The sequence below is a fragment of the Kribbella rubisoli genome (genome assembly GCF_004217145.1).
Classification (GTDB): Bacteria; Actinomycetota; Actinomycetes; order Propionibacteriales; family Kribbellaceae; genus Kribbella; species Kribbella rubisoli.
Window position 1 is genome coordinate 169,359 of the sequence record NZ_SHKR01000017.1, and the last position, 115,343, is coordinate 284,701.

General features: G+C 68.5%; 98 protein-coding genes and 1 riboswitch (1 of these 99 only partly in view). Of the genes, 50 read left to right on the forward strand and 48 right to left on the reverse strand.

Annotated elements, in window-relative coordinates:
* From EV645_RS36370 to EV645_RS36380, 3 genes are all read left to right on the forward strand, one after another.
* A protein-coding gene (locus tag EV645_RS36370) for a coenzyme B12-dependent isobutyryl-CoA mutase large subunit (RefSeq protein WP_130448835.1) crosses the window boundary here: on the forward strand, nucleotides 1-1,131 show its 3' portion. It extends 543 nt beyond the left edge of the window; only the last 1,131 of its 1,674 coding nucleotides appear in the window; the start codon falls outside the window, past its left edge; its stop codon occupies nucleotides 1,129-1,131.
* Nucleotides 1,132-1,201: 70 nt separating this feature from the next.
* The gene (locus EV645_RS36375) at nucleotides 1,202-2,950 is read left to right on the forward strand and encodes an NAD-binding protein (RefSeq protein WP_422386667.1); all 1,749 of its coding nucleotides are present in this window, start codon (nucleotides 1,202-1,204) and stop codon (nucleotides 2,948-2,950) included.
* A 55-nt stretch (nucleotides 2,951-3,005) separates the two neighbouring features.
* Entirely contained in the window at nucleotides 3,006-3,947 is a 942-nt protein-coding gene (locus EV645_RS36380) for a tetratricopeptide repeat protein (protein ID WP_130448839.1), read from the forward strand.
* Here the strand turns inward: EV645_RS36380 and EV645_RS36385 are convergent.
* A complete protein-coding gene (locus EV645_RS36385; RefSeq protein WP_198682102.1) occupies nucleotides 3,944-4,390 on the reverse strand; it encodes a MarR family winged helix-turn-helix transcriptional regulator in 447 nt (148 codons plus the stop codon). The genes EV645_RS36380 and EV645_RS36385 overlap by 4 nt on opposite strands.
* 99 nt (nucleotides 4,391-4,489) lie before the next feature.
* Here EV645_RS36385 and EV645_RS36390 point away from each other — a divergent pair, with 99 nt between their 5' ends.
* The 3 genes from EV645_RS36390 to EV645_RS36400 all read left to right on the forward strand — a co-directional run bounded on the left by EV645_RS36390 (nucleotide 4,490) and on the right by EV645_RS36400 (nucleotide 7,906).
* Nucleotides 4,490-5,473, forward strand: a complete 984-nt coding sequence (locus tag EV645_RS36390; RefSeq protein ID WP_198682103.1) for a hypothetical protein — start codon at nucleotides 4,490-4,492, stop codon at nucleotides 5,471-5,473.
* 69 nt (nucleotides 5,474-5,542) lie between these two features.
* A complete protein-coding gene (locus EV645_RS36395; RefSeq protein ID WP_130448841.1) occupies nucleotides 5,543-6,424 on the forward strand; it encodes a MurR/RpiR family transcriptional regulator in 882 nt (293 codons plus the stop codon).
* Between the two features lie 48 nt (nucleotides 6,425-6,472).
* Nucleotides 6,473-7,906: a hypothetical protein gene (locus tag EV645_RS36400; RefSeq protein WP_242000883.1), complete on the forward strand. Its 1,434-nt coding sequence runs from the start codon at nucleotides 6,473-6,475 to the stop codon at nucleotides 7,904-7,906.
* Nucleotides 7,907-7,922: 16 nt separating this feature from the next.
* On the opposite strand, the gene EV645_RS36405 is transcribed toward EV645_RS36400, so the two are convergent.
* The gene (locus EV645_RS36405; RefSeq protein WP_130448843.1) at nucleotides 7,923-9,128 is read right to left on the reverse strand and encodes a citrate synthase; all 1,206 of its coding nucleotides are present in this window, start codon (nucleotides 9,126-9,128) and stop codon (nucleotides 7,923-7,925) included.
* Between the two features lie 83 nt (nucleotides 9,129-9,211).
* Here EV645_RS36405 and EV645_RS36410 point away from each other — a divergent pair, with 83 nt between their 5' ends.
* Nucleotides 9,212-10,351 (forward strand): citrate/2-methylcitrate synthase, encoded by a 1,140-nt coding sequence (locus tag EV645_RS36410; RefSeq protein WP_130448845.1) that lies wholly within the window; start codon nucleotides 9,212-9,214, stop codon nucleotides 10,349-10,351.
* Nucleotides 10,352-10,800: 449 nt separating this feature from the next.
* Here the strand turns inward: EV645_RS36410 and EV645_RS36415 are convergent, their stop codons facing one another.
* Nucleotides 10,801-12,234 (reverse strand): flavin-containing monooxygenase, encoded by a 1,434-nt coding sequence (locus tag EV645_RS36415; RefSeq protein ID WP_130448847.1) that lies wholly within the window; start codon nucleotides 12,232-12,234, stop codon nucleotides 10,801-10,803.
* Between the two features lie 114 nt (nucleotides 12,235-12,348).
* Between EV645_RS36415 and EV645_RS36420 the strand changes: the two genes are divergently transcribed.
* Both EV645_RS36420 and EV645_RS36425 read left to right on the forward strand, forming a co-directional pair.
* Entirely contained in the window at nucleotides 12,349-12,720 is a 372-nt protein-coding gene (locus EV645_RS36420) for a YciI family protein (RefSeq protein WP_130448849.1), read from the forward strand.
* Nucleotides 12,721-12,780: 60 nt separating this feature from the next.
* Nucleotides 12,781-14,004 carry an RNA polymerase sigma factor gene (locus EV645_RS36425; protein ID WP_130448851.1) on the forward strand — a complete coding sequence of 408 codons (1,224 nt, stop codon included), beginning with the start codon at nucleotides 12,781-12,783 and terminating at the stop codon, nucleotides 14,002-14,004.
* Here the strand turns inward: EV645_RS36425 and EV645_RS36430 are convergent.
* Entirely contained in the window at nucleotides 13,980-14,396 is a 417-nt protein-coding gene (locus tag EV645_RS36430; RefSeq protein WP_130448853.1) for a MerR family transcriptional regulator, read from the reverse strand. The genes EV645_RS36425 and EV645_RS36430 overlap by 25 nt on opposite strands.
* A gap of 24 nt (nucleotides 14,397-14,420) precedes the next feature.
* Between EV645_RS36430 and EV645_RS36435 the strand changes: the two genes are divergently transcribed.
* On the forward strand, nucleotides 14,421-15,836 hold the full coding sequence (locus tag EV645_RS36435; RefSeq protein ID WP_130448855.1) for a DHA2 family efflux MFS transporter permease subunit: 1,416 nt from the start codon (nucleotides 14,421-14,423) through the stop codon (nucleotides 15,834-15,836).
* Here EV645_RS36435 and EV645_RS36440 read toward each other — a convergent pair.
* Entirely contained in the window at nucleotides 15,817-16,749 is a 933-nt protein-coding gene (locus EV645_RS36440) for an RNA polymerase subunit sigma-70 (protein WP_130448857.1), read from the reverse strand. The two genes, EV645_RS36435 and EV645_RS36440, sit on opposite strands and share 20 nt — an antisense overlap.
* Nucleotides 16,750-16,775: 26 nt before the next feature.
* On the reverse strand, nucleotides 16,776-17,672 hold the full coding sequence (locus EV645_RS36445; RefSeq protein WP_130448859.1) for an alpha/beta hydrolase: 897 nt from the start codon (nucleotides 17,670-17,672) through the stop codon (nucleotides 16,776-16,778).
* An 81-nt stretch (nucleotides 17,673-17,753) separates the two neighbouring features.
* Here EV645_RS36445 and EV645_RS36450 point away from each other — a divergent pair, with 81 nt between their 5' ends.
* Together EV645_RS36450 and EV645_RS36455 are read left to right on the forward strand one after the other, a co-directional pair.
* Nucleotides 17,754-18,137, forward strand: a complete 384-nt coding sequence (locus EV645_RS36450; protein WP_130448861.1) for a DUF4870 domain-containing protein — start codon at nucleotides 17,754-17,756, stop codon at nucleotides 18,135-18,137.
* A gap of 10 nt (nucleotides 18,138-18,147) precedes the next feature.
* Nucleotides 18,148-18,963: a phosphotransferase gene (locus tag EV645_RS36455; RefSeq protein ID WP_130448863.1), complete on the forward strand. Its 816-nt coding sequence runs from the start codon at nucleotides 18,148-18,150 to the stop codon at nucleotides 18,961-18,963.
* On the opposite strand, the gene EV645_RS36460 is transcribed toward EV645_RS36455, so the two are convergent.
* The 13 genes from EV645_RS36460 to arfA form a co-directional block, all read right to left on the reverse strand.
* Complete coding sequence (locus EV645_RS36460; protein ID WP_130448865.1) at nucleotides 18,953-19,822, reverse strand: NUDIX hydrolase; 870 nt, start codon at nucleotides 19,820-19,822, stop codon at nucleotides 18,953-18,955. The two genes, EV645_RS36455 and EV645_RS36460, sit on opposite strands and share 11 nt — an antisense overlap.
* Nucleotides 19,823-19,832: 10 nt before the next feature.
* Entirely contained in the window at nucleotides 19,833-22,007 is a 2,175-nt protein-coding gene (glgB, locus tag EV645_RS36465; protein ID WP_277877147.1) for a 1,4-alpha-glucan branching protein GlgB, read from the reverse strand.
* A 146-nt stretch (nucleotides 22,008-22,153) separates the two neighbouring features.
* Nucleotides 22,154-22,750, reverse strand: a complete 597-nt coding sequence (locus tag EV645_RS43570; protein ID WP_479684504.1) for a hypothetical protein — start codon at nucleotides 22,748-22,750, stop codon at nucleotides 22,154-22,156.
* 56 nt (nucleotides 22,751-22,806) lie between these two features.
* A complete protein-coding gene (locus EV645_RS36470) occupies nucleotides 22,807-23,076 on the reverse strand; it encodes an AfsR/SARP family transcriptional regulator (protein ID WP_130448869.1) in 270 nt (89 codons plus the stop codon).
* A gap of 82 nt (nucleotides 23,077-23,158) precedes the next feature.
* Complete coding sequence (locus tag EV645_RS36475; protein WP_130448871.1) at nucleotides 23,159-24,571, reverse strand: maltokinase N-terminal cap-like domain-containing protein; 1,413 nt, start codon at nucleotides 24,569-24,571, stop codon at nucleotides 23,159-23,161.
* Entirely contained in the window at nucleotides 24,571-26,286 is a 1,716-nt protein-coding gene (gene treS / locus EV645_RS36480; RefSeq protein WP_130448873.1) for a maltose alpha-D-glucosyltransferase, read from the reverse strand. The genes EV645_RS36475 and treS overlap by 1 nt, the downstream gene beginning before the upstream one ends.
* Before the next feature lie 189 nt (nucleotides 26,287-26,475).
* Nucleotides 26,476-26,673: a hypothetical protein gene (locus tag EV645_RS36485; RefSeq protein WP_130448875.1), complete on the reverse strand. Its 198-nt coding sequence runs from the start codon at nucleotides 26,671-26,673 to the stop codon at nucleotides 26,476-26,478.
* A gap of 47 nt (nucleotides 26,674-26,720) precedes the next feature.
* On the reverse strand, nucleotides 26,721-27,107 hold the full coding sequence (locus tag EV645_RS36490) for a type II toxin-antitoxin system HicA family toxin (RefSeq protein ID WP_130448877.1): 387 nt from the start codon (nucleotides 27,105-27,107) through the stop codon (nucleotides 26,721-26,723).
* The gene (locus EV645_RS36495; RefSeq protein WP_130448879.1) at nucleotides 27,107-27,316 is read right to left on the reverse strand and encodes a type II toxin-antitoxin system HicB family antitoxin; all 210 of its coding nucleotides are present in this window, start codon (nucleotides 27,314-27,316) and stop codon (nucleotides 27,107-27,109) included. Before EV645_RS36495 ends, EV645_RS36490 begins: the two co-directional genes overlap by 1 nt.
* A 2-nt stretch (nucleotides 27,317-27,318) precedes the next feature.
* On the reverse strand, nucleotides 27,319-27,543 hold the full coding sequence (locus EV645_RS36500) for a type II toxin-antitoxin system HicB family antitoxin (protein ID WP_130448881.1): 225 nt from the start codon (nucleotides 27,541-27,543) through the stop codon (nucleotides 27,319-27,321).
* A gap of 55 nt (nucleotides 27,544-27,598) precedes the next feature.
* The gene (locus EV645_RS36505; protein WP_130448883.1) at nucleotides 27,599-27,799 is read right to left on the reverse strand and encodes a hypothetical protein; all 201 of its coding nucleotides are present in this window, start codon (nucleotides 27,797-27,799) and stop codon (nucleotides 27,599-27,601) included.
* Nucleotides 27,800-27,808: 9 nt separating this feature from the next.
* Entirely contained in the window at nucleotides 27,809-28,372 is a 564-nt protein-coding gene (locus tag EV645_RS36510) for a sunset domain-containing protein (protein WP_130448885.1), read from the reverse strand.
* A 104-nt stretch (nucleotides 28,373-28,476) separates the two neighbouring features.
* The gene (gene arfA / locus EV645_RS36515; protein ID WP_242000884.1) at nucleotides 28,477-29,571 is read right to left on the reverse strand and encodes a channel-forming protein ArfA/OmpATb; all 1,095 of its coding nucleotides are present in this window, start codon (nucleotides 29,569-29,571) and stop codon (nucleotides 28,477-28,479) included.
* A 235-nt stretch (nucleotides 29,572-29,806) separates the two neighbouring features.
* On the opposite strand from arfA, the gene EV645_RS36520 reads away from it, so the two are divergent.
* On the forward strand, nucleotides 29,807-30,328 hold the full coding sequence (locus EV645_RS36520) for a winged helix-turn-helix domain-containing protein (RefSeq protein ID WP_130448889.1): 522 nt from the start codon (nucleotides 29,807-29,809) through the stop codon (nucleotides 30,326-30,328).
* Between the two features lie 100 nt (nucleotides 30,329-30,428).
* On the opposite strand, the gene EV645_RS36525 is transcribed toward EV645_RS36520, so the two are convergent.
* Nucleotides 30,429-34,805: a S8 family serine peptidase gene (locus EV645_RS36525; RefSeq protein ID WP_242000885.1), complete on the reverse strand. Its 4,377-nt coding sequence runs from the start codon at nucleotides 34,803-34,805 to the stop codon at nucleotides 30,429-30,431.
* A 296-nt stretch (nucleotides 34,806-35,101) separates the two neighbouring features.
* Here EV645_RS36525 and EV645_RS36530 point away from each other — a divergent pair, with 296 nt between their 5' ends.
* Nucleotides 35,102-35,698 carry a winged helix-turn-helix domain-containing protein gene (locus EV645_RS36530; protein WP_130448893.1) on the forward strand — a complete coding sequence of 199 codons (597 nt, stop codon included), beginning with the start codon at nucleotides 35,102-35,104 and terminating at the stop codon, nucleotides 35,696-35,698.
* Between the two features lie 84 nt (nucleotides 35,699-35,782).
* The gene (locus EV645_RS36535) at nucleotides 35,783-36,940 is read left to right on the forward strand and encodes a threonine synthase (protein ID WP_130448895.1); all 1,158 of its coding nucleotides are present in this window, start codon (nucleotides 35,783-35,785) and stop codon (nucleotides 36,938-36,940) included.
* Between the two features lie 329 nt (nucleotides 36,941-37,269).
* Here EV645_RS36535 and EV645_RS36540 read toward each other — a convergent pair whose 3' ends face one another.
* Nucleotides 37,270-39,258, reverse strand: a complete 1,989-nt coding sequence (locus EV645_RS36540) for an alpha-1,4-glucan--maltose-1-phosphate maltosyltransferase (RefSeq protein WP_130448897.1) — start codon at nucleotides 39,256-39,258, stop codon at nucleotides 37,270-37,272.
* 163 nt (nucleotides 39,259-39,421) lie between these two features.
* On the opposite strand from EV645_RS36540, the gene glgP reads away from it, so the two are divergent.
* On the forward strand, nucleotides 39,422-42,010 hold the full coding sequence (glgP, locus tag EV645_RS36545; RefSeq protein ID WP_130448899.1) for an alpha-glucan family phosphorylase: 2,589 nt from the start codon (nucleotides 39,422-39,424) through the stop codon (nucleotides 42,008-42,010).
* Nucleotides 42,011-42,060: 50 nt separating this feature from the next.
* On the opposite strand, the gene EV645_RS36550 is transcribed toward glgP, so the two are convergent.
* Nucleotides 42,061-43,518 (reverse strand): MFS transporter, encoded by a 1,458-nt coding sequence (locus EV645_RS36550; protein ID WP_242000886.1) that lies wholly within the window; start codon nucleotides 43,516-43,518, stop codon nucleotides 42,061-42,063.
* A gap of 49 nt (nucleotides 43,519-43,567) precedes the next feature.
* On the opposite strand from EV645_RS36550, the gene EV645_RS36555 reads away from it, so the two are divergent.
* On the forward strand, nucleotides 43,568-44,167 hold the full coding sequence (locus EV645_RS36555; protein WP_130448901.1) for a TetR/AcrR family transcriptional regulator: 600 nt from the start codon (nucleotides 43,568-43,570) through the stop codon (nucleotides 44,165-44,167).
* Between the two features lie 16 nt (nucleotides 44,168-44,183).
* The gene (locus EV645_RS36560; protein WP_130448903.1) at nucleotides 44,184-45,050 is read left to right on the forward strand and encodes an alpha/beta fold hydrolase; all 867 of its coding nucleotides are present in this window, start codon (nucleotides 44,184-44,186) and stop codon (nucleotides 45,048-45,050) included.
* Nucleotides 45,051-45,201: 151 nt separating this feature from the next.
* Here the strand turns inward: EV645_RS36560 and EV645_RS36565 are convergent, their stop codons facing one another.
* From EV645_RS36565 to EV645_RS36575, 3 genes are all read right to left on the reverse strand, one after another.
* The gene (locus tag EV645_RS36565) at nucleotides 45,202-46,071 is read right to left on the reverse strand and encodes a transglutaminase-like domain-containing protein (RefSeq protein ID WP_130448905.1); all 870 of its coding nucleotides are present in this window, start codon (nucleotides 46,069-46,071) and stop codon (nucleotides 45,202-45,204) included.
* Nucleotides 46,071-46,895: a MerR family transcriptional regulator gene (locus EV645_RS36570; RefSeq protein ID WP_130448907.1), complete on the reverse strand. Its 825-nt coding sequence runs from the start codon at nucleotides 46,893-46,895 to the stop codon at nucleotides 46,071-46,073. Before EV645_RS36570 ends, EV645_RS36565 begins: the two co-directional genes overlap by 1 nt.
* Nucleotides 46,896-46,970: 75 nt before the next feature.
* The gene (locus EV645_RS36575) at nucleotides 46,971-47,357 is read right to left on the reverse strand and encodes a hypothetical protein (RefSeq protein ID WP_198682105.1); all 387 of its coding nucleotides are present in this window, start codon (nucleotides 47,355-47,357) and stop codon (nucleotides 46,971-46,973) included.
* A gap of 336 nt (nucleotides 47,358-47,693) precedes the next feature.
* On the opposite strand from EV645_RS36575, the gene EV645_RS36580 reads away from it, so the two are divergent.
* A complete protein-coding gene (locus tag EV645_RS36580; RefSeq protein ID WP_206751464.1) occupies nucleotides 47,694-48,131 on the forward strand; it encodes a PadR family transcriptional regulator in 438 nt (145 codons plus the stop codon).
* Nucleotides 48,132-48,151: 20 nt separating this feature from the next.
* Here EV645_RS36580 and EV645_RS36585 read toward each other — a convergent pair whose 3' ends face one another.
* Both EV645_RS36585 and EV645_RS36590 read right to left on the reverse strand, forming a co-directional pair.
* Complete coding sequence (locus EV645_RS36585; protein ID WP_130448911.1) at nucleotides 48,152-48,919, reverse strand: SGNH/GDSL hydrolase family protein; 768 nt, start codon at nucleotides 48,917-48,919, stop codon at nucleotides 48,152-48,154.
* A 133-nt stretch (nucleotides 48,920-49,052) separates the two neighbouring features.
* Entirely contained in the window at nucleotides 49,053-49,340 is a 288-nt protein-coding gene (locus tag EV645_RS36590) for a hypothetical protein (protein ID WP_130448913.1), read from the reverse strand.
* 201 nt (nucleotides 49,341-49,541) lie between these two features.
* On the opposite strand from EV645_RS36590, the gene EV645_RS36595 reads away from it, so the two are divergent.
* A complete protein-coding gene (locus EV645_RS36595; RefSeq protein WP_130448915.1) occupies nucleotides 49,542-53,822 on the forward strand; it encodes an nSTAND1 domain-containing NTPase in 4,281 nt (1,426 codons plus the stop codon).
* On the opposite strand, the gene glgX is transcribed toward EV645_RS36595, so the two are convergent.
* Entirely contained in the window at nucleotides 53,819-55,891 is a 2,073-nt protein-coding gene (gene glgX, locus EV645_RS36600) for a glycogen debranching protein GlgX (protein ID WP_242000914.1), read from the reverse strand. The two genes, EV645_RS36595 and glgX, sit on opposite strands and share 4 nt — an antisense overlap.
* Before the next feature lie 172 nt (nucleotides 55,892-56,063).
* On the opposite strand from glgX, the gene EV645_RS36605 reads away from it, so the two are divergent.
* From EV645_RS36605 to EV645_RS36635, 7 genes are all read left to right on the forward strand, one after another.
* A complete protein-coding gene (locus EV645_RS36605) occupies nucleotides 56,064-57,086 on the forward strand; it encodes a Gfo/Idh/MocA family protein (RefSeq protein ID WP_130448919.1) in 1,023 nt (340 codons plus the stop codon).
* Nucleotides 57,083-58,126: a Gfo/Idh/MocA family protein gene (locus tag EV645_RS36610; protein WP_130448921.1), complete on the forward strand. Its 1,044-nt coding sequence runs from the start codon at nucleotides 57,083-57,085 to the stop codon at nucleotides 58,124-58,126. Before EV645_RS36605 ends, EV645_RS36610 begins: the two co-directional genes overlap by 4 nt.
* Nucleotides 58,127-58,201: 75 nt before the next feature.
* Nucleotides 58,202-58,711 (forward strand): 4-carboxy-4-hydroxy-2-oxoadipate aldolase/oxaloacetate decarboxylase, encoded by a 510-nt coding sequence (locus EV645_RS36615; protein WP_130448923.1) that lies wholly within the window; start codon nucleotides 58,202-58,204, stop codon nucleotides 58,709-58,711.
* 88 nt (nucleotides 58,712-58,799) lie between these two features.
* Nucleotides 58,800-59,579 (forward strand): enoyl-CoA hydratase/isomerase family protein, encoded by a 780-nt coding sequence (locus EV645_RS36620; RefSeq protein WP_130448925.1) that lies wholly within the window; start codon nucleotides 58,800-58,802, stop codon nucleotides 59,577-59,579.
* Nucleotides 59,579-60,532 (forward strand): class I SAM-dependent methyltransferase, encoded by a 954-nt coding sequence (locus EV645_RS36625; protein WP_130448927.1) that lies wholly within the window; start codon nucleotides 59,579-59,581, stop codon nucleotides 60,530-60,532. The genes EV645_RS36620 and EV645_RS36625 overlap by 1 nt, the downstream gene beginning before the upstream one ends.
* A gap of 18 nt (nucleotides 60,533-60,550) precedes the next feature.
* Nucleotides 60,551-61,474: an acyltransferase gene (locus tag EV645_RS36630; protein WP_130448929.1), complete on the forward strand. Its 924-nt coding sequence runs from the start codon at nucleotides 60,551-60,553 to the stop codon at nucleotides 61,472-61,474.
* Between the two features lies 1 nt (nucleotide 61,475).
* A complete protein-coding gene (locus EV645_RS36635) occupies nucleotides 61,476-62,615 on the forward strand; it encodes a hypothetical protein (protein WP_130448931.1) in 1,140 nt (379 codons plus the stop codon).
* Here EV645_RS36635 and EV645_RS36640 read toward each other — a convergent pair.
* A complete protein-coding gene (locus EV645_RS36640) occupies nucleotides 62,602-63,330 on the reverse strand; it encodes a class I SAM-dependent methyltransferase (protein WP_130448933.1) in 729 nt (242 codons plus the stop codon). The two genes, EV645_RS36635 and EV645_RS36640, sit on opposite strands and share 14 nt — an antisense overlap.
* A 130-nt stretch (nucleotides 63,331-63,460) precedes the next feature.
* Here EV645_RS36640 and EV645_RS36645 point away from each other — a divergent pair, with 130 nt between their 5' ends.
* The 3 genes from EV645_RS36645 (at nucleotide 63,461) to EV645_RS36655 (ending at nucleotide 66,160) form a co-directional block, all read left to right on the forward strand.
* Nucleotides 63,461-64,243 carry an electron transfer flavoprotein subunit beta/FixA family protein gene (locus EV645_RS36645; RefSeq protein ID WP_130448935.1) on the forward strand — a complete coding sequence of 261 codons (783 nt, stop codon included), beginning with the start codon at nucleotides 63,461-63,463 and terminating at the stop codon, nucleotides 64,241-64,243.
* A gap of 17 nt (nucleotides 64,244-64,260) precedes the next feature.
* On the forward strand, nucleotides 64,261-65,220 hold the full coding sequence (locus EV645_RS36650; protein WP_130448937.1) for an electron transfer flavoprotein subunit alpha/FixB family protein: 960 nt from the start codon (nucleotides 64,261-64,263) through the stop codon (nucleotides 65,218-65,220).
* Between the two features lie 130 nt (nucleotides 65,221-65,350).
* Complete coding sequence (locus EV645_RS36655; protein ID WP_157997240.1) at nucleotides 65,351-66,160, forward strand: NAD-dependent epimerase/dehydratase family protein; 810 nt, start codon at nucleotides 65,351-65,353, stop codon at nucleotides 66,158-66,160.
* Between the two features lie 79 nt (nucleotides 66,161-66,239).
* Here the strand turns inward: EV645_RS36655 and EV645_RS36660 are convergent, their stop codons facing one another.
* Genes EV645_RS36660 through EV645_RS36710 form a run of 11 tightly spaced genes read right to left on the reverse strand, consistent with a single transcriptional unit; the run spans nucleotide 66,240 to nucleotide 82,918 of the window.
* Nucleotides 66,240-67,928 carry a DUF5320 domain-containing protein gene (locus EV645_RS36660; RefSeq protein WP_130448941.1) on the reverse strand — a complete coding sequence of 563 codons (1,689 nt, stop codon included), beginning with the start codon at nucleotides 67,926-67,928 and terminating at the stop codon, nucleotides 66,240-66,242.
* A 46-nt stretch (nucleotides 67,929-67,974) separates the two neighbouring features.
* Entirely contained in the window at nucleotides 67,975-69,645 is a 1,671-nt protein-coding gene (locus tag EV645_RS36665; protein WP_130448943.1) for a PucR family transcriptional regulator, read from the reverse strand.
* Nucleotides 69,646-69,694: 49 nt separating this feature from the next.
* Complete coding sequence (menC, locus tag EV645_RS36670) at nucleotides 69,695-70,792, reverse strand: o-succinylbenzoate synthase (protein WP_130448945.1); 1,098 nt, start codon at nucleotides 70,790-70,792, stop codon at nucleotides 69,695-69,697.
* Nucleotides 70,792-71,658 (reverse strand): GNAT family N-acetyltransferase, encoded by an 867-nt coding sequence (locus tag EV645_RS36675; protein ID WP_130448947.1) that lies wholly within the window; start codon nucleotides 71,656-71,658, stop codon nucleotides 70,792-70,794. Before EV645_RS36675 ends, menC begins: the two co-directional genes overlap by 1 nt.
* Nucleotides 71,655-72,770 carry a M20 family metallopeptidase gene (locus EV645_RS36680; RefSeq protein WP_130448949.1) on the reverse strand — a complete coding sequence of 372 codons (1,116 nt, stop codon included), beginning with the start codon at nucleotides 72,768-72,770 and terminating at the stop codon, nucleotides 71,655-71,657. Before EV645_RS36680 ends, EV645_RS36675 begins: the two co-directional genes overlap by 4 nt.
* The gene (locus EV645_RS36685; RefSeq protein WP_130448951.1) at nucleotides 72,767-76,081 is read right to left on the reverse strand and encodes a serine hydrolase; all 3,315 of its coding nucleotides are present in this window, start codon (nucleotides 76,079-76,081) and stop codon (nucleotides 72,767-72,769) included. The genes EV645_RS36680 and EV645_RS36685 overlap by 4 nt, the downstream gene beginning before the upstream one ends.
* The gene (locus tag EV645_RS36690) at nucleotides 76,078-77,058 is read right to left on the reverse strand and encodes an ABC transporter ATP-binding protein (RefSeq protein ID WP_130448953.1); all 981 of its coding nucleotides are present in this window, start codon (nucleotides 77,056-77,058) and stop codon (nucleotides 76,078-76,080) included. Before EV645_RS36690 ends, EV645_RS36685 begins: the two co-directional genes overlap by 4 nt.
* Complete coding sequence (locus EV645_RS36695) at nucleotides 77,055-78,926, reverse strand: dipeptide/oligopeptide/nickel ABC transporter permease/ATP-binding protein (RefSeq protein WP_130448955.1); 1,872 nt, start codon at nucleotides 78,924-78,926, stop codon at nucleotides 77,055-77,057. The genes EV645_RS36690 and EV645_RS36695 overlap by 4 nt, the downstream gene beginning before the upstream one ends.
* On the reverse strand, nucleotides 78,926-79,918 hold the full coding sequence (locus EV645_RS36700; RefSeq protein WP_198682108.1) for an ABC transporter permease: 993 nt from the start codon (nucleotides 79,916-79,918) through the stop codon (nucleotides 78,926-78,928). Before EV645_RS36700 ends, EV645_RS36695 begins: the two co-directional genes overlap by 1 nt.
* A gap of 4 nt (nucleotides 79,919-79,922) precedes the next feature.
* Nucleotides 79,923-81,515 carry an ABC transporter substrate-binding protein gene (locus EV645_RS36705; protein WP_130448957.1) on the reverse strand — a complete coding sequence of 531 codons (1,593 nt, stop codon included), beginning with the start codon at nucleotides 81,513-81,515 and terminating at the stop codon, nucleotides 79,923-79,925.
* Between the two features lie 14 nt (nucleotides 81,516-81,529).
* Nucleotides 81,530-82,918 carry a serine hydrolase domain-containing protein gene (locus EV645_RS36710; RefSeq protein WP_130448959.1) on the reverse strand — a complete coding sequence of 463 codons (1,389 nt, stop codon included), beginning with the start codon at nucleotides 82,916-82,918 and terminating at the stop codon, nucleotides 81,530-81,532.
* A gap of 200 nt (nucleotides 82,919-83,118) precedes the next feature.
* Here EV645_RS36710 and EV645_RS36715 point away from each other — a divergent pair, with 200 nt between their 5' ends.
* From EV645_RS36715 to EV645_RS36740, 6 genes are all read left to right on the forward strand, one after another.
* Nucleotides 83,119-84,321, forward strand: coding sequence for a cysteine desulfurase family protein (locus EV645_RS36715; RefSeq protein ID WP_130448961.1), 1,203 nt, complete (start codon nucleotides 83,119-83,121; stop codon nucleotides 84,319-84,321).
* Nucleotides 84,321-85,409: a tRNA 2-thiouridine(34) synthase MnmA gene (gene mnmA, locus EV645_RS36720; protein ID WP_130448963.1), complete on the forward strand. Its 1,089-nt coding sequence runs from the start codon at nucleotides 84,321-84,323 to the stop codon at nucleotides 85,407-85,409. Before EV645_RS36715 ends, mnmA begins: the two co-directional genes overlap by 1 nt.
* Nucleotides 85,406-86,383 (forward strand): uroporphyrinogen decarboxylase/cobalamine-independent methonine synthase family protein, encoded by a 978-nt coding sequence (locus EV645_RS36725; protein WP_130448965.1) that lies wholly within the window; start codon nucleotides 85,406-85,408, stop codon nucleotides 86,381-86,383. Before mnmA ends, EV645_RS36725 begins: the two co-directional genes overlap by 4 nt.
* A gap of 47 nt (nucleotides 86,384-86,430) precedes the next feature.
* On the forward strand, nucleotides 86,431-88,539 hold the full coding sequence (gene ligA / locus EV645_RS36730) for an NAD-dependent DNA ligase LigA (RefSeq protein WP_130448967.1): 2,109 nt from the start codon (nucleotides 86,431-86,433) through the stop codon (nucleotides 88,537-88,539).
* 111 nt (nucleotides 88,540-88,650) lie between these two features.
* Nucleotides 88,651-90,156 (forward strand): hypothetical protein, encoded by a 1,506-nt coding sequence (locus EV645_RS36735; RefSeq protein WP_130448969.1) that lies wholly within the window; start codon nucleotides 88,651-88,653, stop codon nucleotides 90,154-90,156.
* Between the two features lie 42 nt (nucleotides 90,157-90,198).
* Nucleotides 90,199-90,423, forward strand: a complete 225-nt coding sequence (locus tag EV645_RS36740) for a hypothetical protein (RefSeq protein ID WP_130448971.1) — start codon at nucleotides 90,199-90,201, stop codon at nucleotides 90,421-90,423.
* A 57-nt stretch (nucleotides 90,424-90,480) separates the two neighbouring features.
* Here the strand turns inward: EV645_RS36740 and EV645_RS36745 are convergent, their stop codons facing one another.
* On the reverse strand, nucleotides 90,481-91,125 hold the full coding sequence (locus EV645_RS36745) for an ACT domain-containing protein (protein WP_130448973.1): 645 nt from the start codon (nucleotides 91,123-91,125) through the stop codon (nucleotides 90,481-90,483).
* 209 nt (nucleotides 91,126-91,334) lie between these two features.
* On the opposite strand from EV645_RS36745, the gene gatC reads away from it, so the two are divergent.
* The 3 genes from gatC to gatB are packed head-to-tail and all read left to right on the forward strand — an operon-like array spanning nucleotide 91,335 to nucleotide 94,637.
* Entirely contained in the window at nucleotides 91,335-91,631 is a 297-nt protein-coding gene (gene gatC / locus EV645_RS36750) for an Asp-tRNA(Asn)/Glu-tRNA(Gln) amidotransferase subunit GatC (RefSeq protein ID WP_130448975.1), read from the forward strand.
* A gap of 1 nt (nucleotide 91,632) precedes the next feature.
* Nucleotides 91,633-93,138 (forward strand): Asp-tRNA(Asn)/Glu-tRNA(Gln) amidotransferase subunit GatA, encoded by a 1,506-nt coding sequence (gene gatA, locus EV645_RS36755; RefSeq protein WP_130448977.1) that lies wholly within the window; start codon nucleotides 91,633-91,635, stop codon nucleotides 93,136-93,138.
* Nucleotides 93,135-94,637: an Asp-tRNA(Asn)/Glu-tRNA(Gln) amidotransferase subunit GatB gene (gene gatB / locus EV645_RS36760; RefSeq protein ID WP_130448979.1), complete on the forward strand. Its 1,503-nt coding sequence runs from the start codon at nucleotides 93,135-93,137 to the stop codon at nucleotides 94,635-94,637. Before gatA ends, gatB begins: the two co-directional genes overlap by 4 nt.
* A gap of 39 nt (nucleotides 94,638-94,676) precedes the next feature.
* On the opposite strand, the gene EV645_RS36765 is transcribed toward gatB, so the two are convergent.
* The 4 genes from EV645_RS36765 to EV645_RS36780 all read right to left on the reverse strand — a co-directional run bounded on the left by EV645_RS36765 (nucleotide 94,677) and on the right by EV645_RS36780 (nucleotide 99,107).
* The gene (locus tag EV645_RS36765; protein WP_130448981.1) at nucleotides 94,677-95,150 is read right to left on the reverse strand and encodes a hypothetical protein; all 474 of its coding nucleotides are present in this window, start codon (nucleotides 95,148-95,150) and stop codon (nucleotides 94,677-94,679) included.
* 121 nt (nucleotides 95,151-95,271) lie between these two features.
* Entirely contained in the window at nucleotides 95,272-96,390 is a 1,119-nt protein-coding gene (locus tag EV645_RS36770) for a PQQ-dependent sugar dehydrogenase (protein ID WP_130448983.1), read from the reverse strand.
* 54 nt (nucleotides 96,391-96,444) lie between these two features.
* Complete coding sequence (locus EV645_RS36775) at nucleotides 96,445-97,731, reverse strand: SAM-dependent methyltransferase (RefSeq protein WP_130448985.1); 1,287 nt, start codon at nucleotides 97,729-97,731, stop codon at nucleotides 96,445-96,447.
* On the reverse strand, nucleotides 97,728-99,107 hold the full coding sequence (locus EV645_RS36780; protein WP_242000887.1) for an FAD-binding oxidoreductase: 1,380 nt from the start codon (nucleotides 99,105-99,107) through the stop codon (nucleotides 97,728-97,730). Before EV645_RS36780 ends, EV645_RS36775 begins: the two co-directional genes overlap by 4 nt.
* A 66-nt stretch (nucleotides 99,108-99,173) precedes the next feature.
* Between EV645_RS36780 and EV645_RS36785 the strand changes: the two genes are divergently transcribed.
* The 5 genes from EV645_RS36785 (at nucleotide 99,174) to EV645_RS36805 (ending at nucleotide 104,481) form a co-directional block, all read left to right on the forward strand.
* Nucleotides 99,174-100,103 (forward strand): 2-hydroxyacid dehydrogenase, encoded by a 930-nt coding sequence (locus tag EV645_RS36785; protein WP_130448986.1) that lies wholly within the window; start codon nucleotides 99,174-99,176, stop codon nucleotides 100,101-100,103.
* Between the two features lie 21 nt (nucleotides 100,104-100,124).
* Entirely contained in the window at nucleotides 100,125-101,219 is a 1,095-nt protein-coding gene (locus EV645_RS36790; protein WP_130448988.1) for a WD40/YVTN/BNR-like repeat-containing protein, read from the forward strand.
* Nucleotides 101,216-101,479, forward strand: coding sequence for a MoaD/ThiS family protein (locus tag EV645_RS36795; protein WP_130448990.1), 264 nt, complete (start codon nucleotides 101,216-101,218; stop codon nucleotides 101,477-101,479). Before EV645_RS36790 ends, EV645_RS36795 begins: the two co-directional genes overlap by 4 nt.
* Nucleotides 101,480-101,621: 142 nt before the next feature.
* Nucleotides 101,622-103,889: an MMPL family transporter gene (locus tag EV645_RS36800; RefSeq protein ID WP_130448992.1), complete on the forward strand. Its 2,268-nt coding sequence runs from the start codon at nucleotides 101,622-101,624 to the stop codon at nucleotides 103,887-103,889.
* Between the two features lie 58 nt (nucleotides 103,890-103,947).
* Nucleotides 103,948-104,481 (forward strand): AAA family ATPase, encoded by a 534-nt coding sequence (locus EV645_RS36805; protein ID WP_130448994.1) that lies wholly within the window; start codon nucleotides 103,948-103,950, stop codon nucleotides 104,479-104,481.
* Nucleotide 104,482: 1 nt separating this feature from the next.
* Here EV645_RS36805 and EV645_RS36810 read toward each other — a convergent pair whose 3' ends face one another.
* The 3 genes from EV645_RS36810 to EV645_RS36820 all read right to left on the reverse strand — a co-directional run bounded on the left by EV645_RS36810 (nucleotide 104,483) and on the right by EV645_RS36820 (nucleotide 106,602).
* Nucleotides 104,483-105,409: a 5-aminoimidazole-4-carboxamide ribonucleotide transformylase gene (locus EV645_RS36810; protein WP_277877156.1), complete on the reverse strand. Its 927-nt coding sequence runs from the start codon at nucleotides 105,407-105,409 to the stop codon at nucleotides 104,483-104,485.
* A 1-nt stretch (nucleotide 105,410) separates the two neighbouring features.
* Nucleotides 105,411-105,480: riboswitch (ZMP/ZTP riboswitch) on the reverse strand.
* A 9-nt stretch (nucleotides 105,481-105,489) separates the two neighbouring features.
* The gene (locus EV645_RS36815) at nucleotides 105,490-105,861 is read right to left on the reverse strand and encodes a nuclear transport factor 2 family protein (protein ID WP_130448998.1); all 372 of its coding nucleotides are present in this window, start codon (nucleotides 105,859-105,861) and stop codon (nucleotides 105,490-105,492) included.
* Between the two features lie 18 nt (nucleotides 105,862-105,879).
* A complete protein-coding gene (locus EV645_RS36820) occupies nucleotides 105,880-106,602 on the reverse strand; it encodes a class I SAM-dependent methyltransferase (RefSeq protein WP_130449000.1) in 723 nt (240 codons plus the stop codon).
* 164 nt (nucleotides 106,603-106,766) lie between these two features.
* Here EV645_RS36820 and ilvD point away from each other — a divergent pair, with 164 nt between their 5' ends.
* From ilvD to serA, 6 genes are all read left to right on the forward strand, one after another.
* On the forward strand, nucleotides 106,767-108,434 hold the full coding sequence (gene ilvD / locus EV645_RS36825; protein ID WP_130449002.1) for a dihydroxy-acid dehydratase: 1,668 nt from the start codon (nucleotides 106,767-106,769) through the stop codon (nucleotides 108,432-108,434).
* Nucleotides 108,435-108,730: 296 nt separating this feature from the next.
* Nucleotides 108,731-110,482, forward strand: a complete 1,752-nt coding sequence (locus tag EV645_RS36830; RefSeq protein ID WP_130449004.1) for an acetolactate synthase large subunit — start codon at nucleotides 108,731-108,733, stop codon at nucleotides 110,480-110,482.
* Nucleotides 110,483-110,561: 79 nt separating this feature from the next.
* On the forward strand, nucleotides 110,562-111,215 hold the full coding sequence (gene ilvN / locus EV645_RS36835; protein ID WP_130449006.1) for an acetolactate synthase small subunit: 654 nt from the start codon (nucleotides 110,562-110,564) through the stop codon (nucleotides 111,213-111,215).
* A 27-nt stretch (nucleotides 111,216-111,242) separates the two neighbouring features.
* On the forward strand, nucleotides 111,243-112,262 hold the full coding sequence (ilvC, locus tag EV645_RS36840) for a ketol-acid reductoisomerase (RefSeq protein ID WP_130449472.1): 1,020 nt from the start codon (nucleotides 111,243-111,245) through the stop codon (nucleotides 112,260-112,262).
* A 128-nt stretch (nucleotides 112,263-112,390) separates the two neighbouring features.
* Entirely contained in the window at nucleotides 112,391-113,584 is a 1,194-nt protein-coding gene (locus EV645_RS36845; protein ID WP_130449008.1) for a S1 family peptidase, read from the forward strand.
* Nucleotides 113,585-113,700: 116 nt separating this feature from the next.
* Nucleotides 113,701-115,299 (forward strand): phosphoglycerate dehydrogenase, encoded by a 1,599-nt coding sequence (serA, locus tag EV645_RS36850; RefSeq protein ID WP_130449010.1) that lies wholly within the window; start codon nucleotides 113,701-113,703, stop codon nucleotides 115,297-115,299.
* Nucleotides 115,300-115,343 lie beyond the last annotated feature (44 nt).

The following is a 115,343-nucleotide window of genomic DNA, read 5'->3' on the forward strand; positions in this document are numbered from 1 at the left end:
AAGCTCAACGGGACGCTGCAGACCGATATCTTCAAGGAGTACATCGCCCAGAAGGAGTGGCTGTTCCCGCCGGAGCCGCATCTGCGCCTGATCGGTGACCTGATGGAGTACTGCGCGACCACGATCCCGGCGTACAAGCCGCTCAGCGTCTCCGGGTACCACATCCGTGAGGCCGGCTCGACGGCCGCGCAGGAGCTCGCGTACACGCTCGCCGACGGCTTCGGGTACGTCGAGCTCGGACTGTCGCGAGGGCTCGACGTCGACGTGTTCGCGCCGGGTCTGTCGTTCTTCTTCGACAGCCACCTGGACTTCTTCGAGGAGATCGCGAAGTTCCGTGCGGCCCGCCGGATCTGGGCCCGCTGGCTCCGCGACGTGTACGGCGCGAAGACCGACAAGGCCCAGTCGCTGCGCTTCCACACCCAGACCGCGGGCGTGTCCCTGACCGCGCAGCAGCCGGTCAACAACGTCGTACGGACGGCCGTCGAGGCGCTGGCCGCGATCCTCGGCGGGACGAACTCGCTGCACACCAACGCGCTCGACGAGACGCTCGCACTGCCGACCGCGGAGTCCGCGGAGATCGCGCTGCGGACGCAGTCGGTGCTGATGGAAGAGGTCGGGGTCACGAACGTCGCCGACCCGCTCGGCGGTTCCTGGTACGTCGAGGCGCTCACCGATGCCATCGAGGCCGAGGCCGAGCAGATCTTTGCCCGGATCAAGGAGATGAGCCCGGACGAAACCATGACCGGCGGCATCCTGCGCGGGATCGAGGACGGCTGGTTCATGGCCGAGATCGCCGACGCCGCCTTCGAGTACCAGCAGAAGCTCGAGAAGGGCGAGAAGAAGATCGTCGGCGTCAACACGCTGACCGACACCGTGTCCGGCGCCCTGGAGATCCTCCGCGTCTCGCACGAGGTCGAGGTCGAGCAGTGCCGGGTGCTCGCCGAACGCAAGGCGAACCGTGACGAGGACCTGGTACGGCGTACGCTAACGGCTCTGGTGGAGGCGGCCAGCGGCACTGGCAACCTGATCGAGCCCATGCTGGAGGCAGTGCGTGCGGAGGCCACGATGGGGGAAATCTGTCACGTTCTTCGGGAACAGTGGGGCGAGTACCGAGAGCCCGCCCGCTTCTGAGGAGCAGCCGCAGCCCGATCTGACTGCCGCGGCCACCAGCGCGATCGGGCCGGCCGACGGGCGTCGCGTGGTGGTCTGCGGGTCGGACCGCACGATGTTGCGAGTGACAACGGAACTGGTGAGTTCGGGCGAGCGGGTGACCGCGATCGTGAACCCGGACTCGCGTCACTACGACCGGATCAAAGAGCTGGGCGCGAACGTGATGGGCGCCCGGGTGATCAGCGAGTCGCTGCTGCGGCGCGCCGGGGTCGACGCTGCCGACGACGGGGCGCCGTCCACAGCGCGCGCCCTGGTGCTGCTGGACAACGACGACGTCCACAACGTGCACACGGCGCTGACCGCGCGCGACATGGATCCGGAGCTGCGGATCGTCGTACAGATGGTGAACCCCCGGCTGGGCAAGCACATGAACCGGCTGCTCGGGGACTGCGTAGTGATCAACGGGCCGTCGCTCGCGGCGCCCGCGTTCGTGTCGGACGCGCTGGAGGACGACGAGCTGACCTGGCTCGACCTCGGCGGCCGACGGCTGGTGGCCGGGCAGGCCGACCTGATCCGGGAGCCGCACCTGACCGTGCTCGCGGACACGACCTCGTCCGCGACGCCGACTCTGCTCCCGTTGTCGAGCTCCGACCCCGACGGCGACATCGTGCTGGGGACCGGTGTGCGAGCGCTCTGGGGGAGTCGCGACGTCCGTCCGGCCGGCTGGTTCATGGCGCTCCGCGACATCCTCGACAGCCGGGTGCGGAAGATCGCCGCGGTGATGGCGTTCCTGATCGTTGCCGGTACGGGCGTCATCCACTACTTCGGCGGGATCGAGTGGTGGCGTGCGCTGTACCTCGCGGCCGGGGTGGTGACGTCGGCCGGGATCGACGACGACAAGTTCAACGACGCGCAGCCGTGGGTGAAGGTCAGTGCGGTCCTCGTGCAGCTGACCGGGATCGTGCTGATGGCGCTGCTGACCGCGGTCGTGGTCGACTCGCTGGTCGGCGCGCGGCTGTCGCGGCTCATCGGCGGTGTCCGCGGGCGGCCGCGCAATCACGTGGTGGTGTGCGGTCTCGGCACAGTTGGGTCGCGGGTGCTGGAGATCCTCACCGAGCGGGGTGTCGCGGTGGTGGGAGTCGACCAGGACGACGAGGCGCCCGGCGTACAGACTGCGCATCGCTTGAGGATCCCGGTGGTGGTCGGGGACAGTAGCAACGAGGAGACGCTGCGGTTGGCCGGCGTACAGCGGTGCCAGTCGGTGCTGGCGATCACCGACGGGGACATCACCAACTTGGAATGCGCGATCATGGCGCGGGACCTGAACCCGGATGCCTGGATCACGATGCGGATGTTCGATCACGATCTGGCGCAGCGAGTCGAGCGCCGGCTCGGACTGGGCCACAGCCGGTCGGTGTCGATGCTGGTCGCGCCGGCGGTTGCCGCTGCGGTGGCGAACCGGCGCAGTCAGGTGACGGTCCCGGCCGGTCGTCGCGTTCTGCTGCTCACCGAGGTCACCGTCGAGCCCGGGTCGATCGCGGTCGGGAAGCGGATGGGGCAGCTGGACGAGGCCGGAGGACTGCGGGTGCTGGCGAGGCAGGACCTGGGTGGAGCCTGGGACTGGAGTCCAACGTCGGGCCCTGAATCTCGTGCGGGCGGTCGTACTGCGGCGTCCGAGCGGGAGGCCCGGTCGGGCGGTCGGGCTCCGGCGGTCGAGCGGGTTTCTGCGGTCGAGCGGGAGCTCCGGGCGGGGGACCGGATGGCGGTCGCGGGGACCCGCAGCGGGCTGGCACGGTTGTTGATGGCGACCCGGGCTCAGCAGAGTTCGGCGTCGTCGTAGAGGATGGACCTGTGAACGTAGATCGGGTATGTGCGCACGGAATGCGAGGACAGTGGTGAGCCAGTCCAACTTCTCCCGTCCCGGGGCGATCGACCTTTCGGGCCTGCGCAAGCCGGCCGGCGCGGCGCCCGGTGCGCCGGGTGGTCCCGGCGCTCCGGCTGGTGCCGCCGCCGGCGCCTACGTGCTGAACGTGACCGAGGCGAACTTCCAGAGCGACGTGATCGAGCGCTCCCTGCAGGCGCCGGTCGTGGTCGAGCTGTGGTCGCCCCGCTCCCAGGGCTCGAACGCCCTCGGCGCGGTGCTGGCCCAGCTGTCGACCGAGTACGACGGGAAGTTCCTGCTGGCCCGGGTCGACGTCGATGCGAACCCACAGGTGGCGCAGGCGTTCGGCGTGCAGTCGGTGCCCGTGGTGATCGCGATCCTGCGCGGTCAACCGGTCCCGTTGTTCCAGGGTGTTCTGGGTGAGCCCGAGGTCCGGCAGTACCTCGACCAGCTGCTGACTGTGGCGGTGGCGAACGGCATCACGGGTCGCGCCGAGCCGGTCGGACCGGCTGCTCCGGACGCAGACTCGGAGGAGGAGCCGCCGCCGAACCCGCGGTACGAGAAGGCGGAGAACGCTCTCGGCGCGGGTGACCTGGACGGCGCGATCGCGGCGTACGAGGAACTGCTGAAGGAGACGCCGGCCGACGCCGAGGCGAAGTCCGGGCTGGCGCGGGTGCAGCTGGTGAAACGGACCCAGGACGTGCCGGACGACGTACGGACGCGGGCGGCGGACAACCCGACCGATGTCGAGGCGCAGCTGCTGGTCGCCGATGTCGACCTGATGGGCGGGCACGTCGACGACGCCTTCGCGCGCTTGATCAGCACGGTCCAGGCGACCTCCGGCGACGAGCGGAACACCGTCCGGCTGCACCTGCTGGAGCTGTTCGAGGTGGTCGGCGCCGACGACGACCGGGTGATCAAGGCCCGCCGTCGGCTGATGTCCGCCCTGTTCTAACTCTTCAGGATCGGATCTGTTGTCAGGGTCTCCGAGACCCGGGCGAGGAGGGCGCGGAGGGTTTCCGCCTCCTCCTCGCTGAAAGCCGCGGCGAGCCGGCGTTCGACGCCGGTGGCGCGCTTGTCCGCCTGATCGAGAGCCTTGCGCCCGGCCGGCGTCGGACGGGTCTCGATCACGTGCTTGTGCAGCGGGTGCGGCGTGCGCTCGATCAGGCCGCCGGCCTCCAGGTTGCGCAGGATCGTCGTCATCGTCTGTGGGGTGACGGCGCAGCGGCGGGCCAGCTCGGCGGCCGAGATGCCCGGCTGCTCGTCCAGCACGAACAGAGCGGCGTACTGCGGAACCGTGAGTCCGGCCGGTTTCACCGCGGCTGACTTCGCCGCCTGCAGCTCCTGCTCGACCCGCTTGAAGTGACTGCCGAGCCGTTCGTCGAAGGACATCCGCATGCAGACCATCCTACGAACGGCGTCGATGATATATGCATTGACGACCATCAGAACTCTGATTAGTGTCTGTGCTCGTATCTATTCGAGGAGGGGTTCTTGATGAGGTTTCGAGTGCTGGCCGCGGCGTTGCTCGCCTTGACGGCGTCGCCGGCCGCAGTTCCCGCGACGGCTGCTGCTTCGCACGGGATTCCCGTGCAAATCGACGGCCGGACTGCTGACAGGTACCCGGAGGGCATCGCCTGGGATCCGACCCGGCAGGCGTTCCTGATCGGGTCGCTGGCGACCGGGCGGATCTCGGTGGTCGGCCGGGACGGCGTACCGCATCCGTTCGGTGTCGCGCCCGGGGTGTCGACGTTCGGGCTGCATGTCGATGCCGCGCGCAACCGTGTGCTCGTCACGTACGCCGATATCGGCAACGGTGAGCGGTCGTCGGATGCGACGCTCTACAAGCAGTCCGGTGTCGCGATCTACAACCTGCGTACCGGCCGGCTCGAGCGGAAGGTCGACCTGAACACTCCGCGGCTGAATCCGGCCGGTGGTCGGCACAGCGTGAACGACCTGGCGATCGATGCCGTGGGCAACGCCTATGTCACCGACCCGTCGGGAGACGCGATCTATCGGATCACGCCTGGCGGTACGGCGTCGGTTCTGGTCCGCGACAAGCGGCTGCAGAGCGACACGATCGGGGCCAACGGCATCGTCTGGCATCCGGGCGGCTACCTGCTGGTGGTCCGGTACGACGTGGGCACGCTGTTCCGGATCTCGCTGCGCGGTGCACTCAGTATGACTGGTCTGACCAGTGCACTGGTCGGGGGAGACGGCTTGGCGCTGGCGCGGGATGGCCGGTTGATCGCGATCACCAACAAGCTCGGTGCGGCCGGCGTCGAGCGGGCGACCGTGCTGAGCAGCCGCGACAACTACCGGACCGCGCAGGTGCGGTCGGTCGAGCCGTGGGCGGTGTCCGGTCCGACGACGGCCGCGATCACGCCGTACGGGACGTATGTGCTGAGCGGGCGGATCGATGTGCTGATCGCGGGTGGCTGGTCTGACCAGTTCACTATCCGGCGGATGGCCGCGCGCTGAGAGCCTTGGCCGGAATCGGACAGTGTGAATTCTTGTAATTGGTACTGAAGTGCTCTGAGAATTCTTTACATGAGTGCAGTCGCATCGCCGCCGCCGAGTCTCGAGGCGCGGATCCACGGCCTGCTGCCGGCGTTGAGTCCGGCGCAGGCCCGGATCGCCGCCGAGGTACTGCGGGATCCGGCGGCGGTCGCGGGATCGACGATCGGCCAGTTGGCGGCCCGCTGCGGTACGTCGCTGCCGAGCGTCACGCGCTTCTGCCTCGCGCTCGGCCTGTCCGGGTACGCCGAGCTGCGGCTCACGCTCGCGGCCGAGAGTGGTCGGACCAGTCTCAGCTGGGAGCGCGGGACTGGTTCGGAGGTCGGACCGGACGATTCGCTGGACGACGTACTCCGGACGCTCCTTCGCGCCGACACCCGGGCGCTCGAGGACACCGTCGCGTCGCTGGACGTCGACGCACTCGGCCGCGCGGTCCGGGCGATCTCGGACGCGCGGCGGATCGACCTGTACGCCGTGGCGGGGTCGGCAGCCGTGGCCGAGGACCTGCGGTTGCGGCTGCACCGGATCGGGCGGGGCGCGAGCACATGGAGCGACGTACACACCGCGCTGGCCAGCTCGGCTCTGCTCGGGACCAGTGATGTCGCGATCGGGATCTCGCACAGCGGCGAGACTCTCGAGGTTCTCGAACCCGTGACCAGAGCCGGGCGGCAAGGGGCGACGACTGTTGCCATCACCAACTATCCGCGCTCTCCGTTGGCGCGGGTTGCGGACATCGTGCTGGTCACCGCGGCTCGCGATGTCACGTTCCGGACCGGGGGACTGGCCGGCCGTCATGCCCAGATGATCGTGCTGGATGCGCTCTACCTCGGCGTCGCCCAGCGCGACTATCCGTTGGCCGAGCAGGCCTTCGACGCCACCGCCGATGCCGTCGCGGATCACCGTCAACGGTCCTGAAAAGTCTTCTGCCGCACGCTCCGTTCGACCGCCTTCCGAAGGAGAACCATGCAGAGTCCGCACCAGATCCTCGGCCCCAGCCGCCGCAGCCTGTTGCTCGGCGCCGGTGCCACCGCCTTGACCGCCGCAGCCGCAACAGCCGCTTCCACGACCACCGCAGCCGCCTCGACGGCAAACACCGGCGCGACGACCTCCGCCGCCGATGCGGCGAGCACCGCTGCGGCTGGTGCGGGGGCGGCCCCGGCCGCCGTGCCGTCGCCGGATACGTTGCCGTTGACCGGTGGTCCGGACTTCCCGATCGGGTTGTTCTGGCCGCCGCATCCGTACGCGAGCACCGCGCAACGGTTCGCGGAGATCAAGACCGCCGGCTTCGACTTCGTCATCTCCGGCAACTACGCGGGAGACGGCAACATCTTCCAGTACCAGCTCGGCCTGGCCCGCGACGCCGGGCTGAAGATGCTGATCTCGGACGACATCCAGATCCGCAACATGTCTCGCTGGTTCTCGATCTCCGACACGACCACCGACTTCCTCAGCGTGACGCCGGCCGAGGCGAGTGCGCTCTACATCCGCGCTCGCGACGCGTACGGGCCGTACTCGTCGCTGGCCGGCTTCAACTTCTACGACGAACCGGGTGCGGGCTGGTTCGCGACGCTGGCGAAGGCGCTTTCGATCTCGCGTGAGCTCGCGCCGCAGTTGCTGCCGTACATCAACCTGCTGCCGTCCGACGACCCGGCGTACTATCGCAACTTCGTCGACGTGGTGCAGCCGTCGCTGATCTCGTTCGACCGGTACCCGCTGCTCTCCGGCGGGCGCGAGGACGAGAACTACTTCCACAACTGGGCCATCGTCCGGGACGCGGCGCTGCACGGTGACATCCCGGCCTGGGTATACATCCAGACGCTTGCCTACAACAACCATCGCGAACCGACCGCGGCAGAGCTGCTCTGGCAGATCAACATCAGCCTCGCGTACGGCGCGAAGGGCATCCAGTACTTCACCTACTGGACGCCCGAGGCCGCTCGCGGTGAGGGATTCGGGCCCGCGCTGATCACGGTCGACGGGCAACGCACTCCCCGGTACGCCGCCGCGAAGAAGATCAACACAACCTGGCTGCATCAGGTCGGACGCGAGCTGAAGCCGCTCGTGTCCGAGTCCGTCGTCCACGCGAACGAGACGCCGCTCCCGAACGGAACGGTGGCGTTCACTCCGACCGCGTTCGTGACTGACGTCTCGCGGAGTCCGGTGGTGCTCGGCACGTTCAGGTCGCGGGACGCCGCGGTCAAGGATCGCTGGGTGCTGGTGGCCAACCGCTCGCACTCGACGCTGGCCCCGACCGTGGTCTCGGTGAACGAGCAGACGGTCGGGTCGGTCGAAATCTTCCAGCCGGCGAAGCAGACGTACGCCGCGCGGCGGGTCGGTCCGATCCCGTTGGAGCTGGCGCCCGGTGCAGCGACGTTGATCAAGCTCGGCGCGAAGTAGTGAAGCAGTGAAGTAGTCAGGTGGTCTGACCGGTGTAGATGCCCATCGCGCGGAAGCGGAGGGCCGGGGCCGCGTACTCCTCCAGGGCGTGCGCGGTCCAGCCGATCATCCGGGCGAGTGCGAACAGAGCGTCGCCGGCGTCCGGGCGGAAGTTGTAGGCGTGCATGATCGCGGCGATCGCGAGGTCGCTGTTCGGGAACGTCGGGGTGCGCTCGGCGATCGCGGCGATCGTGCCGACGATCGGGTGGTCGCCGAGCAGGCCGAGCAGTACTTCGGCGCGCGGGTCGCGATGCTGGTAGATCCGGTGCCCGAAGCCCGGGATCGGTTCGCCGGACCGCAACTGGTCCGACAGGGCCTTGAGCGGATCCTGCTGTGCGCGTTGGAGGAACTCGTACGCGAGGGTCGGTGCGGCGCCGTGGTACTGCCCGTCGAGCGCGCCGAGCCCGGCGGAGATCACGGCGTACAAGTTGGCGCGTGCGCTGGCGGCGACGCGGGCGGCGACCGTCGAGACGGCGAGCCCGTGGTCGGCCAGCAGGATCAGCGCGGCATCGAGCACCTCAGGTCGAGGCGCTTCGTCGGAAAGCTTCGGCCACAGGCGCGCGCCGAGAGTCGCGGACGGGGTCGTCCTCGGGTCGATCGTAGGACCCGGCAGCGCGGTCACCAAGGTTCCGATCAGTCGCCCAGCTGCAGCAGTCACGGACGGCGTAGACAGGTCGAACCGCAACGGATCCGCAGCCCCCAGCACCGCCACCGCCACCCGCAACCGATCCGTCAACCGAGCCCCGTCCGGCACCACCCCCATCGCTGCCCGAGCGAGCAGCACCCCCTCCCGCTCCACCCCGAACACCCCCACGGCGGTGTTCGGGGTGGAGCGGGAAGGCGAGGGAGCGGGGGGTTGGGCGGTCCAGAGGAGGTTGGCTACTTGTTCGACTGTCAAGCTGGTGGCGAGGGCTCGGGCTGAGTGGCCTCGGTAGTAGAGCTCGTCGTCCAGGAGGAGAGTCAGTTGGGATTCGATGCGTTCGACGACGCCGGAGTGGTCGACCGATTTGCTGGCCAGGCGTTCCACCTCGGCGGCTGAGAAGAGGCTTCCGCGGCGGCCGCGGGCTCGGGTGCTGGTGAGGAGGCCTCGGCTGACGTAGGCGTAGATCGTCTCCGGCTTGACCTGCAGGCGGCGTGCGACCTCCGCGGTGGTCAGGTAATTCTCGTCACCTTCGGCCGTCATCCCCGCTCCTCAAGCGATTCACCCCGATGAACATTGACTGGATCAATATTGACAATAGTTGATTGGCTGTCAACTCTGAAGATATGTCAACAGTGATCAATGTTCCGCCCGGTCTGCGCAACGTCGTCGTCACCGAGACGACCCTCGGCGACGTCCGTGGCGACGAGGGGTTCTACCACTACCGCCAGTACTCGGCGATCGATCTCGCCAAGTCCAAGACGCTCGAAGACGTCTGGTACCTGATGTTCGAGGGCCGCCTCCCGACCGACGCCGAGCGCGACCGGTTCATCGCCGAACTGGCGCCGCTGCGGGTCCTGCCCGACGAGGTCGGCGCGGTCCTCCCCGCGATCGCAGCCGCCGGTGCCAAGTTCAATCCGCTCGCCGGTCTCCGCACCGCCTTGTCGCTCCTGGCGGCGGTACGTGGCCTCACGCCGCTCTGGGACGCTGACTCGGCCCGCCGCAAGGCCGACGCGATGCTCGTCTGCGCGGTCACCCCGACCATCCTCGCGGCCCTCTACCGACTCCGCGAAGGCCAGCAGCCACTGCAGCCGCGCGCCGACCTCTCGGCCGCAGCGAACTGGCTCTACCTGGTCACCGGCGCGGAGCCGAACGCAGTACATGCGACCGCGATCGAGCACTATCTCGTCTCGACGCTCGACCACGGCTTCAACGCCTCTACGTTCACCGCGCGGGTGATCGCCTCCACCGGCGCCGACGTGGTCTCAGCCGTTGCCGGAGCGATCGGCGCGTTCTCCGGACCGCTGCACGGCGGCGCCCCGGACCGCGCCCTCGCCAGCCTCGACGAGATCGGTACGCCGGACCGCATCGACGCCTGGGTCCGCGCGAAGGTGTCCGCAGGCGATCGGATCATGGGCTTCGGCCACGCGGTCTACCGAACCGAGGACCCGCGTTCGTTGATGCTTCGCGATATCGCCCGCGGCATCGGCGGTGACCTGGTCGACTTCGCGACCACTGTCGAGCAGCGCATCGTCGACGTCCTCGCCGAGCTCAAGCCCGGCCGCAACCTCTACGCGAACGTCGAGTTCTACGCCGGCGTCGTGATGGAGCTGTGCGGCATCCCGCGCGCGATGTTCACGCCGACGTTCGCCGTCAGCCGCATCATCGGCTGGTCCGCCAACATCCTCGAACAGTCCGAGGACCCGAAGATCATCCGCCCGATCGCCACGTACGTCGGCCCGCAGCCGCCGGCCCCGCTCCCCTGAGCCCAGCCGCTCGCGCTCCGGGCGGCAGCCATTTCATGGGTTCACCCCCCGCGTTGCCCCTTCTCCCCCCGCATGCAGTGGGTGAAGGGGCAACACCAGGGGTGAACCCATGAAATTGGCGTGAGGTGGGGTGGGGGAGCGGCGGGGGGCCTGGTGGAGCGGGGGCTCGGTGGTGGGAGGCCGAGCGGGGTGGGACGTGCGGTGGGGTGGGAGGTGCCGTGGGCTGGGAGGTGCCGTGGGCTGGGGTGGTGGGAGGTGCCGTGGGGTGGGAGGTGCCGTGGGCTGGGGTGGGAGGTGCCGTGGGGCTGGGTGGTGGGAGGTGTGGTGGGGCTGGGGTGGGAGGTGCCGTGGGGCTGGGTGGTGGGAGGTGTGGTGGGGCTGGGGTGGGAGGTGCGGTGGGGCTGGGTGGTGGGAGGTGTGGTGGGGCTGGGGTGGGAGGTGCGGTGGGGCTAGGTGAAGTGCATGACGCCGTCGTCGACTGGGCTGAAGCGGAGGGACAGCAGGTCGCGCGGGTAGTTCTGGCGGAGGCGCCAGGGGCCCTGACTGCCCTGGCGAGGCAGGATCGCGGCGGCGCGGCGGATGTAGCCCGAGGACAGGTCGACGACCGGCCGGGGCGGGGCGTCATACTCGGCCGGATCGACCTCCGGGAGGCAGATCCGGGTCCCGGTCGCGGTCAGATGGTTGAGCAACCGGCACACGTACTGCGACGTCAGGTCGGACCGCAACGTCCAGGAGTTGTTGGTGTAGCCGATGCACCAGGCAAGGTTCGGTACACCGCTCAGCATCATCCCCTTGTAGACGAACGTGTCGTGCGGCGCGACCGACCGCCCGTCGACCGTCACCTGGATGTTGCCAAGCGCAACCATACGCAGACCGGTCGCGGTCACCACGAGATCGGCCTGCAGCTCCTGGCCCGACCGCAGCAGCAGACCGTGCGGGGTGAAGCGCTCAATCTCGTCGGTCACCACCGACGCCGACCCGTCCCGCAACGCCTTGAACAGATCGGCGTCCGGCACCAGACACAACCGCTGATCCCACGGCTTGTACTGCGGGGTGAAGTGCGGATCGACCGGGATCGACTCCGGCAACTCCCGAGCCACCCCGGCGTTCAGCAGCCACGCCGCATGCGCCGGCCACTTCCGGAACGCGCTGTAGAGCGCGGTGCTCACAGCAACGTTCTTCCCGCGGATCAGCCGGTGCGCGAGGTTCTCCGGCAGTACGGCGCGGAGACGGTCCGAGAAGGCGTCGCGGGCGGGGCGGGAGGCGACGTAGCTCGGCGTACGCTGCAGCATCGTCACGTGGTCCGCCGTACCGGCCATGGCGGGCACCAGCGTCACCGCCGTCGCACCGCTGCCGATGACGACCACTCGCTGGCCGGTGTAGTCCAGGTCGGCCGGCCAGTGCTGCGGGTGCACGATCCGGCCCTCGAACGAGCTTTGCCCGGGGAAGTCGACCACATACCCGGAGTCGTAGTCGTAGTACCCGCTGCACACGTACAAGAACGAGCACGTGTAGACCGAGTCGCCCGTCTCCACCGTCCACAGCGCATCCGATGACGACCAGGAGGCGTGTACGACGCGCTGGCCGAAGCGGATGTGCTTGTCGATGCCGTACGTCGACGCGGTCTCGTGCAGGTAGTCGAGGATCGACGGTCCGTCCGCGATCGCCTTCGCCGCCTTCCACGGGTGGAACGGGAACCCGAGCGTGAACATGTCCGAGTCCGACCGCACGCCCGGGTAGCGGAACAGGTCCCAGGTGCCGCCGAGCGCATCCCGCGCCTCCAGGACGGCGTACGTTCGATCCGGGCACCGAGTCTGCAGACGGTACGCCGCGCCGATCCCGGACAGACCTGCGCCGACGATGAGGACGTCCAGATGCTCCATCGAAGTCACAGTACTCAACAGTAATGAAGATTCTTCCCGGGTGTTGTCGATTCCGTGTGGCGGCGATCGTCAGCAAGATGTTCAGTACAAGCCCTACACGAGGGAGAGCCTGAGATGGCGCAGTACATGTTCCTGCTGTACGACAGCGAAGATTGGTACGACAACGTCACACCTGATGACTGGCAGCAGGCGATGAAGCTCCACGGGGCGTTCGCCGAGGCGGTGGAGAAGGCCGGGGCGCGGATCCTCGGCGGGGAGGCGCTCGAGCGGTCCAGTACGGCGAGCACGGTGAAGCAGCGCGAGGGCGCCGAGCCGCTGGTCACCGACGGTCCGTTCATCGAGACCAAGGAGGCGCTCGGCGGCTACTACGTCATCGAGGCCCGCGATCTCGACCAGGCGCTGGAGCTGGCCAAGATCTGCCCATCGGGCAACGTCGAGGTCCGTCCGGTGATGGACACCTCGTCGGACTCTCAGCCGTCCGCCTGACGTGCCTGGGTCGGGTACGCCGGCGTTCCGTCCCGCCGGCGTACCCGCGGGGGAGGAGCCGTGACGGAGGCCGTTGAGGTCACCCGGGTGGTCGACCAGGCTCATCGCGAGAGCTGGTCGACCGTGCTCGCGTCGGTCGTGCGGCTGACGCGAGACCTCGACCTGGCCGAGGACTGCACGCAGGACGCGTTCGTGCAGGCATTGCGGACCTGGCCGGACGGGATCCCGTCGAACCCGGGCGGCTGGCTGACCACGGTCGCGCGACGCCTCGCCCTCGACCGGCTCCGGCGCGAGACGAACCTCTGGCGGAAGCTCCCGTTGCTGGTCGAGGAGCCCGGGGAGGTTGAGCAGCCGACGGATCCGCTGAGGCTGGTGTTCACCTGCTGCCACCCGGCGCTGGCGCGCGAATCGCAGGTCGCGCTGACTCTGAGGCTGATCTGCGGACTGACAACCCGCGAGGTGGCGGCCGTCCTGCTGATCAGCGAGTCGACGGCGGCGGCGCGGATCACGCGGGCCAAGAAGAAGATCGCGGCGGCAGGTATCCCGTACCGGATCCCGGCTGACCACGAGCTGCCCAAGCGCTTGGACGTCGTGCTGACCGTCGTACATCTGGTCTACACGGCCGGGCATGTCGCGGCGGGGTCGGCGTTGACGCGGACCGATCTGACTGGCCGCGCGGTGGAGCTCGCACGGTTGCTCGAGCGGCTGATGCCGGACGAGCCGGAACCGCAAGCGTTGCTCGGGTTGCTGTTGATGACTGAGGCGCGTGGAGATGCACGAGTGAGTGCTGACGGCGAGCTGGTGCTGCTCGCGGATCAGGATCGTTCCCGGTGGGATGCGCAGCTGCTTGCCGAGGGGGTTTCGCGAGCCACGGCGGCTTTGGAACGCGGCCACGGGCGGTTCGCGTTGCAGGCGGCTGTTGCCGGACTACATGTGACCGCGCCGTCGTGGGCGAGGACGAACTGGGGCCAGGTGGTCCGCATGTACGACGCGATGATGGTGAGCTGGCCGACGCCGATCGTCGCCCTGAACCGGGCCGCCGCACACAGCCTCGTCCCCGGCGCGGACCTCGACACGGTCCTCGACGAATTGGATGCCTTGAGCAAGGAACCGGCGCTGGCGGCGTACGCGTATCTGCCTGCCACTCGCGCCGACGTGCTCACCCGGCTCGGTCGCACGGAGGAGGCCGCCGTGGCCTACCGGGAGGCGATCGAGCTCACCGCCAACGAGACCGAACGGCGCTTCCTGACCGCGAGACTTCAGGCGCGCGGCGCCCAGAGCTGATCGGCGTCGCCGGCTTCCATCCGGCCGCGGTAGACGTCGATCTTGTGGTCGATGAGCTCCAGACTCTCCTGCAACTCGGCGAGCTGGGTCAGTACGTCGGAGCGATGCGTCTCGAGGAGCTCGAGCCGATCCTTCTCGTTGCCACGGCCGGCCAGGACGAGCTCGGCGTACCGGCGGATGGTGCGGATCGGCATCCCGGTCGCCCGGAACTTGGTGCAGATCTTGATCCAGTCCAGGTCTATCTTGCGGTAGCGACGGCGCCCGCCGGCGGTGCGGTCGACGGTGGTGACGACCAGTCCGGCGCGTTCGTAGTACCGGAGCGTGTGGACGCTGACGCCGGTGCGTTCGGCGGCTTCGGCGATGCTGATCCCGCGTTCATTGACTTCGAGCACGCTCTAAATCCTACCGTCGATGGTATGACCCTCTCAACGCTCGAGGACACTGGTCTGACCAGTGCCCGCCGGTACGCCGTCCTGGTGATCTGCTGCGCCAGCCTGCTGATCTCGGTGATGGACATCTCGATCGTCAACGTCGCCCTGCCCGCGATCCGGGACGGGCTCGGCGCCTCGACGGCCGGACTGCAGTGGACCGTCGACGCCTACACGCTCGTCCTCGCCAGCTTCCTGTTGCTGGCCGGATCGACCGCGGACCGGTTCGGTCGCCGCCGGATGTTCCGGCTCGGGCTGATCGTGTTCGGGATCGGTTCGCTGCTGTGCAGCCTGGCGCCCGGTATCGGCTGGCTGATCGCCGCACGGGCCGTCCAGGCGGTCGGCGGCACGATGCTCAACCCTGTCGCGATGGCGATCGTGGTGACGGTGTTCCCCGACCGGGCCGAGCGGGCGCGGGCGATCGGGATCTTCGGCGCGACGGCCGGCCTGTCGCTCGTCCTCGGCCCGATCCTCGGCGGCGCGCTCGTCGACGGCCTCGGCTGGCGGTCGATCTTCTGGGTGAACCTCCCGATCGTCGTACTCGCGGTGGTCTTCACCAGCCTGTTCGTCCCGGAGTCGCGCGCCGCCCACGGCCGTCGGTTCGACCCGGTCGGTCAGCTCCTCGTGATCTTCGTCCTCGGCGGCGTCGTGTCGGCGATCATCGAGTCCGAGAAGCACGGCTGGGGTTCGCCGTTCATCATCGGACTGCTCGTGATCGCGGCCGTGTCGGCGGTCGCCCTGATCGCATACGAACGCCGGCGCCAGGAGCCGCTGCTCGAGCTTCGCCTGTTCCGCAGCGTCCCGTTCAGCTCCGCCGTGCTGATCGCCCTGTTCGCCTACAGCGGCTTCGGCGCGTTCCTCTTCGTCACGACCCTCTACCTGCAGAGCGTCCGCAACCTGTCCGCCCTCGACGCCGGCCTGTCCTTGCTGCCGGTCGGCCTGCTCATCTGCGTGCTCTCACCGCTGACGGGCCGGGTCGTCGGCGCCCGAGGCCCGCGTCTGCCGCTGGTCGTCGCGGGTACGGCGCTCACCCTTGGAGCGGCCGCGTCGATGACGATCGGCATCGCCACCCCGCTGCCCGTGATCCTCGCGATCTTCCTGCTGTTCGGCGTCTTCCTGGGCACGATCAACCCGCCGATCGCGAACTCGGCGGTCTCCGGAATGCCGGCGTCGATGACCGGTCTCGCGGCATCGCTCGCGTCGGTCGGCCGGCAGACCGGTACGTCGCTCGGTGTCGCGATCGCCGGATCGATCGTCGGTGCCAAGGCGACGACCGATCCGCAGGCGTTCGTCCACGCCACCCATCTGGTCTGGTGGCCGATCATCGCGATGGGACTCGTCGTACTGGCGTTGGCCCTGGTGAGCACGAGCCGCCGCGCACTCCTTACGGTGCAGGCGGTGTGAGCGGCAGACCGAAGTGCGTGACCAGGCTGGGTGTGCTGAACACGTGGATGTGGGTGAGCCCGGTGGCCGTCGGAGTGAGTACGGCGATGCCGTACGCCTCTCCCTTGAAGTAAGCCCCGACCGCAGGCTGACCGTTCGCGACGATCGGCAGCATCCGCCAGTCGCCCGGTGAGCCGACCGCGGAAGCCAATAGCTGCAGGCACATCACCCGGCCGTTGAACCAGGCCGTCGTACCGACCATCTCGATCGCCGCGTCCGCGCGCAGCGCCCGCTCGAGCGCCGCCATGTCGGCATTCTCGAAGCCGCTGACGTAGTCCGCGAGCAGAGCCTGCGCCTGGGGGTCGTCCGGCTCGACGATCGCCTCGGTCGGGTTCTCGTCGAGCCGGGCACGGGCCCGTTGCAGCGTGCTCTTCACCGCGGCGACGGAGGTGTCGAGCATGGTCGCGACCTCGGCCGCCGGGAACGCCAGGACCTCACGCAGGATCAGTACGGCGCGCTGCTTGGCCGGCAGATACTGCAGCGCCGCGATGAGCGCCAGCCGCAGGCTCTCTCGCGTGGTCACGATCGTCGCCGGGTCATCGACCACCAACGACTCTGCCATCGGCTCCACGAAGAGCACGGACGGGTCGTCGGGAGGTACGCCGGGGGACAGGTCCGTGGCCGGAGCGCCGAGCCCGGACGGCAGGGCGCGGCGGCCGCGCTGTTCGAGTGCGGTGAGGCAGACGTTGGTCGCGATCCGGTACAGCCAGACCCGCACCGACGAGCGCTCTTCGAACCCCGACCACGACCGCCAGGCCCGCAGGTACGTCTCCTGTACGGCATCCTCGGCCTCGTGCACCGACGCGAGCATCCGGTAGCAGTGGGCGAGCAGCTCCTTGCGGAACGGCTCGGTTCGGCTGTCGAAGTCGCTCACCACTACCTCGTCCCCCTCTTTCACGGTCACAGGCCGAGCACCGGCCGTGCCCAGAGTGCCATCCGCTGGATGGCATCGTCGGCTTCCGGCGCGCGACCGGCCGCCATCTGGAACGTGTGCTGCATCTCCGGGAACACGTCGAGCCGCACCTCGACCCCGGCCTTCTCCGCCCCCTCGGCCAGCATGTTGGCGTCGTCGAGCAGTACCTCGTCGCCGCCGACCTGGATGTAGATCGGTCCGAGCCCGGTGAGGTCGCCGTACAGCGGGTTCACGAACGGATCCCGCGGTGAGCCGTCTGGTCCTAGGAAGAGGTAAGCGAGTCCACGGACGAGATCGCGGTGGAAGAACTCGTCACGGTCCCGGTTGGCGTCGTACGACGCTCCTGTCGCCTCGAAGTCGACCGCCGGGGAGAACGGCATAGCGCCGGCGGGCAACGGCAGGCCGATCGAGCGGGCGCGGAGTTGGGTGGTGACGGCCATGCCGCCTCCTACCGAATCGCCGACGAACAGGATGTGCTCGGGGGAGATGCCTTGGTTCAAGAGCCAGCGGTAGGTGTCGACCCCGTGGTCGAGCTGGGCCGGATGCGTGTGTTCGGGCGCCATCGGGTAGTCGAAGACGAGCGCTCGGGCGCCGACCGCCTTGGCCAGGTGCGCGAACATCTTCCGGTGTGAGTAGCGCGATCCGCCGATGTAGCCGCCGCCGTGGAAGCACAACAGGACCCGGTCTGCCGAGGCGTTGTGCGGGACGATCCAGATCGCCTGGCGGCCTTCGACGGACAGGTAGTCCACGTCTGTGGGCTCGGTGGTCAGCTCGGCCCAGCGGTGGTCGCCCGACTCCTGGTCGCCGTCGGGGGTGTCCCGCTGGGCGGACTCGCGCGACGTGACCCAGTGCCGCCGGACCGCTTCGGACTCCTTGCTCGCCATCGTGATTCCTTTCGGTTGCTGGTCGTTATCGGTACTGACCAGCGCTGCCGCGAAAAGGAATCGGCGTGCTTCACTGGGAGCATGAGCACTCCGGGCTCAGGGTCGGCGTTGCCGGCCTCGGAAGAACGCACGTGGGCGATGCTCGCGCATGTGGGGGTGTTCATCGCGGCCTGGTTCGCGATGGGGTTCCTGTGTCCGCTGATCATCTGGCTGCTGTTCCGCGGCCGGTCCGAGTTCGTCCGCAAGAACGCGGTGGAGTCGCTGAACTTCCAGATCTCGCTGCTGATCTACACGGCGATCGCGGTGGTGCTGGTGCTGATCACGTTCGGTCTCGGGGTGCTGATCATCGTGCCGCTGATCGTGATCGGTGCGGTCGCGGCGGTCGTGGTCATCGTGCTGGCGACGATCGCGGCCTCGAGCGGCCAGGACTACCGCTACCCCTTGACGATCCGCTTCGTCCGTTAGTGTCTGGCCGGTGGAGCTCATCGGCCAGGGGATGGAAGGCGCGGTCTACGACCTCGGGGACGGGACCGTGCGGAAGGTCTGGTTCGACCGGCGGCCGGAGGATGTGCTGCCGCTGAAGGCGTTCCTCGACGAACTGCCGGAGCTGCCGTTCCGTACGCCGCGGATCCGCGAGATCGGCGTGGGCGAGAACGGACTCGCGGTCAGCGTGGAGGACAAGCTGACCGGGGTGCCGCTGCATCAGGCTGGTTTGGATGAGGCGCGAGCGCTGGATGCGTTCGTCTTGGTTGTCGAGTCGCTCCGCAATGCGCGGCCTGGCCCGGCGAGCAAGGCGCTGCCGGTGATTGGTGAGCCGTTCTGGGGGCGGTCCTGGGGTGAGAGCCTGGCGGCTGTCGTACGTCGTCGGGCAGCAGCCTCGAAGGTTCATCTCGAGCGGGACGTGCCTGACTTCCCTCGACTGCTGGCGACCGTGCTTGAGGCGCTGTGCGACCTGCCGGACGTCGAGCTGAGCGTCGTACATGGGGACGTTTGTCCGCCCAATGTGCTGATGCACGGCTCAGAGGTTGCGGCGGTGCTCGACTGGGGGTTCCTGTCGACTGCCGGGGACACCACCTTCGAGGCGTCGTTGGCGGCCGGGTTCTTCGACATGTACGGGCCGGAGGCGCGGCGGCTCGACAACCTGTTGCTGGACCGGTTTGCGGGGCTTGGGCACGACCGCGAGCGGATGCGGTTGTACCGGCAGGCGTACGGCATCATCACCGCGACGATCTACGACGAGAACGCCGGTGACGGGCACTACATCTGGTGCGTAAACCAGCTCACGAAATGATCGGTACACCGGCTCGTAGGTTGTGAAGCTGATTCGGCGCCGCCAGGAGCATCGGGAGGCGGCGGGCATTCAGCGGTGAGACCAGGCCCTCCAGCTCCTCGGGCGCGTGCCACGACAGGGCGCGGATCTCGAAGCCGTCCGGCTGGAGCTCGTCGATCAGCGAGGGGTCGTGTACGCCGCCGTCGTACAGGATCTCGACGGCGTCGCCCCAGCCCTCCCAGCGCGGCAGCCAGTCGATCGCCAGTACGCCGAGCAGCGGCAGCGCCGTACCCATCTCCTCCTGCATCTCGCGGGACGCACCGGTCGCCGGGTCCTCGTCGGGCTCGACCACACCGCCGGGCAGCTCCAGGTCCTTCTTGTAGCTGACCTGACACAGCAGGACGCGCCCAGCCGTGTCGCGTACGACGACGTGGGCGATCACCCGCTTCTTGGGCAGCGTGGAGTCCATCAAGGCTGTCCAGCCCGTCACCGTGTTCGGGCGCGGGTCGTCGACGCGCATGCCGTAGATCGCGACGTCCCGGCGCTCACCGTCCACGAGCGCGGCGCCACGCAGTATGCCTTCACGCCGGAAACCGGACCGGATCGCGACGCGCGCGGTCGAGTGGAGCTCCGGGTCCACCTCGACCTGCAGCCGCTCGAACCCGAGCTCACCGAAGGCGTACTCCGTTGCCAACCGGACTGCCCGCAGCGCCAGCTCCTGCCCGCCGTCGAGCGCCCAGACGACCAGTCCGGCGTCCTGGGTGGTCCGGCGCAGCTCGACGGTCCCGACCGGCTTGCCGTTCTCCACGTCGAACACGACTGCGTGTGTGTCCTGGCGTGACAGTCGCAGGGTCAGGTCACCATCGATCAGCGGAGTCACGCCGTGAACGCTACCCGGTGAAGCGCAGGTACACCGTTGCCAGGGGTGGGACGGACAGCTCGGTGCTGGTAGTCATCCCGTGCCACTCCGGTCCGTCGGCCTCGACGGCGCCGAAGTTGCCGACACCGGAACCGCCGTAGTTGCCGGCGTCGGTGTTGACGACCTCTTCCCAGCGGCCGGCGTACGGGAGGCCGAGGCGGTAGCCGTGGTGCGGGACCGCGGAGAAGTTCGCGATACACGCCACGGTCGGCTCACCCTCGTCGCCGTACCGGACGAAGGAGAAGATGTTGTTGCTGGCGTCGTTCGCGTCGATCCAGCTGAACTTCTCCGCCTCGTGGTCGGTCCGCCAGAACGCCGGAGTGTCCTTGTAGACCCGGTTGAGATCGCGGACCAGCTGCTGCAGACCCTGGTGGTCGCTGTGGTCCAGCAGCCACCAGTCCAGCTCGCCCTTCTCCGACCACTCCGACTCCTGGCCGAACTCACAGCCCATGAACAGCAGCTGCTTGCCCGGGTGCGCCCACATCATCGCCAGATAGGCACGCAGGTTCGCCAGCTGCTGCCAGCGGTCGCCGGGCATCTTGCGGAGCAGCGATCCCTTGCCGTGCACGACCTCGTCGTGGGAGAGCGGGAGGACGAAGTTCTCGGAGTACGCGTACATCATCGAGAACGTCAGCTCGTGGTGGTGGTACTGCCGGTGGATCGGCTCGTGCTCCAGGTAGCGGAGCGAGTCGTTCATCCAGCCCATGTTCCACTTGAAGCCGAAGCCGAGACCGCCGAGATGCGTGCCGCGGGTGACGCCCGGCCAGGACGTCGACTCCTCGGCCACGGTGATGACGCCGGGGACCCGCTTGTAGAGGGTCGCGTTCATCTCCTGCAGGAACGACACCGCCTCGAGGTTCTCGCGGCCGCCGTACTGGTTCGGGACCCACTGGCCGTCCTGGCGCGAGTAGTCCAGGTACAGCATCGAGGCGACCGCGTCCACGCGCAGGCCGTCGATGTGGAACTCCTCGGCCCAGTAGATCGCGTTCGCCACCAGGAAGTTCCGCACCTGGGGCCGGCCGAAGTCGAAGACCAGCGTGCCCCAGTCCGGCTGCTCGCCTCGGCGCGGGTCCGGGTGCTCGTACAGCGGCGTACCGTCGAAACGGGCCAGGGCCCAGGCGTCCTTCGGGAAGTGCGCGGGCACCCAGTCGACGATGACGCCGATCCCGGCCTGGTGCAGCCTGTCGACGAGCAGCCGGAAGTCGTCCGGATCGCCGAAGCGCGAGGTCGGGGCGAAGTACGACGTGACCTGGTAGCCCCACGATCCGCCGAACGGGTGCTCCATGACCGGCATCAGCTCGACATGGGTGAACCCCATGTCGTTGACGTAGGCAACAAGTTCGTCGGCCAGCTCGCGGTACGAACGGCCCTTCCGCCAGGATCCGAGATGTACTTCGTACACGCTCATCGGCTCGGCGTACGCCTCGGCCTGTGCGCGCCGCTCGAGCCAGGCGGCGTCGCTCCACTCGTACGACGACTCGGTGACGACGGACGCGTTCGCCGGGGGAGTCTCGGCCAGGTTGGCCATCGGGTCGGCCTTCTGCCGCCAGACGCCGTCGCGGCCGCAGATGTCGAACTTGTACCGCGTACCCGCGCCGACGCCGGGCACGAAGATCTCCCACACGCCGGACGAGCCGAGTGAGCGCATCGGATGCGCGCGGCCGTCCCAGAAGTTGAAGTCCGCGGTCAGCCGGATCCCCTGCGCGTTCGGGGCCCAGACGGCGAACGACGTGCCGGTGATGGTCCCGGTCGGGCCGTCGTACCGGCGGACGTGCGCGCCGAGCACGGTCCACAGCTGCTCGTGCCGTCCCTCGCCGATCAGGTGCAGGTCGACCTCGCCGAGCGACGGGAGATAGCGGTACGGGTCGTCGACCACGGCCGCGGGACCGTCGGTATAGGTCACCTCGAGGCGGTAGTCCGGGACCTTGTCGACATCGAGTACGCCGACCCAGATGCCGTCGTGCTCGTGCCGGAGGTCGAGGCGGTTGTCGTCGTACAGCACCGTCACGCTCTTCGCGAACGGCCGCAGCGCGCGCACCGTGACACCGTGCTCGCCGAGATGCGGGCCGAGCACCTGATGAGGATCGTGGTACGTGCCGGCGACGAGTCTCTCCAGCTCGGTCCGATCGACTCGAACCGCTGTCACCACAGGCTCCTCAACCGCCACCACAGGCTCCTCAAAAGCTTCGCGCTCTCCCATGAATCCCATCCTGCCCGATCAATGCTGTCTTCACTGCACCCCGTACCCGCCGAGTCCCGACGTACACAATCCTCAACCTGCCAAAGCGGCCTTCACTGCGTTGAGGCGGGCGATGTAGCGAAGCCGTCGTCGTCTTGAGTCCCTGCCAGTACTTCGGCTTCGGTCAGGGATGCTGCGGCTTGGTCGAAGCGGCCGCGCATCGTGAGGACGAAGCCGAGGTTGCTGAGGGCCGTGACTCGCTCGGCTGTGGTTGCGTTCGGGGCGTCGGCCAGGGCGCCGAAGTGGCGGCCGGCTTCGGCGTACCAACCTCTGATGAGCCACGGGGTGTGCAGGGCGAGTGCTAGGCGGAGGCCTACTACAGCGCGGTCGGTGCCTGGGGCGCGGTCGAGGATATCGAGCAGGTTCGGCCATTCGGCGAAGACTTCGGTGATGGACTCGGCTGACGCGAAGTCGTCGTCGCCACCGGCTGTCTCGACGAACGTAAGAGCCCACTCGAGTTGTGCGGCGCGGGCTTGGTCGGTTTCGCTTGCCTCGTCGAGCTTTGCCAGGGCGTAGTCGCGGACGGTTTCCAGGAGGCGGAAGCGGCGGCCGTTGGTTGCCTCGACTGTGAGGAGCGATCGGTCCGCTAGTTCGGTGAGGGCCGGGGCTACGTCGCGGGGGTTGTCGGCGATCTGTTCGGCGGCTTCCAGGTTGAAGCCTCCGGCGAAGACGGCTACGCGTCGGAGTACGGCGCGCTCTCGGTCGCCTAGGAGTTGATGGCTCCAGTCGAGGGCGGAGACCGGGCAGCGCGGAGCCGGGACGCGAGCACGCGGAGGCGCTCGGTCGGTCGGGCCAGGTCGACGTCACCCCAGAGGTCGACCGCGAGCCGGCTGTCCGGAACGGCGATGCCGCCGGCCAGCGCGAGGCGGACCAGCAGCGCCCGTTCCAGCGGGCGGTCGACCGAGAGCGGGGCGCCGCCGAGCCTGACCACCAGAGGGCCGAGAACACCGACCTCTAGCAGCGGCTCGGGAGGCATACCCGCAAGTATTACAGTGGTCGGCCGCCCACGCTCTGTAATTCCCAGCCGGAGTTGGATTACTTGGCTGAGATTTGGGGTATTACTGTTCGGCCAAATGCGCCGCTGCGGACAGCGGGATCTGCAGCCAGGTCGGCCGGTTACGAGCCTCGTACAGCACCTCGTAGATGACCTTGTCGGCGAGGAACGAGTTCAGCAGGACGGTCTGCTCGCGCGGATCGGTGCCCGCCACCTCGGCGTACCCGTCGCAGAAGGCCTGCTGGTTGCGGTTGGCCCACTCGGTCGCGCGGTACGCGATCTGCTGGTCGCCCTCGTGGTCCTGCAGCAGCGACCGGGCCGCGTAGTCGAACGAGCGCAGCATCCCGGCGATGTCCTTCACCGGGGTGTCCAGCGCGCGCCGCTCGATCAGCGACTTGGCCGGTTCGCCCTCGAAGTCGATCAGCTTCCAGCCGTCGATCGTCCGCAGCACCTGTCCGAGATGGAAATCGCCGTGGATCCGCTGGACCGTGACCGGCTGGTCGTACGCCGCCAGCGCGTCGAACGCCCGAGCCAGACCACCGGCGTACGGCGCGAGCTGCGGGATCGCGGCCGCCGCGGCGTCGAGCCGACGGTGCATCGCGTTCGCGTGCTCGACCAGCTTCTCCGGCTCCCAGATGTCGGAGCCGAGCGCCTTGGCCAGCTCGGAGTGCACCTGCGCGGTGCTCGCGCCGAGCCGGTGCGATTCGGCCGCGAAGTCACCGCCGACCTCTTCGGCGTGCAGGTCGGCCTCGGCGTACAGGTCGCGCACCGACGAGGTCGCGAACGACCAGCCGTCGGTCGCACTCTTCTGGAACGCCGTCATCATCGCCAGCTCACCCGAGTCGGTGCCGCCGCCGGCGCGCGGCCACCTACCGCGCGCAGACCCCAGCACCTCCGGGACCAGTTCGGATCCGGACTCGGTGAGCGCCGACTCGATCTCGACCCCCGGGTTGCTCCCGGGCTCGAGCCGGCGGAACACCTTCAGCAGCGCGACGTCGCCGAACACCAGCGACGTGTTGCTCTGCTCAACGGTGAGGACCAGCGACTGTGCGTCCTCGGGCACCTCGATCGTCCGGTCCGGTGACCGGACGGGATGGAACTCCAGCCCGTCCAGTTGCCGTCCGTGCGTGAGCCCGTCCAGCCAGTACGGCGTCGCTTCCTTGTCGTGCAAGGCGTCGTACACCCAGACGTCGGCATCGCCGAGATCCGGCTCCGCCCACTCACCGATCAGCGCATGGCCGAGGTTGTCGACCGGTGCACGGTGGTAGCTGAGCGGAAGCTGGTACACCCGGATCGGGATCTCCACCCCGGGCGGACCCGCACAGTAGACGAACCCGATCCGGACCGCCGGCCAGGCGCCCTCGTCCGACAGCCACACCGAGGTGGCCATCGCTTCGACGCGGACGTCGTGTCCCTTCTCCCCGAACCATCTCTGGCTCGCGCAGAAGGACTGGACCTGGTCCAGATGCGAATTCACTACATGCTCTCCTCGTGGTCAGCCGGCTTCGCCAGCCGGAACCAGTAGAAACCGTGGGCACCGAGGGTCAGAAGGTAGGGCAACTCCCCGATCGTCGGGAAGTGCACACCGCCGAGCAACTCGATCGGGTCCACTCCTTGCCACTGCCGCAGATCCAGCTCGATCGGCTGCGGGAAGCGGGACAGATTGTTCACGCACAGCACGACATCGTCGCCGAACTCGCGAACGTAGGACAGCACGCTCGGGTTGGAACCACCCAGATCCGTAAAGGTACCCATGCCGAAACACGGATGCTGCTTGCGGGTCTGGATCATCCGGCGGGTCCAGTGCAGCAGCGACGAGGCGTTCTCCATCTCGGCCTCGACGTTCACCGCCTGGAAGCCGTAGACCGGGTCCATGATCACCGGCAGGCTGAGCTTGCCGGGTGTCGCGGTGGAGAACGAGGCGTTGCGGTCCGGGGACCACTGCATCGGCGTACGGACGCCGTCGCGGTCGCCCAGCCAGATGTTGTCGCCCATGCCGATCTCGTCGCCGTAGTACAGGATCGGGGAGCCGGGCAGGCTCAGCAGCAGCGCCGTGAACAGCTCCATCTTGTTCACGTCGTTGTCGAGCAGCGGCGCGAGGCGGCGGCGGATGCCGATGTTCGCCTTCATCCGCGGGTCCTGCGCGTACTCGCCCCACATGTAGTCGCGGTCCTCGTCACTGACCATCTCGAGCGTGAGCTCGTCGTGGTTGCGCAGGAAGATGCCCCACTGGCAGGTGTCCGGGATCTCCGGCGTCTGCGCCAGGATCTCCGAGATCGGGAAGCGCGACTCTCGGCGGACACCCATGAAGATGCGCGGCATCACCGGGAAGTGGAACGCCATCTGGCACTCGTCGCCGCCCGAGTCGCGGTCGCCGAAGTACTCGACCACGTCGGCGGGCCACTGGTTCGCCTCGCAGAGCAGGACGCGGTCCTCGTAGTTCGCGTCCACCTCTTTGCGGATCCGCTTCAGGAACTCGTGGGTCCGGGGGAGGTTCTCGCAGTTCGTACCGTCGGTCTCGAACAGGTACGGCACCGCGTCCAGCCGGAAGCCGTCCACGCCGCGGTCCAGCCAGAACTTCAGCGCGTCGACGATCGCGTCGCCGACGGCCGGGTTCTCGAAGTTCAGGTCCGGCTGGTTGGAGTAGAACCGGTGCCAGAAGTACTGGCCGCGGACCGGGTCCCAGGTCCAGTTCGAGGACTCGGTGTCGACGAAGATGATCCGCGCGTCGGCGTAGGTGTCGTCGGTGTCCGACCACACGTAGAAGTCGCCGAACGGGCCCTCCGGGTCCTCCCGGGAGGCCTGGAACCAGGGGTGCTGGTCCGAGGTGTGGTTCATCACGAAGTCGACGATCACCCGGATCCCGCGCGCGTGCGCCTGGACCAGGAACTCCTCGAAGTCCTGCACCGTGCCGACCTCCGGCATCACGCCGGTGTAGTCGGCGACGTCGTAACCGCCGTCGCGCAGCGGGGACGGCTGGAACGGCGGTAACCAGAGGCAGTCGACACCGAGCCACTCGAGGTAGTCGAGCTTCTCGGTCAGACCCTGCAGGTCGCCGATGCCGTCGGCGTTCGAGTCCTTGAAGGACCGCACGAGGACCTCGTAGAAGACGGCCCGCTTGAACCACAGCGGGTCACTCTTCGTCAGTCCGTGGTGCTGCTCCGGCAGCATGTCGGTCACGCTCACCTCCATCGGGTGTCTCCAAACCTAGTTCCCTTACCCCGTTCGGGCGCACCTAAAAGGGGAGGGCAGTGCATTGATCCCGGAAGAACCCCGGGGTACCGCGGTGATGTGGTGACGCCGTCGGTCGGACGGTCCCGCAAGGCGTTCCGCATAGTCTGACGGCCCTTTGCCAGTACAAGCAAATAGGCTCGCACTCAGTCAGCGACGACGTCCTTCGTTCTGCCGTTCGGAGGTCTGCGCCGTACTCCGCCGGCCACCCCCGCGCCGCAACCGCGGCCGCCTCTTGACCGCCCCGTTGGCATCCGCGACCCCGTCCCGCGGGTCCCGCTGCTTGAGCAATTCCTCAGCCGTGAAGATCCGATCAGGCTCCAACGGCTCCGTCGCCTCGGGCTCCATCGGCCCCTCTCCCTTGTTCGGAGGCACTGCTGCCGGGGTACTGCGGTCTACCGGCGGCTACCTCGCTCGCCCTTCTCCCGCGGCGGTTGTCTCGCCGCTCCGCGTCCGCCGGCCCGGCCCGACCTGTCCCCGGACTTCACGGCCCCTGCTGCGGGCGCGCTGCCCTCGGTCACTTCCTGCGGCGTCAGTTCCCGCGCTTCGCGCTTCGCCAGCTTCGGGTTGCGCAGTTGCTCGGCCGTGAGACCGGTGTCCTGCATGATGCTGCCCATCGTTCCCTTGGCCACGTCCCGGTTGTGCACCGGCACGGTCGTACCGCGGCCGTCGGGGTGTTTCATGATGTGGTGGCTGCCCTCGACCCGGTCGACGTCGAAGCCCCAATTCTCCAGTGACGCGACGACATCCGCACCGCGCATCGCCGGGATCCTGCTGGCCATCAAGGGCTTTCGACGGTGACGGTGATCAGGTTCGGGACTCCGAAGGCCTTGATCAGCCCGGCCAGTGCCTCCCTGAGGTCCTCGACAGCGGCCTCCGGTGTGTCGCCCTCGCCGTTCGCGCCGACGCCGTGACGCAGGAGCGCGTGCGCACACCAGACGCCGTCTTCGTCCTGCTCGATCGTGTACGGGACAGTGACCTCGTTCTTCACGGTCAACTCCTCTTTCCTGCGACGTCCTCGACGGCCACCGTCAACTGCTCGGGTACGCCGACCTCCTCGGCCAGAAGCACGATCGCTGCCTTCAGGTCCTCGATCGCCTCTTCCCGCGTCTCGCCCTGGCCGTTCGCGAACGCGTCAGGGGTCAATGCTGCCGCAGCGCACCAGTCACCGTTCTCGTCCTGTTCGACAGTGAAGGGGATCTGAAGCTCGCGCCGCAACTTTTCCTCCTGGTTACTGAGTGTCGTCGCGATCGTAGGACTGGGGCGGGGTCAGTTACGGGAGGTCGACCACCAGTTGGTCGGGGATGCCGGATTCGGCTGTTGCCTGGGTTATTGAGGTGCGGAGGTCTTCGAGGGCTGCTTCGCGGGTTTCGCCTTCGCCCTGGAGGAAGATGTCGGGGGTGAGGGCGGCTTCGGCGAGCCAGGTGCCGTCTTCGTCTTGTTCTACGACGTACGGGACGTGGAGCTGGGGCAAGGGGGATCCTCAGTCGCGGGGGTCGGCGGACTTGCGGGGGCGGCGGGTGTACTTGGCGAAACCGGCTCGCTCGGCATCGGCCTCGGTGCGGAACCAGACTTCAGGTTTGGTGCGCCCGTAGTACGGCGAATCCGGCGTGTGGAACAGCATCGACTGGGCGTTCCCCTTGATCGTGAAGCCGTCCGGCGGCCCCTGATGCGGTACGGCGTCGGCCGAGCCCTCGCCGTACCGGCCGGGCAGTACCTCTGCCGTCGTATGCGGCTCGGGCGCCGCCATGTCGACCTCGAACAGCGTCGGCTCGGCCTCCATCACCCGGGAGAACACGGGCTGCGGCGCCTCCCGAACAGGAGCCTCCGGCACTGCAGCCGCGGCCTGCGGTGGGGGAGCGGCCTGCGCTGGGGAAGCGGCCTGCGGTGCGACGGCGGCTCCGACGAGCACGGGTTCTTCCGCCGGCGGCTCGTCCGCGAGTGCAGGGGCGGGGCGGCGGCGGTCGAGCAGGATCCACGTGATCGCTGCGCCGAGGAAGAAGGCGAGCATCGACCACAGCCAGTTGTGGCGTAGCAGCCAGCTCATCCGCGCGCCTCCCTCACCAGTCGGTGTACGAGCCACGCGGCCGCGCTGCCCAGGACGAAGGCGACCAGTAGCAGGATCCAGGTCTCGGCGATCAGCCAACTCATTCAGTTCCCCTGCACTACTCGAAGCTCGGCCCGGCGGTTCGCGATCCGCCCGGCGCCGGTGGCGTTGGAAGCGATCGGGAAGGCCTGCCCGTACCCGTGCGCGAGGATGCGATCCGCGTTCACCCCGAGCCGCACCAGCTCCGCCTTCACCGCGGCGGCGCGACGCTCGGACAACGGCAGGCTGGTCGCCGGCGAACCCAGGTCGTCGGTATGACCCGCCACCTCGACCCGCACCGTCGTACACGTCTTCAGTACTGCGGCAGCCCGCGCGACGGACGGCTTCGACGCGTCGTTCACGATCGACGTACCGGACAGGAAGTTGATCTTGTACTGCCGGCTGAACTCGGCTAGCCGGGTCTGGAACGTGCGGCACGGCTCGGTCAGCGCGGTCTTCGGCGGCGTCGGCAGCTGCAGCTGATCGGCAAGAACCGCACCGGGCACCGCCTTCGCAGCGGCCCGTCCGACAGTCGCCTTGGTCGCCTGGTCCGGCACCTCGCCCGACAGCGTGACGGTGTCCCCGTCGTACCGCACGGAGGCGTCGCCTGTCCCGATCGCGAGCGCCCGCAGCAGCGCGGACAGCGGCGCGGCGTCGGCGAGCCCATTGGCCGGATCGATCGTCGTACGGTCGTCGTACTGACGGTCCGGGCCGAGCAACTGCTCAACCTCGGCGGAGATCGCGTCCTTGACGGCCTGGCTCCGCACCGGCGCCTGCACCCGGATCGACCGATCCGTCCGCCCGACCTCGAATGCCGGTACGCCGGACTCCTCGGCCGGCGCACTCGTAGAAGTCGGAGTAGGCGTCGGCGTGGACCCGCCCTCGATCCGTACCGAGCGAACCCCTTCGACCCCGGTGGCGATCTCCTGAACCTGCGCCGGATCCGCGTCACCGGACACGACGATCTTCGCGTCCCGGCCGTCGAAATCGACCGACGCGTTCTCGATCCCGCGGGCCTTCAACGCGGCTACCGTACGGTCACGCAGATCGTCCTCGGTGGTGCCGGCCTTGGCGGGAATCAGCACAGCCGTCAGCAGTACAGGTACTGCGAGGGCCGCGAGCAACCAGATGATTAGCGGCCGCCGAACCAGACCGGGCACTGTTCCTCCGTGGATGCGGTCAGAGTGGCCGTGCGCGAGGAGACTACTCCGCATCGCCCCGGCTCTGCACACTCCACGGTGGAGCGTCGCAGATTTTCCTTCTGCAGAAGCTGTCCTGTCTCGGACAGGACGCATATGTGCCAGCTCGGTGCGCAAGGAATCCCTTGACTTAGTTTGCGCCGTGAACCGTACTTATGGCGGGCCAGTCGACTGGGAGGGGCTTGCTGTGACGTCGATGGAGAGGTCGTCCGATTCGTCACTGATTATCGGCGTGGCCGCGTCCACGGCCGAACGAGTACACCTGGCTCGCCTGCTCGGCGAAGCCGACGCACTGCTCCTGGTCTCGAGCGCGGACCAGGCCCGCGCGTTCCTGGAGCTGACCGGAGTCACGATCGCGCCGAGCTCGGCGGTGATGGCTCCGAGCGTGGCACCGGTCGCCAAGCCGATCAGAGCGGTACCGGAGCCGGTCGCCGAACTGCGCCTGGACGTCGACCGCCGCGTGGTCCGCTGGAAGGACCGCGAGATGCCGCTGACCCGGCTGGAGCACGACTTCCTGCACTGCCTGGTGACAGAGCCCGGCCGGGTCTGGACGTACCAGCGTCTGCACCACGCCGTCTGGGGCAACGAGCACCTCGGCCACGGCTCGCACATCCACTCGGTCGTCAAACGCTTGCGCCAGAAGCTCGCGAACCTCGGCGCCACCGTCACCATCCACGCGGTCCGCGGCGTCGGCTTCCACCTCCTCCCCACTGCTTGACGGTTTCCGGAAGCTCTTCGCCACCGGGTGACCAGAAAGTTCCGCAAAGGGCGCGGCCCCCGGACCGGGTGGTCCGGGGGCCGCGCGCTTTACTGCTTGGTTACTTGATCGACTTCAGTGCGAAGTTCTCGGTGACCGGCGTGCCGGCTACCAACTTCGTGGTGCGGGTTTGTGGCTTGTAGCCGTCCTTGGCGGCGATCAGGGTGAGCGGGTTGTTGCGACGGTCGAGCCAGTAGGCGTACTGACCGTCCTTGTCGGTGATGAAGGTGTACGACTGCGCCCACGAGTCCACCTCGACGATCGCACCCGGGAGGGCGGCGGTGGCGCCGGACGAGCTGACGCCCGTGACGGTGCCCAGCAGCTTGCTCCAGGTGTTCGGCGGGGTGACGTTCATCGTCACGCCGACCGCTGCGACGTTGTACGGGGTGTTCTCGCCGATCGTCACGGCGCCGCTGTAGGCGCCGGGCTGGTCGACGTTCGCGGTGAGCGTGACCTTGACGGTCGTCGACTGTCCCGGGGCCAGCGTGGCCTCGGTCTTGTCGAGCGACATCCAGCTCACGTCCGCCGACGACTCGGAGCAGTCCTCGAGACCCGGCAGGGCCTCGCTGTCCGCGGTGGCGTTGAAGCTGCCGGACGAGCCACCGATCTTGTAGAAGCCACACGCCGCACCACCGCGGTACCGCGGCAGGTTGGCGTTCGGCAGCGCGGTCCAGCTGTCCGACGCCGGGTCGTAGGAGAACCCTGCGTTGGTCACCGCACCGGCCTGGACACCGCCGACGACGAGCAGCTTGCCACCGGCGACGGCGTACGACGCCGCCCAGTGGTCGGCCGGAGCGTCCGCGATCGCGGTCCAGGAGTCTGCTCCCGGGTCGTAGACGTACGCCGACTTCAGCGAGTTCGTGCCGTCGTTACCGCCGGCGCAGTACAGCTTGCCGTCGATGGCGCCGCAGGATGCGAACGCGACCGACTGCGGGTAGTTCGCCAGCGTCTCCCAGGTGTTACTGCCCGCGTCGTAGCGGACCACCGTGTTGCTCATCGGCAGACAGCCGGACGTGGTGCACCCGCCGACGGCGTACAGCTTGCCGTCGAGCACGGCCTGACCGGCAGCAGCGCGCGGAGCCGGGTTGGCCGCGACCGGGGTCCAGGCGTTGGCGGCCGGGTCGTAGGACCAGGTCTCCGGAGCCGGTCCGGCGTCCGCCCACCCGGAGCTGACGATGATCTTGCCACCGACGACACCGACGGTGACGGCGTTGCGAGCACCCGGCAGCGGGGCGATCGCGGTCCAGGCGAGCGTCGCCGGGTCGTACACGTAGTTGTTCGCCGTCGACGCACTACCGTTGCCACCGGCAATCGAGTAGACCTTGCCGTCGAGGTTGACCACCCGGTTGTCCATCACGGTCGCGGGGTAGTCGGCGATGTCGGCCCACGGAGCCGCCTGCGGCTTCGCGGCGACCGGCGCGGCGCCGGTCTTGCCCGACAGCATCCGGGCGAACGAGGTGTTCACGGCGAGCCGCTGCAGCGGTGCGCCGGTCCCGCTCTCCACCTGTGCCTTGCTGGTCTTGGTGCCGTTCGCGTTCTCCAGGACGAAGCCGCTGTCCTTCTCACCGAACTTCACGTCGACCGGTGCGCCACCGGTGTTGGTGACCTTGAACGACTTGGTCACGGTGCCGGTCGGCAGCTTCAGGTTGCCGGTGATGCCGGTCGGTGTGACCGCCAGCTGTCCGGCCTTCAGCGTGTAGTCGGCCGTGGTGGTCCAGTCGGCCTCGACCGGAACGGTCGCGGTCGAGCTGACGTAGTTGCCGGCCTTGGCGGTGAAGCCCTGGTCGCCGTCCACCGACGAGTACAGCCAGTAGAAGCCGTCGTTCAGACCGGTGTCCTCGGGCGTTGCCACGGTGGTCGCGCTCTCGGACGAGCCGTCACGGGTGACGACCGCGCCGTTCACGAAACCGTTCGTGTTGGCGTCCTTGACGTTGCCGACGACGAGACCACCGCCGGTCGGCTCACAGGTGATCTGGCTGCCGATCAGCACGCTGTCGACCTCCCACCACCATTCGTACGACGCGTCGTAGTAGTGGAAGCGAACCTGTACGGCGGACTTGCCGGCTGCCTGCGGGATCGCGATCTCCTGGACGCCACGGGCGTCATTGACCTGCGTCAGAACGTTGGCCCAGGTGGCGCCGCCGTCGATCGACAGGTCGACATCGGCCTTCTCGCCGCCGAGCCAGTTGAGGTCCTGGTTGAACCGGATCACCGGAGCGGTGACCGAGCTCAGGTCCACGACCGGGCTGACCAGTGACGTGTCCTGCGAACCGCCGGGGCCGTAGTGGTCGCTGTCGATGACCGCGAAGCCGCCGTTGCCGCCGGACAGGTTCGTCCGGTTGCCCGGGTCGTTGAACTGCCAGACCTGGCCGTTGCCCTTGTTGTCGACCAGGTTCCAGCCGCTCGGCGTCGTACCCGAGTCGAAGGTCTGGTAGACGCCGTCCGAGCCGTACTTGTAGCCCGGCGCGGTGGTGCAGGAGTCAGCGGTGACCGGAACCGAGATGTTCTTGGTCAGGTTGCCGCTGCCGACCGTGATCGGCTGGCTGACGGTCTGGTAGCCCGGGTACTTCGCCTCGACCTTGAGCGAGTACGCCGCACCGGACGGGACCTTCAGGCTGTAGCGGCCGTTGCTCGGGGTCGTGTAGTCGAACACGCCGCCCGGGCCCTCCACCGACACCTTCGCGTACAGCGGCCAGCCGTGGCCGGAGCCGTCCGTGACGGTGCCACCGACACTCACCTGCGGAGTGCTCTCCAGGGCGAAGTTCTTGGTGGTGGTCTGACCGGTGGTGATGGTGGCCGTGGCGGTCTGGGTCTTGTACCCGAACGACGCGACCGTGAGCGTGTAGTCGCCGGCCGGAAGGACCGACGAGAACGTGCCGTTGCTGCTGGTGGTCAGCGACTTGTCGGCCTGACCGTCCTGGTGCACCGTCACGCTGGCGCCGGCGAGAGCGGCACCACCGGTGGCGGCGGTGACCGTGCCGGACAGCGTGCCGGTGTCGCCGATCGGGGCAGCGTTCAGCAGCGCGAGCGCGTCGAGGCGACCCTGACCGAAGACGTTGTTGTTCGCGTCGGTGCCACCGCACTGGCTGTTCGGGGCGTCGATCGCGGTCTGGTTCAGCAGCGCGCGCGTGGCTGCCACGTCACCCTTCAGGGACGGCGACGCGGACCACAGCAGGGCCACGGTGGCCGTGAGGTGTGGTGTCGCCATCGACGTACCGTTGAATGCGCCGTAGGTGTTACCCGGCAGGCTGGACCGGACGTTGACACCGGGAGCCGAGATGTTCGGCTTGATGGTGCCGTCCTGGCCGACCCCGCGACCGGAGAACGACGCGATGTTGTTGTTGATGTCGTAGGCGCCGGCCGAGTAGTTGCTGGTCAGGCTGCCCGGCGAACCGGAGGTGTTGCAGCCGCCCTCACCACTGTTGCCGTTGGCGAACGCACCGAAGATCCCGGACGCGGTCCAGGCCAGGGTGATGTCCTCCATGAACGGGTCGTTCGACGGCAGGGTCGAGCCCCACGAGTTGTTGATGACGTTCGGCCGCTTGCTCGCGTCCGGGTTCTGCCCGGCGAGGTCGGTCGGCTCGAGCATCCACTGGCCGGACGAGATCAGCGCGGCGTCGCTCGGGCAGCAGCCGTTCGCGGCGATCCACTTCACGCCCGGGGCGACACCGATCTGGTTGCCCGCGCCGTCGTCGCCGACCATGGTGCCCATCGTGTGGGTGCCGTGGCCGTTGCCGTCGGACGGTGCGTTCGGCGAGGTGCCGGCCGCGTCGAACCAGTTGTAGTTGTGGTTGAAGGTGCCGTCGCCGTTGTTGCCGCGGTACTGGTTCACCAGCGCCGGGTGGTCGTACTGCACCCCGGTGTCGATGCTGGCGACGACGATGCCCTCACCCTTGTCGCCGTACTGCGACCAGACCTGGTTCGCCTTGATGTTCGCGACGCCCCACTCGACGGCCTGGATCGCCTTCTCCTGCTGGCCCGGCGTGACCTTCGGTACCTCGATCTGGACGGGGGCGTACAGGCCCTCGACCTCGTTGTGGGCGGCCAGGTTCTCGGCCAGCGCCAGCGATCCGCTCTCGATCCGGATCGCGTTGGTACCCCAGAACGCCTGGTACTTCACGTGCTGCGCGTCCAGTTCGGCGCGGATCGACGCCTGGCTGTCCGCGGCGGCCTTCTTCAGCGCGGCGGCCACGGCCGTGCCGCGCTCGTTCCAGTTGGTGATCTTGCTGGCGGCGGTCAGGTCGGCCTTCGCACCGAAACGGACCCAGTAGTCCGTTGCGGACTTGGCGTCCTTCCCGTCCAGCTTCGCCATCAGTTCCGGCTTGATCTTGGCGGCGGGCGATGGCGTGGCTTCCGGTTTGGTCGGTGGCGACGCTTGGGCCTGGCCGGCGGCGGCCATCCCGGTCGCTACGACGGCCAGCGCCGCCAGGGTGCTCACCACGGATCTGGTGAGTCCCTTTCGTGGTTGTGACATCTCTGCAGCCCCTCACTTGAACGACCCCGAGCTCGACTCCCCCGAGTCATTTGCTGCAGGAGGGCGTGAAGACGCTCCGTGCCCCCCAGGTTGCGGCATGTGACACCGCAAGCTTGACGTGGAATCTATGTGTCAGAACAACGTGGTAACAAGCACACCTCGTGAGCAAGATGTGACTAGCTGTCGTGCGAATCGAGGCAACCTGGGCAAAGGCTGGCAATTCGTTGACGATCTGAGGCAGCCCTTGACATCGTGATCAGATGGTCACCGCCCGTATAGACCTGACCACGACAGAACCCGACGAAGAGCCGTTCCCGCTGCTGATCGCGGTCGCGGCCTCTGCTGAGCAACGCGTCCGGCTGGCTGAGCTTGTCGACGACGTCGCACCGCTGCTGCTGGTCTCCAGCCTCGACGAACTGCGTCGGCTGCTGGTTCCCGCCCAGCAGCCCCCGCCCGCTGCGCCCGAGCACCCCGAACCTCCCGAGCCCGATGCGGTCGAAGCCGCCGCGGTCCGGGCCCCGGGCGAGGAGCCGGACGCCGACGTACTCACCATCGACCGGGCCCGCTCGGTCGCCCGGTGGCGCGACCGGGAGATCCAGCTGACCGAGCTCGAGCACGACCTGCTCACCCGGCTGATGTCGACTCCGCTCCGCGTCTGGTCGTACGACGCTCTGCACCAGACCGTCTGGCGCGACCTCAACGTCCGCGGCACCGCCGACGTCCACTCGGTGGTGAAGCGCCTGCGCCGCAAACTCGACGAACTCGGCACGACGGTCACCATCGATGCCGTCCGCGGCACCGGCTTCCGTCTCACCGATCACCAACGCCCGATGATCACGAATCTCCGCGCGGGGTAACTCTAGTGTCCCGTAGGCGGTGTGGCTTGGCGCTACCGGCGCCCAGGCACGCACAAGCCACACCGCCTACGGGACACTGGGGTTGTGACCTTCTCTGCGCTGAGTCATCTCGAATGCCCTCGTTGTGGAGCAACCCACGACGCCGACCAGATCATCGGCCTCTGCCCGTGCGGCTCGCCGCTGCTCGCGCGGTACGACCTGCCGTCCGTCACGGTGACGCCGGCCGCGTTGGCCGATCGCGCGCCGGACCTGTGGCGGTACCACGAGCTGCTGCCGGTGCGATCGCCCGACAACGTGGTGACGCTGGGGGAGGGGATGACGCCGTTGCTGCCGTTGCCTCGGTACGGCGCTGAGCTCGGGGTCGATCGGCTGCTGATGAAGGACGAGGGGCTGATCCCGACCGGTACGTTCAAGGCGCGGGGCGCGGCCGTCGGGGTGTCGCGCGCGTACGAGGTCGGCGTACGGAAGATCGCGATGCCGACGAACGGGAACGCCGGGTCCGCGTGGGCGGCGTACTCCGCACGCGCCGGCATGGAGGCGCTGATCGCGATGCCGATCGCTGCACCGGAGATCTGCCGGCGCGAGGTGACGGTCGTCGGTGCGGAGCTGGTGCTGATCGACGGGCTGATCGGCGACGCGGCGGCGTACGTCCGGGAGCAGCCCGGGTACTTCGACGCGTCGACGCTGAAGGAGCCGTACCGCATCGAGGGCAAGAAGACGATGGGGCTGGAGATCGCCGAACAGCTGAACTGGAAGCTGCCGGACGTGATCGTCTACCCGACCGGCGGCGGCGTCGGCATCATCGGCATCTGGAAGGCGCTCAACGAACTGCTCGAACTCGGCTGGATCTCCGGCCCCCTGCCGCGGCTGGTCGCCGTACAGTCGACGGGATGCGCGCCGATCGTCCGCGCGTGGGAGAAGGGCCTGCCCGAAAGCGAGCCCTGGCCGGACGCGAAAACCGTTGCCTTCGGCATCACTGTGCCCAAGGCGCTCGGTGATTTCCTCGTCCTGCAAGCGATCGCGGAGACCAACGGTTGCGCAGTCGCCGTCGACGACGAAGACATCCTCGCCGAACAGCATGCCGTAGCCCGCATGGAGGGCGCCTTCATCTGCCCGGAAGGCGCCGCCAACTTCGCCGCGATCCGCACCCTACGCGAGTCCGGCTGGATCCACGCCAACGACCAGGTAGTCGCCCTCAACACCGGCGCAGGCCTGAAATACCCGGAGACCGTGCCGCTCTAGGCCGATCGCGAGAAGGTGGTGCGCCACTCGCGCCCGACATGACCAACCAACCCCGGCCCCACCCGGGGATAACTCAGGGGCCAACCCCCGAGGTGGTGGGTTGCGGAAGCAGATTCTGGCTCCGCAACCCACGATCTCAGGGGTTGGCCCCTCAGCCGTTCGGCGAGCGGTGTGGGTCAACGGCCGAGCTATTTGCGGTGAGAAGTTTGCTCCTGGCGGCAGAGAAGTTCCGCAAAGCAGCGACCGGGCACTCAGGCAGACGGCTTGCGCAGCTACCCGGAGCGAGCTGCCGACCTGCAGGCTGCGTTCCGGCGCGCTTCGGTTCCGCTTCAGGCTTGCCCGCGACGTACCGCGAGGATGTGCGCGGGCTCGGCGTTGGGGTCTAGTTTGATGTAGTTCTGTTGGCCCCAGCGCCAGGTTGCGCCGGTGATCTCGTCGTAGACGGTGAAGGTGTCCTCGGGGCGCATGCCGAGGGCGGCCATGTCGAGGTGGACCATCGACTCGCGGACGGAATGCGGGTCGGTGTTCACCACGATGATGACTGTGTCGGTGTGGCCGTCGGGGGCGGTGGAGCGCTTCGAGTAGCACATGATGGCTTCGTCATCGACCGTGTGCAGCGACAGGTTGCGCAGTTGCTGGAGCGACGGGTGCCGGCGGCGGATGTTGTTCAGGAGGGTGAGGTACGGCGCTAGCGAGCGCCCCTCCGCCTCAGCCGCAGCCCAGTCGCGCGGCCGCAGCTGGAACTTCTCGGTGTCCAAGTACTCCTCGGACCCCGGCCGCAGCGCAACATGCTCGAACAGTTCGTATCCGGCGTACACACCCCAAGCAGGCGACGACGTCGACGCGATCGCGGCGCGGATCTTGAACGCGCCGGGGCCGCCGTACTGCAGGTAGGCCGTGAGGATGTCCGGCGTGTTCACGAAGAAGTTCGGGCGCAGGTAGTGCCCGCTCTCCTTGGTGAGCTCGGTGAGGTACTCCTCGAGCTCCCACTTCTCGTTGCGCCAGGTGAAGTACGTGTACGACTGGTGGAAGCCGACCTTCGCCAGCTCGCGCATCATCGGGCGGCGGGTGAACGCCTCGGACAGGAACACCACGTCGGGATCGGTCTTGCGGATCTCGCCGAGCAGGTACTCCCAGAAGTTGACCGGCTTCGTGTGCGGGTTGTCGACGCGGAACACCGTGACGCCCTTGGAGATCCACAGCCGGACGATCCGCAGTACTTCGGCGTAGATGCCTTCGGGGTCGTCGTCGAAGTTGATCGGGTAGATGTCCTGGTACTTCTTCGGCGGGTTCTCGGCGTACGCGATCGAGCCGTCGGCGCGTTTCGCGAACCACTTCGGGTGGTCCTTCACCCACGGGTGGTCCGGCGACGCCTGCAGGGCAAGGTCGATCGCGACCTCCAGGCCGACCTCGCGGGCGCGGCCGACGAAGTACTCGAAGTCCTCGAACGTGCCGAGCTCCGGGTGGATCGCGTCGTGGCCGCCGTCCTCGGAGCCGATCGCCCACGGTGAACCCGGGTCGCCCGGCTTCGGGTCGAGGGTGTTGTTCGGGCCCTTGCGGAACGAGTGGCCGACCGGGTGGATCGGCGGCACGTAGAGGATGTCGAAGCCCATCTTCGCGACGGCCTCGAGCCGCTGCGCCGCCGTACGGAAGGTGCCGGAGGCCCATTGACCCGACTCTTCGTCGTACGTCGCACCCTCGGAGCGCGGGAAGAATTCGTACCAGCTGCCGTACAGCGCACGCGTCCGGTCGACCCACACCGGGTACGTCTCCGACGACGTGATCAGCTCGCGCACCGGGTACCGACCGAGAGCAGCGCGGACCTGCGGCGAGATGCCCGCGGCCAAACGCGCTTCCGGCGGCAAGGCGCCGTTCGCCAGCGCATGCGCGGCATCGCTCAACGTCCCGCGGTCGGCACGCACTGCCGGTGGTACGCCGGCCGCCGCACGATCGAAGAACGCGGCGCCCTCGGCGAACATCAGGTCGACGTCGAGGCCGGCCGGCACCTTGATCTCGGCGTTGTGCCGCCAGGTGCCGTACGGGTCGCTCCAGCCTTCGACCGCGAACGTCCACGCGCCCTGCTCCTGCAGTGTCACGTCGACGGTCCAGCGGTCGGAGCCCTGTCCCACCGGACTCATCAGCATGCGTCTGGTCTGTCCCGACGGCGACGTCAGTACGACGTTCGCGTTCACCGCATCGTGGCCTTCGCGGAAAACCGTGGCCGCGATGGTGAACGTCTCGCCGACCGCTGCCTTGGCCGGATACGCTCCGGCGTCAACGGTCGGGGTGACCTCGGTGATCGGGATGCGCCCAGTCATGGCGTGGATGAACTCCCTGTGTCTGAATGTCGGAACTACAGGACTGACGTTATCGGTTCCCAGTACTCCGCTGTGACACACGGGGCTGCAAAATCTTGCTCGCGTTGCAAGATCGATGCATCCCGAAGGTGTTTTGCGCACCCCGGCCCGGTACGGTGTCCCGGTGCGAGCGATACGACGATTTTCCGTCCGCCCTGTCCTGCCTGCGCCGCTGACCGGCCTGGGCACCCTGGTGAACAACCTCCGCTGGGCCTGGCACCCGGAGACGCAGGACGTCTTCGAGGCCGTCGACCCGCAGTTGTGGCGGACCACCGGCGGTGACCCGGTCAAGCTGCTCGGCGAGGTACCGGCGGCCCGGCTCGACGAGCTGGCCAACGACCACGCTTTCCTGCGCCGGCTGGAACTGGCAGTAGCCGACCTCGACAGCTACGTGACCGAAGACCGGTGGTTCCAGAGTGCCGGATCGCCGCTGAACGCGGTGGCCTACTTCTCCCCGGAGTTCGGCATCACCCACGTCCTCCCGCAGTACTCCGGTGGTCTGGGCATCCTTGCCGGTGATCACCTGAAGGCGGCGAGCGACCTCGGCGTACCGCTGATCGGCGTCGGTCTGCTGTACCGGCACGGGTACTTCACGCAGTCGCTGAACCGTGAGGGCTGGCAGCAGGAGCGTTACCCCCTGGTGGACCCGGACGGGCTGCCGATCAGCCTCCTGCGCGATGGTGACGCGCCGGCGACTGTCACGTTGACGCTGCCGGGCAACCGCCAGCTGCACGCGCAGATCTGGGTCGCCCAGGTCGGCCGTGTCCCGTTGCTGATGCTCGACTCCGACATCGAGGAGAACGAGCCCTCCGAGCGCGAGGTGACCGACCGGCTGTACGGCGGTACCACCGAGCACCGGCTGCTCCAGGAGCTGCTGCTCGGCGTCGGCGGTGTCCGCGCGGTCCGCACGTACTGCCGGATCACCGGTCACGCGGCGCCCGAGGTGTTCCACACCAACGAGGGCCACGCCGGCTTCCTCGGTGTCGAGCGGATCCGTGAGCTGGCCGCCGAGAAGGACCTCGACTTCGACACCGCGCTCGAGGTCAACCGCGGCGGCACCGTGTTCACCACGCACACGCCGGTCCCGGCCGGTATCGACCGGTTCCCGGTCGAGCTGATCCAGCAGCACTTCTCGGCCGACGTGTTCGGTCCCGAGGTGCCGATCGACCGCATCCTCTCTCTCGGCGCCGAGGACTTCGAGGGCGGCGACCCGGCGCTGTTCAACATGGCGATCATGGGTCTGCGGCTGGCGCAGCGGGCCAACGGTGTGTCGAAGCTGCACGGCGTCGTCAGCCGCGGGATGTTCTCCGGGCTGTGGCCGAGCTTCGACTCCACCGACGTGCCGATCACCTCGATCACCAACGGCGTGCACGCGCCGACCTGGGTGGCGCGTGAGATCCACGACCTCACGTATGCGAACTACACCGCCGACGAGGACATCTTCGACGGCCTCGACAAGACCACCGACCAGCAGATCTGGGAGACGAAGCGGCTGCTGCGGCAGCGGTTCATCGACGACACCCGATCGCGGGTCCGGCAGTCCTGGATCAACCGCGGCGCGAGTGAGGCCGAGCTCGGCTGGGTCGACTCGATCCTCGACCCGGACATCCTGACGATCGGCTTCGCGCGGCGCGTTCCGTCGTACAAGCGGCTCACGTTGATGCTGCGCGACCCGGAGCGGCTGAAGGCGCTGCTGCTGCACCCGCAGCGGCCGATCCAGATCGTTATCGCGGGCAAGTCGCATCCGCACGACGAGGGCGGCAAGAAGCTGATCCAGGAGGTCGTCCGGTTCGCCGACGACCCGGACGTGCGGCACCGGATCGTGTTCGTGCCGGACTACGACATCGCGCTGGCACAGCCGATGTACCCGGGCTGCGACGTCTGGCTGAACAACCCGCTCCGTCCGTACGAGGCGAGCGGCACGTCCGGCATGAAGGCGGCGCTGAACGGTGCGCTGAACCTGTCGATCCGCGACGGCTGGTGGGACGAGTGGTACGACGACGAGTTCGGCTGGGCGATCCCGTCCGCGGACGGAGTCGAGGACACCGACCGGCGTGACGACCTCGAGGCGCACGCGCTGTACGACCTGATCGAGAAGCAGGTCGCGCCGCGCTTCTACGACGGCGCCGTGCCGGCCCGCTGGATCCAGAACCTGCGGAACACGATCAAGGATCTCGGCCCGAAGGTGCTCGCCACCCGGATGGTGCGCGACTACGTCGAGCAACTGTACGTGCCGGCCGCGAAGTCGTCGCGTTCGCTGAACTCGACGTACGACGGTGCGCGCGAGCTGGCTGCGTGGAAGCAGAAGGTGGTCGCGGCCTGGCCGCAGATCCGCGTCGACCACGTCGAGCTGCAGGGTCTCGGCGACGTGCCGCAGCTCGGTACGACGGTTGGGATCCGCGCGTTCGCTGCTCTTGGCGATCTTGCTCCGGCTGACATCTGTGTCGAGGTCCTGCACGGGCGCGTCGACGCCAACGACGAGATCACGGACCCGGTCCGCACGTCGCTGTCGCTGGCCGAGACGTACGAGGGCAACCGGCACCGGTACGAAGGCGAGCTGAAGCTGGACCGCACGGGTCCGTTCGGCTACACGGTCCGCGTCGTCCCGAACCACGCGGCCCTGGCCAGCGTCGCCGAGCTCGGCCTGGCCGCCGGCCCGTCCGACACTGACGACCCGTCCGCTCCCGACCTCCCGGCCGGCTCGGAGTTCTGAGCCCACAACACAAAAGACACAACCCCGCCTGCCTCACCAGGCGGGGTTGTTCATTTGCCGGGTCGGTCCGCCGTCGTGCCTCGGGTGCGGATGATGCCGTAAGCAACTAGTGCTGCGGCGATCGTGGTGAGGGTCAGGGCGGCGGTGGTTGTTGCCTGGTGGAACTGGGTGGTTTGATGGGCGGTCCAGTGGGGGGTAGTGATGGGGCCGGCGAAGATCAGGGCCAGGAGGGTGCCGGTGATGGCTATGCCGGCGGCGGACGTTACCTCCGTGGCGGTGTCGGTGAGGGCGGCGCCGATCGTGGTGCGGTTCGCCGGCAGGCCTCGGAGGACGTTGACTCCGGCAACTACTCCGACGACGCGCATCCCGGCCGCGACCAGCACCAGCGCAACCGCGACCCACACGTAGCCGAACCTGCTCAGTGACCCGTACACCGCGAGGCCGAACACGACCGCCGCCGCGCTGATCCAGGCAGCTCGGCCGAGACCGACCCGGCGTACGAATGGGCCGATCAGCGCGCCGCCGGCGACGAGGACGACCACCTGCGGGAGCATGCCGATCGCGGCCAGCGCCGGAGACCAGCCCCAGTCGAGCTGCAGTTGCAGCGTCACGAGGTAGCCGAGGCCGGCAGTCGCGAGACCCGCTGCGGCCTTGAACGCCAGGCCGCTGGAAACCAGGGGATGGGCAACGAGTTTGGGATCGAGCAGCGGATACGTCGCCGAGCGCTCGCGCAGGTAGAAGAGCACCAGAGCCACAACTGCTGCGCCCGTAGTCGCCCACGCAGCCCACGACCCGGCACCCTGGTTGACGAACAGCGTCGGCGCAACCAGCGCGAGCACGATCGCCGCCGTACCCAACACGGCACCGGCGACGTCGATCGGATCCCGGTGCAGCTCGGCAGGAACATCTGCTGCGATGCCGAGACGCACCCCGACAAGAGCGAATACGGCGATGGGCACGTTCACCAGCAGCAGGATCTGCCACGGCGCGATCGCGAGTATGAAACCACCCGCCGTCGGACCGACCGCCAGCCCGACCAGTCCCACGGTCGAGATCAGCGTGGTCGCGCGGACCCGCAGGTCGTCCTCCTCGAACAGCCGGAAAGACAACGCCAGCGATCCCGGCGTCGTCATCGCGGCGGCGACCCCCATCGCCACCCGTACGGCGATCAGCTGCTCCACGGTGGACACGAACGCCGTCGCGAGACTCGCGAGACCGAGCAGAACCAGCCCGGCCAGCATGATCCGCCGCCGTCCGAACCGGTCGGCGCTCGCCCCGAACGCCAGCATCAGCCCGCCGAACACCACGGCGTACGCGCCTGTCACCCATTGGAGCGCGGTCGTCGAAGCGTGCAGTTCGCGCCCGATCGTGGGCAGGGCGACGTTCAGGATCGAGTTGTCGAGCATCTCGAACAGGAACACCGCGGACAGTCCGGCCAGCGCCATCCACGCGTCCCGCAGCGAGCGGGGCGGGCGAGCTGCTATGACGGTTGTCTGTGTGGAGGTCATGCCACTAAGTTAACTCACTAAGCTTAGTGACACAAGGAAGTGAGGGAAGATGCCCAGAACCGATGCGCGGGGCGGGCCGCAGACGCGGGCCCGGATCTCGGACGTCGCGACGCAGTTGTTCCTCGAACGCGGGTTCGACGGCGTCACGGTCGCCGAGGTCGCGCGCGAGGCCGGCGTGTCGAGCGTGACTGTCTTCAAGCACTTCCCCCGCAAGGAGGACCTGCTCCTCGACCGCACGGACGACGCTGTCGAGGTACTGCGTTCGGCCGTCCGCGACCGCCCTGCCGACGTACTGTCGTCGTTGCAGCAGGCAACCGTCCGGCTGCTCGACGAGGAGCACGCGCTCGCCGGGGTCAAGGACGGATCGGTCCCGTTCTACCGGACCGTCGCGGCCTCGCCCGCGCTGATCGCCCGGTCGCGGGAGATCGCGTCCGAGCTCCAGCGGACGCTCGAGGAAGAGCTCGACCGGGACCCGGCTTTCGAGGGCGATGCGTCACTGCTGGCCGCGTTCTTCATCGCCGGCTATACCGCCGTGCTCGTCGAGACCGCGCGGCGCATGACCGCGGGCGATGCGCCGAAGGACGTGGCGGCCGATCATCGCGTTCGGCTCGACCGGTTGTTCGACGGCCTCCGGAACGGCGTCGGCTGAGGTTACTCTTTGCGGCATGGAGTTCGTGCAGCTCGCCGATGGCCGCAAGTTGGAGTATTTGATCGAGGGACCGGCGGACGGCGTACCGCTCGTGTTCCATCACGGCACCCCGGGTGCTGCGGTGCGGTTCGCCCCGCTCGCGGAGTCGGCTGCGCGGCATGGGCTGCGGTTGGTCAGCCCCGGCCGGGCCGGGTACGGCGCGTCGACACCGCTTCCCGGACGGTCGATCGCGGATGTGGCGGCCGACACCGCCGCTCTGCTCGACGCGATCGGCGCCGACCGGTTCTACAGCATCGGCATGTCCGGCGGGGGACCGCATTCGCTGGCGTGCGCGGCCCTGCTTCCAGGGCGGTGTATCGCGGCGGCCTCGGTGGCCGGCGTCGGACCGGCCAACGCGGACGGGCTGGACTTCATGGTCGGCATGGGCGAGGAGAACCTTGCCGAGTTCGGCGCTGCGTTCAAGGGTCGCGATGCTCTCGAGCCACTGCTGGAAGCGGAGTCGAGCGGGCTGGCCTCCGCTGCCCCGGCCGATTTGGCGGCTGCCTTCGGCGACCTGGTGTCCGAGGTCGACAAGGCCGCGATGACCGGTCCGATCCTGGACTGGCTCGCGGCCTCGTGCCGGCGTTCCGTTGCCGAGAGCATCGCCGGCTGGCGCGACGACGACCTCGCGTTCGTGAAGGACTGGGGCTTCCGCCTGGACCAGATCACCACCCCGGTGGCGATCTGGCAGGGCGACCAGGACCGGATGGTCCCCGCGGACCACGGTCACTGGCTCGCCGCGCACGTCTCGGGCTGCACCTTCCACTTCCTGCCAGGCGAAGGTCATCTCTCCCTGCTGAACAGCATCGACCAGGTGGTCGCGGACCTTGGCCCTGGCTGGTGATCCAGCGCCTACTGCGGGGCACTCGGCACGGCATCTCGCCGCACGGGTGCAAAGGCCACGATGCTCCGCATCGAGACCTTCGCCCCCGCGCGCCGAGCTACCGCACCGAGCACCTCCTCGCTACGGCGCTGGATCACCAGCCAGGACCTAGTCAGCTGATATCGACCCACGCGAACGGCGGTGCGCCGGCGGGTGAGGTGTGGAACGACCGGCCGGCGAAGGTCAGGTCGGGGTCGGTGCGGTAGAGCTCGTTGACCTCCTTCGTCGCGGTCTCGTCTCCGTTGTCAGAGGCAACCATCAGCCGCGCGATCCGGTCGGTCAGGTCGAGGTCGGCACCGTCGAGCCGGTCCGACATCGCGCCCCAGTTGTCCCAGAGCAGGAGCTCGTCGCCGTTCAGGTGTGCGAGTTGGTAGTGCACGTAGTTGCGGATGAACCAGCCGCCGTGCAGCTTCAGCGGGGCGTCCGGGTTGGGGTCCGCGCCGTACAGGTCGCCGTCCAGCTCCCCGGACCGGTACCCGAGCCAGGTCTCCGCGGCCGACCGGAACGGACCGGCCGGCATGTCCTCCACGTCAAAGGGGTATCCGGCCTGATCCAGCTCGGTGTCGATCATCACCCAGCGGTTGCCGTTCCAGTACTCCGCAACGACATGATCGTGGTTGAAGCTCTCGGCGAAGTACTCCGCGAACCCGACCCGGCTGCGCGCCGGGATCCCCTTGTGCCGCAGTGCCGAGACGAACAGCAGCGTGTGGTCGCGACAGCAGCCGACGACGCGGTCGACCGGCTCGCGCGGTGCGGCGAGCGGCGTACCGTTGCGCTTCTGGTCCGTCGCGAGGATCGCCGACACCCAGCGGCTGTCGATCTCGGCGAGGCGTTCGCCGGTGAACTCGATGCCGCCGCCGCGGTAGTGGATCACCAGGTCGCGCGTCACGGCGGCGATCCCGGGGATGTCGTCCGGCAGCGCGTCGAACAGACCGGCGTGCTCGCCGGGATCGCTGAACCGGCTCTGGGTGGTGTAGTCCATCAGGCGTTCCTCTCGAGAATGGGCAGAGCGATGTCGACGGCCGGTTCGTCGCGGGGGATCAGGTGGCAGTCCGGGAGGTACACCTCACGCGGCGGACCTGCTTCGGGTACGCCGTTCGCCCGGACCCAGTCCGTCACGAGGTCGTAGGCGAGCATGATCCGCGGGTACGCGCACTCGTTCATCGTGATCGTGCAGTACGCCTCCCGGTGCGCGGGCTCGACCCGGATCCCGATCCGCCCCGCCGGGTCGACGAGGCCGTCGAACGGCACGCACACCTCGACCGTCGCCTCACCCTCGGGCGTCACCGCGCCGTGGAAGATCACCCACGACCCGGTGGTCGCGCTCGCGCCGGCCGCGTGCAGGTACGACATGATCTCGTCGGTACACGTCACGATGATCCCGACCAGCAGTTGCTGATTGGTGTCGGCGCGGATCGACGCGATCTTGGTCGCCGGTACGTCGCGGGTCAGGACCGGTCGCGGCGCGAGTCCCGTCGTACCGGATCGGGAGAGGCGGTCGCGTAGGTACTGCAGGGTTGACCGGCGCGCCTCGGTGGTTGCCTCCTCCGCAGCCCACCAGCGGTCGAGCCGGATCAGGCCCTCCTCGTCGGTGCCCGCCAGTACCTCGGCGATCGTGGCCAGTGGCATGTCGAGTTGGCGCATGACACTGATCCGTCGGGCCCGCTCCAGCTGCGCTTCGTCGTACAAGCGGTAGCCGTTGGCCGGGTCGACCTGAGCGGGCGCGAGCAGCCCGGATACGTCGTACAACCGCAACGCCTTGTGCGAAAGCCCGGTTCGTCGCCCGAACTCACTGATCGTCAACACGCGACCATCAAACCCTCTGCCCCAAGGGCAAGGTAAAGACCGCCACTCGCTTCGCTCGTGGCGGTGACGGGGGTGTCACACCGGGAACGGCCTCACATCGGGTTCGACCCAGCCCGCACGCGCTTCGGCGGACGCCAGGGTGCGGGGCTCGTAGAAGTGGGTCAGTAGGCGCTTGTTCATCAGGCCTGGGTTGCGTTGTAGCAGGTCGTCGAAGCTCTCGTCGGGCGCCTCGTTCATGTGGTACGCCGTCAGCTCGACCCATGCCTTGCTGACCGTGGCGTTGTACTTCTGCGGCGCACCGGCGTACCGCGCCGTCCGCTGGATCCCGTTGCTGACCAGGTCGACCGCGCCGGCCGTCCCACAGCGTCGTACGGCGAGCCAGGTCAGCCGCACGTGCTTGCGGTGGCCGAACTGGTCGGCGCTCGACAGCACTTCACCCATCAGTTCCTCGAAGGTGTCCATCTCCCCACATTCCGTACGCCGGGGGTCGCCCGCAACCGAGTTTCCGGGAGAGGGTTGCGTTGAAGACGGTAACGATATATCGTTAGTGTCATGAAGAATATCGAGGAGGATATTATGAACACCCCCAACGAGATCAGAGGCCGCCGCCGAGGCGGCCACCATCACCCCCGCCGCGGTGGACCGCGGATGGGAGAAGGCATGCCGATGCACGGCGGACGCGGTGAACGCAGCGGCCGTGGTGAGCGCGGTGAGCGTGGCGAACGCGGACCCCGCGGCTCAGGCCGTGGTTCCGGTCGTGGCCGGGCCCCGCGCGGCGATGTCCGAACGGCCGTCCTGATGCTGCTTGCCGAGGAGCCGATGCACGGCTACCAGTTGATGCAGGCCATCGCCGACCGCAGCGACGGGCGCTGGACCCCCAGCCCCGGCGCGATCTACCCGACCTTGAACCAACTGGAAGACGAGGGCCTGGTCACCGTGACCGCGGAAGCCGGCCGCAAGCTCGTCACGCTGACCGACGCCGGTCGCGAGTACGTCGAGGGACGCCGCGAGACGTCGATCGACCCGTTCGCCGCCTTCGCGAGCGCCGGCCCCACCGCCGACCTGCGCGGACTGATCGACGAGCTGGCCTCAGCCACCCGCCAGGTCGCCCGCACCGGCTCCGAAGAGCAGCGCACCGCCGCCGCGAAGATCCTGGCCGAAGCACGCCGCTCGCTCTACCTGCTCCTGGCCGACGCACCAGTCGTCCCCGAGCCCCCGAAAACCCCCGAGGCGTGAGCCCTGCACGTCCTGCTTGCTCAGGGCTTGAGTACGCCGGCCGGCAGGGCGGCGAGCAGGGCGTCGGCGTGGCGTCGGTAGCCCAAGTTGTTCGGGTGGAACGCGTCTTGCGCGAGCATGCCGCGCCACGGCGGCCTGGCGTACCGGGAGACCTCGGCGACGGGCAGTCCGCGGGAGGTGGCCGTGCTGCTGATCAGCTGGTTGATGCCTGCGACGTACGGGCTGACAGCTCCACCGACTCGCCAGAGCCGGTCCGGAACAGTCAGGTCCATCACAACCGACGATGAGGGCAGCCCGTCGATCACCTGGCGCAGGTGGTCGCGGAGCCGCTTCGGTGGAGTGGCGAGGATGTCGTTGCTGCCGATGCCACAGGTGACCAGCGCCGGCGCCAGTCCGTCCAGCAGCGGCAGTTGGTCGTCCAGCACATGCCGCGTCTGCGCACCTGAGCGCGACAGGTTGAGCACCCGCCACGGCGTGCCCTTCCGGCGCAATGCGTTCAGCACCTGCCCGACATACCCGTGCAGCGGCGACGACGCACCCAGGCCCTGTGCAGTCGAGTCACCCAGCACAACCCAGAGCGGTCCATCGGCTGACAACGCCGCCGAGTTCTGCCGGTTCCAGTACTCCGCGAACGTCCGCGCCTGCACGTCGACGTACGCCACTCCGTCCACCCACCGCTGAATCGCCAACCGCGAACTGGTCCGCTCGGCCTCGCCCCAACGCATGATCGCGCGGTGCAGCGCCCCGATGGGAGTCGTCCGCTCACGCCCTCGCTGCAGCAGAAACATCGGTCCCCCCAGAGATGAACAGCAGGTGACCGAAGAATGTACAGGCGGAAGGTTAACAACCCTCGGACGTGCTCACAGGACTACACGCGCGGCTCCGGCCGGGACCTGACAGGTCCCGGCCGGGGCTTCGTTCTCAGGCGTGGTGGACGGCGGAGTGGTCGCGGCGGCGTTGGACACCGACCATGATTCCCAGTCCCACGCCGCCCAGCGCGATGCCTCCCAGAGCACCGAGTGCGGCCGAGCTCACATCGACGGCGGGTGCAGCCGGTGCCGACGTGACTGAACCCGGAGGGTCCAGTGTTCGCTCGATGGATCCGCCGGCCGGTTCGGGAGCGTTCTGCGCCATCGCCGGTGCGGCGGTTGTCATGAAGGCGACGCTGATTGCGGCGCCTGCGGCCAGCCGGACGAGCCGGGTGGTCATGGACTGCTTCGTAATGCGTGCTGCGGTGTTGTTCATGGCGTCCTTCCCTCTTCCGGCGGGACCGCCGTCGTTGGCTGTCCTGGTGCGCCTCGAGGTGTTGGCATCTGTTCTCCCGCCCGCCGGTATCGGGCCGGAAGGCTGCGGTATCAGCGCGGTATCAGCGGCCTTGACGGGTGTCCGCAACAGGTGGAGTGTCGAGGAGTGGGTATCGCCGTACTCGGCCCACTAACCATCGAGGGGGAGTGGAAGAACCTCGCACGGCGCGACCGGATCGTTCTGGCCGCGCTCGCCGTGCATCCGGGGGAGGTTGTCAGCGCTGGGGTTCTCGCTGACGTGTTATGGGGAGAACGACCGCCCGCCTCAGCGGCCAAGGTCATCCAGGGCTGTGTGGTCCGGCTACGCAAGTTGCTCGGAAGCCATTCGATCGAGACGTCGCCGGACGGTTACCGGCTGACGGTTCCGCATGACCAGCTCGACACTCAGCGTTTCGAGCGAGCTGTCGGGCGGGCCGGTGTGCTGCTCGCGGATGGAGACGCAGAACGTGCGGCCGTGGTGCTGGCCGACGTACTGACGCTTTGGCGCGGTACACCGTTCGAGGAGGTCGCCGAGTGGGACACGGCCCGGATCGAGCTCGCCCGGTTGACCGAACTGCGGCACGTCGCGGAGGAGTTGTACGTCGAGTCGTCGCTGCGGTCCGGTGGTCAGAAAGGCGTGCTTGCCAAGGCGCAGGCGTTGACCGCAGAGGCGCCACTGCGCGAACGGAGGTGGGCGCTGCTCGCGACAGCGCAGTACCAGACTGGCCGGCAAGGAGAGGCGCTGGAGACACTGCGGCGGCTGCGGGTGGTGCTTGACCGGGAGCTCGGACTCGACCCCAGCCCCGAGATCGACGCGCTGGAGCAGGCGATCCTGCGACAGGACCCGGCGCTGCTCGGACCGGCCGCGCTGCCGGAACCGAGTGCGAGCTGTCCGTACCAAGGCCTGAAGCCGTACGACGTCGACGACGCCGAACTGTTCTTCGGCCGCGACACCGAGGTCGCCGCCGGGCTCCGGAAGCTGTCCGATCGCTCGGTCCTCGCGGTCGTCGGACCTTCCGGCTGCGGCAAGTCCTCGCTGATCCGGGCCGGCGTGGCCGCGACCTTGCAGCGTGACGGCGGCCGGATCGTCACGATCACGCCCGGCCTCCATCCGATGCAGGCGCTCGCCGCCGCGCTGCCGGGCGAGGGACAGCTGCCGACTCTGGTCGTGGATCAGTGCGAGGAGGTCTTCTCGCTGTGCCAGGACGTCACCGAACGGCAGGCGTTCCTGGCCCGCCTGAACGACCACGCGACGAGTGCGCCGTTGATCTTGTCGTTGCGCGCCGACCGGCTCGCCGACATCGCCTCCCACCCGGGCTTCGCTCGGTCCCTCGAAGACGGCCTGCACCTTCTCACCGGTATGTCCGACGTGGAGCTGCGGTCAGCGATCACCGAACCCGCGCGACTCGCCTCCCTGGTCGTCGAGCCAGGTCTGGTCGACCTGCTGGTCGGAGAGGTGGCCGGCCGGCCCGGCGCGCTGCCGCTGATGTCCCACGTCCTGGCTGAGACCTGGCAGCGCCGCGAGGGCCGCACACTGACCGTCGCTGGCTACCGCGCATCCGGTGGCATCCAAGGCGCAGTCGCCCAGTCCGCCGAGCAGGTCTACGCACAACTGACGCCAGAGCAGCGGCCACTGTTCCGCGCACTGCTGCTCCGCCTGGTCACTCCAGGCCCCGACGGTGAACCAGTTCGCAGCAGGCTGCCGCGACGCACCGTCGTCACCGGCCCCGAGTCGGACATGCTGATCGATCTGCTGGTCGGTGCGCGTCTGGTCACCAGTGACGACGGTGTGGTGGAGCTGGCTCACGAAGCTCTGGCCAGAGCCTGGCCCCGCCTGCGCAGCTGGCTCGACGACGACCTGGAAGGCCAGCGGATCTTCCACCACCTCACGCAGGTCGCCGACTCCTGGGACTCCCTGGAGCGTCCGGAGAGCGAGCTCTACCGGGGCGTCCGGCTCGCGAAGGCGATGCAGTGGCGGGACGAAGCACGACCTGACCTCACCGACACCGAGCGCGAGTTCCTTGCCGCGAGCGAACGCCTCTCGGTCGCGGAGCTCCGCGCCGCGGAGGAGCAGGCGCGTCACCAGATCCGCGTCAACCGACGACTCCGTACCGCGCTCGGCACCGCCGCGTTTCTCCTGGTCGGCGCCCTGATCGCCGGATTCCTTGCGGCCGGGCAAGCCAAGCGAGCCGACCGCCAGGCCTTCGCCGCCGGGCAAGCAGCCGTCGTGGCGGACGCAGGCCGCGCCGGCGCGAAGGCCGTTGTGGAGACCGACATCGATACCTCGCTGCTGCTCGCGATCGCTGCAGTTCGCATGAACGACTCACCCGAGTCCCGATCCAACCTGCTGGCCGCGATCGCCAAACATCCGCAGCTGACGAGATCGATCGTGACCGAGCAGGTGGATTCCTACGGCCTCGAGGTCAGTTCGGACGGGCGCCGGGCCTTCATCTTCGCGGCGAGTGGACACGTCCTCAGTTACGACCTGACCACCGGCACGCCAGTTGCCTCGTACAAGCCGCCGAACCGATCGGGCGGCGCGGATCATCTCGACTTCCTGGACCCGATGGCGCTGAGCCCTGGTGATCGCGAGCTGGCCGTCGGGACGCCGCCTCCGACCAACGAACCAGTGGTTTTGCTCGATCCCGCGACGCTGAAGCCGACCGGCCGCCGGCTGCCGGGTTTGACCAAGGCACCTGCCCGCGCGACACACGTCGGCTACAGCCACGACGGGCGCTCCCTCGTCGCGGTGATCCAGTACTACGGCAACGGAGTGACGAACGACTTCAGCAGTGGCGCTGTCTTCATCTGGGACGTCAGCCCGGGCCGGGCGCCGTCCGTACGGCGAATCGTTCCGCTGGCCGCCGCGTCCGTTCAGGACGCGGTCCTCAGCCCAGCCGGCGACCGCTTCTATCTGAGCAAGCCGGCCTCGGCGTACGACGTTGCTACGGGCAAACAACTGTGGTCGAGACCGGAGTTCGTCTTCACCCAGGCCGATGTCGCTCCGGACGGTAAGACCCTGTTGTTCATTGGCGAGGCGCGGGATACCTCGGGCCCCGACTACGACGACGTCCTGCTGTTGAACGCGGCGACCGGCGCAACTGTGCGCCGCCTGGAAGGGCAGGGGGCAAACCCCCTCAACGCCCGCTTCTCCCATGACGGCAAGTCGTTGGCCTGGGTCGGAGCCGACTATCGCGTCACGGTCTGGGACACCGCCACCGGAGCGCCGTTGGAGGACATACCGATCTCCGAGCGCGACACGTTGACTGCCGCGTTCGGCCCGCGCGATGACAAGCTGTACACCTCCGCCGGCGACAGCGCGCTGCGCAGCTGGGATCTGACCGGCAGCAACCGGCTCCTGAGCGAGCAAACGGCTCCGCCTGGGTTCGCCTATGGCTGCCGCTTCATCGCGCCTGGCGGGCGAAGGTACTTCCGTCTGCTCAATTTCGACGCCGCCTACCTTGACCCGGGAGTACCGGCCGGGGTCTTCGTCGACACCGCCACCGGAAAGCTCGTCCGGTTCGACGCGAGCGATCTCGGTGATACGACGAACAGTTGCGGCACCTGGAATCCGGGCGGAGATCGGTTCGCTATCGGCAACGTGGCTGGAACGGTCTTCGTGGAGGACGCCCGAACCGGTCGCCAGCTGGCCAAGCGCAAGGTCACGGCCGCCAAGATCCAGGACCTCGACTACAGCGGACGCGATGGCAGCCGCTTGGTCGTCGGTGACGCGTCCGGCCTCGCCACGCTCCTCGACGCTGGGACGCTCCGCCCGGTGAGCAAGCCTGTTCAGGTGGGTGGACCGATCGCGTGGCTGTCGGCGAGCCCTGACAACCGGTCCGCATTCCTGGTGATCGGAGGGCGCAGCATCTCGGACCGCCTCGACGTCCCTTCCGATCGATGGGCGTTGGTGGACCTGGTCGCGGGCCGGGTGGTCCGACGCGGAACCTTCCCGATGCGTGTCCCCAGCATCGTGGCCTTCGCCCCGGACGGAACCCGGGTGGCCGTCGGCAGCGAGAAGGGAGAGGTGCTGATCGTGGATCCCGCCACCGGCGAGAACATCGCCACACCGCGGATCGTCCACCAGGGCTGGGTCAACGGGATTGCCTTCTCTCCGGACAGTTCGCTGCTGGTCTCGTCGGGATGGGACGGCGGCATCGGCCTTTTCGACGGCAAGACGGCGGCATTGCTCGGCACGATCATGACGCCGAACCAGCAACTCGTCACGGCCGACTTCCTGCCGGACGGCCGTACCGTCGCGATCGCGGCGTACGACGACGGCGTCTATCACTGGGACACCCGGCTGGCGCACACGATCGAGATGGCGTGCCGGATGGCCGGCCGGGATCTGACTGCTGCCGAGTGGAAAGAGAACTTCGGGGAGCGGCCGTACCGGAAGACGTGTTAGAGCGCGCGGAGGAGGACCAGGCAGCGGGGGGCCAGAGGGACTGTGGCGCCGGCTTCTACCTCGGTGACCATGCTGTGGCTGGTGTCGAGGACTACCTCGTAGGCGGGGGCCCAGGAGGCGTCCGGTACGACGACCGGCTGGGTTTGGGGGGTGGCGTTGAGGGCCAGGAGGAACGAGCTGTCGGTGAGGGCGTTGCCTTCGGTGTCGGTGGCTCGGAGGGCGTCGCCGGCGAGGAACATGCCGATGGTGCGCAGGTTGCCGTCGAACCAGTCGGCGTCGGTCATTTCGCCGCCGTGGGGGGCGATCCAGGACAGGTCCTTCCGGCCGCCGGGCACGACGGGCCCGCCGGAGAAGTAGTGCCATTGGCGCAGAGCGGGATGTCTGGCCCGTAGCGCGATCAGCTGCTTGGTCAGCTCGAGTTGGTCGGACCATGCGGCGGGCAACGACCAGTCGAACCAGGAGATCTCGTTGTCCTGGCAGTACGCGTTGTTGTTGCCATGTTGCGTCCGCCCGCACTCGTCCCCGGCGGTGATCATCGGTACGCCGGTGGACAGGATCAGCGTCGACATCAGGTTCGCCATCTGGCGTTTGCGCAACGCGATCACGCGCCGGTCGTCGGTCTCGCCTTCGACGCCGCAGTTCCAGGAGCGGTTGTCGTCGGTGCCGTCGCGGTTGTCCTCGTGGTTCGCCTCGTTGTGCTTGTGGTCGTAGCTGACCAGGTCCCGCAGCGTGAACCCGTCATGCGCGGTGACGAAGTTGATCGACGCGTACGGGTACCGCCCGTCGTCGCCGTACAGATCACTCGAGCCGGACAGCCGGTAGGCGAGGTCCTTCACGCCGTCGGAGGTGTTCCGCCAGACGTCACGCACGCTGTCGCGGAATTTACCGTTCCACTCCGACCACGGCGGGCCGAAGTTGCCGACCTGGTAGCCGAACGGGCCGACGTCCCACGGCTCGGCGATCAGCTTCACCCGGCCGAGCACCGGGTCGGCCGCGACCTCGGCGAGGAACGGATGCCCCGGGATGTCCACCTCGTGGCGCTCGTTGCGCACCAGCGTCACCGCGAGGTCGAACCGGAACCCGTCGACGCCCATCTCCTCGACCCAGTAGCGCAGCGAGTCCATCACGAGCCGCCGTACCTGCGGGTGCGAGGTGTCGACCGAGTTGCCGGTGCCGGTCACGTCGTACATCGCGGCGCCATGACCGTCACCGTGCGCGAGCCGGTAGTACGCACGGTTGTCGATCCCGCGGAAGCTCAGCGTCGGCCCGTCGAACCCGCCCTCGGCGGTGTGGTTGTAGACCACGTCGAGGATCACTTCGATGCCCGCGGCATGGAACGCGGCGACCATCGCCTTGAACTCGGCCACCTGCTCACCGCGTGAACCGGACGACGAGTACGGCGCGTGCGGCGCGAAGAAGCCGAGGCTGTTGTAGCCCCAGTAGTTCGGCAGGCCGCGTGCGGCGATCGACGGCTCGGTCAGGAAGTGGTGGATCGGCAGCAGCTCCACCGACGTCACGCCGAGCTCGGTCAGATACCTGATCACCGACGGATGCGCGAGTCCGGCGTACGTGCCCTGCTGGTGCTCAGGTACGTCGGGGTGCCGCTTGGTGAACCCCTTCGTATGCAGCTCGTAGATGACCGTCTCGCCCCAGTGCACCGGCTTGCTGATCGGCGGCGGCGGATCGGAGTCCGCGACGACCACGCCGACCGGGACATGGCCGGCCGAATCGCCGTCGGAGGAGTCGTAGATCAACGGACTGGAGAAGTCCAGCGAGCCGTCGACGGCCCGTGCGTACGGGTCCAGCAGCAGCTTCGACGGGTTGAAGCGCAGACCGTGAGACGGGTCGAACGGGCCGTGCACGCGGTACCCGTACCGCTGGCCGGCACCTACTCCCGGCGCGAAGCCGGTCCAGAACTCACCGGTGTGGCTCAGGTCCAGGTTCCGCTGGCTGCCGTCGTCCGCGACCAGGGCCAGCTCGACCCGTTCGGCGGCCGGAGCCCACAGCGTGAAGGTGGTCCCACCGGTCTGGACCACTGCGCCCGGACGCGGACCAGTGCCGGCGGTCAGGCCGGGAGCACTCGGAGCGGCGGTCGCTTCTTTCACCGGCACATTCTGCACAGTTCGGGGTGAGTTCTCGATAGTGAGGTACTTATGTTCGTGAGACGGTGGTTGCGAACGCCTGTGCGCAGTGATACGCAAGGACCGTTACTAATTTACCCACAGGGTTGTAGGGGATCTCATGTCGGAAGAGCTTGCCGGTCTGACCGTCGGTCTGATCGGCGCGGGCAACATCAGCCACGTGCACGTGGCCGCGTGGAAGGCCCTCGGGGCCCGGGTCCTGGTCCACTCGCTGGAGGGCGCCGAGGAGCTGTCGGAGCAGTACGGGCTGGAGGTCGTGGCATCGCTGGAAGGCTGCCTGGCCGAGGCCGAGTTCGTCGACATCGTCACACCGTCGGCGACGCACAAGGAGATCACGCTGGCCGCGATCAAGGCGGGCAAGAACGTGATCTGCGAGAAGCCGCTGACGCTCACGGCGGCCGACGCGCACGAGGTGATCGACGCGGCGAACGCGGCCGGTGTCCGGTTGTACCCGGCCCACGTGGTGCGGTACTTCCCGGAGTACAAGGCGGCGTACGACGCGATCCGGGCCGGGCGGATCGGTGAGGTCGCGGTGGCGCGGTTCTACCGGCAGGCGTCCTCGCCGGCCGGCGCCGGCTGGTACCGGGAAGTGGCCCGCTCCGGCGGCGTGATCATGGACCTGATGGTGCACGACCTGGACCAGGCACGCTGGCTGTGCGGCGAAGTCACCACCGTGTACGCGGCCCAGAACCCGCCGACCGTCGACGGCATCAGCCCGGTCAACGTGGCGGCGCATGTGACGCTGACGCACGAGTCCGGCGCGATCAGCCACTGCCGGGCGACCTGGGGAGCGACGGGCACGACGTTCCAGACCGGCTTCCAGGTGGCGGGGTCGACCGGCGTACTGCGGTTCACCTCGGAGGCCGACACCGGCTACAAGGAGGAGCTGCAGAATGGCGGTGCCGGCGGCGACCTGCTGATTCCGGCGTCGTCGCTGGGGGAGAGCCCCTACCTGACGCAGCTGCGTGAGCTGGCCGCAGGACTGCGCGGCGGACCGGAGCCGCGGGTGCTCGCATCCGACGGCGCGACCGCCGTCTACCTGGCCGAGGCGGCGCGTGCGTCGATGGAGTCCGGCCAGCCGATCGACATGAAGACCTTCGTCTCGAGTGGAGCAGTGGCATGACCCTGAAGGTTGCTCTGGCTTCGTTTGCTCACGTCCACGCCGGGTCGTACGCGCATCTGCTCGCCGCGATGCCGGACATCGAGGTGCTGGCCGCGGACCCCGACGGTGCGTCCGCACCGGATCCGGGACCTCGCGGTGCAGCTCTTGCTGAGGCGTTCGGTGTCCCGTACGTCGACACGTACGACGAGCTGTTCGCGTGGGGACCTGACGCTGTCATCGTGACGTCCGAGAACGCCGGCCACCGCGCACTGGTCGAGCGTGCTGCGTCTGTCGGTGCACACGTCCTGTGCGAGAAGCCGCTGGCCACAGAGGTGGCTGACGGCGAGGCGATGCTCGCAGCGTGCGAGGCGGCCGGCGTGATCCTGATGATCGCGTACCCGGTCCGCTTCGCTCCGTCGTACCTGCAGCTGCGGGCGAACGTCGAGGCCGGCCGGCTCGGCGACGTGTTCGCAGTACTGGGGACGAACAACGGGAAGATCCCGTACGCCGCGCGGCAGTGGTTCGTCGACGCCAAGCAGGCCGGTGGAGGCGCGATGGTCGACCACACCGTGCACTGCGCGGACCTGATCGACGGTCTGACCGGCGGTGCGTCCGCCACCCGCGTGTACGCCGCGTCGAATCGCATCCTGCACCAGGACAAGGGGGTGGAGGTGGAGACCGGCGGGCTGGTGACGATCAACTACGACAACGGGCTGATGGCAACCATCGACTTCTCCTGGAGTGTCCCGGACAACGGTCCGACCTGGGGCGGTGTCTCGCTGCAGGTCACCGGCACCAACGGGTCGGTCGAGATCGAGCCGTTCCTCCCGCACGTGGGCGGCACGGACGCCAACGGCCAGGTGTTCCTGGGAATCGGCGGCAACCTGGACGAGGCCATGGTCGACACCTTCCTGGACGCGGTCCGCACGGCCGGCCCGGCAGTCGCCGGTCAGCCGCCGGCCGTCGTACCTCAGCCGGACGGCGCGGTCGGTCTCCGGACCCTCCGCATCGTCGACGCCGCCCGCCGCTCCGCGGCATCGGGTCAAGCCGTCGACGTGTGATACCTGCCGGTCGCCCTGGTTCGCCAGGGCGACCGGTCCAGTCAGGGGCGGTGTGACGCGGCGCTCAGGTGGTCGATGACGTCACTGAACCACGCCGGCGACAACCTGATGCTGCACGCGGCAGTGGAGGTGTGCGAGCCGGGGGACGTGCTGGTCGTCGCCACGTTGAGCCCGTCGACACACGGGATGTTCGGTGAGCTGCTGGCGACGCAGTGCCGCGCACAGGGGATCGCAGGGGTCGTTCTGGACGCCGGAGTACGAGACCGGCGTGAGCTGTGGGACATGTCGTTCCCCGTGTGGTCTCGGGCCATCAGCGCGGCGGGGACGGTCAAAGCGACACCCGGCTGGGTCAACGTGCCGGTGACCTGCGGGAGCGCTCTGGTGAACCCGGGCGACCTGGTGGTTGCCGACGACGACGGTGTGATGGTGATCCCGGCGGCTGACGTCGCGGACGTTGTCGAGGCCGCGCGGCTGCGGGAGGAGCGGGAAGCCGCCAACCGGGCACGCTTCCAGGCCGGTGAGCTCAGCCTGGACGTCAGCAACCTGCGGCCGCTCCTGGAACGCTTGGGCGTCACCTACTCCTGACGCCCGGGGTACCTCCTGCTTGCTTCGGTCCGGTACGGTTCCCGGGGATGTGACCCATGGGTAGTAGCGGAGCGAAGGAGCTTGGAGTATGGGCGAGTTCGTCAACCTGACCGTGAGTGATGGGGTTGGCACGATCCGGCTGGATCGGCCGAAGATGAACGCACTGAACGTCCAGGTCCAGGAGGAGATCCGGGCCGCCGCCATCGCGGCCGCCGAGGACGACGCCGTACGCGCGGTCGTCATCTACGGCGGCGAGCGGGTGTTCGCGGCCGGCGCGGACATCAAGGAGATGGCCGACATGTCGTACGCCGACATGGCCAAGCGCTCCGGTCCGTTGCAATCGTCGCTGTCCGCTGTCGCCGCGATCCCGAAGCCGACCGTTGCCGCGATCACCGGTTATGCGCTGGGCGGCGGCTGCGAGCTCGCGCTCTGCGCCGACTACCGCATCGCCGCGGACGACGCCAAGCTCGGACAGCCGGAGATCCTGCTCGGCATCATCCCGGGCGCCGGCGGTACGCAGCGCCTGTCCCGCCTGGTCGGCCCGTCCAAGGCCAAGGACCTGATCTTCTCCGGTCGCTTCGTCGACGCCGCCGAGTCGCTCGCGATCGGGCTGGTCGACAAGGTCGTGCCGGCCGCGTCCGTGTACGAGGAAGCAGTTGCCTGGGCCTCGCAGTTCTCGCGCGGCGCGGCGATGGCACTGCGCGCGGCCAAGGAGTCGATCGACTCCGGGCTGGGCGTCGATCTGACCACCGGGCTGGAGATCGAGCGGCAGCAGTTCGCCGCGCTGTTCGCCACCGAGGACCGCTCGATCGGCATGACGTCGTTCGTCGAGAACGGTCCCGGCAAAGCTGAATTCAAGGGAAAGTGATGTCTGCTACTTCGAAGCCCGCCGCGTCCGCCGAGGACATCGAGGCGGCCTGGAACGACAACAAGCTCGCCCAGGTGCTGTACCACGACTGGGAAGCGTCGACGTACGACGAGAAGTGGTCGATCTCGTACGACGAACGCTGCGTCGACTATGCCCGGGACCGCTTCGCCGCGGTCGCGGGTTCGCGCGGCTGGCCGTACGGGAAGTCGCTCGAGATCGGCGCCGGCACGGGCTTCTTCACGTTGAACCTGAAGCTGGCCGGCGTACTGGACGAGGCGCATGTCACCGACCTGTCGCCGGGCATGGTCGAGGCCGCGAAGAAGAACGCGAAGACGCTCGGGTTCGCGATCGAGGGCCGGGTCGCGGACGCGGAGAAGCTCCCGTACGACGACGACACGTTCGACCTCGTCATCGGGCACGCGGTCATCCACCACATCCCCGATGTGGAGCTGGCGTTCCGTGAGATGCTGCGCGTGCTCAAGCCGGGCGGCCGGTTCGTGATCTGCGGCGAGCCCACGCGGTACGGCGATTTCGTTGCCCGCCGGCTGTCCCGCTTCACGTGGTGGGCGACGACGAACGTGACCAAGCTCCCCGCGCTGGCGCACTGGCGGCGGCCGCAGTCCGAGCTGGACGAGTCCTCACGGGCCGCCGCGCTGGAGGCCGTTGTCGATCTGCACACGTTCGATCCGGACACGCTGGCGCGGATGGCGACGCGGGCGGGTGCTTCGCAGGTTCGCACCGTCACCGAGGAGCTGCTGGCCGCGTGGGTCGGGTGGCCGATCCGGACGTTCGAGGCCGCCGTACCGGAGCAGAAGCTCGGTTTCGGCTGGCGGATGTTCGCGTACAAGTCCTGGCTGCAGCTGTCGAAGGTGGACAAGGTGCTGTCGACGGTCGTGCCGGACGAGCTCTACTACAACGTCTCGATCACTGGTGTGGCGCCTTCCGCCCAGTAGGAGCAGTAGGGTGTGTTGATGCGGTTGCTGTCCGTGGCGAATCTGCGCTGGGTGGTGCGCCACCGGGCGTGGACGCCGTACTACCTGAAGCGCTACTGGCGGTTCGCCTGGTTCAAGCTGCGCCACCCGCAGGTGATCACCGAGGGTTTCGTTTTCCTGGGCAAGCATCTGGAGATCGTGGCGCGGCGCGGTCACGGCCGGATCATCCTCGGCAAGTGGGTGCATCTCGGTGACGAGACCCGGTTGCGGGCGCACGAGGGGACGCTGCGGATCGGCGACAAGGTCGTGTTCGCGCGCGACGTCACCGTCAACTGCTACCTGGACATCGAGATCGGTGCGTCGACGCTGATCGCGGACTGGACCTATATCTGCGACTTCGACCACAAGACCGAGGACCTCGACCTGCCGATCAAGGACCAGGGCCTGGTGAAGTCCCCGGTCCGGATCGGCCCCGATTGCTGGCTGGCCACGAAGGTCACGGTCACCCGCGGTGCCGATATCGGCCGCGGGGTGGTCATCGGCGCGAATAGCGTTGCCCGGGGCAACATCCCGGCGTACTCCGTGGCCGCCGGCCTGCCCGCGGTCGTCCTCGCCGACCGCACCGCCCGCTACACGGACAACGCCGAACGCCGCAAATACCTGGCGGGGCTGACCGAGGCGAACGACAAGACCACCGCCCGGCTTCACGCCGGCGTCGTGCCTACCGCGGCCCCGTCGTACGAGCCCGTGAGAACTGCTGAGGAAGCTGTTCCGGCCGGCTCCGAGAAGTCGCCTGCGGTTCCCCGGAGCGTCGATGAGGGGGATGCGGGTGGTGATGAGGTAGAAGCAGATGGTGAAAAAGAGGACCGTGAGGGGTTCTCAAGTTACTCACCAGTCGGGCACTATGGCCCCCACGTCCGGTCGGACGCCCACGACCGGTTGAGCGTCGGAGAGGAGAAGTAGCGTGGCGGATCCGGCTGCGATCGATCCGGCCGATCCGGCGGCGCGGTCGTTGCTCGACCAGGCTGCGGCCGACGGCTCGATCACGCAGGCCAGGACACGCGCGGTCGACCCGGTGCCGATCGTCGCAGGACCGGCGTCGGTAAGTAGCGCTACGTTGGAACCAGTGCTTGAAACAAACGAACCAGACATGGGCGTGAACGAAAGCATGAGCTCGGAAGCACAGGCAGCAGACGGCAGCACAGCGGCGCCGGCCCCGGTAGCGGGTGCCCGCCGCCGGTTGTCGCCGCGCCCGGTCCCGGTCAGTCGGCGTAGGAGACCGCCGGCTGCAGCGACCGAGGCAGCTGTCGACAAGGCGGACAGCGTGGGCTCGGTGGCCACGGACGAGGAACGGACCCCGGCTGAGGAGATGGACGACGTGGGTACGCAGGACGAGAAGGGCACGGCCGCCAAGGCGGACGTGACGCCGGACAAGGACGCCGCTGCGGCGACTGACGCGGCCGCTTCGAGCAGCGCGGGTACGGCGACCGCGACGAAGACGGCCCGGCCGAAGACCGCGGCGGAGATCGTGGCGGAGCAGCGTGCGCGGGAGAAGGCGGCGGCCGAGGCGTCGTCGGGTGCGGCCGACTCGGAGGATGCCGCACCCGATCAGCCCGCCGCGACCAAGGATGCTGCTGCGAAGGAGCCGGCCGCTGGTGTTGCGACCGGCGTGACCGGCGTGGCGGCCGCTGCGGGCGCTGCGGGTAAGCCGGGCGGCCCGACTGGTGCCTCAGGCAACAAACCGCCGACGGCGCGGGGTGGTGCATCGGGATCGTCGGGTCCCGGCAAGGGCAAGCAGGCGCTGTCGTCGGTCGGATCCGGTGTGCGAAAGCTGCGCAACCTGATCGCCTCGCTGATCTGGCTGATCGCGGTGCTCGCGGCCGCCGTACTGGCGCTCGGTGCGTTGTTCACCGCGCTGGACCAGACCAACCAGAGCAACGAGATCGTGCGCTGGATCCTGGAGCGCGGTCACGATCTGGTCGGCCCGTTCAAGGACCTGTTCCGGCTCGAGACCGCGAAGAACACCCTGCTCGTCAACTGGGGTATCGCGGCGCTGGTCTACCTGATCGCCGGCAAGATCGTCGAGCGGATCATCCGCCCGTAGCGACGAGGATGAGGTCGAGAGATTCGTCCAGCTGACCGGGGCGAATCTCGAAGTCCTCGTACGTCGTACTCCGCACGAGCGCGGCCAGGTTGCCGTCCCACTGGTCGTGCTCGGCGGCGAGCTGCGCGTCCACACACGATCCGTACTGCGTCTCCCATGACGTCAGGCGTTCGCCGTGGTGGAGACCGAGCGCGTGCGTGATGTCGAAGTACGGCTCGAGCAGTTCGATGAACTCGGCCGCTGTCAGCTCGCGCGTGTGGTACCAGTTCCCGCTCGGGAAGGTCAGGCGGTTCGGCGTACTCAGGACGACGGTCCCGCCCGGCGCGAGGATGCGTGCGCATTCCGCGATGAACCGCGGCTGCTCCCAGAGGTGCTCGATCGTCTGCATCGAGCTGACGAATCCGAACGCGCTGTCCGCGAACGGCGTCTGGACGAGATTGCCGCGCACGACATTGGTCTGTGGATAAACCCGGCGGACGTGGCGCAACGTCGTATGTTCATAGTCGAGACCGGTCACGGAGTCCGCGCCCGCCAGGCGGAGTTGCTCCGCGCCGTAGCCCTCGCCGCAGCCGGCGTCGAGGATCCGGCCGGTCCGCTCGATCGGCAGGTGAGCCGTGATCCAGCGATAGGCCGCGTCGTGGCGCGCGAACCAATAGTTCTCGTGCCAGATCCCGGGTGCGGTCCTCTCGCCGGTGAGCGGTAACGTCTCGGTCACCTGAGCCACACTACTGAGTCGGACCGGTGCCCGGGACTGTGATGGGACTCGCATGCGACGTATGTTTCTCGCGGGTAACATCCGTGGCAGGCTTGGGAGAGACCGTTAACCAGAAGGGGTCCCACACGCTATGAAGATCGTCGTCTGCGCGAAGTTCGTGCCGGATGCCACGGCGGACCGCCGCTTCCGCTCCGAGGACAACACGGTGGATCGTGCCGGTGTCGACGGATTGCTGTCCGAGTTGGACGAGTATGCCGTCGAGACCGCGCTGACCGTGAAGGAGTCCGGGGACGGTGAGGTGACGATTCTCACCGTCGGTCCGGAGCAGGCTGCTGACGCGGTGAAGAAGGGCCTGCAGATGGGCGCCGACGCCGGCGTGCACGTGGTCGACGACGCGATCCACGGTTCGGACGCGGTCGCGACCTCGCTGATCCTGTCGAAGGCGCTGGCCAAGCTCGAGGCCGACCTGGTCGTGTTCGGGATGGGGTCGACCGACGGCGGCATGGGTGTCGTGCCGGCGATGGTGTCGGAGCGGCTCGGGCTGCCGGCCGTGACGCTGGGCTCGGAGGTGACCGTCGACGGGCAGACCGTCCGGATCCGCCGCGACGGCGACACCGCGAGCGAGACGATCGAGGGCACGCTGCCGTTGGTCCTGTCCGTGTCCGACCAGGCGAACGAGCCGCGGTACCCGTCGTTCAAGGGGATCATGGCGGCGAAGAAGAAGCCGGTCGAGACCTGGTCGCTGGCCGATCTGGAGCTCACTGCCGATCAGGTCGGCGGCGCGTCGGCGTGGACCGAGGTGGTCGAGGTGACCGCTCGTCCGCCGCGCAGCGCCGGCACGATCGTGACCGACGAGGACGGCAGCGGTGCCGCCGAGCTCGTCGAGTTCCTGTCCACGAACAAGTTCCTCTGAGGAGCGGGGTCTTAGCTATGTCGAACGTTCTGGTTCTGGTTGACCACTCCGCGGGCAAGGTCCGCAAGACGACCGCCGAGCTCCTCACCATCGCCCGCCGCCTCGGCGAGCCCGTCGCCGTGTTCATCGGTGGCAATGACGGCGGGAGTGTCTCCGACGCGCTGCCGGCCCTGGGGCAGTACGGCGCGACCAAGGTGATCGCGCTGTCGAGCCCGGAGCTCTCGCAGTTCCTGGTGGCGCCGAAGGCCGAGGCGCTGCAGCAGGTCGCGGCGAAGGTCGAGCCGTCGGCGATCCTGATCTCGTCGAACGCCGAGGGCAAGGAGATCGCCGCCCGGCTGGCGGTCAAGCTCGAGTCCGGGCTCATCACCGACGCCGTCGATGTGCAGGAAGGCCCCGTCACCACGCAGTCGGTGTTCGCAGGCAACTACACGGTCAAGTCGAAGGTCACCCACGGCACGCCGATCATCACGGTCAAGCCGAACGCCGCAACCCCGGAGGCCGCTGAGACCTCGCCGGAGGTTGAGGAGTTCGAGGTGTCGATCTCCGACACGGCGAAGACGGCGCGGATCACCGAGTCCAAGCCGCGGGAGGCGACCGGTCGTCCGGAGCTCACCGAGGCCGCGATCATCGTGTCCGGCGGCCGCGGCACCGGTGGTGACTTCGGTCCGGTCGAGGCGTTCGCGGACTCGCTCGGCGCAGCCGTTGGTGCGTCGCGTGCGGCCGTGGACTCGGGTTGGTACCCGCACGCCTACCAGGTGGGTCAGACCGGCAAGACCGTTTCCCCGCAGCTGTATGTCGCGGCCGGCATCTCCGGCGCGATCCAGCACCGCGCGGGCATGCAGACCTCGAAGACGATCGTCGCGGTCAACAAGGACCCCGAGGCCCCGATCTTCGAGCTGGTCGACTTCGGCGTCGTCGGCGACCTCCACAAGGTCCTCCCGACCGCCACCGAAGAAGTCACCAAGCGAAAGGCCTGACACCGCGAGGTTCGCGACCTGACCTCTCGACGGACGCCCGGCTCGGTTCCCCTCCCGAGCCGGGCGTCTGCATACCCGCCGGACCTGCGCCCGACTCCGGCTGTCGGAGTGCCCGGCTAGCATGCGGCAGATGCGGATCTGGGTGAGTGGGGCACGAGGCAAGCTGGGCGCTGAGGTCTGCCGGCAGTTGATCGGCGCCGGGCACGAAGTGATCGAGGCCGACCTCACTGGACCCGAACCGGTTGATCTGATGGATCGGGAGGCGGTCGCCCGTTCGCTGCGCGGTGCTGATGCGATCGTGCACTGCGCGGGCATCGCAAGCCCCGAGAACATCGAGCCGGTTCGGCTGTTCGAGCTCAACACGATCACGACGTTCAACGCGCTGGAAGAAGCCTGGAAGCAAGGCATCCGTACGGCGGTGCTCGCCTCCAGCGGCTCGATCTACGGCACCGCCTGGTCCCCGGACGAGATCGGCACGCCGGACGTCCCGATCGACGAGAACACCGAGCTCCGGTACGTCGACCCGTACGCGCTCACCAAGGACGTCCTCGAACGCATGGGCCAGACGTACGCACGCCGCGGCGTACAGGTGACGGCCCTGCGCTTCCACTGGATCCTCACGCCCGATGAGGTACGTCGCTACATCGCCGACGCCCCGCCAGAAGACAACCGCCGCAACCTCTGGGGCTACGTCGACCTGGGCGAAGCCGCTCGCGCCTGCACCCTCTCGCTCCAACCCCGCCCCCACAACCGCTTCGCAACCCTCGTCATAGCAGCCGAAGACACCGGCCGCTACGAGCCAACCGCAGACCTCCTGTCCCACTACTCCCCGAACACCAAGCTCCACACCGCCCTAACCGGCACCGCCTCCCTCTTCAACACCCGCCAAGCCGCCAACCTCATCCACTGGACCCACCAATCCACCTGGCGCACCCACTAACCAACCCGACCCCAGCCGGTCCAGTGGGGGCCGGTCTGGTGCAGTGGGGCGAGGTTCGGGGGCGGGTGGGGGTGGTGGGTTAGGTGGTGAGGTGGTTGCGGATGGTGGTGAGGGTGGTGGTGACGGCGGTTTGGCGGGTTTCGGTTGTCTTGGTGTAGTCGGCTAGTTGGGTGGCGGCTGTGGTGCAGCGGTCGGTGAGGCGGGTGGCTCGGTCGGCGGCTGCGGTTTTGTCGGCCTTGGCGGCGGTGCGGATGCTCCAGTAGCGGAAGGCGCCGATGCCGATCAGGATCAGGCCCGCGACGATCCAGATCGCGTTCACGAAGCCGAGGCCGATCGCGACGACTGCGCCGACGCCGACGAGGGCGGCCGGTACGGCGTACTTGGCGGCGGTCACGACGCCTGCGGACTGTTTGATCGACGACAGGGCGGTGTTCAGCTGGAGCTGGTCGGGGCCGTCGGGGCGGATCGCGATCGTGTGGCCGTCGCTGGCTACGTCGATCTGCGGGGGGCTCGGTTGACCCGCGACCTTCGCCAGGTCCTCCACGGCGGGCAGGACGGACGGGCCGATGACGCGGAGTACGGCGGCCGCCAGATGTGGGTCGTCGTTCTGGCTCAAGTCGTCGGCGAGCAGCTCCTCGACTGTGCCGACCGAGTCCTCGAGCCGCTCGGCAGCGGATTCACCGGCGCCGCTGATCTGAGCACGCAGTACGGCGACGCGGGCCAGCGATTCGCGCTCCGGCTCGCTCCCTTCGGAGATCAGCAGCCGCAGCAGCGCGGCGGTGCTGTCCCGAGCAACCGCACCATCCGCACCCGAACCCCGCGCACCCTGCCCACGCCTGGACCCACGCGCGTACTCGCGCCCCGAGTCACGCCCGGACCCACGCCCCGAGTCAGGCGCCGAGTCACGTCCCGAGCGGCGCCCGTTGTCGCGTCCGGTCCCGCTGTCAGTGGTGAGCTCTGGGTTGTTGTCGGTGGAGGTGTAGCTGAGGGCGGGAGCGGGTTCGCGGGCCTCGGTGTTGCCGGCGATGGTCTCGACGGCGGAGAGGACTCGGCCGAGGCGGGTGCGCGCGGTTACCTGTTCTGCGACGGCCTCGAAGCGGGTGCCGGACGAGCGGGGCGTCTCGCCGCGCTTCTCCAGCTTCGGCAACCATCCGTCCGCGGGTGGTGCGACCGACTGCAGCCGCTTCGCCACCAGCGCCAGACCGTCCGCTCCGAACCCGCCACGCGCAGCAGTAGCCCATAGCACCCGCTGTACCCGGGTAACCGTCCCATCCGCCGGCAGTACGCCGAACGCCACGTCCAGCCACTCGGTCCGTACCTGATGCCGCTGCCCCAACGCAGCCAACGCCAACGCCAGAAACGTCGACGTGCGCCGCTCGTCGAGTCCCATCGCAACACCAAGGGCCTGCTCGTCCTGCCCACCAGTGAGCCCGATCAGCGCCGAGGTAGCCGGCCCCAGCCAGTACTGCGGAACGGGCTCGGCGGCCGGCGGGAGCGGAGTACTGGAAGCCATCGCCGTCAGAACGCGACTGGCGTACCGGCGTAGCTCAGCAGCCTCGAGGAAGCCGGCCATCTCGTACCGGAGGTCGGACAGCTCGACGAACGCGTCGAAAGCGGACGAGAGCCGGTTGACCCGCTCCTGCAGACCACCCTGGATCTTGGACAGCTGGGACTGCAGCCGCGACGTCTCCTGCCGCGCATACGACATCTCGCTCTGCAGGTCCTCGAGCTGCTCGTTCTGCCGCCGCTCCCGCCACCAGTCGGTCATGTGCCCCGTCCCATCGTCCGCGATTGCTCTCCGGAAGGATGGCGGTTCAGCGGGTCATCAGGCGGTGCGGTGGGCTGACGAGGCGGAGCTGGAGCATGGCTGCGAAGCGGGAGTCGGGGTCGTCGAGGTCCAGCCCGCCCACCTCGGCCAGGCGGCGCAGGCGGTACCGGAAGGTGTTGGGGTGCACGTAAACCGCCGCAGCAGCCGCTGCGACATCGCCGAAGGCGTCCAGCCACGCCCGCAGGGTCTCGACCAGGTCGGTGTTGTGCTGGCGGTCGTACGCGACGAGGCGGGCGATCGGACCGGTCGGCTCGTCGCCCCGCGATTCGATCAGGTCGCGCAGCTCGAGCAGGAGGGTGTCGACATGCACATCCGCGAGTCGGGCGACACGTGGCGTGCCACGACCGGTTCGCAGTACCCGGAGAGCACGGTCGGCACCAGCACGTGCGTTGGGTAGATGCGCAGCCTCAGCAACGACGGGGCCCACGCCGATGCTCGCGGTGACGCGATCGCCGATCCGTTCGAGGAAGTGCTTGCCGATGCGTACGGCGCGCTCCTCGCCGTCGGACCGGTCCGGGCGTACAGGGATCAGTCCATAAGCGACATCACCAACTAACGCAGCAGCTGCCCGTGGGTGCACAGCGCCGAGATGCATGGCGAACGCATCGGCCAGCCGCTGACGCTCCCCGGCCAGTCCAGCCTGGCTGACCAGTGACTCGTCGGTCTGGACAACGGAGTCTTCCGAGTCGAAGGCGATGATTCCCAGTGCGAGTACGACGACGTGCTGGTCGGCCAGCCCCAACCGGTCCAGCGCGGCGCGGGCGCCGGGGCCGCCTTCCAGCGCCGTACTGACGAGGTCGGCGCGCAGCCGTCGTTCGACATCGGCACCGGCGCGGATGCGAAGCATGTGCAGGGCAACCAACTTCGCGGCGTCGCACAGAGCCTGGGAGCGCTCGGCGGTGAGCGGGTCGCGGACGGCGGCCCAGATCGAGCCGAGGATCTCGTCGCCGGCGCGGACCGCGACGGCGACCCGCGGGATGGTGAAGGTCTCGCCGTTGGTCGGCAACGGCGGGACGTGCACCGGACGGTCGGTGCGATACAGCTCGCGGAAGATGCCGTACTCCGTCAGCAGCCGGAAGTACCGCTGCGGTACCTGGCGGCCGAGCACGGTCTCCACCCGAGCCTTGTCCGCCTCGTCCTGCCGACCGGAGAACGCGAGCACGCGCGAGCCGCGATCCTCGATCGTCACAGGCGCGTCGAGCAGCGCGGCGGTCGCGTTGGCGAGCGCGAACAGGTCGCCGGAGGGCATGCCCGCGAGGGTCTCCACCTCACCGACATCGCCGTCGGCCAGGAGCGACCGCAGCAGTACGGCGAGCTGGTCCCACGACGCGCCGCGAGTCAACGCCAGCAGGGCGACTCCGGACTCGGCCACCGCGGCCGCCAAGAGGTCGCCGGCCGCGATGGGGGAGCGGACGACCAGCCCGGCGGCCTGCTGCCGGCCGAGATCACGCAGTACGTCGGCGATCCGGTCGGGCTCGTGGAGACCGACGCCGAGGACGAGAGCGTGCGAGGGGAGCACGGGCTCGTCGAGCGGATCGAGGATCACGATGCCGCCGATCTCCGCCGGCCGATCCGGATCCCCGTGCACGAGCTCCAGCAAGGTCGCGCCCAGGTCGTCCAGAACCCGGCCGAGGCTTGCCCGCGGTCGATTCGTCACCGATCACCTCCGAGCCCCCAGCGTAAGCGTCGGAGCGGCAGCCTGAGCGTCAGAGCGGCAGCCATTCGGTGCTCGTGGTCACCGCGGCCAGTTCGGCCTCGAGTGGCTCGATCCCGATGCCGCCGCTCGTCGGCACCGGCAGGTGCCCGTTGTCGAGCGTGAACGGCACGGTGATGTCGGTCCGGAAGTACCGGTCCGAGGCCGACGTGTCGCCGGGCAGCGTGCAACCAGGTAGGGCGGCCAGGGCAACATTCGCGGCCCGGCCGATGCCGGTCTCCAGCATGCCGCCGCACCAGACCGGGATGTCGTTGGCGACGCAGACGTCGTGGATCCGCCGCGCCTCCAGATACCCACCGACGCGACCCGGCTTGATGTTGACGATCGCGCAGGCACGCAGCCGGATCGCTGCGGCCGCCGCTCGCGCCGACGTGATCGACTCGTCCAGGCACACCGGAGTACTGATCTGCTGAGCCAGATCCGCATGCCCGAGCACGTCCTCCTCGTCGAGCGGCTGCTCGATCAGCAGCAGATCAAAGGGATCGAGCCGAGCCAAGTGCCGCGCGTCGGACAGCGTGTACGCCGTGTTGGCGTCGACCTGCAGCAGGATGTCGCCGAACTGCTCCCGCACCGCGCGCACCGGCTCGACGTCCCACCCGGGCTGGATCTTCAGCTTGATCCGCACGTACCCCTGCTCGAGATACCCGCCCACCGCATCGAGCAACTCGCCGATCGAGTCCATGATCCCGACCGACACCCCGCACGGCACCCGATCCCGCACCGCACCCAGCTCGCGAGCCAACGGACGGTTCTCGGCCCGCAACTCGGCATCGAGCACGGCCGTCTCCACCGCAGCCTTCGCCATCCGGTGCCCGTGGAACCGACTCAACGCCGGCCCGACCCCGACCGCGGAGTCCACCGAGGCCAGCGCGGGCACGAAGAACCGCCGCAGTACGTCGGCCGCCGCATCGACGTATTCCGACGAGTACAGCGGCCCGCTCATCGCGACGCACTCGCCCCACCCCTCGGCTTCCGTACTCACGGCGCGCACGAGCAGCACGTCCCGCGTCGTCTCGGTGCCGAACGAGGTCCGGAACGGCGACACCAACGGCATCGAGATCCGCCGCAGTTCGAATCCGGTCAGCTTCATCACAACCCCTTCTGCTCGACGATGTACCACCCGGCCCGATCGAACCCGGTCACCCGCGCACCATCCGCCAGCAACCCGCCCAGCACCTCACGCAACGCGGCCCGCCACGCCTTCGCGGCACCCGGATCGGTACGCCGCAACCCCTCGACATCAGGCGGTACGGCGACCAGCACGACCCCATCGCCCGCAGGACCGCCAACCGCCGGCCACCCGTCCGCACCACAAGCCAGCGCAACCGTTGCCCCAGGCATCAACTCGACATCGACCACAACGGCCTGGCGAACCGCAGCGGCACCGACAGCTGGAGCATCCAGTTCCCAGCGCACCAGCAACCGATCGGTGTCGTCGCCGCTGTTGATCCCGTCGCGCATGTCGCCGTAGAAGTTCGTCAGGTACTCCGTCGGCTGTGCCGCGAGCTTCGCCACGTTGAAGTAGGCGTTGCGCCGGATCAACGGGTCGAACGTCCACGAGATCGACGACACTCCTCGTCGCAGTGCCCAGGCGCGCTGATGCAGCTTGAGCGCGAACCCGACGTTCCGCCCGCGCGCCGACCCCGACACCCCGGCGACGTGGCTGTGCATCGAGACCTCCGCCGGCGCCGAGAAGAACCCGACGCAGGCGCCGATCAGCTCGTCACCGTCGTACGCGCCGCCGACGTAGTTTCCGGCCTTTGTCAGCGCCCGCAGCAACTCGGTCGTCACCGGCGGATTGCTCGGGTCCGGCCGCCAGATCGAGTCGTACAAGCTGTAGACCTCGTCGAGCTCCGCCAGTTCGCGCAACTCACGCACTCGCACTCCGGCCGCAGCCGCCGCATCGATACCCGCCTCGGTAGCGGCGGCAATCGACGGACTCAGATCGAGCGTCATGGCGTGTCCATCAGGTCTGCCATCAGCGCGGCCAGTAACGCCGTTCTCGGGGCGAGCTCGGCGACCAGGACATGTTCGTCGTCGGCATGGGCGCCACCACCGACAGCGCCCAACCCGTCGAGCGTCGGCGTACCGATGCCGGCCGTGAAGTTGCCGTCCGATCCGCCGCCGACAGCGACCGAGCGCAGGGCCGGCAGGCCCAGATCCAGCGCGAGCCGCGAAGCCCGCGTGTATAGCTCCTCGGACATCTTGCGCTCGAGCGGCGGCCGGTTCGGTCCGCCGATGATCTCCAGCGAACTCCCGGGGAGCACCGGTCGGAGCGCATGCATCGCCTCGTCCACTCGCAGCTGTTCCTCGACGGTCCAGGCCCGCGCGTCGACGAAGAAGGCAGCGGCGGCCGGCACGGTGTTCCGAGTGGTCCCCGAGGTCAGCACGGTAGGTGTCACCGTCGTACCGAGCTCGGCGTCGCCGAGGTTGCTGATGGCAAGCACTTGATGCGCAGCTTCGATCGAGGCGTTGATGCCGAGCTCGGGCTCCAGGCCGGCGTGCGCGGCTCGCCCGATGATCCGCACCTCGTAGACCGAGACGCCCTTCCGCTCGAGCTTGAGCGCACCGGCATCCGCCGACGCCTCGAGCACCAGAGCGGCCGAACACCCGACGGCCTCGGTCTCGATCAGCTCCCGGGACGACGGCGAGCCGAGTTCCTCGTCGCCGGTCACCAGCAGCGTGACGGTTGCCGACGGCAACGTGGAGATCGCATGCAGTGCCATCACGAGGCCGGCCTTCATGTCGAAGCACCCCGGCCCCCGCAGTACGCCGTCCTCGTTCGTGAACGGATGCGTGGTCAGCGAGCCTAGAGGCCAGACGGTGTCGTGATGGGCGAGTATCAGGACCCGCCGCGGCCCGTCACCGAGCCGCCAGCGCAGATGCGTGCAGCCGTCCACGACGACGTACTCCGGCTTGGACCCGAGCCGCTCCGCTCCGAGCTGGGCCACGACGTCCGCGCTGTGAGCCACCGCCGCGATATCCGACGACGGCGACTCACACGTCACCAGAGTTTCCAGATCCACGAGCATCTGCGGCAACCTCGCCGCGAAGACCGACTCAGTCATCCGCCGACCTTCGGTGTAGCGCGGACCCCGAAGTGCAGGTACTTCTCGCCGGTCGGCAGCGAGTAGAACGTCACCGGAGTCCACGTGAGCGCACCGGGCGCCCGGACCACGAACAGGTCGCCGCTCTGGTCGACCGGAGTCATGCGCAGCTCCTCGGTCGGCTCCGGCAGCAGCTCGGCCAACGGTCCGGTGATCGTCATCCGCAGCAGCGGTCCCTCGTCGTCGACCAGCACCTCCTGGATCACGCTGGCGCGCTCGTACCGGCCGACATGCCGGCGTACGTCGACCGTCAGAGGCTCCGTCGGGGGAGCGAGCGGCGTGGGCATCGAGACGCCGGCCAGCTCACCGAAGATCTCCCGGTAGAGGTCCTCGTACAGGTCACGCGTGTGGCCGCCGTTCGTCAGCAGTACGACGGCCAGCCCCTCGTCGGGCAGCACCCGCAGGAACGCGGCCTGGCCGATCGTGTTTCCGTCGTGCCCGATGAGCCGTCGGCCGTCCCAGCCGAACCGGATCCAGCCGAGACCCCACGAATCGCCCAGCGAGTACTTGTCCGGCAGCTCCGCCTGCTGTTCGGCCATCGCAGTCACCGAGGCCTCGCTAAGAAGCTGAGTGCCGTCAGGCGCTACACCGCCGTTCAGGTGGAGTCGTGCGAACGCCAGCGCGTCGGCCACGGTCGACGTGATCAGTCCGGCCGGTCCCAGCGAGCGAGGGAGTCCCCAGACCGGTGCGCGCTTCGGCTCCTCTTCGCCTTCGCTGATGTGACCGACCGCGGCCGACCGGAGCAGCGCCTCTTCCGGCAGCGTCACAGTGTTCTGCAGACCGAGCGGTGTGATGATCCGGTCCCGCAGCGCCTGGTCCCAGCTGGAGCCGGTGAGCTTCTCGATCACACGGCCGGCCAGCGAGAAGCCGGAGTTGCAGTACGACCAGGTCGCGCCGAGCGGGTGATTCTGCAGGACGTCCGCGAGCAGGTCGACGTACTTCTCCAGACAGTCGTCGCCTCGACCTGTGTCGGTGAAGACGTCTCCGTCGATCCCACTGGTGTGCGTGAGCAGGTGCCGCATTGTCACCTGTTTGGCGACGTCAGGATCGCCCAGCTGCAGCTCGGGGAGCACCTGGCTGATCGGTGCGTCCAGGTCGAGCAGTCCTTCGTCAACGAGTTGCAGTGCGAGCGTCGCGGTCCAGACCTTCGACATAGAACCGATCTGGAAGACCGAGTCGGTCGTGGCCGCCACTGCGGTGTCCTTGTTCAGTACGCCGGTCGCCGCCTCCACCAGCTCGTCCTCCACTCCCGGCCGGACCCGCAGGATGCCGAGCGTCGCGCCCGGTACGCCGTGCCGTGCGGCCAGTGTGGTGAGTCGACGCTGCCAGTGCGCCGCGTCGATCTTCGCCCGGCGCGGACCGCTCGCGTCACCGGCGTACTGCTCGACCCAGTCGCGGATGCGGCGGTTGAAGTCGAGGCGATGGGACGGGCGGCCCTCGACGATGAACAGGTGACTGGCCTCCGGGTACAGCACGAGCTGACTCGGTACGCCGTTCTCGCGCAGCGCAGTGTGCCACTGCTGAGCCTGTCCGATCGGGCAGCGTACGTCGGCGTCGCCCTGCAGGATCAGCGTCGGCGTCGCGACCTTGCTGACCTCGGCGAACGGCGACATGGAGCTGTAGTCGGTGGAGCTGTTCAGCTCGTACACGTCGAGGAAGTGACCCATGTCCGACGTACCGGCCATGCTGGTGAGGTCGCTGACCACACCGCCGGTGACCGCTGCGGCGAACCGGTCGTCGCGGCTGGTCAGGTAGCACGTCATGAACCCGCCGTAGCTGTAACCGGCCACGGCGAGCCGATCGGCGTCAGCGGTGCCCTCGGCAACCAGTTCGTCGAGCGGTTCGAGGAAGTCGCGGGCGTCCGCCGTACCCCAGGCGCCGAGCGCGGCGTTGAAGAACTCCTCGCCGTACCCGTCGCTGCCACGGGGGTTGAGCAGCAGGACAGTCCAACCATGAGCAGCCAGCTCCTGGTGGTAGAGGTGCACCTCGTCGGCAGCGGCGTTCCATGCGTTGTGCGGACCACCGTGGATGTCCAGCAGCAGCGGCTGCGGCCCGTCGGCGGCCGGGTCGCGAACAAGCCAGCCGGAGACCACAGTCCCGTCTGAGATGGTGAACTCGCGCTCTTCCCGGACAAAGACGTCCTTATCGCCGTACGTCGTCCGCGTGGTCGCCGTACCAGTCGCCAGCTCCAGCGTGACGATCTCTCCGAACGACGTCGGTGTGCTCAGCGCGAACGTCGCCACGCCAGCCGCAACGGACAGCCCAGACACGACCTGTCCAGGCTCGCCGAACACATGCTGAGGCGTACCGCCCTCAACAGGCACGGAGTACAGGTGTGTGCAGCCACGGTCCCGGGCAGCGAAGAGGACAGTGCGGCCTTCGTCCACAAGCGTCGGCAGAGCACCTGGGTACGCCGCTCCGCCGGACATCACGTTGCGGTCGAGCGGAGCCGCCAGGTTCACCACGTCGCCGCTGTCCAGGGAGAGCCGCAGCAGGCCGGCGTGGCCGACCGGTCCGGAGAGCATGCCGACGATGAGCAGTGCGGCGCCGTCCGCGGTCCAGGTCACCGTGCCGGTCAGTCCGTCAGCCAGTCCGATCAGCTGTGGCTTCGCCTTGGGATCCGATGCGTCGAGCACGTAGGCAGGAGCTGTCGGGTTCAGGTCCGCGTCAGGCGCGGTGGCAGCTCCGAACGCCAGCTTCGCGCCGTCGGGTGACCAGGCCGGGTCGCCGGCGTGCCAGTCTCCCTCCGTGGCCTGACGGCACTCCTTCGACTCGACCTCCACCACGTGCAGGTGCTTGCGGATCGTCCGCAGCCAGCCCGCGCCGTCAGCTTGGTAGTCCAGTCGCTCGGTGGCGATCGGTGCATGCTCATTGTCAGGGGATGCGGCGATGTCGACCGGCGCAGAGAAAGCGATCCGCGTCCCGTCTGGACTCCACTTCGGTGTTCCTGCGCCTAGCGGCAGCGTGGTGAGCTGCTCCGGCTCACCGCCTCCGGCCGGCAACACCCAGATCTGCGCCGGTCCGTCCTTGGCCCGCAGGAACGCCAGCTGCGTCCCGTCGGGCGACCAGACTGGCGTCGAGTCCGCCTCGCCGCGCGTGAGTTGCTGCGGCGTACCACCGGAGGCAGGAGTCCGCCACAGGCTCCGCAGCGTGCGGTCGGCCTTCGCGTCGGTGGTCCGGAGGACGTAGACGAGCTGGGCGGCGTCGGGCGACAGCGCCGGCTGCTCCGGTACGGCAAGCTCGGTCAGGTCGTCGATGCGCAGACGTGTCACTGGGAGTCCTCCTTGAGTTGCAGGTGCACAGGCGGGTTCGAGCCGACGGCCCGCAGTACGCCGGCTGCGTGGTGGCAGGCGGCGCGGTGCAGGCGGTGGTCGGCCTCGGCGGTGGGATCGAGGGTCAGACAGTGCTCGCGGTCGGTCCGGATCAGCGGACCGATCGGGCACCTCGGATGGAACCGGCAGCCCGCCGGCGGGTGATGCGGATCAGCCGGCTCGGCGTCGGCGACCAGGGCCTCGTCCGGTGGCGGCAACGAGGTCGAGCCACGTCGCGGAGCCGCCGCGAGAAGCTCTTTGGTGTAAGGGTGTTGCGGGTTGCCGAGTACGTCGCGGGCAGGCCCGACCTCGACGATCCTGCCCAGGTACATCACTGCGACGATGTCGCTGACGTACCGAACCACGGCCAGGTTGTGCGAGATGAACAGCATCGACAACTGCAGTTCGCGTTGCAGGGTGCGGACCAGGTTCAGCACTGTGCCTTGGATCGACACGTCCAGGGCCGAGGTGATCTCGTCGGCGATGAGCACCTCGGGCTTGCCCGCCAGCGCCCGGGCAATCGCGACCCGCTGGCGCTGACCGCCCGACAACGCGCCGGGGTACGCCGAGACGCGGTCGGCGTCCAGTTCGACGAGCTCGAGCAACCGCACGACCTCGTCGCGTCGACGGGCACCTCTCGGCATCGCCTCGGCAATCGAGTCGCCGATGGTCATCCGTGGATCCAGTGAGGAGTACGGATCCTGGAACACCATCTGCAGCGGGCGCCGACTATGAAGCGGCGAACCGTCCAACAGGATTTGTCCACTCGCTGGCTCGACCAATCCGACCGCAGCACGCGCCAGCGTCGACTTGCCGGACCCCGACTCACCGACCAGTCCGACCACCTGGCCCGACGGCACCGTCAGATCTACACCGTCGACAGCCGTCAGCGCGCGTCCGTACCGGACCGTCACGCCCTCGAAGCGCAGTTCGCTCATCGCTGCCCCGTCCGGAAGTTCGAGTACTCAGCCTGCGCCTGTGGATGCCAGCACGCCACCTGATCGATCAGCACGGGGTCCTCGAGCCGGCACCGGTCCGACGCGAACGCACACCGCGCCGCGAAGGCACACCCTTCCGGCAACCGCGCCGGATCCACCGGACGCCCTGGGATGACTGCGAGCGGTTCGTCGAGCGCGGTGTCCAGATCGGGTACTGCGGCCAGCAACGCCCGCGTGTACGGATGCCGCGCACCAGTGGCCAGCTCGGTCGATGGGAGGTCCTCGACGACACGCCCGGCGTACATCACCAGCACGCGGTCGCAGATCTGTGCGACCACGCTGATGTCGTGGCTGATCAGCAGCACCGCGACGTCGTCCTCAGTGCGGATCGTCTCCAGCAACCGCAGTACCTGCCGCTGCACGGTGACGTCGAGGGCAGTGGTCGGTTCGTCGGCGACGATCAACGCCGGTGCGCCCATCAGCCCCATGCCGATCATGGCGCGCTGCCGCATGCCGCCGGAGAACTCATGCGGGTACTGCCGCGCCCGGCGCTCCGCAGCAGGTACCCGTACCGCTCGGAGCCGGTCGATCGCCCGGTCCATCGCTGCACGACGGGTGAGGCCCTGATGCTCGCGTGCACCCTCGGCCAGTTGTACGCCGATCCGCTTGGTCGGGTTGAACGACGTCATCGGGTCCTGGAACACCATTGCGAACGATGTACCCAGTAACCGTCGCCTTACCGCCGCAGTACTGCGGACTGGCAGCCGACCGAGCAGGGGAGCGCCCAGGAACGACAGCTCGGCCGCACGCACCTGACCCGGCGGTTCGATCAGCTGGGCGACCGCGAGCGCGGTGAGACTCTTGCCAGAACCGGATTCGCCAACCACGCCGACGATCTCGCCCTTGTGGATCGTGAAGCTGACACCGCGGACCGGCGTGACCGGACCGGGGAAGCTGACATGCAGGTCCTCGACCACCAGCACCGCGTCGCTGTCGTCCTCACGAGCCGGAGTGGCCTCCGGCGTACGGTCGGTCCACCGCGCTCGGGGCACCTGTGCGCCGAGGCCCTTCGCCACCGCCTCGCCGAAGAGGTTGAACGCCAGCCCTGCAATGACCACTGCGACACCAGGAGCGAGTGCCGCGGCTGGGTGCACGTAGATGCCGCTGAGGCTCTCGCCCAGCATCCGGCCCCAGTCGTAGGCCGGCGGCTGCACGCCGAGCCCGATGAAGGACAGCCCGGCGAACGCGAGCAGCGTCCCGCCCGCACCGATCGTCGCGTTGACGACCAGCGGCTCCGCGATGTTCGGCAGGATGTGCCGCACGAGCATCCGGAACCGTCCTACGCCTGCGATCCGCGCAGCCGCGATGAAGTCCCGCTCCGCGACCCCTGCCACCAGCGTCTGCGTCAGCCGCGCGAACGACGGCGCACCCGCGAACCCGATCGCCAGTACGGCGCCCTTCGCGCCGACTCCGAACACAACCGCGAAGAACAGCGCGAGCAACAGCCCTGGAAAGGCGACGGCGATGTTCACCACAGCGGTCGCGACCCGGCCGCCACGTTTGCCCAGGATCGCCGGAGCACTGCCCAGCGCGAGACCCGTGACCACAGCGATCGAGGTCGCGAGCAGCGCCAGCAGGATCGACGTACGCGATGCGACGAGGACCCGGTAGAAGATGTCCCGGCCCAGGTTGTCGGTGCCGAGCCAGTGGTCCGCGGATGTGCCCTGCAGCAGGTGGTCCGTGTCGATCGCGTTGGCCTGGTGGGACCACAGGATCGGAGCGAAGACGGCAAGCAGCAGCACGCCGAGGAGAAGCAGGCCGGCGCCGGTGCCCACGGGTGTGCGCAGTACGGCCATCCAGCGGCGCATCAGCTCTCCCTGATGGTGGATCGGGGGTCGAGCAGGGCAAGCGTCACGTCGACGGCCAGATTCACAAGCAGTACGCCGACGCCGTACACAAGCACCACGCCCTGCACCAGGGGGTAGTCCTTCGCGATGATCGAGGAGACGATCGTGCTGCCGAGCCCGGGCCAGCCGAAGACGTTCTCGACCAGCACCGTTCCCGCGACCATGCCACCGAGCAGCAGACCGCCCAGCGTGATCGTGGCGGTCACCGCGTTCGGCAGAGCGTGCCGCAGGTAGATGGCTGCAGCAGGCAGTCGCTTCGCACGGGCAGTGCGCAGATAGTCCGTCTGCAGCACCGCCAGCAGTTCCACGCGGCAGATCCGTGCAAGCACAGCAGCCGGACCGACAGCCAACGACAACACCGGCAGCACGTACGACGCGACGTTGCCGCGTCCTGCGACAGGGAACCAGTGCAGCGTCACCGCGAACACGTAGACGAGTCCAACAGCCAACAGGAACTCAGGAATCGCAGCGAGCACCACAGCGGTCGACGTGAAGCCCAGCTCGGCCCGTGGCCGTCGTCCGCCCCTCGTCAAGACACCCATCGCCAGACCGAGCGGTACTGCGATCAGCACCGCCACGAGGAACGCTGCGACGGCCAGCTCGACTGTGGCCGGCAGACGATCCCGGATCACGTCGGAGACGGGCAGCCCGGTGGTGATCGACGTACCGAGGTTGCCGGTGACCAGGTGGTGCAGGAAGTCCAGGTACTGCTGCCAGAGCGGGTCGTCGAGGCCCAGCGAAGCACGCTGGGCGTCGACGAGGCTCTGCGCGGCAGCAGGTCCTAGCGCTCCGCGGACCGGGTCACCAGGGATCAGGTGGATCATCAGGAACGCGGCGCTGACCAGGATGAGGACCGAGCCGACCAGCCGGCCAAGTCGCCGTACGGCGAACCCGAGCCACGGATGAGCGTTGAGAGTCGGTGCGTTGACCGCCGTCGTCACTTGCGTCGTCACTGCCTCACCCCAGCATCTTGATCGACGACGGGATCACGCTGCCTTCGCTCAGGTCGAACGTCGCGCCCTTGCCGAAGATCGGCACGGTTGCGTTGACGAACGGCACCAGGTTGACCTGCTTGAACAAGGCCCGTTCAGCTGAGGCCCAGTCCGCGCAGCCGTCGGCTCCGGGGACCGCGGCGGCCTTGGCCACGGCAGCGTCGTACTCCGGGTTCTTGATCGAGGAGAAGTTGCTGCCGTTCGGCGGACCGGTGCCGGAGAGGAAGCTGACCAGCTGGCTCGGCAGCGACACGGTCAGCGGGATCAGGCCGGCGTGCCAGGTGCCTTGGCCGGCGAGGACGACCGTGCTGATCTCCGCGGTCGAGACGGGTTTGAGCGACACGTCGACACCTAGCTCGGTCCAGGCCTTCTGGAGAAGCTCAGCCGCGGACTGCACCGTCGGGCCGAGGCTGGTGGGGTAGTAGAAGACCAGCGACAGCTTCGTACCGGCCTTCTGCCGAATGCCACCCGCTCCGGGTCGCCAGCCTGCCGCGTCGAGTGCTGCCTTGGCCGCGTCCAGGTCATGGCCGGGCAGATTGCCGGTTACGGTGTCGTCGGAGCACGGACCCATGCCGGGGGCAACCAACCGGGTGGTCGGCGTACCGGTCCCGCTGGTGAGCACCTTGCCGAGCTGAGTGAGGTCAAGGGCCTGCGTGAGCGCCTTGCGTACTGCGAGGTCCGCGGTGGTCAAGCCGGCCTTCTGGTTGAACCAGAGCTCACCAAGCGGTGTGCCCGCTTCACGCTGGAATGTCTTCTGAGCCTGCAGCCGCTGTTTGTCCGGTCCGGCGATCGCGACGATGTTGACCTGCCCGGAGAGCAGCAGGTTGGCCGCTGTGGTCTCGTTGCTGACCACTTTCAGCACGACCTTGTCCGGCAGACCGGACTGCCCCTGCTTGAAGTCACCTGGACCCCAGGCATAGTCCTTGCGCCGGGTGAGCGTGTAGTGGTCGCCCGGGACGGCCTCCGCGACCGTGTACATGCCCGTGCCGTCCGAGCCCTGCTTGAGGATGCTGCGGTCCTTCATCCCCTTGCTGCACACGATGTGCAGTCCGCCGATGTTGCGGACGAGGAACGCGTCCGGTGCAGGCGCTGTCACGGTGACTGTGCCGGTAGCGTCGTCAGCGGTTGCCTTTGCACCCGGCGGGATGAATACACCGATCCGCGTGGACTTGTTGGCCGGGTCGCCGACGAAGTTGATGTTCTGTGCGACCGTGCTGGCCGTCAGCGGGCTCCCGTCCGCGCACGTGACGCCCTTGCGCAGCGTGTACTTCGCAGTGGTGCTGTTGCCCTCGAACTTGTCGGCCAGCCCGGGCACCTGCTTGCCGTCCGGGCTGATGCCGACCAGCGAGTCGTACAGGAACCAGTCGACCTGCATGGTGACCGACAACGAGGTGAACTGCGGATCGAGGTTGCCGGGATCGGCGCTGATCGCCATGGTCATCGTCTTGCCCTCGGCGGCCTGACCAGTGCCGGCGGTCTGCTCACCCGAGCTGCAGGCGGACAGCGCGAGACCGGTGACGAGGGCTCCGGCCGCTAGAGCGGTGCGTACGGATCGCATGTTGCCTCCGGGAATCAGACAGCCGCGCGGCGGAGGGCCCGGCCGCTGTGCAGGTACAGGGCACGGCCGGAGCCGTCGTCGCCGACGAAGACATGCGGCTGGTGCATGCCGTGCTCGGCCTTGACCGCGATCAGGCTCTGCCCGTCGCGACCGACCAGCTCGACCGGGTCAGGCTTCGGACCGAGCTCGGTGAAGATGCCCTTCGGCGTCTGGTCGAGCCAGATCTTCCCGTCCTCGTCCTGGCGCACGGTGATGTCGGCGACCTCGCAGCTGTAGGTGCCGAGGATGCGGTCCACATCCACCGGGGCGGGCTCGGCAGGCGGCGCGGGGAACGGCGGCAGGGTCAGCCCGGCGAGCTCCTGGACGAGGTGACCGAAGACCTTCTTGTAGACCTCGATCGTCTCGCCGCCGTTGGTCAGCAGCGCGACCGCGAGCCCGTGCTCGGGAACGACACGCAGGAAGGCGTTCTGGCCGATGGTCCCGCCGTCGTGGCCGATCACCTTCGTGCCGCCGAAGTCGAACAGCTCCCAGCCGAGGCCCCACGAATCGCCCATCATCCCGAGAGCGGGCAGCTTGACCTGCGGCTCCTGCATCGCCTTGACGCTCGCCGCGCTCAGGACTGTCTTGCCGTCGGCCGCGGTACCGGAGTCGAGGTGGAGCTTGGCGAAGGCCAGCAGGTCGCGGGCGCTCATCGCGAGCATCGCTCCGGCGGGAGCCATTCCGCGGGTCATGGCCCAGATCGGTGCGGGTACCGGCGCGGCGTCTGCCTCCGGCTTGATGTGTCCGACGGCGGCCCGGTGCAGGATCGCCTCGTACGGATCGGTCGCGGCGTGGGCCAGGCCGAGCGGCGTGAAAACGTGTTCCCGCAGCGCGGCGTCGTACGGCGTGCCACGCAGTACCTCGATCAGACGGCCGAGTACTGCGAAGCCGGCGTTGTTGTAGGAGAACATCTCGCCCGGCGGGAAGAGCTGGGTGGTGCTGGCCAGCGAGGCGACGAACTTCTCGACAGCGTCGTCGCCCTTACCGGTCTCGTTGAAGATGTCGCCCTCGAACCCGGCGGTGTGGCACAGCAGCTGCCGCGTGGTGATCACGGCGGCCGCCGCCTCGTCCGCGATGACGAACTCGGGCAGGTACGAGCGGATCGGCTGGTCGAGGTCCAGCTTCCCCTCGTCGACCAGCTGCATGACCAGCGTGGTCGTCCAGACCTTGGTGATCGACCCGATCTGAAACACCGAGTCGGCCGTCGTCTCGACTCCGGTCGATTTACTCAGTACGCCGGCCGCGTGGTCGATCACCTCGCCGCCCAGCAGTACGCCGACCGCTGCACCGGGGACCTCATGCTCGGCGAGCAGCGTCGCCAGCTGGTCTTGTAGCCACGTCTCGATCTCGCTCAGAGTCGCCATGCGCCGACGCTAGGCGGACCGCCGTACGTCGGTATTCGTCCCATCGCACAACCACCACGCCCGATTTCGTCCAGCCGGACGAAGCACCATCCGTCGTGTGAAGATCACCCGGCAGCCCTCCCGCTCCTGTTGCCCACTCTGTCCACCGGACAGGCCCAACGGGCGGGAACATCCGTGGCGGACATACTCTTGAACCAGTTATGGCTACCTCCGACCGTCGCACGGTGTACCTGGACCACGCGGCGACGACTCCGATGCTCCCGGCCGCGATCGAGGCAATGACTCATCACCTCGCCCGCACCGGCAATGCGTCGTCCCTGCACGGCTCCGGCCGCTGTGCCCGGCGGACGGTGGAGGAGTCGCGCGAGTCGATCGCTGCCGCGCTCGGTGCGCAGCCCAGCGAGGTGGTGTTCACCTCCGGCGGCACCGAGGCGGACAACCTCGCGCTCAAGGGCCTGTGGTGGTCCCGCCTGGCCGAGGACCCGCGTCGCCGCCGGATCCTGCTGAGCGGCATCGAGCACCACGCCGTCCTCGATCCGGCGATTTGGCTCGGCCGGCACGAGCAGGCCGAGATCGAGTGGCTCCCGGTCGACGAGCTCGGCCGGGTCAGTCCGGACGACGTACGGCGGGCTGTCGAGAGCGATCCGGAGTCCGTGTCGTTCATCACGTTGATGATGGCGAACAACGAGGTCGGCACGCTCCAGCCGGTCCAGGAGATCGCAGAGCTCGCCCAGCAGTACGGCGTACCCGTGCACACCGACGCCGTCCAGGCGATCGGGCAGGTGCCGGTGGACTTCAGCCAGCTGGGCGTGGACGCGATGACGGTGTCGGCGCACAAGCTCGGCGGTCCGTACGGGATCGGTGCGCTCGTCGTCCACAAGGAGACCAAGCTGACGCCGATCCTCCACGGCGGGGGACAGGAGCGCGACGTACGGTCCGGCACCCTCGACGTACCCGCGACCGCTGGGTTCGCGGTGGCGATGGAGCACGCGATCAAGCACCAGGCCGACGAGGCGCGCCGGCTCACCGAGCTGCGGGACGCGCTGATCGAGGGCATCACCAGCACCGTCGAGGGCGCGCAGCTGTCGGGGGACCCGGCGGGCCGCTTGCCCGGTAACGCACACTTGTCCTTCAGCGACTGCGAGGGTGACTCGCTGTTGCTGCTGCTCGACGCACGCGGGATCGAGGTGTCGACCGGGTCCGCGTGCAACGCCGGGGTCGCCGAGCCGAGCCACGTCCTGCTGGCGATGGGGTACGACGACCAGCGGGCCCGCGGCTCGCTGCGGTTCACCCTCGGGCACACGAGTACGCGCGCCGACATCGACGCCGTACTGGACAACATCGGGCCGGTCGTGGAGCGGGCGAAGTCCGCCGGCCTGCAGAACGTGGGAAGGAACACCTGATGCGGGTACTCGCAGCCATGTCCGGCGGAGTGGACTCCGCGGTCGCGGCGGCGCGGATGGCCGAGGCCGGCCACGACGTGACCGGAGTACACCTGGCTCTCAGCCGGAACCCGCAGTCGTACCGCAGCGGCGCCCGCGGCTGCTGCACGATCGAGGACTCCCGTGACGCCCGCCGGGCCGCGGATGTGATCGGCATCCCGTTCTACGTGTGGGACCTGGCCGAGCGGTTCCACGCCGACGTGGTCGAGGACTTCGTCAACGAGTACGCCGCGGGCCGGACGCCGAACCCGTGTCTGCGCTGCAACGAGAAGGTCAAGTTCAGCGCCGTACTGGAGCGGGCGCTCGCACTGGGCTTCGACGCGGTCGCTACCGGTCACTACGCGCGCATCGTCGACACAGCGTCCGGGCGTGAGCTGCACCGGGCGGTGGATCCGGCCAAGGACCAGTCGTACGTGCTCGGCGTACTCACCCAGCAGCAGCTCGCACATGCGTTCTTCCCGCTCGGTGACACGGTGAAGACCGAGGTGCGGGCGGAGGCTGACAGGCGCGGGCTGTCAGTGGCTGCCAAGCCGGACAGCCACGACATCTGCTTCATTGCCGATGGCAACACGCCCGGCTTCCTCAGCGCGCAGCTGGGTGAGGCGCCCGGGGACATCGTCGATGCGCAGGGCAACAAGCTCGGCTCGCACCAGGGCACGCACGGCTTCACCATCGGCCAGCGCAAGGGACTGAAGATCGGTACGCCGGCTGCTGATGGCAAGCCGCGGTTCGTGCTGGACATCTCGCCCGTTGACCGCACTGTGACGGTCGGATCGCGCGAAGAGCTTGCGGTGGAGCGCCTGACCGCGTCGAAGCCGCGCTGGTGCGGCCCGGCCCCGACCGACCAGATGACCGCGAAGGCTCAGCTCCGCGCCCACGGCGACGAGGTGTCCGTGACTGCCTGGCTGGACGGTGACCAGGTGCAGGTCGAGTTCACCGAGCCGACGTCTGCTGTCGCACCCGGTCAGGCGGTCGTGCTGTACGACGGCACCCGGGTGATCGGCTCCGCGACCATCGACACCGTCCAGCGCGTCACCGCCGCCGTATGACCACCACCGGGCTCGGTTCGGTCCCAGGTGATGACATCCGCGAGTGGATGCGCGTAGTACTCGAGCTGGTAGACATCCCGTTCCTTCCGGAGCTTCCAGCACGGCCGTACGGCGACATGCTGAGCCGGACCGTCGCCGTACTGAGCGAGCTGGCTGCTGACCTGCAGCCTGCTGGGTGGCGGCTGACCGGTGGTGGGGACGCACGGGCGAGTCTGGACCAGCGGCGGGCGCGGGCGTTGCTGCAGGAAGACCTGGACGTGCTGGAGGAGTACGCGTACGGGTACGAGGGGCCGCTGAAGGTACAGGTCACCGGGCCGTGGACGCTGGCTGCGGCGCTGGAGCGTCCGCGCGGTGACAAGGTGCTGGCCGACCATGGTGCGCGGCGGGATCTGGCGCAGGCGCTGGCTGACGGAGTAGAGCAGCACCTGGCCGACGTGCGGAAGCGGGTGCCAGGCGCTGAGCTCGTGCTGCAGGTGGACGAGCCCGGACTGCCCGCCGTACTCGCTGGGGCCGTGCCGACGGCGTCTGGCTGGAGCAAGCACCGCTCTGTCGACGGTCCGGGCGCTGTGGAGCTTCTGAGCATGTTCACCACAGCTGCGCCCACCATCGTGCACTGCTGCGCAGCGCGCCCACCGATCGAGGTCTTCACAAAGTCCGGCGCCACTGGGGTCGCTGTAGACGTCTCGCTCCTGGGCAACGCTGCCTGGGACCAGATCGCAATCGCAGCCGAAGCCGGCACCACCTTGTACGCCGGACTGGTCCCCACCACCGGCCCCATCCCAGCCGCAGACCAGGCGGCGGCTCCGCTGGTACGCCGCTGGCGCGAACTCGGTCTGGACCCGGCCCTCCTTCACCAGATCACGATCACTCCGGCGTGTGGGCTCGCCGCCGCTCCGTCACCGGCCGACGCCAGAGCGCGACTGGAACTGCTCCGCCGCATCGTTGAGATCGTCGGCGAAGCCGCCGAAGCCTGATCAAACACCTGCGCCAAAACGTCCGTCGTCCCCTGTAAGTTCAGCTCATGGGTACGGAGGAGAAGGGCGCTGCGACGCCTGAGGCGCGGGTGCGGCATGCGGAGTTGAGCACGGAGATCGACGACCACCGGGCGCGGTACTACCTGGCCAATCCGATCATCTCGGACGCCGACTTCGACACGCTGATGCACGAGCTGCAGGACCTCGAGGAGAAGTACCCGGAGCTACGGACCCCGGACTCGCCCACCCAGAAGGTCGGCATCCCGATCTCCACTCTGTTCTCCCCGGTCGAGCACCCGATGCGGATGGAGAGCCTCGCGAATGCGTTCTCCGCCGAGCAGATGGAGGCCTGGGCGAAAAGGCTCGAGCGCGAGGTCACCCTCCAGCAGATCCACGACAGCGGGTTCATCTGCGAGCTCAAGGTCGACGGCCTCGCCCTCGACCTGGTGTACGAGAACGGCAAGCTCGTCACCGGCGCCACCCGCGGCGACGGCCGCACCGGCGAGGACGTCACGCCCAACGTCCGCACGATCAAGAGCATCCCGAACCAGCTGAAGGGCAAGGACCTCCCGTCCTTCCTCGAGGTCCGCGGCGAGGTCTACTTCCGCGTCGAGGACTTCGAGGAGCTGAACGCGCAGCTCGTCGAGGCCGGCAAGGACGTCTTCTCCAACCCGCGCAACAGCGCCGCCGGATCACTGCGCCAGAAGGACCCCCGGGTCTCCGCCGGCCGCCCGCTGCGCTTCGTCGTCCACGGACTCGGCAAGGTCGAGGGGCACCACATCGGCCGCCTCTCGGAGGCGTACGAGCAGCTGCACGCCTGGGGCCTGCCGGTCAGCGACCGCGCCCGCCGGGTCGGCACGCTCAAGGAAGTCAACGAGTTCATCGCGTACTACGGCGAGAACCGCCACTCGGTCGACCACGAGATCGACGGTGTCGTGGTGAAGGTCGACGAGGTCGATCTGCAGCGTGCGCTCGGGTCCACGTCGAGCGCGCCGCGCTGGGCGATCGCGTTCAAGTACCCGCCGGAAGAGGTCAACACCAAGCTGATCGAGATCGAGGTGAACGTCGGCCGCACCGGTCGCGTCACCCCGTTCGCGCACATGGAGCCGGTCCGCGTCGCCGGATCCACCGTCGAGTACGCGACCCTCCACAACGCCAAGGAGGTCGCCCGTAAGGACGTCCGCCCCGGCGACACCGTCGTGCTGCGGAAAGCGGGCGACGTGATCCCCGAGGTGCTCGGACCGGTGGTGGACCTGCGTCCGGAGGGCCTGCCGGCGTGGGAGATGCCGACACGCTGTCCGTGGTGCGACACGGTGCTGGCCCCGGCCAAGGAGTCCGACGTCGACATCCGCTGCCCGAACTCGCAGTACTGCCAGGGGCAGTTGCGTGAGCGGCTGTTCTACCTGGCCGGGCGGTCCGCGTTCGACATCGAGGGGCTCGGGTTCAAGGCGGCCGACGCGTTGATCACCGGCGGCCTGATCGTCAACGAGTCCGACCTGTTCGGGCTGACCGAGGAGAAGCTCGCCGAGAGCGCCTTCTTCACCACGAAGGCCGGCGCTTTGTCCGCGAACGCGCGGAAGCTGCTGGCGAATCTCGAAGAGGCCAAGACCAAACCGTTGTCGCGCGCCCTGGTCGCGCTGTCGATCCGGCATGTCGGCCCGACCGCGGCCGCTGCGCTGACCGAGGCGTTCGACAACATCGACGACATCCGTACGGCGAGCGAGGAGCAGCTGGCCGAGATCGAGGGCGTCGGGCCGACGATCGCACAGGCGATGATCGAGTGGTTCCAGGTGCCGTGGCACCAGGAGATCGTGGACAACTGGCTCGCGGCCGGCGTCGTCATGCGCGAGGAGCGCACCGGGCCGAGCCTTCCGCAGATCCTGACCGGCCTGTCGGTCGTGGTGACCGGGACCGTCGAGGGGTTCAGCCGGGACGAGGCGACCGAGGCGATCGTGGGACGCGGCGGGAAGGTCGCGAGCTCGGTGTCGAAGAAGACGTCGTTCGTGGTGGTCGGTGACTCGCCGGGATCGAAGTACGACAAGGCGGTCCAGCTCGGAGTACCGATCCTCGACGCGGCCGGCTTCGAGGTCCTGCTGGCCGACGGCGCCGAGGCGGCGAGCGGGGTCGCGACGACCGGGTCACCAGACGCGGGATAACGATTCACACCTGTCCTGCTACGGCTCTTCGTGCGAGGTGGATCCGGCGGCCGTGCTGAGCCGTCGGACTGTTAACTTTGCACGTCGATTCGTGGGTCAGAAGGAGCAGATATGACGACGCCGCCGCAGGGACCATGGGGTCCTGGGCAGCCGGGGGGCCAGCCAGGCGGGCAGCACGGGGGACAACAGGACGGGCAGGGCGGCCAGGGTGGCCCGCCGCAGCAGGGCGGCTGGGGACAGCAGCCCCCGCCCCAGGGCGGTGGATGGGGCCAGCGACCGCCGCAGCAGGGCCAGCCCCCTCACCAGGGATACCCACCGCAGGGCCAGCCCCCTCACGGTCAGCCTCCTCAGGGCCAGCCTCCTCAGGGCCAACCGCCGCACGGTCAGCCGCCGCAGCAGGGTGGCTGGGGTCCGCAGCCGGGTCAGCCTGGACAGGGCGGTCAGCAGGGCCAGCCGCAGCAGGGTTGGGGACAGCAGCCGCAGCAGGGCGGTCCGTACCAGCAGCAGTCGTGGGGCCAGCGGCCTCAGCAGCAGGGCGGGTGGCAGCAGCAACAGGGGCAGTCGCCGTGGCAGCCCGGTGGTCAGGGCGGTCCCGGTGGGCGCGATAAAGGCCCGCTCGGCATCAGCAAGGACAAGCTGCCGTTCGTGATCGGCGGCGGCGTGGTCGGCATCATCGTGATCGCGCTGCTCGTCTTCCTCGGCATCCACCAGTTCGGCGGCGACGACACCCCGGAGTCGAACCCGACCACCACCACGCAGCCGACCGGCGGCCAGTCCACGGGCGGCGACAACGGTGAGCTCGGCAACGCGACCGGCCAGGCCAAGAACGCGACCGAGAAGCTGCAGAGCAACGGTTTCGGCTGCAGCGACCTGTTCAACACCGCGCAGGGCGCGCACCGCGGCTGCTTCAAGTACGAGGACCGCTCGCAGGCCGAGGCGCTGTTCCAGTTCAAGCCCGACGGCACGATCATCGCGATCGAGTTCGAGTCGGTGAACGAGGACAACAACAACAACGCCGCGGTCGTGTTCGACCAGGTGCTGCAGGCGGTCGGCAACGACACGTTCGGCGGCGACCAGGTGAAGAAGGTCCAGGACGCGGTCAAGCAGGGTCAGAAGTCGGAGAAGATCGACAGCAGCTGGGGCGAGTTCCAGCTGCGCAACGACGGCGACACCTACGAGCTGACCGGCGCCAAATCCGGCGAGGAGTCGCTCGACATCCCGGACAAGACGTTCGACACCACAAAGCCGCAGATGCTCGCGGCGCTGAAGACGAAGGCGTACGTGTGCACGAGCTCCTGCACCAAGGAGATCGGCAAGTACGGCCAGCAGCGGGTGTACTTCTACGCGAGCGACGGCGAGGGCATCAAGGACATCCAGGTCAGTGCCTCCGGCGACACCGCGGATGTGAAGAAGGCGCTGCCGACGGCGCTCAACGATGCGTTCGGGGTGCTCAAGGGCGGCGATACCGCAGCGCTGAAGTCGTACATCCAGGCGCACAGTGACGGGAAGTCGTACGCTTCCTATGTGGCCGGTTGGCGGGTCGAGATCCGCGGGAACAGCTCGGACAGCTATTCCTCGCAGCAGGTCGAGATCACGTACGAGTCGTTCTACGTCTGAGTAGTCGCCGGTAGTCGTCTGTAGTCGTTGTTCGGAGGCTGGATGAAGTTCCCCCGGGAGAAGCGGGAGTCGCGGACGGTGGTCGCCCCACCGCCCGAGGCTGGCCGGCGCGTCGACGGCGGCGGGGCGTGGGGCCCCACGCAGTTCGACCTCCCGGACCGGAACGGCAGCAACAGCCAGGCGATCCTGATTGTCGCGCTGGTCGGCGTGGTGGTTCTGCTGATCATCGCGGGGCTCTGGGCGTTCGCCTACTTCCAGTTCACCTGACCCCCACACAGAGCGAAGCCCCCGCCTTGTTGGCGGGGGCTTCGGTATGTCTGTGGACTAGGCGCTGGCGCGGATGGTGACGGCCAGTGAGGCCAGGTATGACAGTCGAGCCACTTCGGAGCCCAGGAACTCGGGCCCGCCGCGACGGCCGATGACGAGAACGCGGCGGTCGGACTCCAGCGGAGCCGCGACCAGCACGGACTCCGAGAGGCCCTTGTGATCAGGGGCTTCCAGCGTGGTCGCCTTCTCCATCGGGAGCCACTGGCCGGCCACGTCGCCGAACTGCGGCGTCGCGCTCGTCTCCAGCGCGACCTTGACCTCGCTGCCGGTGCCGTCGAGCAGCGCGGCCCAGTCGGCGTGCAGCACGGCGGGAGATTGCTCGACCAGAATGTCGATCGCGTCGGCGGGAGCAGACGTCATCTGCTCGACCGCTTCGAGGTCCATGTGCAGGCCGCCGCCGGCGCCGTACCGCGAGAACCAGATGACCTCGACGTCGGGCACGCCGTTGCACGCCGACACGAGCCGGTCGGGCAGCACGCCGGGCGGCAGGTCGACCACGATGTCGTCGACGGCCGTGCCGTTCTCCCGGCGGTGCTCGACGATCTCGATCGCGTGGATGTCGGCGTTGACCTCGCCGAGGGCGGTCGACACGGTGCCCAGCGAACCGGGCCGGTCGGGGATGATCAAGCGCAGCAAGAACACCGAACGATCATCTCCCAGCCGATCACCAAGCGCGTAACGCCCTGTCGCCGCCCATGTTACAGAGCGGTAGGCACAAACACGCGCGCCCATCTCATCGAGGTGTTGTCCACAGGCCGGGGGACGGCGAAATGAACCTGTCATCACCGGCCACTAGGATGGCGTGGCCGGGAGGATTTCGCCCGGAAGTCCTGCGAACCATTGGATAGTTCATGCCATCGATTACCCGCGAAGAGGTTGCGCACCTGGCGCGACTGGCGCGGATCGAGCTCAGTGACGACGAGCTCGACCACCTTGCGCCGCAGCTCGACCAGATCATCGGACTGGTCGGGCAGGTCAGCCAGGTGGCGGCGGACGACATCCCGCCGACCTCGCACGCCCTGCCCCTGACCAACGTGATGCGCGCGGACGAGAACGTTCCGTGCCTCACGCCCGAGCAGGCGCTGTCCGGCGCGCCCGCCCAGGAGGAGCAGCGCTTCCGGGTGCCGCGGATCCTGGAGGAGGACTGATATGAGCGACCTCACCAGGAAGACCGCGGCCGAGCTCGCGGAGTTGATGACGTCCAAGCAGGCCAGCTCGGTGGAGATCACCCAGGCCCACCTGGACCGGATCGCCGCCGTCGACGGTGACGTGCACGCATTCCTGCACGTCGACACCGAAGGCGCGCTGGCGCAGGCCAAGGCCGTCGACACCAAGCGCGCGGCGGGCGAGCAGCTCGCCCCGCTGGCAGGCGTGCCGCTGGCGCTGAAGGACGTGCTCACCCAGGAGGGTGTGCCGACCACTGCCGGTTCGAAGATCCTCGAAGGCTGGAAGCCGCCGTACGACTCGACCGTCGTCAAGCGGTTGAAGGCGGCCGGGATCGTGATTCTCGGCAAGACCAACATGGACGAGTTCGCAATGGGCTCCTCCACGGAGAACTCGGCGTACGGCACGACCCACAACCCGTGGGACCTGGGCCGGATCCCGGGCGGTTCCGGCGGCGGTTCGTCCGCGGCCATCTCGGCGTACGAGGCGCCGCTCGCGATCGGCACCGACACCGGCGGCTCGATCCGCCAGCCGGGTGCGTTCACCGGAACGGTCGGCGTCAAGCCGACGTACGGCGGCACCTCGCGGTACGGGCTGATCGCGCTGGCGTCCTCGCTGGACACGCCCGGTCCGTGTGCACGGACGACGCTCGACGCGGCGCTGCTGCACGAGGCGATCGCCGGCTACGACCCGATGGACTCGACGTCGATCAACCAGCCTGTCCCGGCAGTGGTCGAGGCCGCGCGCAACGGTGATGTCGCCGGTCTTCGGATCGGTGTGGTCAAGGAGCTCGGCGGCGAGGGATACCAGCCGGGTGTCGAGGCGCGCTTCCACGAGGCGGTCGAGCTGCTTACCAAGCTCGGCGCCGAGGTGGTCGAGGTGTCCTGCCCGCACTTCGAGTACGCGCTGCCGGCGTACTACCTGATCCTGCCGAGCGAGGCCTCGTCCAACCTGGCCAAGTTCGACGCGATGCGGTACGGCCTGCGTGTCGGCGACAACGGCGAGAACAGCGCGGAGAAGGTGACGAGCCTGACCCGCGAGGCGGGCTTCGGCGCCGAGGTGAAGCGCCGCATCATCCTCGGCACGCACGCGCTCTCGAGCGGGTACTACGACGCGTACTACGGCCAGGCGCAGAAGGTGCGGACGCTGATCGCCCGCGACTTCGCGAAGGCCTACGAGCAGGTCGACGTACTGGTCTCGCCGGCGACGCCGACGACCGCGTTCGCGATCGGGGACCGGATCGACGACCCGATCGCCATGTACAAGAACGACCTGTGCACGATCCCGTCCAACCTGGCCGGTAACGCGGCCGCGTCGTTCCCGTGCGGCCTCGCCGACGAGGACGGCCTGCCGGTCGGCTTCCACGTGATGGCGCCGGTGATGCGCGACGACCTGTGCTACCAGGTCGGCGCCGCGCTGGAATCCGCGCTGGCCGAGCAGTGGGGCGGCGTACTGATGACCAAGGCTCCGGAGCTGGAGGTGACCCGATGACTGTTGCTGCAGATGTTCTCGAGATCGACGACGCGCTCGCGCAGTACGACCCGGTGATGGGCCTCGAGGTCCACGTCGAGCTGAACACGAAGTCGAAGATGTTCTGCGGCTGCCCGACCGAGTTCGGCGCGCCGCCGAACACGCAGACCTGCCCGGTCTGCCTCGGTCTGCCAGGCGCGCTGCCGGTGGTGAACGCGCGCGGCGTCGAGTCGGCGATCAAGATCGGCCTCGCGCTGAACTGCGAGATCGCCGAGTGGTGCCGGTTCGCCCGGAAGAACTACTTCTACCCGGACATGCCGAAGAACTTCCAGACCTCGCAGTACGACGAGCCGATCGCGTTCAACGGCTGGACCGAGGTCGTCGTCGACGGCGAGACGTACCGGATCGAGATCGAGCGCGCGCACATGGAGGAGGACACCGGCAAGTCCACCCACATCGGCGGCGCGACCGGCCGGATCCACGGCGCCTCGCACTCGCTCGTCGACTACAACCGGGCCGGTATCCCGCTGATCGAGATCGTCACCAAGACGATCGAGGTGCCGCCGGCGAAGGCTGCGGCGGTTGCCCGGGCGTATGTGAGCATGCTGCGCGACCTGCTGCTGTCGCTCGACGTCTCGGACGTCCGCATGGATCAGGGCTCGCTGCGTTGCGACGCGAACGTCTCGCTCAAGCCGAAGGGTTCCTCGACGCTCGGGACCCGGACCGAGACCAAGAACGTGAACTCGTTCCGCTCGGTCGAGCGCGCGATCACCTACGAGATCACCCGGCAGGCGGCGGTGCTGTCGTCCGGCGGCAAGGTGCTGCAGGAGACCCGGCACTGGCACGAGGACACCGGCGTCACCACCTCCGGGCGGGAGAAGTCCGACGCGGACGACTACCGGTATTTCCCGGAGCCCGACCTGGTGCCGGTCGCGCCGTCCCGCGAGTGGGTCGAGGAGCTGCGCGCGACGCTGCCCGAGGCTCCGTCCGTGCGGCGGGCGCGCCTGCAGGAGAGCTGGGGGTTCACCGACCTCGAGATGCGCGACGTCATCAATGGCAACGCACTCGAGCCGATCGTCGCGACGGTCGAGCTCGGCGTACCTGCCGCTGCAGCGAAGAAGTGGTGGCTCGGTGAGCTGGCACGCTTCGCCAACGAGCAGGGTCTCGAGCTCGACGCGCTGTCTGTGGGTCCGACGGAGGTCGCCGAGGTGCAGAAGCTCGTCGACGACGGCACGCTGAACGACAAGCTGGCCCGCCAGGTCTTCGAAGGCCTGCTCGCCGGCGAGGGCACGCCGGCCGAGGTGATCGAGAAGCGCGGCCTCGCGCTGGTCTCCGACGACGGTCCGCTGCTCGAGGCCATCGATCGTGCGATCGCCGCCAACCCCGACGTCGTAGAAAAGGTCAACTCCGGCAAACCAGCCGCCGCCGGAGCCCTCATCGGCGCCGTCATGAAAGACATGCGAGGCCAGGCAGACGCAGCCAAAGTCCGCCAACTCCTCAACGACAAGCTGGGTATCTGAAGCTGCTGAAGGTGCCGGCCCCAGGTGGGGCCGGCACTCTCATGCCGCGGTTTTGTGTTGGGGTGCGTCTGCGATGACCTCGCGTTCTACGCGGCCGTCTTCTACGTCGGTGGCGTCGGCGAGGAGGGTTTGGGCTACTGCTAGTTCGTCGGTGGGGCAGCGAACCTCGTAGGTGGTGGGGAGGACCTGCGTGATGACCGCGTCGGGGCGGTTGCGGATGAGGCCGCGGAACAGACCCCAGAGCGTTCCGACGATGACGCCGTACACGAAGCCCCAGACCACCACAGCGAGACCGTTCAGCGTCGTCTCCGCGACGAGCGTGATGAAGACGGCAGCGAGTACGCCGAGTGCCGCGCCCTGCAGCGCGCCCACGCCGGTGAGTCGCGCGACGGGGACGATCCTGTGTCTGGTCGCTTGGCGGAGTCCGGCGCCGACCACCTCCAGGCGTCCCGCGTCCATCCCGTAACTTCGCAGGTAGTCCACTGTCTGCTGAGCATCCTCGTAGGTGCTCACCGCAGCGATCACACTGCTGGGAACGCCAGGCCCCTGGCCGGTCCGCATACCGATCTCCTCCTCAGGTCGTCTGCTTACTTCACAAGTACCAGACGACCCAAGACTTGAAACGGTTGACGGCTCAAGACGTGCTGATAGTCACCCGAAGAATGCGGTCGTCGCCGTCGTGCGGCTGGCCGCGGCCGTCGGTGTTCGACGTCGTCACCCACAACGACCCGTCCGGCGCCACCTCGACCGTGCGCAAACGCCCGTAGGAGTTGGTGAAGAACGCCTGCGGCTCGCCGATTCGCTTGCCGTCGGCAACTGGTATCGCCCACAACCGCTCACCGCGCAGCGACGCCATGAAGATGTGCCCCTGCGCGAACGCGATCCCCGACGGCGACGCGTCGGCGGTGTGCCATTGCGCGATCGGATCGGTCATCCCGTCCAGCTGGCTGATCCCCTCGGCGGCGGGCCAGCCGTAGTTCGAGCCGGGCGTGATCACGTTCAGCTCGTCCCAGGTGTTCTGCCCGAACTCCGCGGCATACAGCTGGTTCCCGTCGAACGCGAGCCCCTGCACGTTCCGGTGCCCCTTGGTGATCCACACCCGCCCGTCCGGGTTCCCCGGCGCGGCCTTCCCGTCGGTGGTGATCCGCAGGATCTTCCCGCCGAGCGAGTTGTCGTCCTGCGAGTTCGGCCGGTCCGAGCCGTCGCCGGTCCCGGCGTACAGGAACCCGTCCGGCCCGAACCGCAGCCGCCCGCCGTTGTGGATCGCCGCCTTCGGAATCCCCTCCAGGATCACCTGCTGGTCGGACAGCTTCCCGTCCTGGTACGTGATCCGCGCGATCCGGTTGTCGTCGCCGCCTGAGTAGTACGCGTAGACGTACGGCTTGCCCGGATAGCCCGGATCCACCGCCAGCCCCAGCAGCCCGCCCTCGGACGAGGACTTCACGTCGTCGACCGTGCCGACCTCCGACACCTGCCCACCGGCGATCCGCTTGACCTTCCCCGAGTCCCGCTCCGCCACCAGCGCACTCTTGTCCGGCAGGAACGCCAGTCCCCAGGGCACCTCGATACCCGTTGCCACCGTCGACGCCACCGTCAGCTTCACCGCCGCCGGCTCGCCCACCGTGCTCGCAGTGGACGGCGCTGACGCAGACCCCGAACTACTCGGCGTCGCCTCCGAACACCCGCTGGCCAACGCCAACGCCGCAACCACTACCGCGGCCTGCCCCCGCCGCCTGACCCTGGTACTACTCACGCCGTCTCCTCCGCTAGACCTGCCTACTTACTACACCGCAGGTCAACGAAAGGTTCAGCTTCCCCAGGTGGGGCGGAGGGGGAAGTGGGAGTTGCCGCGGTCGTCGGGCTTCACTGCGAGGACCTGGTGGAGCTGGATGGTGTTGTGTTCGAAGCCGGCTCGGCTGGCGGCGAGGTAGAGGCCCCAGATCTTGGCGGTGGCGGGCCCCACTTCGGCGACGGCCTCGTCCCAGTGGGCGACGAGGTTGTCGTTCCAGGCGGCCAGGGTGAGGGCGTAGTGCTCGCGGAGGTTCTCCTCGTGGCGGACCTCGAAGCCGGCGTCCTGGGCCTCGGCGATGATGCGGCCGGAGCCGATCAGTTCGCCGTCGGGGAAGATGTAGCGGTCGATGAAGGCGCCGGTGTGGCGGAAGCGGTTGTCCGGCCGGGTGATGCAGTGGTTGAGCAGCCGGCCGCCCGGCTTCAGCCGGTCGAGCAGGAACCCGAAGTACGACGGGTAGTTGCGGACGCCGATGTGCTCGGTCAGCCCGATCGAGCTGATCACGTCGAAGTCCCGCTCGGGTACGTCGCGGTAGTCCAGGTACCGCACCTCGGCCCGGTCCTCGAGCCCCTCGCGCTTGATCGCCTGGGCAGCCCACTCCGCCTGTGCCGCCGACAACGTCACGCCGAGAGCCTGTACGCCGTACTCGCGCGCCGCGTGCCGGACCATCCCGCCCCAGCCGCAGCCGACGTCGAGCAGCCGCATGCCCGGCTTGAGGTCGAGCTTCCGCGCGACCAGGTCGTACTTCTCGTACTGCGCCTCTTCCAGCGTTGCGTCCGGAGTCGGATAAACGGCGCAGGTGTAGGTCATCGACGGCCCGAGCACCCACTCGTAGAACGTGTTCGACACGTCGTAGTGGTGATGGATCGCCGACTTGTCGCGCGCCTTCGAGTGCCGCAGCCCCTCGAACGTACGCCGCCACTTCGGCAGATGCTCCTGCGGCGGGGGAGGCGGCGGCTTCAGGTGGCTCCAGCCGAGACTGCGGACGATCCGCAGCGCCTCCGCGGCCGACGGCCGCTGGAAGTGGAAGCTGTCGAGGATCAGCCGCATCAGCTCGTACGGGTTGCCCGGGTGGACGCCGGTGATCTCCAGATCGCCCATCACGTACGCGCGGACCATGCCGAGGTCGCCGGGCGCCGTCAGGATGTACGACAGCCCGCGCTCGGTGGCCAGGTGCATGTGGATCGGCGTGTCCTCCGGTCCGGCCGCGCTGCCGTCGTACGCCGTGAAGCGGAACGGGAGCCCGCCCGGCATCACGGTCGTGAGGGCTTCGGCGATCGATACCTGGGTCGCTAGCGTCGTCATCGGCGCGTCACCGCCTTCTCGTAGAGCCCGGTGAGCCGGGCGTTCGGGTCGTAGCGTTTCTTCACCTCGGTCAGGGCCGGCACGTTGTACAGCCGGTCGAACGTCTCCCGGTCGTAGTAGGCGTCGGAGTACAGCGACTTGTGGCCGCCGAACTCGGTGACCGCGGCCTCGATCCGCCGGTTGACGTCTCCGTCGGCGTCCCCGGGGGCGATGGCCACGGTGCCCCAGAAGCCGACGTTCACGTAGGTCTCGCCCGGCTTGAGTGGATACAAAGGCCAGTCCGCGGATCCCCGCAGCCGCAGCGGGCACAACCAGACCGGCCGCATGCCCACCTCAGCGTCGAACCAGCGCAGGAAGTCCGCGAGCCGCTCGACCGGGATCTCCACATCCTGGACGACACGCTCACGATCCGGCTGGCCGCGGCGCCGGGCAATCCGCGCCGCCACCTGGTGCCGGTTCTCGAAGCCGACGATCTTGTGGAACACGTCGCTCCGCCGCCAGCGTTTCGGCCACAACCGCCGTACGACGGGCTGCTGCGCGCCGAAGGCCGCGGAACACCAGAACCAGTCGGTGTCCCAGCGCCACAGGTAGTCGTGCGCGGTGAGGAAGTCCTGCTGCCGCTGCTGGATCGAGCGGTAGTAGATCTGCTGGCCGGTGTAGTCGCTCGTCCTGGTCGCGGCGTCGCTGTTGCGGCCGAGCGTCAGGTACGCCTCGGCCGGGCTGAATACCACCCCGTCGACGAAGTGCACCGGGTCGCCGTCATACGCGCCTGAGGCAACGACCTCGTCGATCGCCGGAGCCAGCTCGTCGAGGCCGAGCCGCACGTGCCGCAGCGCGACGTACGGCGAGATCTTGTCGAGCTCGATCCGCAACCGGGTCGCGTACCCGAGCGTGCCGTACGAATTCGGGAACATCCGGAACAGGTCCGTGTGCTCGCCGTCCGGGCGAGCGGTGACGAGGTCGCCGGCGCCGGTGAGGATGTCGAGCTCGAGCACCGACTCGTGCGGCAACCCGGCCCGGAACGACGACGACTCGATGCCGAGTCCGGTCACCGCGCCGCCGAGCGTGATCGTCTTGAGCTGCGGCACGACCATCGGCGTGAGCCCGTACGGCAGGGTCGCCGCGACCAGGTCCTCGTAGGTGCACATGCCCTGGACGTCGGCCGTCCGCGCGACCGGGTCGACGCCGATCACACCGGTCAGCTTCGACACGTCCAGACCCGGCCGGTCGAGCTCGGTTCGCGGCCGGAAGAGATTCGAGGAGCGCTTCGCGAGCCGGACCGGGTCGCCCTGCGGGATGCGCTCGTACGACTCCCGCAGTCGCCCGACGGCCTGATCGTGGGCGAGCGTCGCCGCCAGATCCGATGTCGAAGGCACCGATCCAGAGTACGACGATGCACCCGCTCCGGCACCGGAAAAGTCATCGGATAGTAGGTTCGTCACATGGCTGACGTGAGGGCTTGGCTGCCCTGGGAGAACCCCGACGATTTCCTCGGCGGCATGCCGGAGGGGTACGACGTGGACTTCTACGCCGGCGGTGAGCGGCCGGCGTCGCTGGACCAGGTGGAGTTCTACGTGCCGAGCTACATGGGCGGCGGCGACGTGCTCGACATCGTCCGCGAGATGCCCGCGCTGAAGGTCGTGCAGCTGCAGACGGCCGGGTTCGAGCACGTCCAGTCGCGCCTCGCCGAGGGCGTGACGTTGTGCAACGCGCGCGGCGTCCACGACGCGTCGACGGCCGAGCTCGCGGTCGGGCTGATCCTGGCGACGTACCGGCGGCTGCCGCGGGCCGTCCGCGACCAGGAGCGGGCGGTCTGGCCGGACTCCTACGACGAGGTCGACGACTCGCTCGCGGACCGGACCGTGATGATCCTCGGGTACGGCGCGATCGGCGAGGCGCTCGAACGGCGGCTGAGCGGATTCGAGTGCGAGGTGATCCGGGTCGCGCGACGGGAGCGGGGCGGCGTACACCCGATCTCCGAGCTGCCGGAGCTGCTGCCGCGCGCGGACGTCGTCGTACTGCTGACGCCGGCCACCCCGGAGACGACGCGGATGGTGGATGCCAAGTTCCTGGCGAGCATGAAGGACGGCGCGCTGCTGGTGAACGTCGCGCGCGGTGTCGTGGTGGACACGGACGCGCTGCTGACCGAGCTCCGTACGCGCCGTATCAGCGCCGCCCTGGACGTCACCGACCCCGAGCCGTTGCCCGCCGGACATCCGCTGTGGTCTGCTCCGAACGTACTGATCAATCCGCATCGCGGCGGTGCCTCGACGGCGTTCGCGCCGCGCGTGGCCCGGCTGGTGCGTGCGCAGCTTGAGCGCTACGCGTCCGGGGTACCGCTCATCAACGTGGTGGCAGGTCCGCCACGGTAACCATCAAGTAGGAGGACGACGATGTCCGAGGCCGTACTGCTGATCGGAACCAAGAAGGGTCTCTGGATCGGCCGGAGCGACGCTGCCCGCAGGCAGTGGCGACTGGACGGGCCGGTCCCGGAGTTCGAGATGCAGGGTGTGTACGCCGTGGGCATCGACACCCGTGGCGACCGTCCGCGGCTGTTCGTCGGCGGCACCAGCGAGCACTGGGGTCCGGCGGTCTTCCACTCCGACGACCTGGGCGCGACCTGGGCCGAGCCGCCGGAGGGCTCGATCGGCTTCCCGGCCGACGCTGAAGCCTCGCTCGAGCGGGTCTGGCAGATCCAGCCCGGCCCGTCCGGCCAGCCTGGTGTTGTGTACGCCGGTTCGCAGCCGTCCGCGCTGTGGAAGTCGACCGACGGCGGAGTGACGTTCGAGCTGGTCCGCGGGTTGTGGGACCACCCGCACCGGACCGAGTGGGACGCCGGGTTCGGCGGGCAGGCCGTGCACACGGTGCTCCCGCACCCCACGGACCCCGATCGAGTCAGCGTCGCGATGTCAACCGGTGGTGTCTACCAGACGACCGACGGCGGTACGTCGTGGTCGCCGGCCAACCAGGGCATCCAGGCGAAGTTCTTCCCCGACCCGTACCCCGAGTTCGGCCAGTGTGTGCACAAGCTCGCCGGGCACCCCGACGTACCCGAGCGGATGTTCGCGCAGAACCACCACGGCGTGTACCGGTCGGACGACGGCGGCGCCATCTGGAAGTCGATCGCGGACGGGCTCCCGTCGGACTTCGGCTTCCCGATCGTGGTGCACCCACACGAACCAGAGACTGTATACGTATTCCCACTGGTTGCGGACGGCAACAGGATCCCGACCGGGGCGAAGTGCCGCGTCTACCGGTCTCGCGACGCCGGCTCCACCTGGGAGCCGTTGTCCGCCGGGCTGCCAGACGTGTCGTATGTGCCGGTACTGCGGGACGCGATGACGACCGACACCGCGGATCCGGCCGGCGTGTACGTCGGCACGCGCGACGGCTGCGTCTACGCGAGCGCCGACGCCGGCGACAGCTGGGTCGAGGTCGCCAGCCACCTGCCCGACGTACTCACGGTGCGCGCCGCGGTGGTCGGATGATCGCAGTACGCCTGCCCACCGTGCTCCGCCCGTTCGCCGGCGGCGCCGAGCGGGTCGAGGTCGAAGGTACGACGGTCGCCGAGGCGTTCGCAGCGCTGGACGCGCCATTGCGCCGACGGCTCACCGACGAGCAGGGCGGTCTGCGCCGGCACGTGAACATCTATCTGCGCGACGACAACATCCGCGACCTCGACGGCCTCGACACTCCGCTCGCCGACGGTGACGAGCTCCTGGTGCTGCCGAGCGTCGCCGGAGGGTGACAACCCGCTGTCACCGGCCGATGGCGCTCTGGTGACTGTGGGTGCCGAAGGGTTGTGGGCCTGCCCGGTGCCGATTTAGATTCGCCCGAGGGGGCCGACGGCTGGGCCGTCGCCTGGGGGGTGCCCGGGGGAGGGGCACCTTATGCACGCGTTTTTGGACCGGCTCGGGCGGGGAGCGGCACGCTTTCACTGGTTCGTGATCGCCGGCTGGCTGGTGGTGGTCGTCGGCCTGTTCGTACTGCGGTCCGCGTTCGGCGGCACGTACGTCAACAACTACACGGTTCCGGGCAGTGAATCGTCCGCTGGTTTGAACATCCTGAACAAGGACTTCGCCAGCGCCGGCGGGTACTCGGGCTCGATCGTGTTCCACGCCAAGACCGGCGCGGTGTCCGAGCACGCCGACGCGGTCAAGTCGTCGATGGAGGCCGTCGGCAAGCTGCCCGACGTCGTCACCGCCGTCGATCCGCTGGCGCAGAGCTCCTCGAGCTCACCATCGCCGTACATCTCGAAGGACGGCAGCATCGTCAATGCGCCGGTCTCGTTTTCGGTGGTGCCGGCGTCGCTCGACAAGTCGTACGTCGACAAGCTGGACGCGGCCGTCCAGCCGGCCCGGGCGGCCGGGTTGCAGGTCGAGTACGGCGGGGGCACCGGCCAGATCGGGAAACAGGCGGACGACGGCCCGTCGGAGGCGATCGGTCTCGCCCTCGCGCTGTTGCTCCTGTTCCTGATGTTCCGGTCGGTGGTCGCGTCCGGACTGCCGCTGGTGGCGGCGGTCTTCAGCGTCGGCGGCGGGCTGGCGGTCCTCGGGTTGCTCGCCGCGGTCAAGGACTTCCCGGTCTCGGCGCCGACTGTGGCGACACTGCTCGGGCTCGGTGTCGCGATCGACTACGGCCTCTTCCTGGTGTCGCGGCATCGCGAGCAACTGGACGACGGCATGGGCGTCGTCGAGTCGGCGGGCCGCGCGGAGTCCACCTCGGGCGCTGCGATTTTGGTTGCCGGCGGCACCGTTGTGATCGCGATCCTCGGCCTGTACGTGTCCGGCGTACCGTTCGTCGGCGCGCTCGGCCTGTCGTCGGCGATCGTCGTCGCGGTGACCGTGCTGGCCGCTCTGACGCTCATCCCGGCGCTGCTCGGCCTGGCGAAGTTCACGGTGCTGAACCGCAAGGACCGCCATCACCTCGCCGACGAACGCGAGCTCGAGGCCGGCCTCGCGGACGAGACCGCGATCGCCGCGCACCGCGCGGAGGAACGCGAACGCCGCGACACCAAGCACGAGCAGAGTGCCTTCGCTCGCTGGGGCCGCAAGGTGAGCGATCGGCCGTGGCCGTACGGCATCGCCGCGACGCTGGTGCTGCTCGTGCTCGCGATCCCGCTGCTGTCGATGAACCTCGGCCAGCTCGACGCCGGAACCGATCCGGCCGGCGACTCCAGCCGGAAGGCGTACGACCTGATCGCGCAAGGGTTCGGCCCCGGCGCCAACGGCCCGCTGACGGTCGTCGTACAGCTGCCGTCATCGGGTGACAAACAGACCTTGCTGAGCGGGCTCAGCTCCACGTTGCAGAAGACACCCGGGGTCGCCGCGGTCCAGCCGCCGAACACGAACAGCGCCGGGACGACGGCCATCATCAACGTCATCCCGACCACCTCGCCGTCGTCGGCCGAGACCGAGGACCTGGTCAACCGGATCCGCGACGATGTGCTGTCCGGCCAGCAGGAACCGACGTACGTCGTCGGCACCACGGCCGGGTACGTCGACTTCACCGAGAAGGTCGGCAGCCGGATGCCGTGGCTGATCGGGGCCGTCGTGGTGCTCGCGTTCCTGCTGCTCACGGTGGCGTTCCGCTCGCTGCTGATCGGGGTGAAGGCGGCCGTGCTGAACCTGCTGTCGGTCGGGGCGGCGTACGGCGTGATCGTCGCGGTCTTCCAATGGGGCTGGGGATCGTCGCTGGTCGGGATCGACGAGAACGTGCCGATCCCGTCGTTCGTGCCGATGCTGATGTTCGCGATCGTGTTCGGGCTGTCGATGGACTACGAGGTGTTCCTGCTGTCCCGGGTGCACGAGGCGTGGATCGCGACGAAGGACAGCCATCGCGCGGTGGCGATCGGGATCGGCGCGACGGCCCGCGTCATCACCACCGCGGCCGCGATCATGATCGTGGTCTTCCTGAGCTTCGTGCTGGACGACGACCCGACGGTGAAGATGCTCGCGGTCGGGATGGCGGTCGCGGTGCTGATCGACGCCAGCGTGGTCCGGATGATCCTGGTGCCGTCGGTGATGACGCTGCTCGGCGATCGGGCCTGGTGGCTGCCGCGCTGGCTCGACCGGATCGTCCCCGATATCCAGCTCGAGGGCGGTCCGCCGCCCGCACCGCCGGAGCCGGCGAAGGAGAAGATCGACGTCCCCGGCTGATCAGGGCGGAAAAGAAAAGACTGCAGTTTGCCGGCGGGTTTGGTTAGCGTCGGGCGTCATGAGCAACGTCCTTCTGCTGACCGGCCCGCCGGGCTCCGGCAAGACCACCGTGGCCCGTCTCGTCGCGACCGACGCGCCGCGGCCGACCGTCCATGTCACGACCGACGAGTTCTACCGGGCGATCCGCACCGGCTTCATCGCGCCGTACCTGCCCGGCGCGCAACGGCAGAACGAGGTTGTCGTCGACGTGATCGTGGCGACGGTTTCGGTCTATGCGCGCGGCGGCTACGACGTGGTGGTGGACGGGATCATCGGTCCGTGGTTCCTCGCGCCGTTCCGTGCGGCCGCCCGCGATTGGTCGATGTCGTACGTCGTACTGCGGCCCGACCTGGCGACGACCCTCGAGCGGGCGCGGTCCCGCGCCGCCGGTGAACTGAAGGACGTCGCGGCGATCACCGGCCTGCACGGGGCGTTCGCGGACCTCGGCGAGCTCGAGCCGCACGCGATCGACACGTCGGCATTCGATCCCGCCGCGACTGCTGCCGAGGTCCGCAAAATTGTTGCCTCAGGCGACTACCTGCTCGGCGCGTGAATCAATGCCTGAACAGGCGTACCCCCGTTGAGGACCAGGTGATCCCCAGGTCGGCGCAGGCCGCGGCGACCTCGGGTGAGCGGATCGATCCGCCCGGTTCGGCGATGTGGGTGACGCCGTGGCGATGCGCCTCCTCGACGTTGTCGATGAACGGGAGCGCGCCGTCGGACACCATCGCGACACCGGTCAACGGCTCATCCGACCGGCGCGACCACCACAGCTGCGCCTTCTCGCCGGCCAGCCGCGTGCAGTCCACCCGGGACTGTTGCCCGGCGCCGATGCCGATCGCCATCCCGTCCTTCACCATCACGACGGTGTTGGACTGGGTGTACCGGGCAACGATCAACCCCAGCAGCAGGTCCCGGGCCGCGTCGTCCGGCACGGCATCGTCGAGCAGGTCGCGAGTCAGCGGCAGCGCATCCCGCTCCTGCGTCAACCGCATGCCGTAGATCTCGCGCACTTCCTCGGCCGGCGGCTCGAAGCCGGGATCAGCTTCCAGCACCAGATAGGTCCCACGCTTCTTCGCCGCCAGCAGCTCGACCACACCCTCGTCGTACCCGGGCGCGATGATCCCGTCAGAAACAACCCGCTTCAACTTGTCGGCAAGCTCCAAGTCGACCGGATGCGAGACCGCCACGAAGTCGCCGTACGACGACTTCGGATCGGCGTCGCGCGCCCGCGCATAAGCCTCGACCACGCTCGCGCCAAGAGCCGCCCCGGCCGGCGACACATGCTTGTACGACGCAGCCGCCGGCACGCCGAACATCCGCGCAGCCTCCCGCACAAGCTGCCACCCGGTCAGCGCATCCAGCACATTGATGTACGACGGCGCACCCGAAACCACCGCGAACGGCGCACGATCAACCGGCGCCATCCCGGCCGCCTGATGTGGATTCATCCCATAACGCACGAAGACCTCCGAGGTCAGTCGGAGGCGCCCAGGCGGACGACGCCTTGCTCTTCGCTCCCCGGTGGTACCCCACCCTCGCCAGTCGCGGTCCCCTCAGCTTAGTCGCGCCACGCACCGGTCCAGTCGTAGAGCGGGGCTGTGGTGGCGTACTCGCGGAGATACGCGATGCGCCCCTGGTCGAGTCGTGCGACCGTCGCGCCGTCGAACGCGCCGGGCTCGCCCTTCCACGTGCACTCGAAATGCCACTCGACAACGAGCGTCTCGCCCGCCACGGCCCGCGAGGTGATCTCCCAGGCGTCGACGGTGCCGCCGGCGCCGAACCAGGCGTCCATCCATTGCTCGACGCGAGCCTTGCCACGGTAGATCGGCCCGTAGCACTCGATCACGACGCAGTCGTCGGTCAAGGTGTCGAGCACGGCCGCGTTGTCGTGCCGCCGCCAGCCGTCGATGTAAGCCTCGAGTAGGTCCACCGGCTCAGAGTAAGTCGGTCAGCGTTTGGTGGCCTGGAAGACGAGCAGGCGGGACTCGTTCGTCAGTGGCTCCTGGTGCCAGCCGCCGTGGACGGTGACGTCGGTGAAGCCTGCTGCGTGGAGGTCGGCGGTGATGTCGTCGGGGGAGCGGAAGTGGAGGGTGGTGCGGTAGACGGCGTCGTGGCCGTCGGGGAAGACGTTGTGGGCGTCGAAGATCACGCGGCCGTCGGTGACGTCGATCAGGTCGATCCATTCGACAAGATGGCCGACGGGGGTGTCGCGTTCGCCGTACGTCGTGTCGCGGGTCCACTGCTCCCATGCGCGTACTGCGGGATTGCGTGACTCGAAGCTGATCACGCCGCCCGGTCGGAGCGCATTCGTGAGTGCCGTGAAGACCTCGGCCTGGTTGCCGATGTGCATGATCGAGTTGCCGGCGCTGATGACGAGGTCGGCGTCGCCCGTGGGCTCGACGGCGCGGAAGTCTCCGTCGATCCAGGTGACTGCATCGGCACCCGGTTGGCGGCGCGCGTACCCGAGCATGGTCGGGCTCGGGTCGATCCCGACGACGACCCGTCCCGGCGCGACCAGCGAGCGGGTCAACAGGCCGGTGCCACAGCCGAAGTCCAGAACCTTGCGGGTATCGGAAGCCAGCGCGCGGTAGTAGGCGTGGTCCTCACCGGCGGGGTTGTCCACGTCGTACAACCCGACCAGCTGCTCGTCACCGTACGGATCGTCAGTCACCGCCGAATGCTAAACCAGGCGCCAGCTCGACAGGACGTATTTATCTACTACACACGACTGCAGGCGGGGCGTCCCGCCCGACGGCGACCAGTGGACGTATATGTCCTGTCGAGCTGCACACCACAACACAAAGCGGCAAGTTACGAAGGCATAGAGTGGCCCGCATGGTCGATGTGAAGCCCCGCAGCCGGACAGTGACCGACGGGCTGGAGGCCACTGCCAGCCGGGGGATGCTCCGCGCGGTCGGGATGGGTGACGACGACTGGGTCAAGCCGCAGATCGGGGTCGCCTCCAGCTGGAACGAGATCACCCCGTGCAACCTGTCCCTGGACCGGCTCGCCAAGGCCGTCAAGGACGGCGTGCACGCGGCCGGCGGGTATCCGCTCGAATTCGGCACGATCAGCGTCTCCGACGGCATCTCGATGGGCCACGTCGGCATGCACTACTCGCTGGTCAGCCGGGAGATCATCGCGGACTCGGTCGAGACCGTGATGGAGGCCGAGCGGCTCGACGGCTCGGTGCTGCTGGCCGGCTGCGACAAGTCGCTGCCCGGCATGCTGATGGCCGCGGCCCGGCTCGACCTCGCGTCGGTCTTCCTGTACGCCGGTTCGATCATGCCCGGCAAGCTCGGGGACAAGGACGTGACGATCATCGACGCGTTCGAGGCGGTCGGCGGGTGCGTGCGCGGCCTGATCACCCGCGACGAGGTCGACGCCGTAGAACGCGCGATCTGCCCGGGCGAAGGCGCCTGCGGCGGGATGTACACCGCCAACACGATGGCCGCGTCCGCCGAAGCCCTCGGTATGTCGCTCCCCGGCTCCGCTGCACCGCCGGCGGTCGACCGTCGCCGTGACGGCTACGCGCGCAAGTCCGGCGAGGCCGTCGTCGGGCTGCTGCAGAAGGGCATCACCGCCCGCCAGATCCTCACCAAGGAAGCCTTCGAGAACGCGATCGCCGTGGTGATGGCCCTCGGAGGCTCGACCAACGCGGTTCTGCATCTGCTGGCCATCGCCCGGGAGGCTGAGGTCGAGTTGACCCTCGCCGACTTCAACCGCGTGGGGGAGCGGGTGCCGCACCTGGGTGACCTCAAGCCGTTCGGGCGGTATGTGATGACGGACGTGGACCGGGTGGGTGGGATCCCGGTCGTGATGCGGGCACTGCTCGATGCCGGCCTGCTGCACGGCGACTGCCTGACCGTGACCGGGAAGACGATGGCGGAGAACCTGGCCGACATCGCCCCGCCGGACATCGACGGCACCATCATCCGCGCGCTCGACAAGCCGATCCACCACACCGGCGGCATTACGATCCTGCACGGCTCGCTCGCCCCCGAAGGTGCGGTCGTGAAGAGCGCGGGCTTCGACTCCGACGTCTTCGAAGGTACGGCGCGGGTCTTCGACGGCGAGCGCGCCGCGATGGACGCCGTACCGGATCTCAATGCCGGCGACGTCGTCGTGATCCGGTACGAAGGCCCGAAGGGCGGCCCGGGGATGCGCGAGATGCTCGCGGTCACCGGCGCGATCAAGGGCGCGGGTCTCGGCAAGGACGTGCTGCTGCTCACCGACGGCCGTTTCTCCGGCGGTACGACGGGACTCTGCGTCGGGCATGTTGCGCCCGAGGCCGTCGACGGCGGCCCGATCGCGTTCGTCCGCGACGGCGACCGGATCACGCTCGACGTCGCGAACCGCACCCTCGACCTGCACATCGACGCCGAGGAACTCGAACGCCGCAAGGAAGGCTGGACCCCGAACGCGCCGGCGATCACCAAGGGCGTGCTGGGCAAGTACACCCGCTTGGTGCGGTCGGCGTCCGAGGGAGCTGTCTGCATTTAGGGACAGATGTATCAAAATATGAGACACGGAGGCGCCCAACTTGACCCCGTCGTGGTCTGCGGGCGAATAATGCCTACATGCGATCGATTCTCCTCGTACTTGTGCGGCGCGCCGACTGACGCGACCACCGAGTCGAGCGCGCCCCTTCAGCCAACCCGGCCGAAGGGGTTTTTTGTTGCACGGGCGACTATCTGAGACCCAGTAGAGCCGGGACAACAGCCACAAGCGAGGATGGATCGGTCGCGACAGCACCGTTTCTTTGGGCAAAATTCGTGACAGGACAGGAAGGCTCTCTCATGAGTGAGCAGCTGACCGGGGCACAGGCTCTGATCCGCGCACTGGAACATGCCGGAGTGGACACCGTCTTCGGCATCCCGGGCGGCGCGATCCTCCCGGCGTACGACCCGATGCTCGACTCGACCCAGATCCGCCACATCCTGGTACGTCACGAGCAGGGCGCCGGCCACGCCGCCCAGGGGTACGCGGCCGCGTCGGGCAAGACCGGCGTGTGCATGGCGACCTCGGGCCCGGGCGCGACCAACCTGGTGACGCCGATCGCCGACGCGTACATGGACTCGGTGCCGATGGTGGCGATCACCGGTCAGGTGGCCGGTGCCGCGATCGGTACGGACGCCTTCCAGGAGGCGGACATCCGCGGCATCACGATGCCGATCACCAAGCACAACTTCCTGGTGACCGACCCGGCCGACATCGCCACCACGATCGCCGAGGCGTTCCACATCGCCTCGACCGGCCGGCCCGGCCCGGTGCTGGTCGACGTGACCAAGGACGCGATGCAGACCAAGGGCGTCGACTTCCAGTGGCCGACCGAGCTCGCGCTGCCCGGCTACCGGCCGGTGACCCGCCCGCACCCGAAGCAGGTGCGTGAGGCGGCTCGCCTGATCGCCGCGGCCGAGAAGCCGGTGCTGTACGTCGGTGGCGGTGTGATCCGCGCCCAGGCCAGCGCCGAGCTGAAGGAACTCGCCGAGCTGCTCGGCATCCCCGTGGTCACCACGCTGATGGCCCGCGGCGCGCTGCCGGACACCCACGAGCTGCACTTCGGCATGCCCGGTATGCACGGCTCGGTGTCCGCGGTCGGCGCACTGCAGCGCTCCGATCTGCTGATCACGCTGGGCGCCCGGTTCGACGACCGGGTGACCGGCAAGCTCGACTCGTTCGCACCCGAGGCGAAGGTCATCCACGCCGATATCGATCCGGCCGAGATCGGTAAGAACCGCGCCGCCGACGTGCCGATCGTGGGTGACTGCAAGGAGGTCATCACCGACCTGATCGCGGCGCTGCGGACCGAGATCGCGAGCTCCGGCCGCACCCCGTCGTACGACGCCTGGCGCGGCCAGCTGGAATCGGTCCGCGCGAAGTACCCGGTGGCGTACGACGAGCCCGAGGACGGCACGCTGTCCCCGCAGTACGTGATCGAGCGGATCGGCCAGATCGCCGGACCGGACGCCATCTACACCGCGGGCGTCGGCCAGCACCAGATGTGGTCCGCGCACTACCTGCCGTTCGAGAAGCCGCGTCATTGGCTGAACTCCGGCGGCCTCGGCACGATGGGGTACGCCGTACCCGCCGCGATGGGCGCCAAGGTCGCGCGCCCGGACAAGACCGTCTGGGCGATCGACGGCGACGGCTGCTTCCAGATGACCAACCAGGAGCTCGTCACCTGCGCGCTGGAGGGCATCCCGATCAAGGTTGCCGTCATCAACAACCAGTCGTTGGGCATGGTCCGCCAGTGGCAGACGCTGTTCTACGACAAGCGTTACTCGAACACCGACCTGCACTCGGCCCGGATCCCGGACTTCGCCAAGCTGGCCGAGGCGATGGGCGGCGTCGGGCTGCGCTGCTCCGACAAGGACTCCGTCGACGCCACCATCGACAAGGCGATGTCGGTCACCGACCAGCCGGTCGTCGTGGACTTCGTCGTGCACCGCGACGCGATGGTGTGGCCGATGGTCGCCGCCGGCGTCAGCAACGACGAGATCCAGATCGCCCGCGACATGGCCCCCAAGTGGGACGGGGAGGAGTTGTAGTGAGAGAGCGCAGCGAACGAACAAGTCCAGCACAGCCGACTCGTGCCTCATCGGCGCCCGGAGCGAAGCGAGGACGTCGATGAGTAAACACACTTTGAGCATCCTGGTCGAGAACAAGCACGGTGTGCTGGCCCGGGTGGCCGCGTTGATCTCGCGGCGGGGCTTCAACATCGACTCGCTCGCGGTCGGTCCGACCGAGCACCCCGAGGTTTCCCGGATGACCATCGCGGTCAGCGTGGACGAGCAGCCTTTGGAGCAGATCACCAAGCAGCTGAACAAGCTGGTGAACGTGATCAAGATCGTCGAGCTCGAGCCCAGCCAGACGGTTCAGCGCGAACTGCTGCTGGTGAAGGTCAAGGCGGACACCCTGACCCGCGGACAGGTGCTGGAGACCGTCCAGCTGTTCCGTGCGAAGGTGGTGGACGTGGCACCGGACGCGATCACGATCGAGGCGACCGGCAATCCCGAGAAACTCGAAGCCATGCTGCGGGTGCTGGAACCCTTCGGCGTCCGCGAGCTGGTGCAGTCCGGCATGGTGGCCATCGGCCGGGGCAGCCGCTCCATCTCCGACCGCACGCTGCGGCCGGTCCCGGTGCCTCCGCCGCACGTCCAGTCGGGTCCTCCGACCGTGCAGGCACGACCCGCCGAACGCGCGAGCCACACGAACCCCGCGAACCACCCGGTGCCGGGCCCGCCGCCAGGCCGGGCCGCCGCCGTACCGAATCAACACTAAGGAGAAGTGCCGCAAGTGGCAGCTGAAATGTTCTACGACGACAACGCCGACCTGTCGGTGATCCAGGGCCGCCACGTGGCCGTCCTCGGCTACGGCTCCCAGGGCCACGCCCACGCGCTCTCGCTGCGCGACTCCGGCGTCGACGTCCGGGTGGGTCTGCCGGAGGGCTCGAAGAGCCGGGCCAAGGCCGAGGCCCAGGGCCTGCGGGTGCTCACCCCGGCCGAGGCGGTCGAGGAGGCCGACGTCATCGTCGTACTCGCGCCGGACCCGGCCCAGCGCAAGCTCTACAAGGAGGCCATCGAGCCGAACCTGGTCGACGGCGACGCGCTCGTCTTCGGTCACGGCTTCAACATCCGGTTCGGCTACATCAAGCCGCCGGCCGGCGTGGACGTGTTCATGGTCGCCCCGAAGGGCCCCGGCCACCTGGTCCGCCGCGAGTACACCGAGGGTCGCGGCGTACCCGTGCTGGTAGCGGTCGAGCAGGACGCGACCGGCAAGGCGTGGGACCTGGCGCTCTCGTACGCGAAGGGCATCGGCGGTCTGCGGGCCGGCGGTATCAAGACCACCTTCACCGAGGAGACCGAGACCGACCTGTTCGGTGAGCAGGCCGTCCTCTGCGGTGGCGTGTCGGCGCTGATCCAGAACGGCTTCGAGGTACTGACCGAGGCCGGCTACCAGCCCGAGGTCGCGTACTTCGAGTGCCTGCACGAGCTCAAGCTGATCGTCGACCTGATCTACGAAGGCGGTATCGCCAAGCAGCGCTGGTCGGTCTCCGACACCGCCGAGTACGGCGACTACGTGTCCGGCCCGCGGATCATCGACGCGTCGGTGAAGCAGCGCATGAAGGAGGTCCTCGGCGACATCACCGACGGCACCTTCGCGGCCCGCTTCATCGCCGACCAGGACGCCGGCGCGCCGGAGTTCGCCGAGTTCCGCAAGCAGAGCGAGTCGCACCCGATCGAGGCCGTCGGCAAGGAACTGCGCGGCCTGATGGCGTGGGTCAAGTCCCACGACGACGACTACGTCGAGGGCACGTCCGCCCGCTGACCTGCAGGATTCTGAAGGGCCCGGACCGTCCAGGTGGATGGCCCGGGCCCTTTCTTTTGACACAATGTGTGACGGTAATGGTCCAAGGGCGTGGTTCAGGTGGGTGAGTGCGGGGGAGGTGACCGGCGGTGGAGGACGGCAGGAACGGGCTGCCGCGGCCGCCTCGGCGGATCCCCGCGAACGCCGGTTCGCTGACGCAGCTGGAGGTTCCCAGCCGACTCACTGCACCACCCCCGACACCGCCGGCCCGAAGGCCGTGGATCTTCGGCCGGATCCTGGCCGGGTTCGTCGTCCTGCTGGTGATCACCGCGGGTGGCGCAGGTGCGGGCTGGTTCGTCCATCAGCAGCGCCTGGACATCAACACCGACGAGGTACTGAAGGCGGCCGGTCCGGCGGTGGTCCGGGTGCTCGCGACGACGTGCGGCTCGACCGGCGAGGCATCCGGCGTGCTGATCGACAACGGCCGGGTGCTGACCGCGGCCTCGGCGGTGGCCAATCCGAGGTCGATCGTGATCATCACGCAGGACGGCCGGATCCGCCGGGCCAACCTGCTCGGCACGAGCGCGGACGGCGTCGCCGTACTGCAGTCGATCGGCCAGCCCGGCGCGCCGATACAGGTCGCCGCGGCCGACCCCGACCCGAAGGCGCAGCGGGCGCTGATCGGTTACACCGCGGCGGGCAAGCAGACGATCAACGAGGTCGGTTCGACGGCCGACCCGAGGGCCTTGAGCGAGGTCATGAACACGGCCAAGCTCGGCGGCCCGGTCGTCGACAGGTCCGGCGGTCTGATCGGGCTCGTCACCGGCGCCACGGTGCAGGCCGGCGCGATCGTCCCGCTCGAGAACCTCCGGGGGTACGCCGCCGTGGCGCCGTCGGGCGTCACCGTCGCGACGGCCGGGACCTGCGACCAGTCGCGTGGCCCGCAAGCCGCGGTCGTTCCGGCTCTTCAGGTCGCCGGGACGACGTTGAACGTCGAGGTGCAGCACTTGTTCGGCAACTACATCACGCTGGAGAACCAGCAGGACTTCCGCGGACTGCAGTCGCTGTACTCGGCGCGCTTCGCCCAGGGCATGACCGAGGCACGGGACCTGCACAACCACCGGACGTCGTACTTCTTCAACGCGAAGATCACCGATGTGGCACCGGACGGCTCGTACGCCCGGATGTCGTACGACATCCTGTTCGCCCCGACCGCGACCGGCGCGGGCGGCCAGAACTGCAACCGGCTCGACGTGCGCTTCCAGCTGGTCCGGGTGGGCGGCAAGCTGCTGATCGATCGAACCGTCCCGATGGCGACTGCGGTCAGCTGCGACAGTGACTGACCGTCATCCGGGCCCTCCAACGAGGCCCGGAGTGGACGCGGTACCATCGAGGCAGCGGGCACAGCGCGGTGCTCTGTTCATCATGAGCCCCTACCGCTTCTGCAGGAGATTCCTCCATGACTGACGTAAACCGGCCCGTCGTCCTGATCGCCGAAGAGCTCAGCCCGGCCACCGTCGAGGCCCTCGGCCCCGACTTCGAGATCCGCCACGCGAACGGCGCCGACCGCGCCGAGCTGATCCCGGCCATCGCCGACGTCGACGCGATCCTGATCCGCAGCGCCACCAAGGTGGACGCCGAGGCGCTCGCCGCCGCGAAGAAGCTGAAGGTCGTCGCCCGCGCCGGCGTCGGCCTCGACAACGTGGACGTGAAGGCCGCCACCCAGGCGGGTGTGATGGTCGTCAACGCGCCGACCTCCAACATCACCAGCGCCGCCGAGCTCGCCGTCGCCCTGCTGCTCGCCTCCGCGCGGCGAGTCCCGGCCGCGAACGAGTCGCTCAAGAAGGGCGAGTGGAAGCGCAGCAAGTACTCCGGTGTCGAGCTGTTCGAGAAGACCGTCGGCATCGTCGGCCTTGGCAAGATCGGCGTCCTGGTCGCGCAGCGGCTGGCCGCCTTCGGAATGAACGTGATCGCCTACGACCCGTACGTGCAGGCCGGCCGGGCCGCGCAGATGGGCGTCCGGCTCGCCACCCTGGACGAGCTGCTGGCGACCAGTGACTTCATCTCGGTGCACCTGCCGAAGACCCCGGAGACCATCGGCCTGATCGGCGACGAGCAGCTGCACAAGGTCAAGCCCGAGGTCATCATCGTGAACGCGGCCCGCGGCGGCATCGTCGACGAGCAGGCGCTCTACTCTGCCTTGAAGGAAGGGCGTGTGGCCGGCGCCGGCCTGGACGTGTTCGCGTCCGAGCCGTGCACCGACTCGCCGCTGTTCGAGTTCGAGAACGTCGTCGTCACGCCGCACCTCGGCGCCTCCACCGACGAGGCGCAGGAGAAGGCCGGTATCGCGGTCGCGAAGTCGGTCCGCCTCGCGCTGTCGGGCGAGCTGGTCCCGGACGCGGTCAACGTCCAGGGCGGCGTGATCGCCGAGGACGTCCGCCCGGGCATCGGTCTGACCGAGAAGCTGGGCCGGATCTTCACCGCGCTCGCCGGTGGTGTCGCGCAGCAGCTCGACGTCGAGGTGCGCGGTGAGATCACGCAGTACGACGTGAAGGTGCTCGAGCTCGCTGCGCTGAAGGGCGTCTTCGCGGATGTCGTCGAGGACAACGTCTCGTACGTCAACGCGCCGCTGCTGGCGGCCGAGCGGGGCCTCGAGGTCCGGCTCGTCACCGACCACGACAGCCCCGAGCACCGCAACCTGATCACGCTGCGCGGCACGCTCGCCGACGGTGTTCAGGTCTCGGTGTCCGGCACGCTGATCGGCGTACGGCAGTCGGAGCGGCTGGTCGAGATCGACGGGTACGACGTCGAGATCGAGCTCGCCGCACACCTGGCGTTCCTCACCTACGAGGACCGGCCGGGCGCGGTCGGCCAGATCGGCCGCATCCTCGGCGACGCCGACGTGAACATCGCCGGTATGCAGGTCAGCCGCGACCGCAAGGGCGGCAAGGCCCTGGTCGCGCTGTCGGTCGACTCGAAGATCGCCCCGACCGTCCTCGACGACATCGCCGCCGCGGTCCAGGCCGACACCGCCCGCACCGTGGACCTCGAAGCCTGATTGAGACGAACGACTGATTTACTGGAAGCGGCCAGCCGCCCGCA

Bases quoted from the DNA above. Each gene is read 5' to 3' on its own strand.
- EV645_RS36385 (WP_198682102.1), bottom strand. From the start codon at position 4,390: ATGCGGATGTCCTTCGACGAACGGCTCGGCAGTCACTTCAAGCGGGTC.
- EV645_RS36390 (WP_198682103.1), top strand. From the start codon at position 4,490: ATGAGGTTTCGAGTGCTGGCCGCGGCGTTGCTCGCCTTGACGGCGTCG.
- EV645_RS36395 (WP_130448841.1), top strand. From the start codon at position 5,543: ATGAGTGCAGTCGCATCGCCGCCGCCGAGTCTCGAGGCGCGGATCCAC.
- EV645_RS36400 (WP_242000883.1), top strand. From the start codon at position 6,473: ATGCAGAGTCCGCACCAGATCCTCGGCCCCAGCCGCCGCAGCCTGTTG.
- EV645_RS36405 (WP_130448843.1), bottom strand. From the start codon at position 9,128: ATGACGGCCGAAGGTGACGAGAATTACCTGACCACCGCGGAGGTCGCA.
- EV645_RS36410 (WP_130448845.1), top strand. From the start codon at position 9,212: ATGTCAACAGTGATCAATGTTCCGCCCGGTCTGCGCAACGTCGTCGTC.
- EV645_RS36415 (WP_130448847.1), bottom strand. From the start codon at position 12,234: ATGGAGCATCTGGACGTCCTCATCGTCGGCGCAGGTCTGTCCGGGATC.
- EV645_RS36420 (WP_130448849.1), top strand. From the start codon at position 12,349: ATGGCGCAGTACATGTTCCTGCTGTACGACAGCGAAGATTGGTACGAC.
- EV645_RS36435 (WP_130448855.1), top strand. From the start codon at position 14,421: ATGACCCTCTCAACGCTCGAGGACACTGGTCTGACCAGTGCCCGCCGG.
- EV645_RS36445 (WP_130448859.1), bottom strand. From the start codon at position 17,672: ATGGCGAGCAAGGAGTCCGAAGCGGTCCGGCGGCACTGGGTCACGTCG.
- EV645_RS36450 (WP_130448861.1), top strand. From the start codon at position 17,754: ATGAGCACTCCGGGCTCAGGGTCGGCGTTGCCGGCCTCGGAAGAACGC.
- EV645_RS36470 (WP_130448869.1), bottom strand. From the start codon at position 23,076: ATGCCTCCCGAGCCGCTGCTAGAGGTCGGTGTTCTCGGCCCTCTGGTG.
- treS (WP_130448873.1), bottom strand. From the start codon at position 26,286: ATGGAGGTGAGCGTGACCGACATGCTGCCGGAGCAGCACCACGGACTG.
- EV645_RS36485 (WP_130448875.1), bottom strand. From the start codon at position 26,673: ATGGAGCCCGAGGCGACGGAGCCGTTGGAGCCTGATCGGATCTTCACG.
- EV645_RS36490 (WP_130448877.1), bottom strand. From the start codon at position 27,107: ATGGCCAGCAGGATCCCGGCGATGCGCGGTGCGGATGTCGTCGCGTCA.
- EV645_RS36510 (WP_130448885.1), bottom strand. From the start codon at position 28,372: ATGAGCTGGCTGCTACGCCACAACTGGCTGTGGTCGATGCTCGCCTTC.
- EV645_RS36520 (WP_130448889.1), top strand. From the start codon at position 29,807: ATGGAGAGGTCGTCCGATTCGTCACTGATTATCGGCGTGGCCGCGTCC.
- EV645_RS36530 (WP_130448893.1), top strand. From the start codon at position 35,102: ATGGTCACCGCCCGTATAGACCTGACCACGACAGAACCCGACGAAGAG.
- EV645_RS36540 (WP_130448897.1), bottom strand. From the start codon at position 39,258: ATGACTGGGCGCATCCCGATCACCGAGGTCACCCCGACCGTTGACGCC.
- EV645_RS36550 (WP_242000886.1), bottom strand. From the start codon at position 43,518: ATGACCTCCACACAGACAACCGTCATAGCAGCTCGCCCGCCCCGCTCG.
- EV645_RS36555 (WP_130448901.1), top strand. From the start codon at position 43,568: ATGCCCAGAACCGATGCGCGGGGCGGGCCGCAGACGCGGGCCCGGATC.
- EV645_RS36560 (WP_130448903.1), top strand. From the start codon at position 44,184: ATGGAGTTCGTGCAGCTCGCCGATGGCCGCAAGTTGGAGTATTTGATC.
- EV645_RS36565 (WP_130448905.1), bottom strand. From the start codon at position 46,071: ATGGACTACACCACCCAGAGCCGGTTCAGCGATCCCGGCGAGCACGCC.
- EV645_RS36575 (WP_198682105.1), bottom strand. From the start codon at position 47,357: ATGGACACCTTCGAGGAACTGATGGGTGAAGTGCTGTCGAGCGCCGAC.
- EV645_RS36580 (WP_206751464.1), top strand. From the start codon at position 47,694: ATGCTGCTTGCCGAGGAGCCGATGCACGGCTACCAGTTGATGCAGGCC.
- EV645_RS36585 (WP_130448911.1), bottom strand. From the start codon at position 48,919: ATGTTTCTGCTGCAGCGAGGGCGTGAGCGGACGACTCCCATCGGGGCG.
- EV645_RS36590 (WP_130448913.1), bottom strand. From the start codon at position 49,340: ATGACCACCCGGCTCGTCCGGCTGGCCGCAGGCGCCGCAATCAGCGTC.
- EV645_RS36605 (WP_130448919.1), top strand. From the start codon at position 56,064: ATGTCGGAAGAGCTTGCCGGTCTGACCGTCGGTCTGATCGGCGCGGGC.
- EV645_RS36610 (WP_130448921.1), top strand. From the start codon at position 57,083: ATGACCCTGAAGGTTGCTCTGGCTTCGTTTGCTCACGTCCACGCCGGG.
- EV645_RS36615 (WP_130448923.1), top strand. From the start codon at position 58,202: ATGACGTCACTGAACCACGCCGGCGACAACCTGATGCTGCACGCGGCA.
- EV645_RS36620 (WP_130448925.1), top strand. From the start codon at position 58,800: ATGGGCGAGTTCGTCAACCTGACCGTGAGTGATGGGGTTGGCACGATC.
- EV645_RS36625 (WP_130448927.1), top strand. From the start codon at position 59,579: ATGTCTGCTACTTCGAAGCCCGCCGCGTCCGCCGAGGACATCGAGGCG.
- EV645_RS36630 (WP_130448929.1), top strand. From the start codon at position 60,551: ATGCGGTTGCTGTCCGTGGCGAATCTGCGCTGGGTGGTGCGCCACCGG.
- EV645_RS36645 (WP_130448935.1), top strand. From the start codon at position 63,461: ATGAAGATCGTCGTCTGCGCGAAGTTCGTGCCGGATGCCACGGCGGAC.
- EV645_RS36650 (WP_130448937.1), top strand. From the start codon at position 64,261: ATGTCGAACGTTCTGGTTCTGGTTGACCACTCCGCGGGCAAGGTCCGC.
- EV645_RS36655 (WP_157997240.1), top strand. From the start codon at position 65,351: ATGCGGATCTGGGTGAGTGGGGCACGAGGCAAGCTGGGCGCTGAGGTC.
- EV645_RS36660 (WP_130448941.1), bottom strand. From the start codon at position 67,928: ATGACCGACTGGTGGCGGGAGCGGCGGCAGAACGAGCAGCTCGAGGAC.
- menC (WP_130448945.1), bottom strand. From the start codon at position 70,792: ATGAAGCTGACCGGATTCGAACTGCGGCGGATCTCGATGCCGTTGGTG.
- EV645_RS36675 (WP_130448947.1), bottom strand. From the start codon at position 71,658: ATGACGCTCGATCTGAGTCCGTCGATTGCCGCCGCTACCGAGGCGGGT.
- EV645_RS36680 (WP_130448949.1), bottom strand. From the start codon at position 72,770: ATGACTGAGTCGGTCTTCGCGGCGAGGTTGCCGCAGATGCTCGTGGAT.
- EV645_RS36690 (WP_130448953.1), bottom strand. From the start codon at position 77,058: ATGAGCGAACTGCGCTTCGAGGGCGTGACGGTCCGGTACGGACGCGCG.
- EV645_RS36695 (WP_130448955.1), bottom strand. From the start codon at position 78,926: ATGCGCCGCTGGATGGCCGTACTGCGCACACCCGTGGGCACCGGCGCC.
- EV645_RS36705 (WP_130448957.1), bottom strand. From the start codon at position 81,515: ATGCGATCCGTACGCACCGCTCTAGCGGCCGGAGCCCTCGTCACCGGT.
- EV645_RS36710 (WP_130448959.1), bottom strand. From the start codon at position 82,918: ATGGCGACTCTGAGCGAGATCGAGACGTGGCTACAAGACCAGCTGGCG.
- EV645_RS36715 (WP_130448961.1), top strand. From the start codon at position 83,119: ATGGCTACCTCCGACCGTCGCACGGTGTACCTGGACCACGCGGCGACG.
- mnmA (WP_130448963.1), top strand. From the start codon at position 84,321: ATGCGGGTACTCGCAGCCATGTCCGGCGGAGTGGACTCCGCGGTCGCG.
- EV645_RS36725 (WP_130448965.1), top strand. From the start codon at position 85,406: ATGACCACCACCGGGCTCGGTTCGGTCCCAGGTGATGACATCCGCGAG.
- ligA (WP_130448967.1), top strand. From the start codon at position 86,431: ATGGGTACGGAGGAGAAGGGCGCTGCGACGCCTGAGGCGCGGGTGCGG.
- EV645_RS36735 (WP_130448969.1), top strand. From the start codon at position 88,651: ATGACGACGCCGCCGCAGGGACCATGGGGTCCTGGGCAGCCGGGGGGC.
- EV645_RS36740 (WP_130448971.1), top strand. From the start codon at position 90,199: ATGAAGTTCCCCCGGGAGAAGCGGGAGTCGCGGACGGTGGTCGCCCCA.
- gatC (WP_130448975.1), top strand. From the start codon at position 91,335: ATGCCATCGATTACCCGCGAAGAGGTTGCGCACCTGGCGCGACTGGCG.
- gatA (WP_130448977.1), top strand. From the start codon at position 91,633: ATGAGCGACCTCACCAGGAAGACCGCGGCCGAGCTCGCGGAGTTGATG.
- gatB (WP_130448979.1), top strand. From the start codon at position 93,135: ATGACTGTTGCTGCAGATGTTCTCGAGATCGACGACGCGCTCGCGCAG.
- EV645_RS36775 (WP_130448985.1), bottom strand. From the start codon at position 97,731: ATGACGACGCTAGCGACCCAGGTATCGATCGCCGAAGCCCTCACGACC.
- EV645_RS36785 (WP_130448986.1), top strand. From the start codon at position 99,174: ATGGCTGACGTGAGGGCTTGGCTGCCCTGGGAGAACCCCGACGATTTC.
- EV645_RS36790 (WP_130448988.1), top strand. From the start codon at position 100,125: ATGTCCGAGGCCGTACTGCTGATCGGAACCAAGAAGGGTCTCTGGATC.
- EV645_RS36795 (WP_130448990.1), top strand. From the start codon at position 101,216: ATGATCGCAGTACGCCTGCCCACCGTGCTCCGCCCGTTCGCCGGCGGC.
- EV645_RS36800 (WP_130448992.1), top strand. From the start codon at position 101,622: ATGCACGCGTTTTTGGACCGGCTCGGGCGGGGAGCGGCACGCTTTCAC.
- EV645_RS36805 (WP_130448994.1), top strand. From the start codon at position 103,948: ATGAGCAACGTCCTTCTGCTGACCGGCCCGCCGGGCTCCGGCAAGACC.
- ilvD (WP_130449002.1), top strand. From the start codon at position 106,767: ATGGTCGATGTGAAGCCCCGCAGCCGGACAGTGACCGACGGGCTGGAG.
- EV645_RS36830 (WP_130449004.1), top strand. From the start codon at position 108,731: ATGAGTGAGCAGCTGACCGGGGCACAGGCTCTGATCCGCGCACTGGAA.
- ilvN (WP_130449006.1), top strand. From the start codon at position 110,562: ATGAGTAAACACACTTTGAGCATCCTGGTCGAGAACAAGCACGGTGTG.
- ilvC (WP_130449472.1), top strand. From the start codon at position 111,243: ATGTTCTACGACGACAACGCCGACCTGTCGGTGATCCAGGGCCGCCAC.
- serA (WP_130449010.1), top strand. From the start codon at position 113,701: ATGACTGACGTAAACCGGCCCGTCGTCCTGATCGCCGAAGAGCTCAGC.